At 66.7% G+C, this 115343-nt stretch carries 95 protein-coding genes (2 of these 95 running past the window's edge); 61 read left to right on the plus strand and 34 right to left on the minus strand.

Annotation, left to right across the window (positions count from 1 at the left end):
* Positions 1-1935, plus strand: the 3' portion of a protein-coding gene (locus ACTAQI_RS03070) for a pyruvate carboxylase (protein ID WP_457949481.1). 1464 nt of this gene lie to the left of the window's left edge; the window shows 1935 of its 3399 coding nt (coding positions 1465-3399); its start codon lies beyond the left edge, outside the window; the stop codon is at positions 1933-1935.
* 63 nt (positions 1936-1998) lie between these two features.
* Here ACTAQI_RS03070 and ACTAQI_RS03075 read toward each other — a convergent pair whose 3' ends face one another.
* Complete coding sequence (locus ACTAQI_RS03075; protein ID WP_457949483.1) at positions 1999-3807, minus strand: AMP-dependent synthetase/ligase; 1809 nt, start codon at positions 3805-3807, stop codon at positions 1999-2001.
* A gap of 171 nt (positions 3808-3978) precedes the next feature.
* Between ACTAQI_RS03075 and ACTAQI_RS03080 the strand changes: the two genes are divergently transcribed.
* On the plus strand, positions 3979-5067 hold the full coding sequence (locus ACTAQI_RS03080) for an ROK family glucokinase (protein ID WP_457949485.1): 1089 nt from the start codon (positions 3979-3981) through the stop codon (positions 5065-5067).
* 29 nt (positions 5068-5096) lie between these two features.
* Here the strand turns inward: ACTAQI_RS03080 and ACTAQI_RS03085 are convergent, their stop codons facing one another.
* The 3 genes from ACTAQI_RS03085 to ACTAQI_RS03095 are packed head-to-tail and all read right to left on the minus strand — an operon-like array spanning position 5097 to position 7247.
* The gene (locus ACTAQI_RS03085; RefSeq protein ID WP_457949486.1) at positions 5097-5669 is read right to left on the minus strand and encodes a hypothetical protein; all 573 of its coding nucleotides are present in this window, start codon (positions 5667-5669) and stop codon (positions 5097-5099) included.
* Complete coding sequence (locus ACTAQI_RS03090) at positions 5656-6462, minus strand: alpha/beta hydrolase (protein WP_457949488.1); 807 nt, start codon at positions 6460-6462, stop codon at positions 5656-5658. Before ACTAQI_RS03090 ends, ACTAQI_RS03085 begins: the two co-directional genes overlap by 14 nt.
* Positions 6459-7247, minus strand: a complete 789-nt coding sequence (locus ACTAQI_RS03095) for an alpha/beta hydrolase (RefSeq protein WP_457949490.1) — start codon at positions 7245-7247, stop codon at positions 6459-6461. The genes ACTAQI_RS03090 and ACTAQI_RS03095 overlap by 4 nt, the downstream gene beginning before the upstream one ends.
* Before the next feature lie 111 nt (positions 7248-7358).
* Between ACTAQI_RS03095 and ACTAQI_RS03100 the strand changes: the two genes are divergently transcribed.
* Together ACTAQI_RS03100 and ACTAQI_RS03105 are read left to right on the plus strand one after the other, a co-directional pair.
* Positions 7359-8183, plus strand: a complete 825-nt coding sequence (locus ACTAQI_RS03100; protein ID WP_457949492.1) for a lysophospholipid acyltransferase family protein — start codon at positions 7359-7361, stop codon at positions 8181-8183.
* A gap of 98 nt (positions 8184-8281) precedes the next feature.
* Positions 8282-9673 (plus strand): class II 3-deoxy-7-phosphoheptulonate synthase, encoded by a 1392-nt coding sequence (locus tag ACTAQI_RS03105; RefSeq protein WP_457949494.1) that lies wholly within the window; start codon positions 8282-8284, stop codon positions 9671-9673.
* Positions 9674-9747: 74 nt separating this feature from the next.
* Here the strand turns inward: ACTAQI_RS03105 and pknB are convergent, their stop codons facing one another.
* Together pknB and ACTAQI_RS03115 are read right to left on the minus strand one after the other, a co-directional pair.
* Positions 9748-11841 (minus strand): Stk1 family PASTA domain-containing Ser/Thr kinase, encoded by a 2094-nt coding sequence (gene pknB, locus ACTAQI_RS03110; RefSeq protein WP_457949496.1) that lies wholly within the window; start codon positions 11839-11841, stop codon positions 9748-9750.
* Between the two features lie 101 nt (positions 11842-11942).
* Positions 11943-13337 carry a LysM peptidoglycan-binding domain-containing protein gene (locus tag ACTAQI_RS03115; RefSeq protein WP_457949498.1) on the minus strand — a complete coding sequence of 465 codons (1395 nt, stop codon included), beginning with the start codon at positions 13335-13337 and terminating at the stop codon, positions 11943-11945.
* Between the two features lie 249 nt (positions 13338-13586).
* On the opposite strand from ACTAQI_RS03115, the gene ACTAQI_RS03120 reads away from it, so the two are divergent.
* Positions 13587-13940 (plus strand): Rv2175c family DNA-binding protein, encoded by a 354-nt coding sequence (locus ACTAQI_RS03120; protein ID WP_457949500.1) that lies wholly within the window; start codon positions 13587-13589, stop codon positions 13938-13940.
* Positions 13941-13949: 9 nt separating this feature from the next.
* Here the strand turns inward: ACTAQI_RS03120 and ACTAQI_RS03125 are convergent, their stop codons facing one another.
* Together ACTAQI_RS03125 and ACTAQI_RS03130 are read right to left on the minus strand one after the other, a co-directional pair.
* Positions 13950-15044, minus strand: coding sequence for a polyprenyl synthetase family protein (locus ACTAQI_RS03125; protein WP_457949502.1), 1095 nt, complete (start codon positions 15042-15044; stop codon positions 13950-13952).
* Positions 15041-15565 carry a hypothetical protein gene (locus ACTAQI_RS03130; RefSeq protein WP_457949504.1) on the minus strand — a complete coding sequence of 175 codons (525 nt, stop codon included), beginning with the start codon at positions 15563-15565 and terminating at the stop codon, positions 15041-15043. The genes ACTAQI_RS03125 and ACTAQI_RS03130 overlap by 4 nt, the downstream gene beginning before the upstream one ends.
* Before the next feature lie 123 nt (positions 15566-15688).
* Here ACTAQI_RS03130 and dinB point away from each other — a divergent pair, with 123 nt between their 5' ends.
* The 23 genes from dinB (at position 15689) to dnaE (ending at position 42642) form a co-directional block, all read left to right on the plus strand.
* The gene (gene dinB, locus ACTAQI_RS03135; RefSeq protein ID WP_457950977.1) at positions 15689-16921 is read left to right on the plus strand and encodes a DNA polymerase IV; all 1233 of its coding nucleotides are present in this window, start codon (positions 15689-15691) and stop codon (positions 16919-16921) included.
* 252 nt (positions 16922-17173) lie between these two features.
* The gene (locus ACTAQI_RS03140; RefSeq protein WP_457949506.1) at positions 17174-17545 is read left to right on the plus strand and encodes a DUF3040 domain-containing protein; all 372 of its coding nucleotides are present in this window, start codon (positions 17174-17176) and stop codon (positions 17543-17545) included.
* 364 nt (positions 17546-17909) lie between these two features.
* Positions 17910-18338 (plus strand): division/cell wall cluster transcriptional repressor MraZ, encoded by a 429-nt coding sequence (gene mraZ / locus ACTAQI_RS03145; RefSeq protein WP_457949508.1) that lies wholly within the window; start codon positions 17910-17912, stop codon positions 18336-18338.
* A gap of 167 nt (positions 18339-18505) precedes the next feature.
* Complete coding sequence (gene rsmH / locus ACTAQI_RS03150) at positions 18506-19498, plus strand: 16S rRNA (cytosine(1402)-N(4))-methyltransferase RsmH (RefSeq protein ID WP_457949510.1); 993 nt, start codon at positions 18506-18508, stop codon at positions 19496-19498.
* On the plus strand, positions 19495-20202 hold the full coding sequence (locus ACTAQI_RS03155) for a hypothetical protein (RefSeq protein WP_457949511.1): 708 nt from the start codon (positions 19495-19497) through the stop codon (positions 20200-20202). Before rsmH ends, ACTAQI_RS03155 begins: the two co-directional genes overlap by 4 nt.
* Before the next feature lie 48 nt (positions 20203-20250).
* The gene (locus ACTAQI_RS03160; RefSeq protein WP_457949513.1) at positions 20251-22053 is read left to right on the plus strand and encodes a peptidoglycan D,D-transpeptidase FtsI family protein; all 1803 of its coding nucleotides are present in this window, start codon (positions 20251-20253) and stop codon (positions 22051-22053) included.
* Positions 22054-22149: 96 nt separating this feature from the next.
* On the plus strand, positions 22150-23781 hold the full coding sequence (locus tag ACTAQI_RS03165; RefSeq protein WP_457949514.1) for a UDP-N-acetylmuramoyl-L-alanyl-D-glutamate--2,6-diaminopimelate ligase: 1632 nt from the start codon (positions 22150-22152) through the stop codon (positions 23779-23781).
* 6 nt (positions 23782-23787) lie between these two features.
* The gene (locus ACTAQI_RS03170) at positions 23788-25251 is read left to right on the plus strand and encodes a UDP-N-acetylmuramoyl-tripeptide--D-alanyl-D-alanine ligase (RefSeq protein WP_457949516.1); all 1464 of its coding nucleotides are present in this window, start codon (positions 23788-23790) and stop codon (positions 25249-25251) included.
* On the plus strand, positions 25248-26357 hold the full coding sequence (mraY, locus tag ACTAQI_RS03175; protein ID WP_457949517.1) for a phospho-N-acetylmuramoyl-pentapeptide-transferase: 1110 nt from the start codon (positions 25248-25250) through the stop codon (positions 26355-26357). Before ACTAQI_RS03170 ends, mraY begins: the two co-directional genes overlap by 4 nt.
* Positions 26339-27916: a UDP-N-acetylmuramoyl-L-alanine--D-glutamate ligase gene (gene murD / locus ACTAQI_RS03180; protein WP_457949519.1), complete on the plus strand. Its 1578-nt coding sequence runs from the start codon at positions 26339-26341 to the stop codon at positions 27914-27916. Before mraY ends, murD begins: the two co-directional genes overlap by 19 nt.
* A gap of 2 nt (positions 27917-27918) precedes the next feature.
* Positions 27919-29268 (plus strand): putative lipid II flippase FtsW, encoded by a 1350-nt coding sequence (gene ftsW / locus ACTAQI_RS03185; protein ID WP_457949520.1) that lies wholly within the window; start codon positions 27919-27921, stop codon positions 29266-29268.
* A 6-nt stretch (positions 29269-29274) separates the two neighbouring features.
* Positions 29275-30375, plus strand: a complete 1101-nt coding sequence (murG, locus tag ACTAQI_RS03190; protein ID WP_457949521.1) for an undecaprenyldiphospho-muramoylpentapeptide beta-N-acetylglucosaminyltransferase — start codon at positions 29275-29277, stop codon at positions 30373-30375.
* The gene (murC, locus tag ACTAQI_RS03195) at positions 30372-31748 is read left to right on the plus strand and encodes a UDP-N-acetylmuramate--L-alanine ligase (RefSeq protein WP_457949522.1); all 1377 of its coding nucleotides are present in this window, start codon (positions 30372-30374) and stop codon (positions 31746-31748) included. Before murG ends, murC begins: the two co-directional genes overlap by 4 nt.
* A complete protein-coding gene (locus ACTAQI_RS03200; protein WP_457949523.1) occupies positions 31741-32664 on the plus strand; it encodes a cell division protein FtsQ/DivIB in 924 nt (307 codons plus the stop codon). Before murC ends, ACTAQI_RS03200 begins: the two co-directional genes overlap by 8 nt.
* Before the next feature lie 184 nt (positions 32665-32848).
* Positions 32849-34102, plus strand: a complete 1254-nt coding sequence (ftsZ, locus tag ACTAQI_RS03205) for a cell division protein FtsZ (protein ID WP_457949524.1) — start codon at positions 32849-32851, stop codon at positions 34100-34102.
* A gap of 8 nt (positions 34103-34110) precedes the next feature.
* Positions 34111-34800 carry a peptidoglycan editing factor PgeF gene (gene pgeF, locus ACTAQI_RS03210; protein ID WP_457949525.1) on the plus strand — a complete coding sequence of 230 codons (690 nt, stop codon included), beginning with the start codon at positions 34111-34113 and terminating at the stop codon, positions 34798-34800.
* Complete coding sequence (locus ACTAQI_RS03215; protein WP_457949526.1) at positions 34793-35545, plus strand: YggS family pyridoxal phosphate-dependent enzyme; 753 nt, start codon at positions 34793-34795, stop codon at positions 35543-35545. Before pgeF ends, ACTAQI_RS03215 begins: the two co-directional genes overlap by 8 nt.
* A 90-nt stretch (positions 35546-35635) precedes the next feature.
* The gene (locus ACTAQI_RS03220; RefSeq protein ID WP_142121297.1) at positions 35636-36166 is read left to right on the plus strand and encodes a cell division protein SepF; all 531 of its coding nucleotides are present in this window, start codon (positions 35636-35638) and stop codon (positions 36164-36166) included.
* A 134-nt stretch (positions 36167-36300) separates the two neighbouring features.
* The gene (locus tag ACTAQI_RS03225; RefSeq protein ID WP_387566320.1) at positions 36301-36588 is read left to right on the plus strand and encodes a YggT family protein; all 288 of its coding nucleotides are present in this window, start codon (positions 36301-36303) and stop codon (positions 36586-36588) included.
* A 175-nt stretch (positions 36589-36763) separates the two neighbouring features.
* Positions 36764-37450, plus strand: coding sequence for a DivIVA domain-containing protein (locus ACTAQI_RS03230; protein ID WP_457949527.1), 687 nt, complete (start codon positions 36764-36766; stop codon positions 37448-37450).
* Positions 37451-37543: 93 nt separating this feature from the next.
* Positions 37544-38116 (plus strand): signal peptidase II, encoded by a 573-nt coding sequence (gene lspA, locus ACTAQI_RS03235; RefSeq protein WP_457949528.1) that lies wholly within the window; start codon positions 37544-37546, stop codon positions 38114-38116.
* Positions 38109-39035: an RluA family pseudouridine synthase gene (locus ACTAQI_RS03240; protein ID WP_457949529.1), complete on the plus strand. Its 927-nt coding sequence runs from the start codon at positions 38109-38111 to the stop codon at positions 39033-39035. The genes lspA and ACTAQI_RS03240 overlap by 8 nt, the downstream gene beginning before the upstream one ends.
* A 49-nt stretch (positions 39036-39084) precedes the next feature.
* A complete protein-coding gene (gene dnaE / locus ACTAQI_RS03245) occupies positions 39085-42642 on the plus strand; it encodes a DNA polymerase III subunit alpha (protein ID WP_457949530.1) in 3558 nt (1185 codons plus the stop codon).
* Between the two features lie 72 nt (positions 42643-42714).
* Here dnaE and ACTAQI_RS03250 read toward each other — a convergent pair whose 3' ends face one another.
* Entirely contained in the window at positions 42715-43215 is a 501-nt protein-coding gene (locus ACTAQI_RS03250) for a flavin reductase family protein (RefSeq protein WP_255175155.1), read from the minus strand.
* Between the two features lie 127 nt (positions 43216-43342).
* On the opposite strand from ACTAQI_RS03250, the gene ACTAQI_RS03255 reads away from it, so the two are divergent.
* The 3 genes from ACTAQI_RS03255 to nrdR all read left to right on the plus strand — a co-directional run bounded on the left by ACTAQI_RS03255 (position 43343) and on the right by nrdR (position 45895).
* Entirely contained in the window at positions 43343-43876 is a 534-nt protein-coding gene (locus ACTAQI_RS03255; protein WP_457949531.1) for a hypothetical protein, read from the plus strand.
* Positions 43877-43880: 4 nt separating this feature from the next.
* A complete protein-coding gene (gene hisD, locus ACTAQI_RS03260) occupies positions 43881-45254 on the plus strand; it encodes a histidinol dehydrogenase (RefSeq protein ID WP_457949532.1) in 1374 nt (457 codons plus the stop codon).
* Positions 45255-45391: 137 nt separating this feature from the next.
* Entirely contained in the window at positions 45392-45895 is a 504-nt protein-coding gene (gene nrdR, locus ACTAQI_RS03265; protein WP_457949533.1) for a transcriptional regulator NrdR, read from the plus strand.
* Positions 45896-45947: 52 nt separating this feature from the next.
* On the opposite strand, the gene ppgK is transcribed toward nrdR, so the two are convergent.
* The gene (ppgK, locus tag ACTAQI_RS03270; protein WP_043453142.1) at positions 45948-46751 is read right to left on the minus strand and encodes a polyphosphate--glucose phosphotransferase; all 804 of its coding nucleotides are present in this window, start codon (positions 46749-46751) and stop codon (positions 45948-45950) included.
* 109 nt (positions 46752-46860) lie between these two features.
* Complete coding sequence (map, locus tag ACTAQI_RS03275; protein WP_457949534.1) at positions 46861-47739, minus strand: type I methionyl aminopeptidase; 879 nt, start codon at positions 47737-47739, stop codon at positions 46861-46863.
* Between the two features lie 122 nt (positions 47740-47861).
* On the opposite strand from map, the gene ACTAQI_RS03280 reads away from it, so the two are divergent.
* The gene (locus ACTAQI_RS03280; protein WP_457949535.1) at positions 47862-48026 is read left to right on the plus strand and encodes an SPOR domain-containing protein; all 165 of its coding nucleotides are present in this window, start codon (positions 47862-47864) and stop codon (positions 48024-48026) included.
* 27 nt (positions 48027-48053) lie between these two features.
* Here ACTAQI_RS03280 and panB read toward each other — a convergent pair whose 3' ends face one another.
* A complete protein-coding gene (gene panB, locus ACTAQI_RS03285) occupies positions 48054-48950 on the minus strand; it encodes a 3-methyl-2-oxobutanoate hydroxymethyltransferase (protein WP_457949536.1) in 897 nt (298 codons plus the stop codon).
* Positions 48951-49228: 278 nt separating this feature from the next.
* Here panB and glnA (ACTAQI_RS03290) point away from each other — a divergent pair, with 278 nt between their 5' ends.
* From glnA (ACTAQI_RS03290) to ACTAQI_RS03300, 3 genes are read left to right on the plus strand one after another with little or no spacing between them, the layout of a single operon-like run.
* Positions 49229-50569 (plus strand): type I glutamate--ammonia ligase, encoded by a 1341-nt coding sequence (gene glnA, locus ACTAQI_RS03290; protein WP_141160830.1) that lies wholly within the window; start codon positions 49229-49231, stop codon positions 50567-50569.
* Between the two features lie 9 nt (positions 50570-50578).
* Positions 50579-53590, plus strand: a complete 3012-nt coding sequence (locus ACTAQI_RS03295) for a bifunctional [glutamine synthetase] adenylyltransferase/[glutamine synthetase]-adenylyl-L-tyrosine phosphorylase (protein ID WP_457949537.1) — start codon at positions 50579-50581, stop codon at positions 53588-53590.
* Positions 53580-54125 carry a GNAT family N-acetyltransferase gene (locus ACTAQI_RS03300; protein ID WP_457949538.1) on the plus strand — a complete coding sequence of 182 codons (546 nt, stop codon included), beginning with the start codon at positions 53580-53582 and terminating at the stop codon, positions 54123-54125. The genes ACTAQI_RS03295 and ACTAQI_RS03300 overlap by 11 nt, the downstream gene beginning before the upstream one ends.
* Positions 54126-54385: 260 nt before the next feature.
* Here ACTAQI_RS03300 and glnA (ACTAQI_RS03305) read toward each other — a convergent pair whose 3' ends face one another.
* Positions 54386-55810 carry a type I glutamate--ammonia ligase gene (gene glnA, locus ACTAQI_RS03305; RefSeq protein WP_457949539.1) on the minus strand — a complete coding sequence of 475 codons (1425 nt, stop codon included), beginning with the start codon at positions 55808-55810 and terminating at the stop codon, positions 54386-54388.
* Positions 55811-56094: 284 nt separating this feature from the next.
* Here glnA (ACTAQI_RS03305) and ACTAQI_RS03310 point away from each other — a divergent pair, with 284 nt between their 5' ends.
* Positions 56095-56532, plus strand: a complete 438-nt coding sequence (locus ACTAQI_RS03310; RefSeq protein ID WP_457949541.1) for an RDD family protein — start codon at positions 56095-56097, stop codon at positions 56530-56532.
* Positions 56533-56578: 46 nt separating this feature from the next.
* Here ACTAQI_RS03310 and ACTAQI_RS03315 read toward each other — a convergent pair whose 3' ends face one another.
* The 5 genes from ACTAQI_RS03315 to lipB form a co-directional block, all read right to left on the minus strand.
* Positions 56579-57562, minus strand: a complete 984-nt coding sequence (locus tag ACTAQI_RS03315) for a DMT family transporter (protein WP_457949542.1) — start codon at positions 57560-57562, stop codon at positions 56579-56581.
* Between the two features lie 18 nt (positions 57563-57580).
* Positions 57581-57931 carry a DUF3817 domain-containing protein gene (locus tag ACTAQI_RS03320; protein ID WP_457949543.1) on the minus strand — a complete coding sequence of 117 codons (351 nt, stop codon included), beginning with the start codon at positions 57929-57931 and terminating at the stop codon, positions 57581-57583.
* A 125-nt stretch (positions 57932-58056) separates the two neighbouring features.
* Positions 58057-58809 (minus strand): DUF4191 domain-containing protein, encoded by a 753-nt coding sequence (locus tag ACTAQI_RS03325; RefSeq protein ID WP_457949545.1) that lies wholly within the window; start codon positions 58807-58809, stop codon positions 58057-58059.
* An 88-nt stretch (positions 58810-58897) separates the two neighbouring features.
* Complete coding sequence (gene lipA / locus ACTAQI_RS03330) at positions 58898-59917, minus strand: lipoyl synthase (RefSeq protein WP_457949546.1); 1020 nt, start codon at positions 59915-59917, stop codon at positions 58898-58900.
* A complete protein-coding gene (lipB, locus tag ACTAQI_RS03335) occupies positions 59914-60591 on the minus strand; it encodes a lipoyl(octanoyl) transferase LipB (protein WP_457950978.1) in 678 nt (225 codons plus the stop codon). The genes lipA and lipB overlap by 4 nt, the downstream gene beginning before the upstream one ends.
* Before the next feature lie 128 nt (positions 60592-60719).
* Between lipB and ACTAQI_RS03340 the strand changes: the two genes are divergently transcribed.
* Positions 60720-62399, plus strand: a complete 1680-nt coding sequence (locus tag ACTAQI_RS03340; protein ID WP_457949548.1) for a serine/threonine-protein kinase — start codon at positions 60720-60722, stop codon at positions 62397-62399.
* A 39-nt stretch (positions 62400-62438) separates the two neighbouring features.
* On the opposite strand, the gene ACTAQI_RS03345 is transcribed toward ACTAQI_RS03340, so the two are convergent.
* Positions 62439-63353 carry a TIGR01777 family oxidoreductase gene (locus tag ACTAQI_RS03345; RefSeq protein ID WP_457949549.1) on the minus strand — a complete coding sequence of 305 codons (915 nt, stop codon included), beginning with the start codon at positions 63351-63353 and terminating at the stop codon, positions 62439-62441.
* Between the two features lie 73 nt (positions 63354-63426).
* On the opposite strand from ACTAQI_RS03345, the gene ACTAQI_RS03350 reads away from it, so the two are divergent.
* A complete protein-coding gene (locus tag ACTAQI_RS03350) occupies positions 63427-66960 on the plus strand; it encodes a S41 family peptidase (protein WP_457949550.1) in 3534 nt (1177 codons plus the stop codon).
* 81 nt (positions 66961-67041) lie between these two features.
* Here ACTAQI_RS03350 and ACTAQI_RS03355 read toward each other — a convergent pair whose 3' ends face one another.
* The 5 genes from ACTAQI_RS03355 to ACTAQI_RS03375 form a co-directional block, all read right to left on the minus strand.
* Positions 67042-67470: an OsmC family protein gene (locus ACTAQI_RS03355; protein ID WP_457949551.1), complete on the minus strand. Its 429-nt coding sequence runs from the start codon at positions 67468-67470 to the stop codon at positions 67042-67044.
* Positions 67471-67607: 137 nt separating this feature from the next.
* Complete coding sequence (locus tag ACTAQI_RS03360; RefSeq protein WP_457949552.1) at positions 67608-67961, minus strand: hypothetical protein; 354 nt, start codon at positions 67959-67961, stop codon at positions 67608-67610.
* A 185-nt stretch (positions 67962-68146) separates the two neighbouring features.
* The gene (gene sucB / locus ACTAQI_RS03365; RefSeq protein ID WP_457949553.1) at positions 68147-69889 is read right to left on the minus strand and encodes a 2-oxoglutarate dehydrogenase, E2 component, dihydrolipoamide succinyltransferase; all 1743 of its coding nucleotides are present in this window, start codon (positions 69887-69889) and stop codon (positions 68147-68149) included.
* Positions 69890-70003: 114 nt separating this feature from the next.
* Positions 70004-71386: a dihydrolipoyl dehydrogenase gene (gene lpdA / locus ACTAQI_RS03370; protein WP_457949554.1), complete on the minus strand. Its 1383-nt coding sequence runs from the start codon at positions 71384-71386 to the stop codon at positions 70004-70006.
* Between the two features lie 266 nt (positions 71387-71652).
* On the minus strand, positions 71653-73176 hold the full coding sequence (locus ACTAQI_RS03375; RefSeq protein ID WP_457949556.1) for a leucyl aminopeptidase: 1524 nt from the start codon (positions 73174-73176) through the stop codon (positions 71653-71655).
* Positions 73177-73432: 256 nt separating this feature from the next.
* On the opposite strand from ACTAQI_RS03375, the gene ACTAQI_RS03380 reads away from it, so the two are divergent.
* The 4 genes from ACTAQI_RS03380 to ACTAQI_RS03395 all read left to right on the plus strand — a co-directional run bounded on the left by ACTAQI_RS03380 (position 73433) and on the right by ACTAQI_RS03395 (position 78838).
* Positions 73433-74371 (plus strand): proteasome assembly chaperone family protein, encoded by a 939-nt coding sequence (locus tag ACTAQI_RS03380; RefSeq protein WP_457949558.1) that lies wholly within the window; start codon positions 73433-73435, stop codon positions 74369-74371.
* Between the two features lie 51 nt (positions 74372-74422).
* Positions 74423-75769 (plus strand): MFS transporter, encoded by a 1347-nt coding sequence (locus ACTAQI_RS03385; protein ID WP_457949560.1) that lies wholly within the window; start codon positions 74423-74425, stop codon positions 75767-75769.
* Between the two features lie 124 nt (positions 75770-75893).
* Complete coding sequence (locus ACTAQI_RS03390) at positions 75894-77228, plus strand: DUF4192 domain-containing protein (protein WP_457949561.1); 1335 nt, start codon at positions 75894-75896, stop codon at positions 77226-77228.
* A 302-nt stretch (positions 77229-77530) separates the two neighbouring features.
* Positions 77531-78838, plus strand: a complete 1308-nt coding sequence (locus ACTAQI_RS03395) for an RNA polymerase sigma factor (protein WP_457949562.1) — start codon at positions 77531-77533, stop codon at positions 78836-78838.
* Positions 78839-79019: 181 nt separating this feature from the next.
* On the opposite strand, the gene ACTAQI_RS03400 is transcribed toward ACTAQI_RS03395, so the two are convergent.
* The gene (locus tag ACTAQI_RS03400; protein ID WP_306633037.1) at positions 79020-79241 is read right to left on the minus strand and encodes a DUF7455 domain-containing protein; all 222 of its coding nucleotides are present in this window, start codon (positions 79239-79241) and stop codon (positions 79020-79022) included.
* Between the two features lie 256 nt (positions 79242-79497).
* Here ACTAQI_RS03400 and ACTAQI_RS03405 point away from each other — a divergent pair, with 256 nt between their 5' ends.
* On the plus strand, positions 79498-81606 hold the full coding sequence (locus ACTAQI_RS03405) for a DNA gyrase/topoisomerase IV subunit B (RefSeq protein WP_457949564.1): 2109 nt from the start codon (positions 79498-79500) through the stop codon (positions 81604-81606).
* Between the two features lie 46 nt (positions 81607-81652).
* Here the strand turns inward: ACTAQI_RS03405 and ACTAQI_RS03410 are convergent, their stop codons facing one another.
* Together ACTAQI_RS03410 and ACTAQI_RS03415 are read right to left on the minus strand one after the other, a co-directional pair.
* Positions 81653-82645 carry a M56 family metallopeptidase gene (locus ACTAQI_RS03410; protein ID WP_457949565.1) on the minus strand — a complete coding sequence of 331 codons (993 nt, stop codon included), beginning with the start codon at positions 82643-82645 and terminating at the stop codon, positions 81653-81655.
* A 6-nt stretch (positions 82646-82651) separates the two neighbouring features.
* Complete coding sequence (locus tag ACTAQI_RS03415) at positions 82652-83035, minus strand: BlaI/MecI/CopY family transcriptional regulator (protein ID WP_457949567.1); 384 nt, start codon at positions 83033-83035, stop codon at positions 82652-82654.
* Between the two features lie 264 nt (positions 83036-83299).
* Between ACTAQI_RS03415 and ACTAQI_RS03420 the strand changes: the two genes are divergently transcribed.
* Genes ACTAQI_RS03420 through cydD form a run of 3 tightly spaced genes read left to right on the plus strand, consistent with a single transcriptional unit; the run spans position 83300 to position 89405 of the window.
* The gene (locus ACTAQI_RS03420; protein WP_457949568.1) at positions 83300-84904 is read left to right on the plus strand and encodes a cytochrome ubiquinol oxidase subunit I; all 1605 of its coding nucleotides are present in this window, start codon (positions 83300-83302) and stop codon (positions 84902-84904) included.
* A gap of 39 nt (positions 84905-84943) precedes the next feature.
* The gene (gene cydB, locus ACTAQI_RS03425; protein ID WP_457949570.1) at positions 84944-85993 is read left to right on the plus strand and encodes a cytochrome d ubiquinol oxidase subunit II; all 1050 of its coding nucleotides are present in this window, start codon (positions 84944-84946) and stop codon (positions 85991-85993) included.
* Position 85994: 1 nt separating this feature from the next.
* Positions 85995-89405: a thiol reductant ABC exporter subunit CydD gene (cydD, locus tag ACTAQI_RS03430; protein WP_457949572.1), complete on the plus strand. Its 3411-nt coding sequence runs from the start codon at positions 85995-85997 to the stop codon at positions 89403-89405.
* 51 nt (positions 89406-89456) lie between these two features.
* Here the strand turns inward: cydD and ACTAQI_RS03435 are convergent, their stop codons facing one another.
* Positions 89457-89975: a DinB family protein gene (locus tag ACTAQI_RS03435; protein ID WP_457949573.1), complete on the minus strand. Its 519-nt coding sequence runs from the start codon at positions 89973-89975 to the stop codon at positions 89457-89459.
* Positions 89976-90044: 69 nt separating this feature from the next.
* Here ACTAQI_RS03435 and ACTAQI_RS03440 point away from each other — a divergent pair, with 69 nt between their 5' ends.
* Together ACTAQI_RS03440 and ACTAQI_RS03445 are read left to right on the plus strand one after the other, a co-directional pair.
* A complete protein-coding gene (locus ACTAQI_RS03440) occupies positions 90045-91013 on the plus strand; it encodes an ABC transporter ATP-binding protein (RefSeq protein ID WP_457949575.1) in 969 nt (322 codons plus the stop codon).
* A complete protein-coding gene (locus ACTAQI_RS03445; RefSeq protein WP_457949577.1) occupies positions 91003-91803 on the plus strand; it encodes an ABC transporter permease subunit in 801 nt (266 codons plus the stop codon). Before ACTAQI_RS03440 ends, ACTAQI_RS03445 begins: the two co-directional genes overlap by 11 nt.
* A 36-nt stretch (positions 91804-91839) precedes the next feature.
* Here ACTAQI_RS03445 and ACTAQI_RS03450 read toward each other — a convergent pair whose 3' ends face one another.
* Positions 91840-94359: a DNA gyrase/topoisomerase IV subunit A gene (locus ACTAQI_RS03450; RefSeq protein WP_457949579.1), complete on the minus strand. Its 2520-nt coding sequence runs from the start codon at positions 94357-94359 to the stop codon at positions 91840-91842.
* A gap of 76 nt (positions 94360-94435) precedes the next feature.
* Here ACTAQI_RS03450 and ACTAQI_RS03455 point away from each other — a divergent pair, with 76 nt between their 5' ends.
* From ACTAQI_RS03455 to ACTAQI_RS03475, 5 genes are all read left to right on the plus strand, one after another.
* Positions 94436-97120 carry a bifunctional acetate--CoA ligase family protein/GNAT family N-acetyltransferase gene (locus ACTAQI_RS03455; RefSeq protein WP_457949581.1) on the plus strand — a complete coding sequence of 895 codons (2685 nt, stop codon included), beginning with the start codon at positions 94436-94438 and terminating at the stop codon, positions 97118-97120.
* 41 nt (positions 97121-97161) lie between these two features.
* A complete protein-coding gene (locus tag ACTAQI_RS03460) occupies positions 97162-97905 on the plus strand; it encodes a DUF5998 family protein (RefSeq protein WP_457949583.1) in 744 nt (247 codons plus the stop codon).
* Between the two features lies 1 nt (position 97906).
* The gene (locus ACTAQI_RS03465) at positions 97907-99136 is read left to right on the plus strand and encodes an alkaline phosphatase family protein (protein WP_457949585.1); all 1230 of its coding nucleotides are present in this window, start codon (positions 97907-97909) and stop codon (positions 99134-99136) included.
* Positions 99129-99878 carry a thymidine kinase gene (locus ACTAQI_RS03470; RefSeq protein WP_457949587.1) on the plus strand — a complete coding sequence of 250 codons (750 nt, stop codon included), beginning with the start codon at positions 99129-99131 and terminating at the stop codon, positions 99876-99878. The genes ACTAQI_RS03465 and ACTAQI_RS03470 overlap by 8 nt, the downstream gene beginning before the upstream one ends.
* Positions 99879-100000: 122 nt before the next feature.
* Entirely contained in the window at positions 100001-101515 is a 1515-nt protein-coding gene (locus tag ACTAQI_RS03475) for a DUF222 domain-containing protein (RefSeq protein ID WP_457949589.1), read from the plus strand.
* A gap of 23 nt (positions 101516-101538) precedes the next feature.
* On the opposite strand, the gene ACTAQI_RS03480 is transcribed toward ACTAQI_RS03475, so the two are convergent.
* The 3 genes from ACTAQI_RS03480 to ACTAQI_RS03490 all read right to left on the minus strand — a co-directional run bounded on the left by ACTAQI_RS03480 (position 101539) and on the right by ACTAQI_RS03490 (position 104192).
* Complete coding sequence (locus tag ACTAQI_RS03480; protein ID WP_457949591.1) at positions 101539-102147, minus strand: dihydrofolate reductase family protein; 609 nt, start codon at positions 102145-102147, stop codon at positions 101539-101541.
* A gap of 106 nt (positions 102148-102253) precedes the next feature.
* Positions 102254-103576 carry a septation protein SepH gene (gene sepH, locus ACTAQI_RS03485; RefSeq protein WP_457949592.1) on the minus strand — a complete coding sequence of 441 codons (1323 nt, stop codon included), beginning with the start codon at positions 103574-103576 and terminating at the stop codon, positions 102254-102256.
* Between the two features lie 127 nt (positions 103577-103703).
* Entirely contained in the window at positions 103704-104192 is a 489-nt protein-coding gene (locus ACTAQI_RS03490; protein WP_457949594.1) for a DUF3093 domain-containing protein, read from the minus strand.
* A gap of 116 nt (positions 104193-104308) precedes the next feature.
* Here ACTAQI_RS03490 and dut point away from each other — a divergent pair, with 116 nt between their 5' ends.
* From dut to ACTAQI_RS03510, 4 genes are all read left to right on the plus strand, one after another.
* Positions 104309-104827: a dUTP diphosphatase gene (gene dut / locus ACTAQI_RS03495; protein ID WP_457949595.1), complete on the plus strand. Its 519-nt coding sequence runs from the start codon at positions 104309-104311 to the stop codon at positions 104825-104827.
* A 108-nt stretch (positions 104828-104935) separates the two neighbouring features.
* Positions 104936-105649 (plus strand): DUF3710 domain-containing protein, encoded by a 714-nt coding sequence (locus ACTAQI_RS03500; RefSeq protein WP_457949597.1) that lies wholly within the window; start codon positions 104936-104938, stop codon positions 105647-105649.
* Positions 105650-105749: 100 nt separating this feature from the next.
* Positions 105750-106001 (plus strand): hypothetical protein, encoded by a 252-nt coding sequence (locus ACTAQI_RS03505; RefSeq protein ID WP_457949599.1) that lies wholly within the window; start codon positions 105750-105752, stop codon positions 105999-106001.
* On the plus strand, positions 105998-106777 hold the full coding sequence (locus ACTAQI_RS03510; protein ID WP_457949600.1) for a DUF3159 domain-containing protein: 780 nt from the start codon (positions 105998-106000) through the stop codon (positions 106775-106777). Before ACTAQI_RS03505 ends, ACTAQI_RS03510 begins: the two co-directional genes overlap by 4 nt.
* A gap of 38 nt (positions 106778-106815) precedes the next feature.
* Here the strand turns inward: ACTAQI_RS03510 and ACTAQI_RS03515 are convergent, their stop codons facing one another.
* Positions 106816-107571, minus strand: a complete 756-nt coding sequence (locus ACTAQI_RS03515) for a potassium channel family protein (RefSeq protein ID WP_457949601.1) — start codon at positions 107569-107571, stop codon at positions 106816-106818.
* Entirely contained in the window at positions 107568-108242 is a 675-nt protein-coding gene (locus tag ACTAQI_RS03520; protein ID WP_457949602.1) for a potassium channel family protein, read from the minus strand. Before ACTAQI_RS03520 ends, ACTAQI_RS03515 begins: the two co-directional genes overlap by 4 nt.
* Positions 108243-108360: 118 nt before the next feature.
* Between ACTAQI_RS03520 and ACTAQI_RS03525 the strand changes: the two genes are divergently transcribed.
* The 4 genes from ACTAQI_RS03525 to dxs all read left to right on the plus strand — a co-directional run.
* Entirely contained in the window at positions 108361-110337 is a 1977-nt protein-coding gene (locus ACTAQI_RS03525) for an APC family permease (protein ID WP_457949604.1), read from the plus strand.
* On the plus strand, positions 110334-111740 hold the full coding sequence (locus ACTAQI_RS03530; RefSeq protein WP_457949605.1) for a class I SAM-dependent RNA methyltransferase: 1407 nt from the start codon (positions 110334-110336) through the stop codon (positions 111738-111740). Before ACTAQI_RS03525 ends, ACTAQI_RS03530 begins: the two co-directional genes overlap by 4 nt.
* A 165-nt stretch (positions 111741-111905) precedes the next feature.
* On the plus strand, positions 111906-114719 hold the full coding sequence (locus ACTAQI_RS03535; RefSeq protein WP_457949607.1) for an aconitate hydratase: 2814 nt from the start codon (positions 111906-111908) through the stop codon (positions 114717-114719).
* 128 nt (positions 114720-114847) lie between these two features.
* Positions 114848-115343: the beginning of a 1-deoxy-D-xylulose-5-phosphate synthase gene (gene dxs / locus ACTAQI_RS03540; RefSeq protein WP_457949608.1), read on the plus strand. Its footprint extends 1478 nt past the window's final position; only the first 496 of its 1974 coding nucleotides appear in the window; it begins with the start codon at positions 114848-114850; its stop codon lies beyond the right edge, outside the window.

Genomic DNA, 115343 nt, shown 5'->3' on the forward strand with positions numbered 1-115343 from the left:
GATCCTGCCCACAAGCTGCCCGACGTCCAAGGCAAGCAGGGGGTGCCGGGTTCGCGCCAGAAACTTCTCGAGCTGGGCCCGGAAGGCTTCGCGAAGGCGCTCCGCGAGCAGACCGCCGTCGCCGTCACCGACACCACCTTCCGTGACGCGCACCAGTCCCTGCTGGCCACCCGCGTCCGCACCCGCGACCTCGTCGCCGCCGGCCCCGCCGTCACGGCACTGCTCCCTCAACTGCTGTCCGTCGAGGCGTGGGGTGGAGCAACCTATGACGTCGCACTGCGCTTCCTGGGGGAGGACCCCTGGGACAGGCTGGCCGCGCTGCGCAAGGCCATGCCGAACGTCTGCATACAGATGCTGCTGCGCGGCCGCAACACGGTTGGCTACACGCCCTATCCGGAAGAGGTCACCGAAGCATTCGTCAACGAGGCCGCAGCTACCGGGATCGACATCTTCCGTATCTTCGACGCCCTGAACGACGTCAGCCAGATGGCGCCGGCCATCCGCGCCGTCCGGGCTACGGGAACCGCCGTCGCTGAAGTGGCGCTCTGCTACACCGGGGACATGCTGGACCCGGAAGAGAAGCTCTACACCCTGGACTACTACCTGGGGCTGGCGCAGAAGATCGTCGACGCCGGAGCCCACATCCTGGCCATCAAGGACATGGCGGGGCTGCTGAGGCCCGCGGCTGCGGCCAAGCTGGTTGCCGCTCTTCGGGAGCGCTTCGACCTGCCGGTCCACCTGCACACCCATGACACCGCGGGCGGCCAGCTCGCCACGCTGCTGTCGGCCGTCGACGCGGGTGTGGACGCCGTGGATGTTGCCTCGGCATCGCTGGCCGGGACCACCAGCCAGCCCTCGGCGTCGGCCCTTGTTGCAGCCCTGGCCCACACCCCACGGGACACCGGCCTCAGCCTGGACGCCGTCAGCTCGCTGGAGCCTTACTGGGAGGCCGTCCGCCGTGTGTACGCGCCGTTCGAGTCCGGCCTGCCCGGCCCCACCGGCCGCGTGTACAAGCACGAAATCCCGGGAGGCCAGCTGTCCAACCTGCGCCAGCAGGCCATGGCGCTGGGACTGGGGGAGCGCTTCGAGGCCATCGAGGATATGTACACCGCGGCGGACCGCATCCTGGGCCACTTGGTCAAGGTCACGCCGTCCTCCAAGGTAGTGGGCGACCTCGCACTGCACCTGGTGGGCCTCAACGCGGATCCTGCCGACTTCGAAGCCAACCCGCAGAACTACGACATCCCGGACTCCGTCATCGGCTTCCTGTCCGGCGAGCTCGGTGATCCTCCGGGAGGCTGGCCGGAACCCTTCCGCACCAAGGCCCTCCAGGGCAGGAGCGTGAAGGTCCGCGACGTGGAGCTCAGTGCCGAGGACAGCGCCGCGCTCAAATCCGATTCCAAGACCCGGCAGCACACACTCAACCGGCTCCTCTTCGACGGTCCCACCAAGGACTACCTGAAGAGCGTGGAGACGTACGGCAACATCTCGGTCCTGGACACCCGCGACTACCTCTATGGGCTCCAGCGCGGCACCGAGCACGAAATCCAGTTGGAGCGCGGCGTGCGGTTGATCGCCTCCCTGGAGGCCGTCTCGGAGCCGGACGAAAAGGGCATGCGGACCGTCATGTGCACCCTCAACGGCCAGTCCCGGCCCGTGGTGGTGCGTGACCGCTCCGTGGTGAGCAACGTCAAGGCCGCCGAGAAGGCCGATCCGGCCCAGCCCGGCCAGGTGGCCGCTCCGTTCGCCGGGGCCGTCACCGTCACGGTCAAGCCGGGGGAAACGGTCAATGCCGGAGACACCGTGGCAACCATCGAAGCCATGAAAATGGAAGCATCCATTACGACGCCGGTAGCCGGCAAGGTGTCCCGCCTCGCCATATCCGCCGTCGAGCAGGTCCAGGGCGGAGACCTGCTGCTGGTCATCGAACAGTAAAAAGCCTGCAAGACAACGAAAGGGTCCTTCACACAATGTGAAGGACCCTTTCGTTGTTGAGCGTCAGGAACGGGGGGCCGAGTACATTTCCTCGATGACGGTTTCGAAATCCTTCATGACCTGCGCCCGCTTCACCTTCATGGACGGGGTCAGGTGGCCGGAGGCTTCCGTGAAGTCGGCCGGGACGATGCGGAAGGACTTGATGGCCTCGGCCTGGGAAACGGATGTGTTGGCTGAGGTGATCAGGTCCTGCACTGCTGCTTTGACCACCGGATTACCCGCAGCCTGCTCCAGCGTGGTGTCTGCTGGGAGCCCGTGGCGCTGGAGCCAGCCAGGCAGGGCTTCCTGGTCAAGGGTCACCAGGGCCCCGATGAAGGGCCTGTTATCGCCCACTACCAGGACCTGCGACACCAGGGCGTCGGCGCGGATCTGGTCTTCAAGCAGGGCAGGGATGACGTTCTTTCCGCCGGCGGTAACGATGATTTCCTTCTTGCGGCCGGTGATCCAGACAAAACCTTCGTCATCCAGCCGTCCGATGTCCCCGGTGTGGAACCAGCCGTCGGTGAATGCATCGGCGGTGAGGTCTTCCCGCCTGAAGTAGCCCCGCATGACGCAGACTCCCTTGGCCAGGATCTCGCCGTCGTCGGCAATTTTCACGGCGTTGCCCGGCAGGGGCTTGCCCACTGAGCCAATCTTGATCCGGGACGGGGTGTTCACCGTGATGGGGGCGGTGGTTTCGGTGAGGCCGTAGCCCTCCAGCACCTGCAGCCCAATGCCTTGGAAGAAATGGCCCAGCCGCTCGCCAAGGGGGCCGCCGCCGGACACTGCGTGGGCTACGTGCCCGCCCATGGCGGCCCGCAGCTTGCCGTAGACCAGTTTGTCGAACAAGGCGTGCCGGAGCTTCAGGCCCAGCCCCACCCGGCCGTCCTGGCGGGCTTTGGAAAACGCGATGGCGGTCTCGGCAGCCCGGTGGAAGATAGCGCCCTTGCCGCCGTCCTCGGCCTTGGTCAGCGCCGAGTTGTAGACCTTTTCGAACACCCTGGGCACCGCGAGGATGAATGTCGGTTCGTAGCTCTGCAGATCGGCCAGGAGGTTCTTGATGTCGGGAGTGTGGGCCACTGTGGTTCCGGCCGCCATGGCCAGCACCGAGATGAAGCGGGCGAACACATGGGCCAGTGGGAGGAACATGATGGTCTTGGCGTTTTCATGGACAATTTCGCCGATGATGGCCAGGGCGTTGTCGGAGAGCTCCACGAAGTTGCCGTGGGTGAGTTCGCAACCCTTGGGCCGTCCCGTAGTCCCCGAGGTGTAGATGATGGTGGCCACGTCCTGGAGTCCCGCTGCGCTGCGGCGGGACTCCAGCTCCTCGTCAGTGACGCCGCGGCCCGCCTCGCGGAGGCTGTCCAGCCCCTGGCCCTCGAGCTGCCAAACGTGCTGCACGTCCGTGAGGCCTTCGGCGGTGACGGCCTGGCGGATGACGTTCTCGTGGTGGGCGGACTCGCCGAAAGCGGCTACCGCACCGGAGTCACCAAGGTTCCAGGCCACCTGGGAAGGGGAGGAGGTTTCATAAATGGGAACGGAAACCGCTCCTGCGAACCAGATGGAAAAGTCCACGAGTGCCCACTCATAACGGGTGCGGGACATGATGCCGACGCGGTCACCTGCGCCGACCCCGCTGGCAATGAGCCCTTTTGCCAGCGCCGTGACGTCGGCCAGGAACTCGGTGGCGGGCACGTCGCGCCAGGTGCCAGCAGCATCCAGGCGCGAAAACAGTGCCGGGTTGCTGGCCTTGCCCGCCTGCCGCAGCACCAGGTCGGTGATGTTGGTTTCGGGTGGGACAACAACCAGGGGCGGAACACTGAATTCGCGCACTATAGCTCCTTTGATATCCGAAGTCCCGCGCAGGGGTTTGCCTAAAGACTAGTACCCCGGACGGAACAGTGCAGTACACAAACCTACTGGCGAGTAACTTAGCCGTCAATGGACGGGGCATGGGGCGCTGTATGTCAAGACAATCCTGCCGCCCGCCTAGAATGGTGGACTATGTACGGACCGTTGCCCGGCGATCAGGCCGGCCCCCTTGGAAGAGCGGCTCCCTGGCGCCGCCGCCCCGCCAACCACCGCGCCGGACAGCTGCGCGGAGGTGTCGGCGGGCACCTGCGCCTTGGCCGCAAGGGGCTGGCGATCGGAATCGATATCGGGGGTACCAAGGTAGCCGCCGGTGTGGTGGACGCCGAAGGCCGGATCCTGAGCGAGGCACGCCGCTCCACGCCGGGAACGGATCCGCGGGCGGTGGAGCAGGTCATCGTGGAGTTGGTGGAGGAGCTGGGCCGGGGGCACCGCATCTGGTCCGTGGGCATCGGCGCTGCCGGGTGGATGGACCTGGCCGGGGGAACCGTCCTTTTCAGCCCCCACCTGGCCTGGCGCAACGAACCGTTGCGGGAAAACCTCCAGCGGCTCCTCCGCCGGCCGGTACTGCTGACCAACGACGCCGACGCTGCAGCGTGGGCTGAATGGCGGTTCGGCGCCGGTCAAGGGGAGGACCGGCTGGTTTGCATCACGCTGGGCACCGGCATCGGCGGCGCCATGGTGATGGACGGCAGGGTGGAACGCGGCCGGTTCGGCGTGGCAGGGGAGTTTGGCCACCAGATCATCATGCCGGGCGGCCACCGCTGCGAATGCGGCAACCGCGGATGCTGGGAACAGTACGCCTCCGGCAACGCTTTGGGGCGAGAGGCCAGGCTCCTGGCCCGGTCCAACTCGCCGATGGCCCAGGACCTGCTGGCAGCCGTGGACGGACACCCCGAAGCCATCACCGGAGCCATCGTGACCGAACTGGCCCTGGCAGGAGACCCGGCTTCGCGGGAGCTTATCGTGGAAGTCGGCGAATGGCTGGGGCTCGGGCTGGCAAACCTGGCAGCGGCCCTGGACCCGGGCCTGTTCGTCATCGGCGGTGGGCTGTGCTCGGCCGGTGACCTGCTGGTGGAGCCGGCCCGCAAGGCGTTTGCACGTAACCTGACGGGCCGGGGATTCCGCCCGGCCGCCGGGATCGAGTTGGCGGCCCTGGGCCCCAACGCGGGCCTCATCGGCGCCGCGGACCTTTCGCGCGTCAGCAGCCGCGTCCGCAATTGACGACGACGGCGGGCCGGCTGCCAGGGCAGCTAGACCCTGGCGCCGTCGTCGTCGCCGTTCTTTTCCTGGGGAAGCTTCATGATCAGGTACACGGTCGCCAGCACGAACACCGCAACGATGCCGACGATGGCCAGCAGGGGCGCTGACCGCCAGAACATGGCGGAGAGCAGCAGTGCCACCGGCCCACCCACTGCCCCGAGCCAGGCGAGCATGGTCAGGGGGTCTGTGCCGGCCAGGCTGGGCGGCTCCTCCGGCACGAACTCGTCGTCGCCGTCGTCCACGTCATAGTCCCTGGGCCCCTCGGCAGCCCCTCCCGTTCCAGGCGCGTCCGGCCCGCCCCGCGCGTCCGGCGGGCGTTCCGCAGCGGACATTTCGCCTGGCGGCATCCCCGCCAGTCCCAGGGGATCGAAGTCGCGGAAGGAGGGCGGCGCCGGCGATTCCGGCGCCACTGCAGCCGTACCGCCGGTGAACTGTTCCCCAGGGGCGGGGGAGTCGGGGCGAATGGCCACGGTGTCCGATTCGAGCCGTGCCACCAGGTCCAGCCAAACGGCGTCGTCCTGGTTGGCGCCCTGGTCCGGCTGGCCGGAGTCAGGCCTGTTCACTGCGGACCTCCCGTCCCGGCAGCGCCGGGCCGGCGGGCGCGGCCTGCAGTACGCGCCGGATGAAGTCCACCGACCCCTCGAAGATGCGGTCGGCGTCGTTATCCAGGGTTGCCACGTGGTAGCTGTTCTCAAGCCGCACCACTTCGAGCGGAGCGTGCGTCAGTCCCCGCCGGAGGACGTCCATGCTGGCATCCGACACCACATGGTCCACGGCGGAGCGGTAGGCCTGCACAGGTGCGGTAACGCGGGGAAGGAGCCGGACCGTGTCCCTGAACATCTTGTTCAGTTCATGGGCAGCGGCCACGGGCGTGCGCGCGTAGGCGCCTTCATCCATCCCGGCCTTGAGGATGTCGTTTCCGATGGACGGGGTGCTCTTCAGCACCAGCTTGAGAATGCCGGCCAGCGGCGCGCGTGGATCGTCAATCACCAGCCCGGGGTTCACCAGGAGCACTCCGGCGACAGGCCGGGTGGCGGCAATGCGCAGGGCCAGGGCCCCGCCCATGCTCAGGCCGGCGGCGAAGACCTGGTCGCATTCGGCGTCCAGTTCCAGGAAGGCGTCATCCAGGGCGCCGTGCCACTGCTGCCAGCGGGTGCGGGCCAGGTCCTGCCAGGTGGTCCCGTGGCCCGGCAGCAGCGGCATCCGGACGGCGAATCCGGCTGCGGCGAATGCCGCGGCCCAGGCGCGCAGGCCATGGGGGCTTCCCGTGAAGCCGTGGGACAGGACCACCCCCGTGCGGGGCCCTTCGCCGCTGAAGGCACTGGTGAAAGGGCTGTGATCCGGGCCGGAGGTCATGGCATCTCCAAGGTGCTGGTGCTGCGGGCGTGATCGGCGACGAATTCTCCCGACCTGGCGAAGATGGCGGGCGCGTCAACGTCCAGAGTAGCCACATGTCCGCTGCTGGCAAGGTCCACCACTTCCGCGAGGTTCGCGCCCAGCCCCTTTCGCAGCAGCGCCAGTGATGTTGGCGGAACCACGGCATCGGTACGCGACTTGAAGACCTGGACGGGGGCGCTCACACCGGGCAGCCCCCGCACCGCTGCCCCGAACAGTTTCTTCAGCTCATGCACTGCGGCCAGGGGAGTCAGTGAGTAATCGCCATCATCAGTCGCTGGTGCCCCGGTCTGGTCCTCCTGGATGGGCACCGTGGTCCGCTGGAAGTATTTGAGGAGCCCGATAATCCGCACCCGGCGGTCATAGAAGCTCAGTCCCGGGTTGACCACGCTGACCCCTGCCACCCGGTGGCGGGATGCAGCGAGCAGGGCGATGGCACCGCCCATTGACAGGCCCGCGGCGAAACAGGAATCCGTCCGCCCGGCCAGCTCGAGAAGGGCCCTTTCGTAGCTCCGGTACCAGTCCTTCCAACCGGTCAGCGCAAGCTGGCGCCAGTCTGTTCCGTGCCCCGGCAGCAGGGGAACGGAGACCGCGTACCCCAGGTCCGCCAGGTGCTGCGCCCACGGCATGACACTCAGGGGACTTCCCGTGAAACCGTGGCAGATGGCCACCCCGATGCGGGCGTTGGCGCCGTGGCCTGGATAACTGAAAGCGGCCGGACGGGACGGGTGGCTGCTTTCAGTCATGACTCCATCGTGTCACTGTTCCAGCCAAATCTCACTAGAGTAGGGTTGCATTGAATCGCTGGCCAGGCCCGATGCGGGGCCTGGAGGCTGCCTTCCGGAGAGGTTCACCACGTGTTCTATTGGGTCATGAAAAGGATCTTCCTCGGTCCAGTGATTAAGCTGCTTTTCCGGCCCTGGGTCAAGGGCCTGGACAACATTCCGGCGCAGGGGGCCGCCATCATTGCCTCCAACCACCTGTCGTTCTCCGATTCCATCTTCATGCCGCTCATGGTCAGGCGGCCGGTGGTCTTCCTCGCCAAGTCGGAATACTTCACAGGCACCGGCATCAAAGGCAGGCTGACGGCCGCGTTCTTCCGCCTCACCAACCAGCTGCCCATGGACCGCTCCGGCGGCGCCGCCTCCGCAGCGTCCCTGAACGCCGGGATGGAAGTACTAAACGCAGGCGGCCTGCTGGGCATCTACCCTGAGGGCACGCGAAGCCCGGATGGCCGGCTGCACCGCGGCAAAGTGGGCGTGGCCAGGCTGGCGCTGCAGGCAGGCGTCCCCGTAATCCCCGTTGCCATGATCGGCACCGATAAGGTCCAGCCCATCGGCAAGCGGCTGCCCAATATTCGCCGGATCGGCATGATCTTCGGCGAACCGCTGGACTTCAGCGAGTACCGGGAGCAGGCTGAGGACCGGACGGTCCAGCGCAAGGTCACCGACGAGATAATGTCCCAACTGCTACGGCTTTCCGGCCAGGAGTACGTGGACGAATACGCCGCAGTGGTGAAGCTGCGGCTCGCCGGCAAGCCAGAGGAACCGCGGGCTGCAGCCGAGCCCCTTGCCGCCCCGGCGGCCTCCGACGGCGAATTCGTCCAGGACTCCGGTTCCGGCAGCCCGGCCCCAGGACACCCTGGCATGGCGGACGACGCCGGCACAACAACCACGGGATAGCGGAACCTTCCGCTGGACGCGCCGAAGTTGTGACGGGGACAGCGGGCAGCGTGACGGCCCGGTGCCCACCGCTGCCACCCTGCCGTTAGTCTTAGAGGGTGACTGAGCTATCTGCAAAACCAGCCTTTTCTGTGTCCAGCACCGCCCAGAGCGGAGCGGCCAACTATCCCGGACTGGACCACTGGCGGGACCTTCCCATCTCCCAGCAGCCCACCTGGCAGGACCGGGATGTATTTGAGGCTTCCGTAAAGGAACTGTCGGTCCTTCCGCCGCTGGTGTTTGCAGGCGAAGTGGACGTGCTGCGTGAGCGGCTGGCTGCTGCCGCCCAGGGTAAGGCGTTCCTGCTGCAGGGCGGCGACTGCGCCGAGACATTCGAGGCCGCCACGGCGGACAAGATCAGCGCCCGCGTCAAGACCATCCTCCAGATGGCTGTGGTCCTCACCTACGGTGCAGCAATGCCGGTCATCAAGATGGGCCGGATGGCAGGCCAGTTCGCCAAGCCGCGCTCCTCCAACGACGAAACCCGTGACGGCGTGACGTTGCCCGCCTACCGCGGCGACATCGTCAACGGGTACGAGTTCACGCCCGAATCCCGGGGCCATGACGCCGCCCGCATGCTCCGCGCGTACCACACGTCGGCCTCCACCCTGAACCTGATCCGGGCCTTCACCCAGGGCGGCTTCGCGGATTTGCGCTCCGTGCACCAGTGGAACAAGGGGTTCACCGAAAACCCCGCGCACGCCCGTTACGAATCGCTGGCCCGCGACATTGACCGTGCCATCAAGTTCATGGACTCCTGCGGCGCTGACTTCGAAGCCCTCAAGCGGGTGGAGTTCTTCGCAAGCCACGAGGCCCTGCTGCTGGATTACGAACGCGCGCTGACCCGCATCGACTCCCGCACCGGCTTCCCCTACGACACCTCGGCGCACTTCCTGTGGATCGGGGAGCGTACCCGCGGACTCGAGGACGCCCACGTCGATTTCCTCTCACGGGTACGCAACCCCATCGGGGTGAAGCTGGGCCCGTCCACCACCGGCGATGACGCACTGCGCCTGATCGACAAGCTGGATCCGGACCGCGAGCCCGGCCGCCTCACCTTCATCACCCGCATGGGCGCCGGCAACATCCGCGAAAAGCTGCCTGCCGTCGTCGAGAAGGTCACCGCTTCCGGCGCCCAGGTCCTGTGGGTCACCGACCCGATGCACGGCAACACGGTCACCTCGCCCAACGGGTACAAGACGCGCAATTTCGACGACGTCATCGACGAAGTGCGCGGCTTCTTCGAGGTGCACCACGGCCTGGGGACGGTGCCGGGCGGCCTGCACGTGGAGATGACCGGCGACGACGTGGCCGAGTGCCTGGGAGGCGCGGACCCGATCGACCAGGATGCCTTCCTGGATCGCTACGAGTCCGTCTGCGATCCCCGGCTGAACCACATGCAGTCGCTCGAAATGGCCTTCCTCGTGGCCGGCGCGCTCGCCAAGCACTAGGACTGAAGCCCTGTTGCACCATGGGAAAGGGTGGGCCGGCGGCGCCGGCCCACCCTTTCCCTTGCATGATGTGGCTATACCACGGTGATGGTGATGACGGAGCCCTCCGGTACCTCCCGGTTCACCGGTGACTGGTCCCGCACCGTGCCGAAGAAGCCGCCAAGGATGTTGTTCACGCGGACCTGGAAGCCGAGTGCCTCCAGCGCCTTGCGTGCTTCGGAGGCCTGCTTGCCGATGTAGCTGGGGACCGCCACCATCCTGGGGCCCTTTGAAATAGTAAGGGTGACCGTGGCGTCCCTGGTAAGCGTCCCATTGGCAGGGGACTGGCTGACGACGGCGCCCTCCGGAACGTTTCGGTCGAACACTTGGTCGGGGGCTACTTCGGCTGTCAGGCCTGCTGCCTCAATCGCGGCCACGGCGTCGTCCTCGGCCTTCCCCACGACGGACGGAACGGGAAGGGGCTGCGGCCCCTTGGAAACGACGATTCCCACGGGAGTGCCGTGCCGGGCGGGAGTTCCGGCAGCCGGGTCCTGGGACAGGACCGATCCGGCTGCCGCTTCGTCGTCGAATTTTTCGGTGACCGTGCCCAGTGCCATCTCTGCTGCGTTGAGGGCGGTCTTCGCTGCATCCAGGCTCGCGCCGGTCAGCTTGGGCAGGGGGAAGAGTTGGGGGCCCTTTGACACCAGAAGTGAGACGGGCTGGAACTTGCGTATTTCCGTCCCCGCACCGGGTTCGCTGCCCACCACGAGTCCGGTGGGTACGTCGTCGTCGAAGACGTCGCTCGTGGTGGAGCGGAAGCCCACCCTGTCAAGCAGCTGCTGGGCCTGGGCCACTGTCTTGTTGGCTACTGCAGGGACGGCGGCAGCGGCGCCGGGTCCCATGCCGAAAAACCAGCCAGCGCCCGTTGCCAGCAGGGCCGCGAGGATGAGGATCACGACCCATACCAAGCCGCGGCGGCGCGGGTTGCCGCCCCGAAGCGTACGCACCGGTGTGGCAGCCGCCGCAGCACGCTGTTTCTCGCTCTCCCTGTCCGCCTTTCGCTGGGCCCGCTTGCCCAGCCGCGGCGGCGGGGGAGACCAGCCGCTGTCGGCGTCGTCGTCGTCGGGAACTGTAAGTCCTGGCCGCTGGTGGTGGGCCGCATGCGCCGTTGGTGCCCCTTCTGCGGCGCGCTCCTGCGCCGTTGGGTACTGCCCGGGCGGGTAGGCGGGCGTAGCCGGCCGGGAAGGAGGCATCAGCGTTGTTGGATTGCTGGCGCGGCCCAGGACCTCGGTCTGGTGCCGGGACACGGCTGCCGCCGCGGCCGGCGGCTGCAGGTCCAGCTCCGCATCCGTGAGGTTGGTCCGGATGTGGCGCAGTTCCTGGAGCAGCGAGTTGCCGTCCACCGGCCGGTTCTCGGGATCATTGGCGGTGCACCACTGCACCAGTTCATCCACTTCGCCGGCCAGCCGGGGAACCAGGTCCGACGGCGGCCCCACCGTGCCGTTGACATGCTGGTACGCCACCTGGATGGGCACTTCACCCTCGAACGGCTGCCGGCCGGTCAGCATTTCATACAGCATGATGCCCACGGAATAGACGTCGCTGCGCGCATCTGCGGGCTTGCCCAGGACCAGTTCCGGCGAGATGTAGGCCACTGTTCCGATCAGCGCCCCGGTGCTCGTTGAGCTGGTGACGGCCCGGGCCAGTCCAAAGTCGCCGATCTTGATCCGGCCGTCGTCGGCGATCAGGACGTTTTCGGGCTTCACGTCCCGGTGGATGAACCCGGCCGCATGGGCTGCGCCCAGTCCCTCCACCACGGGATCAATCAGTGCCAGCGCCAGCCGGGGCGGCAGTGCACCCCTGTCCCTGAGGACGTCCCTAAGGGTGTGCCCCTTGATGTACTCCATGACGAGGTAGGCGGTGTGGCCGTGATTGCCCTGGTCCAGGACACCCACTACATGGGGATGGGACAGGCGCGCGGCGGCCTTGGCCTCACGGCCCAACCTGCCCAGGAAGTTTTCATCGGCTGCGAGGTGGGGGTGCAGCACCTTCAGCGCGACCTCGCGGTCCAGTCTTTGGTCCACGGCCAGGTAGACAGTGGACATCCCGCCACGGGCAAGCCTCGAGATGACTGCATAGCGGTTGTCCACCAGCGTCCCTACAACTGGGTCTGACACGTGTTCCTGCACCTTACGATCCTAATCCCGCAGCAAAACGCGTCCGAAATGAAAACGGGTCCGAACCGGTAACGGTTCGGACCCGCAAACATGTATCCGTCAGTGGCCGGGGCTCAGCTGAAGTTCTTCTGGTGGGCTTTGATGGCTGCCAGGTACGCCTTCGTGTCGTCGTACATTCCGTACTTGCTCACCGAATACTGGCCCTGGTAGTAGCCGGCAATAGCGGTGTCCTGGTCCTTGCTGGTGGCCAGCAGCTGCCGGATGATGGCCACCCCGGCCGTGGCATTGTCGTACGGGTCCAGCAGGTTCAGCTTCCGCCCAACCAGGTCCGACGCCCACTGCCCGGAGCTGGGAATAACCTGCATGGTGCCGATCGCGTTGGCCGGGGACACGGACCGCTGGTTGAAGCCGGATTCCTGGAAAGCGAAAGCCAGGGCCAGGGACGGATCCACCCCCATGCGGCGTGCCGTGTCGGCAACGATGTTCTTCATTTCATCCCGTGAAGGAACGGGCGAAGCGTTCAGCAGGGCCTTGTTTTCATTGGCGGAGCTGACAACGGCGGCCGGGTAGCTGAACCCCAGGAAGGAACTGGGCACCAGCGGAGCGGCAGCCGGCTGGGGTGCTGCCGCGGGCTGCGCGCCGGCCTGGCCGGAGCCGCCGGGAATCACGAGTTTGCTGCCCGGGTAGATGACCGTGGTCATACCGAGCTTGTTCGCGGCGAGCAGGTCCGACAGCTTAACGCCATGGCGGGACGCGATGGCCGACAGCGTATCGCCGGCTTTGATGGTGTAGGAACCTGTTGCCGGCGCCGACGTGTTTGCCAGCGCAGGTGCCGGTGCGGCCGCTGCCGGGGCCGGCGCTGCGGGGGCAGGGGCGGAGTCGCCGCCGCCCACCTTGACCTTCTGTCCCGGATAAATGATGGAGCGCATGGAGAGGTTGTTCCAGGCGAAGACGTCCGAAAGGGACACATTGTGCTTTGCGGCGATGGCACCAAGGGTGTCACCGGGCTTCACCGTGTAGGTTGCCCCGCTCGCAGGGGCCGGCGCTGCGGGAGCAGCGGCGGGTGCGGGGGCTGCGGGAGCCGCGGGCTCCGCCGAGCCGGAGAGCTTAATCTTCTGGCCGGGGTAAATGATGGTGTTGGCCTGCAGGTTGTTCAGCTTCAGGATGTCCCCGGTGTCCAGGCCGAAACGGCCGGCGATCGCGCTGACGGTGTCTCCGCGGACAATCGTGTACTCCGCGGGCGCCGCAGGCTGCGCGGGCTGGAAAGCTGCGGGGATGGTGGTGGAGACAACGGCGGCGGGGATTACCGTGCCGGCCGCCTTCGCTGCGGCCTGGGCCTTCATTGCTGCTGCCAGGCTGCTGGGAATGCTCCGGGCGGGCTGCTGTGCAGTGGCCGGCTGCGCGAGGGCCAGGGATGACAATACGACCGCTGGCAGCGCCGCTGTGGTGGCGGCAATCATCGGCAGACTCGGCTTGGGGGGCTGCTTGGGCGAGCGGGACATCGTCATCGGAAAGAATCCTCTTCTCAACTGCGGGTGCGGACGCGGGCGGGGATGCCGCTGTCAATCTTGATACTACTGTGACTTAAGTTATTAGTGTTACAACTGTGATGAATGTGAATCTCTCACGAATTCGCGATTAGCACAAGAATTTGGAGATTCCCCGTAATGGCTTCTTTTCGGGAGTGTCCGCAGGCCAGGGGCAGTGGGGATTGACTGGACTAGGCGCCAGAGCGGGCAGCGTGGCAACCTTGATCCGTGAGTAATGTAGAAAACCTCGTGGGCGAGTGGTTGCCCCTGCCCGACGTCGCCCGTTTATTGGATGTTTCAATCACCAAAGTGCACAGCCTGATTGACGAGCGTTCCCTGGCGGCGCTGCGCGTGGGGGACCGCAAAATCCGCTCGGTTCCTGCGCAATTCATCCAGGACGGCCAGGTAGTGGACAGTCTTAAGGGGACCATCGTGGTGCTGGCGGATGCCGGCTACTCAGACGAAGACCTTATTGTGTGGCTGTTTACCGAAGACGACTCATTGCGCGGCCGCCCCATAGATGCCCTGCGGGAAGGCCGCAAGACGGAAATCAGGCGCAGGGCCCAGACCCTGGCCTGGTAACAGCCCGCTTCAGGAGGCTCGGCTGACAGTAGCCTCGGCCAGCCTCCGCAGGGCGGTTTTGGGCAACTCTTCCAATTCAAGCCCGTCAAGTGCCTCAAACGCGGCGGAGCCGAATTCGCTAATAAGGACTTCAGTCGCCTGCAGCGCTCCGGAATCCTCGATAATCCGCCGGATCTCCAGGATGTCAGCGTCCGAAAGGTCCGGGCTGCCCAGGCTGGCATCGATGAAGGCCGACTCCTCCGGCGAAGCCTGGTCCAGTGCGAGGGCCACCAGAACCGTCCGTTTTCCTTCGCGCAGATCATCGCCTGCGGGCTTGCCGGTGGTCAACGGATCGCCGAACACGCCCAGGACGTCGTCGCGCAGCTGGAAGGCTTCGCCGAGCGGAAGGGCGAATGCCGAATAGCCCCGGAGCAGCTCATTGGAGGCTCCGGCCAGGGCTCCGCCCAAGGCCAGGGGGTGTTCCGTGGAGTACTTGGCGCTCTTGAAGCGGATGATCGATTGCGCCCTGCCGACGGCACCGGCCCGGTCCCGGACCGGACCTGCTACTTCTTCCAGGATGTCCAGGTACTGGCCGGCCATGACCTCTGCACGCATGAGGTTGAAGATCAGACGTGCCCTGCTTCCCGATGCAGCCCGCTCGCCGATGTCTGTGAACGCTTCCTCGCTGAAGGACAGGCAAAGGTCGCCCGCAAGGATGGCAGCAGCCTGGCCAAACCGTTCGCTGTCCAGCGCCCAGCCCTGCGAGGTGTGCAGCTGGCTGAAGCGGCGGTGCACGCTGGGGCCGCCACGCCGGGTATCCGAACGGTCAATGATGTCATCGTGGATCAGGGCGGCCGCTTGGAAAAGCTCAAGGGCAGCACCGGCCGTAACCACCTGGCTGGCCCCGGCCTCGCCGCCTGCACCCCGCCAGCCCCAGTAGCACATCAGGGCACGGAGGCGCTTTCCGCCGGTGACCAAATTGGATATCGAACCCATGATCGGCTCTATGTCCGGGGAGATGCCGGACATCACGGACTGCCGTGCGGTCAGGAAACCCGTAAGCTCACCGGCCACCCCTGCGACAAAGTCGGCCTGCTCATTCCTCAGCTGCTCGGCGGCCGTCACTTTGCTGACTCAGCTGCCACGTTGGCACCGATGGTGAAGGTGGAAACGCCGGCGGCTTCAACCACGGAGAGGTTGACGGTCTCGTTGTCACCGCGGACGAAATCCTTGGAGGCCACACCGCCAACGTTGTCCCCGGGTACGGCCTTGAAGCCCTGGCCCTCCAGAGCCTTGCTGTAGAAGTCGACGACGGAAGCGGTGGGAGCCGTAACAGTCCCCACGAGTGCTGCCGTTGCTGGGGTGGAGGCCTTGTCAAAGCTGCTGGACACCACTGTTGCCCCGGTCATCAGCGGGAGGAGCTGCTGCGGGAAGCCCGCCACTACGGCGCCCACTGTTGCGGAGGTATTAGGCGACGCCGATGGGCTGGGTGAAGCTGTCAGGGTGGACTGGGTGGCGGCAACGGAAGCGGACTGGGATGGCTCGGCTTGTCCGGACGGGGTTTGGCTGCAAGCCGCCAGGACCAGTGCCCCAACGGCAGCAAGCGCGGCCAGGCCAGCTGGCTTGAAGTATCCGATAGCCGTCACGAAGACTTTCCTCCTGGTGTTGTTGGCGGAACCAGCCTCCAGTTTAGCCAGCCTGCAATGCTCTCCTGACAAACGGTACGTTCCCCATAAACCGATAGGATTGCAGCCGTGGGGCCCGCAGGTATGAACCAGGCATCCGCCGCGCGCCTTCCAGGCCGGCGGCGCACGTGCATCATGCACGTGGACATGGACGCCTTCTTCGTCTCGGTGGAGCTGCGGACGCGCCCCGAACTTCGCGGCAAGCCAGTGATCGTCGGTTTCCCGGGGGAGCGTTCGGTAGTCCTCTCAGGGTCTTACGAGGCACGGGCCTTTGGGGTTAAATCTGCGATGCCCATGGCCGTGGCTATGCGGATGTGTCCGCAGGCGGTGGTGATTGAACCGCGCCACAAGCTCTACTACGAGGTGTCCGGGCAGCTGATGGCCATCTTCGAATCCATCACGGGACTTGTTGAGCCGCTCAGCGTTGACGAAGCCTTCCTGGACGTCACGGGAGCACTCCGGCGGCTCGGGCCGCCCAGGGGAATCGGTGAGCTCATCAGGCGCCGGGTCGCGGCGGAACTTGGCATCACGGCTTCCGTGGGCATCGCGGAAACCAAGTTTGTTGCCAAGATCGCCTCCACCCGGTGCAAGCCGGACGGGCTGCTTCTCATAGGGCCGGACCAGACCGTACCTTATCTGCACAGCCTGCCCGTGGGTGCCCTTTGGGGTGTGGGTGCCAAGACCAAGGAGGTCCTGGCAAAAATGGGAATCAGCACCGTGGCGGACGTGGCCGCAACCCCGGTGTCCTCGTTGAAGAAGGTCCTGGGCGCAACGGGAGAGCACGTCCACCAGCTTGCGTGGGGCATCGATCCCCGTCCCGTAACGCCGGTGAGGCTGGAAAAGAGCATCGGAGCCGAAGAAACCTTTGCCGTGGACACCTCCGATGACGCCCTCCTTCGCCGGGAACTGCTGCGGCTTTCCCACCGCACCGCGGGCCGCCTGCGGAGTTCCGGGATGGTGGCCCGGACCGTGGCGCTGAAGCTGCGTTTCGCCGATTTTTCCACCATCACGCGCAGCAGGACCGTCCAGACCCCGGTGGACAGCGCCCAGCTGATTTATGCAGTGGCACTCCAGCTCCTGGAGTCGCTCGGAACCAGGGCCATGGCCGTGCGGCTGGTGGGCGTCAGGGCCGAGCAGCTTGAGGAAGCGGCCCGAACCTCGCTCCAGCTGAGCATTGACCGCCGGGACGATAACTGGCGCGCGGCCGAGCAGGCACTGGACGACGTGGCGCGCAAATTCGGCAACAAGTCGGTCATGCCCGCCCGCCTGATGGAGCCGGAAAACCGGTCCGGGGACAGCACGCAACGGCCCGCCTGACGGGGGCCGCCAAAGTCATTGCCGTCTTTCAGATCAGCCCTCAACAATCTATCCTTAGAGATACATAGTTTCGAGTGAATGGACTTACTGCCGGACCCTCTTGGACATGCTCCCGCTTCCGCGACCGCATGCTGGTTTTCCGTTTTGGCCAAGGCCGGCCAGGCGGGAACTTTCCAGCAACAGCAGGCGTTCTACGGAGTAGAAGTAGTGGCTGGGATCAGCCCGGACGTTGGCCTACAAAAGGAGGTCGTGATGCCGCTGTCGGAGCACGAACAGAAGCTGCTTGAGCAGCTTGAGAAGCAGCTTCACGAGGACGACCCGAAATTCGCGAACTCGATGGGTTCGGACCCGGGGCGTTCATGGTCTACCAGGCACGTGGTCATTGGGGTCCTTTGCGCGTTGGCCGGTGTCTTCCTGCTGCTGGTCGGGGTTACCCTCCAGAACATCTTCGTTGGAGTGCTGGGCTTTGTGGTCATGGGCGGGGGAGTCTACTTCGCCACCATGCGCAGCTCCCGTGGAGCGGCCGCATCCAAGGCCGGCGGAGGAAAGGCCGGCAAGCAGCGGAGTTCGTTTATGAGCAGCCTGGAAGAGCGCTGGGACGAGCGCCGCAGGGGTGAACCCTAGACAGCCCCGGCAGGCCGGCCGCCTTCCGACTCCTGGCTCCTCCATTCCGCTCCCCTGGCAGCAGGGGCCGCAGGAAAAGACCCGCTCCGGCGGGTCTTTTCCTGTTTAACGGACAATTTCACTGCGAATGCCGCCCGTCCCGCCGGCTGACTGAATTCGGACCGCCCCTTCGACGCGAAAATTCCTCCACTTTCCACCACCACGCCCATTCCGCGGCATTTCAAGGGACTTCTCCCACAATTCAGTCCCGTAGGAGGCCGTTCTGCGTTGACTGTGGTGGAAAGTGGAGTAATGTGGAGGACATAAGAGGGTGGTTGCAACATAGGGGATGTGCAGTTCCTGACGGCGGACAGGCGGTGGGCCAGTGTTTCTGGGCACTCACTCGCCGCGTCTGGATGAAAAGGGACGGATCATTCTCCCCGCTAAGTTCCGTGAGGAGCTTGCCAGCGGCCTGGTGCTCACAAGGGGCCAGGAGCGTTGCATCTACGTCTTCAGCGAGAAGGAATTTGCACGGGTCCACGAGCAAATGCGGGAGGCTCCAATCTCCTCCAAGCAGGCACGTGACTACATCCGCGTATTTCTCTCTGGAGCCTCGGACGAGGTACCTGACAAGCAGGGGCGCGTGACCATTCCACCGGCGCTCCGGGAGTATGCAGGACTCGGAAGGGAACTTGCCGTGATCGGCGCCGGTACCCGCGCCGAGATCTGGGACGCCCAGGCTTGGACTGAATACCTCGCGGAGAAGGAGACGGCCTTTTCCGAGACTGACGATCCCATTCCGGGCATTCTCTGAATTCCGGAGCGGGATGGCAGGTGGTTTCTTGGATGAGATCTCCAGCCGGCCCATCGGCTGCCAACCTGGCTCACCTTCCCCGGAGCCAGGCGGGCGGAACGGTAGGCGCGGATGGGGATCTGGTTCCAGAAGCAGCAGGGGACAACGACGGCGGGAAAGGACCAGGCATGACAGATCAACCCAAGCCCACGTCCGAACGCCATGTACCGGTCCTGCGCGACCGGTGCATCAATTTGTTGGCACCGGGATTTGAGGCGGCAAGACTGCGCGGCGAGACCCCGGTTGCCGTGGACACAACCCTGGGCATGGGCGGCCACTCCGAGGCCATGCTGCAGAGGTTTCCCGATCTCCACCTCATCGGCATCGACCGTGACGAGGAAGCCCTGGCACTCGCAGGGGAACGGCTTGCGCCGTTCGCAGCCCGGACCGACCTGGTTCACGCCGTGTACGACGAGATCCAGGACGTCCTGGCAGACCTCGGCGTGGCCGAAGTTCACGGGATCCTGATGGACCTGGGTGTCTCCTCCCTGCAGCTGGACGAGCGTGGGCGCGGTTTCGCCTACTCCTTCGATGCGCCGCTGGACATGCGCATGGACACCAGCAGGGGTCAAACCGCCGCCGACGTGGTCAATACCTACAGCGAAGAAGACCTGGTCCGGATCATCCGCAAGTGGGGCGAGGAAAAGTTCGCCGGCCGGATCGCCAACAGGATTGTCGCGGCGCGTGCAGTCAAGGAATTCACCACTACCGGCGAACTCGTGGAGCAGATCCGTTCCGTGGTTCCCGCCTCCGCTGCGAAGTCCGGTGGACATCCGGCCAAGCGGACATTCCAGGCTTTGAGGATCGAAGTCAACGAGGAACTCGACGTCCTGGAACGCGCGGTTCCCGCCGCCGTCGATTCCCTGGCCCTCGGCGGCCGCATTGTGGTCATGTCCTACCACTCCCTGGAGGACAAGATCGTCAAGGGCGTTTTCCAGTCCCGCTCCCGGTCTTCCGCTCCCCTTGGTTTCCCTGTGGAGCTGGAAGAACACAAGCCTGAACTCAAGACCCTGACCAAAGGCACTGAGGTGCCCACCGCCGTCGAAATCGCCGAAAACCCGCGTGCTGCCTCCGCCAGGCTCCGCGCAGCAGAACGTATCAGAGCCAGGAGAGCTGCATGAGCACCGCCGCCGTCAAGAACTTTCCCGTTGTTTCCGGCAGCTCGGCGCCCGACACCAGGCCCGCCGGGAAACCGGGTGGGGGACAGAAGGCCCGCACACCGCTTTCCGTGGTCCGCTCGGCGCCGCGAAGGCGGCGTGCACCCTTCGTGGTGCTGTGCTTCGCCATGCTCGCCGTGGCGCTGGTTGCGGTGCTGGTCCTGAACATTTCGGTGTCCACCGCGCAGTACCAGCTGGTGGAGCTGCGTGCCAAGCAGAACTCGCTGACCAAGGCCAACCAGGACCTCACCCAGCAGGTGCAGAACTTCGAGGCCCCCCAGAACCTCGCGGCCAAGGCCACTGAGCTGGGGATGGTGGCATCCACCGTGAAGGGCCAGATTGACCTGTCCACGCTGTCGGTGTCAGGAAAGGCCACCCCCGCAGTCAAGGGCGCGGCAGCAGGAGCCGTGATTCCGGCGCCGGCAGTGGCAGGCCAGCTCATCGTGCCGCCCGCGTCAAAGGGTGCGGGCGCAAACAAGGCCACGTCACCGGACGCCGCCAAGGCTGCTGCCGCGGCTCCCTCCACCGATGCGGCCCAGACCGCTGCAGCCCAGGCCGCTGCGGTTGCACAGGCGGCAGCCGCACAGGCCGCGGCCGCGGCAACTCCCGCCCCCGAACTTCACGGCGGCTCTGTTCCGGCACCGCAGCAGAAGACTCCCGGGCAGTAAAACACCAGGCAGGACAGCCAGCAGCGTCGAGCAGCAAGGAATTTCACGGTGGCGAAGACGACCGGCAAGGCAGGAAAAAGCAAGGTACCCAACGCCACGAAGCGCTTGCGCTTAGGACTGGGCGTCATGCTGACACTCCTGCTGGTGGTGGGCGGGAAGCTCTTCCTGGTCCAGGGGCTGGACGTCGGCGGCATGGCGGAAGCTGCACTGAACAGCCGGATGACGTCAGCCATCCTGCCGGCCGAGCGCGGCAGCATCCTGGACTCGCGCGGCACCGTCCTGGCCAACAGCGTGATCCGCTACAACATCGTGGTTGACCAGCGGGTCAACACCAAAACCGACTCGTACAAACGGCTGGAGCAAACGGACGGCCACGAAAAGCTCGTGGACGTCAGCCGCGACCAGGCAATTTCCGAACTTGCCTCGGCCCTGGGCATGGACACCAATGCCGTCAGGGATGCCGTCACCGGCCAACAGCCGTATTACATCGTGGCCAAGGACGTGAAGCCCGACGTTGAGGACCGCATCTCCAAGCTCCAGGTGCCGGGCATCGTTGCCGAGGGCGTCAGCAAGCGCGTCTACCCGAATGGTGCCGTTGCAGGGGGAGTGGTGGGGTTCCTGCAGGACGGCACCACGGGACTGGCCGGCATCGAGCAGACACAGGACGACAAGCTGAAGGGCACGGACGGCAAGCGCCTGTTCGAGATCGGCGCCGATGGCCTCCGCATCCCCGTGGGCCTCGACGAGCTGACCCCGCCCCAGAACGGCAAGGACGTCAAGCTCACCCTCAACTCCGATCTGCAGTACTTCGCCCAGCAGGCCATCCAGAGCCAGGCGGACAAACTGAGCGCCGAATGGGGCGTCATCATCGTGATGGACGCCAAGACAGGGAACCTGCTTGCCCTGGCGGACACAAATTCCCCGGACCCCAACAACCCCGGACTGGTGGCAGCCAAGGACCGCGGCGTCCGTTCCGTCACCGCAGCCTATGAGCCCGGCTCGGTGGAGAAAATGATGACGGCGGCAGCTGTGATCGATGAGGGCCTTGCCAGTCCGCTGGACAAGTTCACCATTCCGCCCACCTACACGGTGGACGGCCAGACGTTCAGCGACGCGTTCACCCACGGCACCGAGGAACGGACGCTCGCGGGAATCATTGGGTATTCCATGAACACCGGAACCGTCATGGCCGGCCAGCGGCTCAGCAAGGAACAGCGCTACGACTGGTTGAAGAAGTTCGGCATCGGCGAGGCTCCGGACATTGGGCTTCCGGCAACAGCATCCGGCATCCTTACGCCCCCGGACCAGTGGGATGGACGCCAGCAGTACACCGTCCTGTTCGGCCAGGGCGTTTCCCAGTCCACGCTCCAAACGGTGCGCGCCTACCAGAGCATCGCCAATAACGGCGTCATGCTGCAGCCGCGTTTGATCGATTCCTACATTTCCCATGTCGGCACCGAGGAGAAAGTCCCCGCCCAGCCGTCCCAGCGGATTGTTTCGGACAGCACGGCCCAGCAGGTCCAGGACATCCTGGAAAGCGCCGTCACCGAGGGCGAGATCAAGGACGCCGGCATCGACGGCTACCGGGTAGGGGCCAAGACCGGAACATCCGAATCGCCCTGCGACGACGGCAAGTCCGGCTACTGCGGCTACACCGCCTCCATCGTGGGAATGGCGCCGATGGATGATCCGCGGTTTATTGTGGAGGTGGTGCTCCAGCGGCCGAAGGGCAGCATTTACGGCATCACCAACGGTCCGGTGTTCCGGTCCGTCATGAGCCAGACGCTGCGGACCTACAACGTCCAGCCTTCCACCGGCGAGCCGGCCAGGATGCCCCAGTACGCCAAATAGCAGCTGCTTCACGCCGGAAGCACCAGCAGCATCCAGCGCATCACAGTGCCCGGGGCGAACCATGCCGGGCACGCACTAGCACTATCGGAGATCCCCTTGTCAGAGTTCACCACGCCCGGCAGCGACGCTGCCCGGGATGAAAGCCCAGGCCGCTTCCGGCCTGCAGCCGTAGCCGCCGTCCCGCTGGCCGCCGTCGGACAGGCCCTTGGCGTAGCGGTGCCCGCTCCTGCCGCTGACGTGGAGATCACAGGCATATCCCTGAACTCACGCACCGTGGAACCCGGAGACTTGTACGTTGCCTTGCCCGGTGCCAGCAGGCATGGGGCGGACTTCGTCACGGACGCCGTCGGCGCCGGGGCGGCCGCCGTTCTGACGGACGACGCCGGAGCACGCCTGCTTGCCCTGTCCGCGGACACGCCAGTGCCGGTGCTCGTCGTCGATAATCCCCGCAACGTGGTGGGCCCGCTCTCCGCCATGATCTACCGGAGCCAGTCTGCCGACGGCCGCCAGATGCCGCTTTTCGGTGTCACCGGGACCAACGGGAAAACCACCACCACGTACTTCATCACCTCGCTGCTCCGCGCTCTGGGACAGCAGACCGGGCTGATCGGGACCATCGAGATCCTGGCCGGCGGGGAACCGATCCCCAGCCTCCTCACCACGCCGGAATCGCCAGAGGTGCACGGCCTCATTGCCCTCATGCACGAGCGGGGGCTCGACGCCGCAGCGATGGAAGTGTCCTCGCACGCCATCTCATACCAGCGCGTGGACGGACTGCTCTTCGACGTCGCTGGCTTCACCAACCTCACCCAGGACCACCTGGACCTGCACAACACCATGGAGGAGTACTTCGCCACCAAGGCAGAGCTTTTCACTCCGGCCCGTGCCCGGCGGGCAGTAGTGACGGTCGACGACGAATGGGGCCGGCGACTGGCCGGCAGCGCCCAGGTGCCGGTCACCACCCTCAGCACCAGTGGCACGGGCCCGGCGGACTGGACCGTGACCGCGGCCTCGCCGCGGGGGCTCGGTACCGCGTTCACGCTCACGGGACCTGACGGTGCCGTCCTGAACATCCACACCGGGCTGCCCGGCAGCTTCAACGTCGCCAACGCCGCCCTGGCAGCGCTCATGGTGCTGGCTTCCGGCGTCGACCCGGCTGATCTGCAGGCGGCCCTGGACAGTGCCGACCCGTTCACCGTCGACGTCCCCGGTCGCATGCAGCTGATTTCCGAGCGGCCTGCGGCCGTGGTGGACTTTGCCCACAACACCGACGCCCTGGCGCGGGCCCTGGAGGCAGTCCGATCGCCGGAACCGGGCTCCCGCCTGATCGTTGTTTTCGGTGCCACAGGACAGCGGGACCAAGGCAAACGCCCGGCAATGGGGGCCATTGCCGCCCGGCTTGCCGACACCGTGATCATCACCGATGACGACCCGCACGACGAAGACGCTTCAGCGATTCGCGCCGATGTGCTGGCCGGGGCTCGTGCTGCCCTTGAAAAGGAGGCCCTGGGAGCCGAACTGTTGGAGGTCTTCCCCCGCGATGAGGCCATTCGGCATGCCGTAGCCTTGGCGCGCCCGCAGGACACCATTCTCGTTGCGGGCCGCGGGCACGAGGTCTGGCAGGAAGTGAAGGGCGTGAATCTCGCCCTGGACGACAGGGTGGAACTGCGCAGCGCCTTGACAGCCAGGGGATTCAACGTTCTCCATGACGACCGGATAGAGTCCTAGACCGAGATGATTGCATTTACTGCGGCGGAAATCGCCGAAATCACCAGCGGGCGCCTGGACGCCGATCCCGGAATTACGCCCCTCTCGGTGGTGACGGATTCACGCGAAGCCACGCACGGTTCGCTTTACGTCGCAAAGCCGGGCGAGCAGGCCGACGGCCACGACTTCATCGACGCCGCCTTTGCCGCCGGTGCGGTCCTGGCACTTGTTGAGCGTCCGGTGGCCGGCCCCGACGGCACCGCCTACCCGTCCATCCTGGTTGCGGACGCCGTCCTGGCGATGGGAGCCCTCGCCGCGGAAGCCGTCCGCCGCATCCGTGCCGCCCGTGCAGAAGATGGCAGCCAGCTGACAGTCGTGGGCATCACCGGTTCCGCCGGCAAGACCACCACCAAGGACCTGCTGGCCGGAATCCTGGCCGCGCAAGGCAACACCGTCGCGCCCCAGGGCTCCTACAACGGCGAGGTAGGCGTCCCGCTCACGGTCTTCCGGGCCGGCACCGACACCCGCTACCTGGTCATCGAGATGGGGGCCACCGGCATTGGCCACATCCGCTACCTCGCGGAGATGGTCAAGCCGGACATCGGCGTGGTCCTGGCGGTGGGCACAGCACACGCCGGCGAGTTCGGGGGAGTGGAGAACATCGCGCTGGCCAAGGGCGAGATGGTTGAAGGCCTTGCCGCTTCAGGAACTGCCATCATCAACCTCGACGATGAACGCGTCGCCGCCATGCGCAGCCGTACCTCGGCCACGGTCCTCGGGTTTTCCGCGGAAGCCCGCCAGGACGCCCAGGTGCAGGCGCTGAATGCCGACACCAACTCCGGTGGCTGCCCCGAATTCGACCTCCTGCTGCCCGACGGCGCTGCTCCCCGGCACGTGAGCAGCAGGCTCATCGGAGCCCATCACGTGGGGAATCTGCTGGCAGCCGCTGCAGCCGCCTGGGCCGCCGGCGTGCCGGGGGACCACATCGCACAGTCACTGAGCAACCAGGCCGCCGCCAGCCGCTGGCGCATGGAACGCACTGAGCGGCCCGACGGCGTCACCATCATCAACGATGCCTACAACGCCAACCCGGAATCAATGCGGGCTGCCCTCCGCACCCTGGCCGACCTTGGCCGGGGCCGCCGCACCTGGGCGGTGCTGGGGGCGATGCTGGAGCTCGGCGAGGACTCCATTCGCGAGCACACTGCCGTAGGCACCCAGGTTGTCCGCCTCAACATCTCCCGGCTGCTGGTGGTGGGCCGGGAAGCGCGGGCGCTCTATGTTTCCGCCGTGCAGGAGGGATCCTGGGGCGACGAATGCCTCTTCGCGGAGACACTGGACGAGGCATATGACGTCCTGGATACAGAACTCCAGCCGGGCGACCTGGTGCTGTTCAAGTCCTCCAACAGCGTGGGACTTCGCCATTTGGGCGATCGGATAGCATTACCCCCAGCCCCGACCCCTGCCGACGAAAGGAGCACTCTGCTGTGATTGCTCTGTTGATCGGCGCAGGCCTGGCCCTGCTGTTCGCCCTGGTGGGCACGCCGCTCTTCATCCGCTTGCTGGTGCACCGCGGCTACGGCCAGTTCATCCGCGATGACGGACCCACGTCGCACCACACCAAGCGCGGCACGCCCACGATGGGCGGCACCGTAGTGGTGGCCGCCGTCCTGCTCAGTTACGGACTCACCCACCTCATCATGCTGATGATGAACCCCGACTCGCCCGGGCCCTCGGCCTCAGCCCTCATCCTGCTGTTCCTCATGGTGGGCATGGGCCTGGTGGGCTTCCTGGACGATTTCATCAAGATCTCCCGGCAGCGGAGCCTGGGCCTGAACGCAAAGGCCAAGCTCATCCTCCAGGCGGCTGTGGGCATCGTCTTTGCCATCCTGGCGCTGAACTTCCCAAACAACGCCGGACTGACGCCCGCGTCCACGAAGATATCCCTGGTCCGCGACCTGCCCTGGCTGGACCTCGCCTTCGGCGGCACCGTCCTCGGCGCGATCCTGTTCGTCATCTGGTCCAACCTGATCGTCACCGCCGCCACCAACGGCGTGAACCTGACCGACGGACTGGACGGCCTTGCCGCCGGAGCGTCAATCATGGTCTTCGGCGCGTACACCCTCATGGGCATCTGGCAGAGCAACCAGGCCTGCGGTTCCCCCCGGGAGGCCGGCAGCGGCTGCTATTCGGTCCGGGACCCCCTGGACCTGGCACTCCTGGCAGCCATCCTCAGTGCCGCACTGGTGGGCTTCCTCTGGTGGAACACCTCGCCGGCGAAGATCTTCATGGGCGACACCGGATCGTTGGCCATCGGCGGTGCCGTGGCTGGATTCGCCATCCTGTCCCGCACTGAACTCCTGCTGGGCATCGTCGGCGGCCTCTTTGTACTGATCACGCTGTCCGTCATCATCCAAGTGGGCTACTTCAAGGCAACCGGCGGAAAACGTGTCTTCAAGATGGCGCCGCTGCAGCACCACTTCGAATTGAAGGGGTGGGCCGAGGTGACCGTCGTGGTCCGGTTCTGGATCCTGGGCGGACTCTTCGTCGCCGTGGGGCTGGGCATCTTCTACGCTGAATGGGTTGTACTGCTGTGACCGTTTCCCCCCGCCTGGCAAACCTCGTCTCCTGGGACTCTGACTGGGCCGGCCTGCGCGTTGCCGTGACTGGCATCGGCGTCTCCGGCTTCGCGGCCGCGGACACCCTGATCGAACTCGGTGCCCGCGTGGTGGTGGTGGATGCTGCCACCAGCGACACCGCGCGCGCCCACGCCGACACCCTCAAAATCGTGGGTGCCGCCGACGTGCTGCTGGGCCCGGATGCGGTCACGCACCTGCCGCGGATCGATGGCGAACTTCCCCAACTGATAGTGACCTCGCCCGGGTGGCGGCCGGACCAGGCTCTGCTGGCCGCAGCGGCAAGGGCGCACATCCCGGTCTGGGGCGACGTTGAACTTGCTTGGCGCGTGCGTGTCAGGGAAGGCCGGAAGACGGCCGACTGGCTGGCCATCACCGGCACCAACGGCAAGACCACCACGGTGGGCCTCACTGAATCGATGCTGCGGGCCGCCGGGCTCAAAGCAATCGCAGTAGGCAATGTGGGCACCCCCATCCTGGATGCCCTGCGGGACCCGGTGGAGTACGACGTCTTCGCCGTCGAGCTTTCCAGCTTCCAGCTGCACTGGGCGGAATCCGTCTCGCCGGTAGCAAGCGTTTGCCTCAACGTGGCCGAAGACCACGTCGACTGGCACGGCTCCTACGATTCATACCTTGCGGACAAGGCGAAGGTCTACGAGCGGACCCAGAAGGCCTGCATCTACAACGCCGAGCAGGTGGAAACCGAACGCATGGTGGAAAACGCCGACGTGGTGGAAGGCTGCCGCGCTGTCGGCTTCACCACCGTGACGCCTGCCATCAGCATGCTGGGAGTAGTGGAAGGGCTCCTGGTGGACCGGGCGTTCATCGAAGAACGCAGGAACAGCGCAGCGGAGCTGGCCTCGATGGCCGACCTCGGGCCGTTGGCCCCGCGGCACATGGTGGCCAATGCCCTTGCGGCAGCCGGCCTGGTGCGCGCCTATGGCGTGGAGGCCAAGGCGGTGCGGCAGGGCATCCTCGATTACGTGCCCGGCGACCACCGGATCCAGCCTGTGGCCCGCCTTAACGGGGTCCTGTGGGTCAATGACTCCAAAGCCACCAACCCCCATGCGGCGTCGGCATCCCTGTCGGCTTTCACCAAGGTGGTCTGGATTGCCGGCGGCCTGTCGAAGGGCGTTAGCTACGACGACCTGGTGAGGGAGCACGCGGCACGGCTCAAGGCCGTTGTCCTGATCGGAACGGATACCTCGCACCTCCGCGAAGCCCTCCAGCGACACGCGCCGGATGTCCCGGTGATCGAACCGGCGGCAGGTGACACTGAAGGAGTGCAGACTGCTTCGGCGCCCGGTGGCACCACCGCCGGTTCCTCCGGCAATGGAGAACAGGTGATGTCCTGGGCCGTTGCGTCAGCAGCACGGCTCGCTGAATCGGGCGATACCGTGCTCATGGCTCCGGCAGCTGCTTCCATGGATCAGTTCTCTTCCTACGCTCACCGTGGTGGTGCTTTCATCGATGCTGTCCGCGAGCTGGTGGAAGGGCAGGCCCAGACCGGCGAGGAGTAACAATGGTCAGCACGCCCACCCGGCAGCAGGGTGGCAAGCCCCGGGGTGATAAATCCCAGGGCGCCAAACCACGCCCCGGCTCCACCGCCGTCCGGCAGCCTGCTGCGGCCGGCGCGAAACTGCGCAGCATGTACCGCCGGTTCTGGTCAGCACTGGAGGGCACGGGCACGTCCCGGAACGGCTCCACCTACTACCTCATCCTTGGCGCCACCCTGGCCTTGACGGCTATTGGAATCATGATGGTCCTTTCCGCCTCCAGCGTTGAGTCGATCGCCGCCGGGAAGTCCCCCTACGGCGATGCCCTGAAGCAGGGCGTTTTCGCCGCGATCGGCATCTTCACCATGTTCGTGCTTTCGAGGGTCAACGTCGTTTGGCTGAAGCGGCTCGCGTGGCCGGCCGTGGGGGTTGCCGTGCTCCTCCTGGGCCTGGTCCAGGTGGTGGGCGACGAGATCAACGGCAACCGGAACTGGATCGACCTGGGCGGGATCACCTTCCAGCCCTCCGAGGCTGCCAAGCTGGCCCTCGCCCTGTGGCTGGCCACGGTGCTGGCCAGGAAGGGCAAGCTGCTCAACCGGTGGCAGCATGTGCTGGTACCCGCCGTTCCCATGGCGGCCATCGTCATCGTGCTGATCCTGGTGGGCAACGACCTTGGCACAGCCATGATCATCATGATGATCATGGCGGCGGCCCTGTTTTTCGCAGGCGTTCCGCTCTACCTCTTCGGCATCGCAGGCAGCATCGCCGCCGCCGGCACCGCCGTCATGGCCGTCACCAGTTCGAACCGCATGTGCCGCATCACCTCCTGGTGGACCGGCCAGTCATGCGCCGACGGCATCGACGCCAACTACCAGGCCACCAACGGCATGTACGGCCTTGCATCGGGAGGCTGGCTGGGGGTGGGCCTGGGGCAGAGCCGGCAAAAGTACAGCTGGATCCCCGAAGCCCACAACGACTTCATCTTCGCCATCATCGGTGAGGAACTCGGCCTGGTGGGTACCGTCGTCGTCCTGGTCCTCTTCGCCATCCTTGGTGCTGCCATCTACCGCGTGGTGGTGGCGCAGGAGGACATGTTCCACCGGGTCCTGGCCGGCAGCATCATGGTCTGGCTGCTGGGCCAGGCCACCGTCAATATGTCCGTTGTCACTGGCCTGATGCCCGTCATCGGCGTGCCGCTGCCGTTCATTTCCTATGGCGGATCGGCCCTGCTGATGTCACTGTGTGCCGTTGGGGTGGTCCTCTCGCTGGCGCGGGAGCAGATGGCTCCTGCCATGCGGCCCAAGCGGATGCTGAAGTTCAAGGCCCGGCCCGGACGGGACAAGAACCAACCAAAGAATTCCAGAAAGCGTGCCTAACCCCAGATGACTGCGACACAACCTTCCATCGTCCTGGCCGGTGGCGGAACAGCGGGCCATATCAGCCCGTTGCTCGCCATCGCCGCCGCCCTCCGCAGCGAAGCCCCGGATGCCTCGATCCTGGCGGTCGGTACGCCCTCGGGAATGGAAACCCGGCTGGTTCCCGCCGCCGGCGTCCAGCTGGCCACGATCGACCGTGTGCCTTTCCCGCGCAAGCCGTCCGGAGACCTGTTCCGCCTGCCGGCCCGGCTGGCCGGTGCGGTCCGGCAGGCCGGTGCCATCCTGGACCAGGCACAGGCCGATGTGCTGGTGGGCGTTGGCGGTTACGTCTGCACGCCCATGTACCTTGCGGCGCGGAAGCGCGGCATTCCGCTGGTGATCCATGAAGCCAACGCCCGCCCGGGACTGGCCAACCGTGTGGGGGCCTTCCTGAAAGGCCGGGTCGCCGTGGCATTCGAGGACACCCCGCTCCGCAACGCCGTGCACGTGGGCATGCCCATGCGCAAGGAGATTTCCGGCCTCGACAGGAAGAGTGCACGAAGCGCCGCCCGCGAGGCCCTGGGACTGGATCCACATCAGCCCACCCTGATCGTCACCGGCGGGTCCTCCGGCGCGCAGAGCATCAACCGGACCATCGCCGCGTCCGTGGCCCTGCTCGCGGAGGCCGGTATCCAGACCCTCCACGTCACCGGCCGCGGAAAGACCGTCCTGGACCAGACCGGCCAGCCCCTCGCCGCTGAGGGCTACCGGCAGGTGGAGTACATCGACGGCATGGAACGAGCGTACGCCGCGGCCGACCTCCTCCTGGCGCGGTCCGGGGCTGCCACGGTTTGCGAGGTTGCGGCCGTGGGCGTCCCGGCGGTCCTGGTGCCCCTGCCCATCGGCAACGGTGAGCAGGCGCTGAACGCGGCGGCCCTGGTTGCCGCAGGCGGCGCAGTGCTGGTGGCCGACCGCGATTTCACCCCGGAATGGGTTGCCCGCGAGCTGGTGCCGCTGATCACCGATAAAGCCCGGCTGGCCGCCATGGAAGCCAAGTCCTACCGGCTCGGTATCCGAAACGCCGACCAGCGCATGGCTGGTCTTGTCCTGGAAGCGGTATCTGCATGAGCCCCCACAACACCCCGCGCCTGGAATCCCTCGGAAAGGTGCACTTCATCGGCATCGGGGGAGTAGGAATGTCCGCCGTGGCCCGCATCATGGTGGCGCGCGGAGTCCCGGTCAGCGGCTCCGACGCAAAAGACCTCCCCGTCATGGCGGACCTTGCCGCGTCCGGTGCGCGCATCGCCGTCGGTTACGCCGCCGCCAACCTGGCGGACGCGCAGACCGTGGTTGCAGGTTCGGCGATCCGGGAGGACAACCCCGAGCTGGCGGCCGCGCGCCAGGCAGGGCTCCCGGTGCTGCACCGGTCCCAGGCGCTGGCAGCCACCATGGGCGATGACACCGTGGTCACTGTGGCCGGAACGCATGGCAAGTCAACCACCACGTCCATGGTCACCGTGCTGCTGCAGGCGGCGGGCCTGGACCCGTCGTTCGCGGTGGGCGCCAACATCCCCGCGCTTGGCGTCAACGCCGCCCACGGCACGTCCGGCATCTTCGTCGCTGAGGCGGACGAATCCGACGGGTCCTTCCTGAACTACCGGCCCCGCATCGCCGTCGTCACCAACGTGGAGCCTGACCATCTTGACTACTACGGCACCGCTGAAGCCGTGTACGAGTCCTTCGACCGTTTCACTGCGCTGCTGCCCGCGGACGGCCTCCTGGTGGCCTGCGCGGACGACGCCGGGGCGCTGGCCCTGGCGGACCGGACCAGGACGAGGGGCAACACCCGGGTAGTCCTGTACGGCACCCATGAGGCGGCGGACGTCAGGCTGTACGACGACGGACCCGGCCACGTTGCCGTGTCTGCAGACGGTGCCCGGTACGGGTTGTCGCTGCAGGTTCCGGGGCGCCACAACGCCCTGAACGCGGCAGCCGCCTTTGCCGTGGCCCTTGAACTGGGCGTGGACCCGGCGGCGGCCGCCGCCGGCCTGGCCCACTTCTCCGGCGCGTCGCGCCGCTTCGAACTCAAGGGCTCGGCTCGGGGCGTCAGGGTCTTCGACGACTATGCCCACCACCCCACGGAGGTCCGTGCCGCCCTCACCGCAGCCCGCTCAGTGGCGGGCGGCCACAGGGTCCACGTCCTGTTCCAGCCGCACTTGTTTTCCCGCACCCGCGAGTTCGCGGCCCAGTTCGCGGACGCCCTCAACCTTGCCGATACCGCCCTGGTCCTGGACATCTACCCTGCCCGGGAGGACCCCATTCCTGGCGTGACCAGCCAGCTCATCGCCGACCACCTCAAAGAAGGCGGACGGCTGGTGGGTGCGGATGACGCCGTCGAAGCCCTGGTAAAAACCGCCGCCGACGGGGACGTAGTCCTCACCGTTGGCGCAGGCGACGTCACGGCCTACGGCCCGCTGATCGTGGAGGCGCTGCGTGCCTAGCTCCCGCCGTCCCACCTACGCCCCGCCCAGGCGGAATGGCCGCCAGGACGCATCGCCTGCCAACAATGCGGAGGCAGCGGCGCCCTCGTCCGGAACCCCGGTCGGCGCCGCCGGTGGTGACGTGATCACGGCATCCCGCAGCGTCCCTGAGCAGGCGGCGCAAAAGCCTGCCCAAGCGCAGAAACCTTCCGGGGCAACAGTGCTGGCATTCCCGGAACCAAAAGGCCGGCGCCGCAGGAAAAGGGTCCTGCTCGCCGTAGGAACAGTACTTGTGCTGGTGGCGGGGCTGCTGGCGGCCGCCGTCTACTCACCGGTCCTCGCCCTGCAGACCATCGCCGTAACGGGCACGCGGTTTGTCACCCCCGCCCAGGTGCAGGCCGCTCTGGAGCCCCTGCGCGGCAAGCCGCTGCCCCAGATCAGCGACGACGACGTCCGTGGACTCCTCGGCTCCCTGGTCCAGGTCAAATCCGTCTCCGTTGAGGCGCGGCCGCCGTCCACCCTTGCCGTCGCCGTGCATGAGCGTGTGCCGGTGGCCCTGGTCAAGCAGGGGGAGCAGTACCAGCTGGTGGACGTCGACGGCGTCCAGCTGGCAACTACCGATGACCCGGCGTCGGCGTCGCTGCCCGTCAGCGACGGCGGGGCCGGCGCGATCGGCCAGGACCTGTTCCGCGCCACCGCGGCAGTGCTTGGTGCCCTGCCTGCCGACGTCCTGGCGAAGTTGTCCAATGCGTCCGCGCAGTCCGTGGACGCCGTTGAACTCAAGCTCGTGGACGGCCAGACGATCGTGTGGGGCAACGCCTCGGAGAAAGAGCTCAAGGCCAAGGTCCTGGCTGCCCTCCTGAAGGCTCCGGCGGATCCCAAGAACCCGGTCAGGGTCTACGATGTCAGTGTGCCCCGGCACCCCGTGACGCGCTGAGCGCTTTCTTTCCCGGTATTAATCCGACACGCGGACCCGGTTATTGAATGTGTGAACCAGAGGAAATACCGTCACAGACAAGAGTTACTTGACATAACTATAACCTTCAACTCGAAGGTTAAGGTTTCAGGCTTCAAGCTCTCCATCAGTTTTCGCAATAAGACACGAACAAGGGACACGTAACGTGGCAGCTCCGCAGAATTACTTGGCCGTCATCAAAGTCGTCGGCATCGGCGGCGGTGGCGTGAACGCAGTCAACCGCATGATCGAGGTCGGCCTCAGGGGTGTTGAATTCATCGCCATCAACACCGACGCCCAGGCCCTGCTGATGAGCGACGCCGACGTGAAGCTCGACGTCGGACGCGAACTGACCCGCGGCCTGGGTGCCGGCGCCAATCCTGAGGTAGGCAAGCAGGCTGCCGAGGACCACGCGGACGAGATCGAGGAAGTCCTCCGCGGCGCCGACATGGTCTTCGTGACCGCCGGCGAAGGCGGCGGCACGGGCACCGGCGGCGCACCCGTCGTCGCCCGGATCGCACGCTCGCTCGGTGCCCTGACCATTGGCGTGGTCACCCGCCCCTTCACCTTCGAAGGCCGCCGCCGTGCCGGTTCCGCCGAGGCGGGCATCGATGCCCTGCGCGACGAGGTGGACACCCTGATCGTGATCCCCAACGACCGCCTGCTCTCCATCAGCGACCGCAACGTGTCCGTCCTTGACGCATTCCGCTCCGCGGACCAGGTCCTGCTGTCCGGCGTCCAGGGCATCACCGACCTCATCACCACGCCGGGCCTGATCAACCTTGACTTCGCGGACGTCAAGTCCGTCATGCAGGGCGCTGGCTCGGCCCTCATGGGCATCGGTTCCGCCCGGGGTGAAGACCGCGCGGTCAAGGCCGCCGAACTGGCCATCGCCTCGCCGCTGCTGGAAGCATCCATCGATGGCGCCCACGGCGTGTTGCTGTCCATCCAGGGTGGCTCGGACCTTGGCCTGTTTGAAATCAACGAGGCCGCCCGGCTGGTCCAGGAAGTGGCGCACCCCGAGGCCAACATCATCTTCGGTGCAGTGATTGACGACGCCCTTGGCGACGAAGCGCGCGTCACCGTGATCGCCGCCGGCTTTGACGACGTCAAGGCCACCTCGCCCTCCATGGACCAGTCCCAGCCGCAGGTCGCCCCCCAGCGGCCCGCCGCCCCTGCCGCCGCTCCCGCCTCGGCGCACCCCCAAAGCGGAAACCACCAGGGCAACGGAAACCACCAGCAGAACGTCCAGCCGATCCACGCCGGCGTCGGTGCCGCAGGCCTGAGCAACTGGGGGCAGCAGCGTCCCACGGCAGTCCCCGCTGACTCGGGCTTCGACGTCGACCTGCCCTCCGTGGTGGAGCCGGACCTGACCGGAACCCACCCGGATGACCTGGATGTTCCCGACTTCCTGAAGTAGGCAGCGGATTGTTCCATTGGCGCGCCGACATCCTGCCAGGGGTGTCGGCCGCATTCACCGATGTGCGTGCGGGAAACCTTGCCCTGCATGTGGGGGACCATCCCGCCGCAGTCATGGAGCGACGGGCACGCCTGGAGCAGTCCATCGGCGCGGGGTCCGGCTCGCTGCGGTTCATGAACCAGGTCCACGGCACCACCGTGGCCATGATGGACGCGGAAACACCTGCCCCTGAAGCCGACGCCATGGTGTCCCGCGGCCTGCCGCTGGCTGTCATGGTGGCGGACTGCATTCCCGTGCTGTTGGCGGGGGAGTCCGGGAACGGACCGGTCCTTGCCGCCGTGCACGCCGGCCGCCCCGGCATCGCAAACGGGGTCCTCCCGGCCGCTGTGGACAGGATGAAGTTTCTCGGTGCCTCCCGGATCCGGGCCTGGCTGGGGCCGTCAATCTGCGGGTCCTGCTACGAAGTCCCCGCCGCCTTGCGCGACGAGGTGGCGGCCCTGGTTCCGGCAACGCGGAGCACCACCACGTGGGGAACGCCCGCCCTGGACCTTCCCGCCGGTGCGCGGGCCCAGCTTGAGGCTGCCGGGGTGGCGGTTGAGTACGCCGGTGCCTGCACCCTTGAGACGGAAACGCTCTATTCGTACCGCAGGGATCGCAATACGGGCCGTTTCGCCGGGCTGGTCTGGTGCCATGACTGAGCCGCCAGGCAGCGGGCAGGACCACAGGGATGATCCCCGCAGCACAGAACTCGCCGACAGGCTTGCCGCCGTGCGGAAGCGTATTGCCAGGGCAGCCGAAAGCGCCGGCCGCGGGGACCGCCTGCCCTCGCTGATCGTGGTCACCAAGTTCCACCCGGCAGAGGACATCCGGCGGCTGGCCGCACTCGGGGTTACCGACGTGGGCGAGAACCGGGACCAGGAGGCCGCGGCCAAAGCGCTCGAGCTGGCCGATCTTGCCCTGACGTGGCACTTTGTGGGCCAGCTGCAGACAAAGAAGGCCAAGTCCGTGGCGCGCTACGCTGCCGCGGTCCACTCGGTGGACCGGCCGCAGCTCGTGGATGCCCTGGCAAAGGCGGTACGGAACGAGATCGACTCCAGTGGCCGTGCGCCGCTGGACTGTTTCATCCAGGTGAGCCTTGAGGACGACGGCGGCACACACCGCGGCGGGGCAGCCCCCGGCGACGTGTCCATCCTGGCAGAGCGGATCGCCGGGTCGGACGTCCTGAACCTGGCCGGCGTCATGGCCGTTGCGCCGCTGGGCGCGCCGCCGGAGCCGGCGTTCGAAAAGCTGGCCGGGGTTTCCGCCCGGCTGGTGGCAGGCTACCCCGGCGCCGGGGGCATTTCGGCAGGCATGAGCCAGGACCTGGAGGCCGCCATCAAGTTCGGAGCGACACACCTGCGAATCGGTTCCGATATTCTCGGTTCCCGTCCCGCCGTGGGGTAGCGTCGGACCTATTGGAAGTGATGGGCGGGGGACTCCAGTGCTGTCAAATCATTGGGCGGCCCGCTTACGGGACACGATTAGGAGTCGACCATGGCCGGCGCTCTGCGCAAGACAATGATCTATCTTGGGCTCGCCGACGGCGATGAGCATTACGAGTCCGAGCAACAGACCACACGTAAGGATGAGGACGAACCGATGGAAGTTGACCGCGAGGAACGCCGTGCTCCGGCGCCGGTCCGCGAAGTCAGCCGCGAGGCGTCCTACGCCCCTGAAGAGGAATACCGCGCCCCTGTGACCCCCATAAAGCGTGCGGCCTCAAGCCGCGAAGAGAACACCGGTCTGCGCCAGATCACCACCATCCACCCGCGCTCCTACAATGATGCCAAGCTCATTGGCGAGAGCTTCCGGGACGGCATTCCGGTGATCATGAACGTCACGGACATGGGCGAGGCGGATGCCAAGCGCCTGGTGGACTTCTCGGCAGGGCTCGTCTTTGGCCTGCGGGGAAGCATCGAGCGGGTCACCAACAAGGTGTTCCTGCTCTCACCGTCCTACGTCGAAGTGATCGGTGACGACAAGAAGGCCAGCGACACACAGGCCAGCTTCTTCAACCAAAGCTAAGCGAAAAGACTGTACGGGAGATGCCAGGCAGGGACACCTGTCTGGCATCTGTGCTGAAATAGACAAGACAACAGCGGTACGACAGCGGCCACCGCAACGGCAGGCCGCACGAATATGGAGATATGAAATAAGTCATGGGAATTGTTTTCGGACTTCTCTATCTCGCCCTGCTGCTGTTCTTCGTAGCCCTCATCATCCGCCTGGTGTTCGACTGGGTACAGATGTTTGCCAGGGAATGGCGTCCCCGCGGCGCTGCCCTGGTAGTGGCGCACGCCGTCTACTCCATCACGGATCCGCCCCTCAAGGGGCTGCGGCGGCTGATCCCGCCGCTCCGCCTCGGCGGCGTCTCCCTGGACCTGGGCTTCCTGATCCTGTTCATCGGCGTCAGCATCGCGATGAACGTCACCAGGGGACTGGCCTGATTTACCGACCAACCCCCGCAATGCAGTGTGATCCCTTGCGGAACGGCTACTGTAAAGCGAAGAAACCTCCCGTTTGACACCGCAGTGTTGAATTAGAGTAAGCAGACCAAATTTAGGTACCTTAGTTTTGACGGCCGGAAGGCCTACTGACTAACCAGACCAGTGAGGTGACCAGATGGCTTTGACGCCAGAAGACGTTGTCAACAAGCGCTTTCAGCCCACCAAGTTCCGCGAGGGCTATGACCAGGACGAAGTTGACGACTTCCTGGACGAAATTGTCGTTGAACTCCGCCGCCTGAACCAGGAAAACGACGAGCTCCGCAAGAAGCTGGCCGAGGCAGGTTCCAGCGTTCCGGCAAGCTCCGCCGCCGCCCCCGTGGTGGAGAAGGTCCCCGCGCCGGTCAAGGCCGACAAGGACGAGGCCCGCGAGAAGGCAGAGGCCGAGGCGAAGGCTGCCGAAGCCAACAAGAAGAAGGACGTCCAGCCGGCCGCCCCTGCTGCCGCCGCACCGGCTGCGCCCGCCGCTGCTGCCACCGCTTCCGCTGAATCCGCTGCCGGCCTGCTGGCAATGGCACAGCAGATGCACGACCGCCACGTGGCAGACGGCCAGGCCCAGAAGGACAAGATCATCGCCGAGGCGCAGATCGAGGCCAGCAGCCTCGTCAACGACGCCCAGGAGAAGTCCCGCAAGATCCTCGGCGCCCTTGAGCAGCAGCGCTCCGTCCTGGAACGCAAGGTGGAGCAGCTCCGCGGCTTCGAGCGCGATTACCGTTCACGCCTGAAGGCCTACATCGAGGGCCAGCTCCGCGACCTCGATGCCCGCGGCTCCGTGGCGACCCCGGAAGTCAGCGAAGCCAACTAAGTCTGGCAGCACGTATTCTGAAGGCCGGTGGCTGAGGATTCCTCGGCCACCGGCTTTTGGCATTGACACCCAGTTTCACGAATTGAAAGCACCATGACTGACGAACTTGCCGCCGATGCGGCACGCCCTGTCCCACCATCACCGCGCCCCCGCCGGGTAGTGCTGCTGTCCCTCTTCGCGGGGTTTGCGGTCTTCGCCTATGTCCTGGACCAGCTGACGAAACTCTGGGTTACTTCCACCATGGTGGAAGGGGAGCGGATTCCTGTGCTGCCGCCCCTGCTGCACTGGTACTTCATCCGGAACTCGGGCGCTGCATTTTCCATCGGCGAGAACGTCACGTGGGTGTTTTCCATCATCATGGCCGGTGTGGCCGTCGCCATCCTTTTCCAGGTCCGCCGGTTGGGCTCCGCCTGGTGGTCCCTTGCCCTGGGCCTCCTGCTCGGCGGCGCCCTGGGCAATCTCACCGACCGGCTCTTCCGTGAGCCGTCCTTCGGCATGGGACATGTGGTGGACTTCATCCAATTTCCCAACTTCGCCATCTTCAATATTGCGGACTCCGCGGTGGTATCGGCCGTCGCCATCATCTGCATCCTGACCATCCGGGGGATCGCCCTGGATGGAACCCGGCTGGGGAGCGCGCACAGGGACAAGCCCGGGCATGACTGACCGCATAGTCGTCGCCGAAGAGTACGGCGGTGCGCGGGCGGATGCCGGCCTGGCCGGCATCCTGGGCGTGTCCCGTTCCGTCGCCGCGTCACTTCTGGCGGAGGGCCACGTGCTTAACCGGGGCAAGGCAGTGGGCAAGTCCGCAAAACTCGTGGCCGGGGACACGCTCGAGGTCACTGTCCCGGAACGGCGGGACCCGCTTGAAGTCGTGGAGGAAGTTGTGGAAGGCCTGAATATCCTGCTCGACGATGACGATTTCGTCGTCGTCGACAAACCCGTTGGCGTGGCAGCCCATCCCTCACCCGGCTGGGTGGGGCCCACCGTGGTGGGCGGCCTGGCAGCCGCCGGTTACCGCATCTCCACCTCAGGCGCCCCCGAGCGGGCAGGCATCGTTCACCGCCTCGACGTCGGCACCTCCGGGGTGATGGTGGTAGCCAAGTCCGAGCGGGCCTACACAGCCCTCAAGCGCGCCTTCAAGGAGCGCACGGTGGACAAGGTCTATCATGCGGTGGTGCAAGGCCTTCCGGATCCCTTGACAGGAACCATCGACGCGCCCATCGGCCGCCACCCGGGGCACGACTGGCGTTTCGCCGTGATCGAGGACGGCCGCCCGTCCGTAACCCATTACGAGGTCCTGGAGGCGTTCGGCAAGGCCAGCCTTGTGGAAGTCCACCTTGAAACCGGCCGCACGCACCAGATCAGGGTCCACTTCTCCGCGCTCCGCCACCCCTGCGCAGGTGACCTGACCTACGGCGCTGATCCCCGGCTGGCTGCCACCCTGGGACTTACCCGGCAGTGGCTGCACGCCCGCCAACTGGCGTTTGACCACCCCGTGACAGGGGAGCGCGTCACGGTCACCAGCGAGTACCCGCAGGACCTTGCCTACGCTCTGGAAGTGCTGGAATCGGGCCAGGCCTGACACGGACCGCCTTGCAGGACAGCAGACGGGCAGCGCTTAGAATAGTGCGGTGAGTTCCAGCAATGATTCGTTTGTCCACCTGCACACCCACACCGAATATTCCATGCTGGATGGAGCTGCCCGCCTGGGGGAGTTGTTCGACGAAACCGAGCGACTGGGCATGCCGGCCCTCGCCACCACAGACCACGGTTATCTGTTCGGCGCGTTCGACTTCTGGCGCAAAGCCACGGATAAGGGCATCAAGCCGATCATTGGCGTCGAAGCCTATGTGACGCCCGGTACCGCGCGGACGGACAAGGAGCGTGTGCGTTGGGGTGATGAATCCCAGCGCAAGGACGACGTCTCCGGCGGCGGGTCCTACACCCACATGACGCTCCTGAGCTACAACAACGTCGGCATGCGGAACCTCTTCCGGGCCTCCTCCATCGCATCGCTCGACTCGGTCTTCGGCAAGTGGCCCCGGCTGGACCGGGAACTGCTGAACACCTACTCCGAAGGGCTCATCGCCACCACCGGCTGCCCCTCCGGCGAGGTCCAGACCAGGCTCCGGCTGGGCCAGTACCGCGAAGCACTCGAGGCCGCGGCCGAGTTCCGGGACATCTTCGGAGCGGAAAACTACTTCTGCGAACTGATGGACCACGGGCTGGACATTGAACGGCGGGTCACCGGCGACCTGCTGCGGCTCGCCAAGGACCTGAACCTGCCGCTCGTGGCCACCAACGACCTCCACTACACGCACGAGCACGACGCCAAGGCGCACGAGGCCCTGCTGGCCATCCAGTCGGGTTCCACCCTGCTGGAACCCACCTACGACAACGGCGGGTCGCGGTTCGCATTCTCCGGCAGCGGCTACTACCTGAAATCCCCGCAGGAAATGCGGGAGCTCTTCCGTGACCACCCGGATGCGTGCGACAACACCCTGCTGATTGCCGAACGCTGCGAGGTGTCCTTCAACACGGACGCCAACTTCATGCCGCGCTTCCCTTGCCCGCCCGGCGAGGACGAGACCTCCTGGCTGGTCAAAGAGGTGGACAAGGGCCTGAAGTACCGCTACCCGGGCGGCGTCCCGGACGAGGTCCGCAAGCAGGCCGACTACGAGCTCGGCGTCATCACCTCCATGGGCTTCCCCGGCTACTTCCTGGTGGTTGCCGACTTCATCAACTGGGCCAAGAACAATGGCATCCGGGTGGGTCCGGGGCGTGGTTCCGGTGCAGGCTCCATGGTGGCCTACGCCATGCGCATTACCGACCTCGACCCCCTGCGCCACGGGCTGATCTTCGAACGGTTCCTCAACCCGGACCGCGTCTCCATGCCCGACTTCGACGTTGACTTCGATGACCGGCGCCGCTCCGAGGTCATCGACTACGTGACCCGCAAGTATGGCGACGAGCGCGTGGCCATGATCGTCACCTACGGCACCATCAAGACCAAGCAGGCCCTCAAGGACTCCTCGCGTGTCCTTGGCTACCCCTTCAGCATGGGCGAACAGCTGACCAAGGCCCTGCCGCCCGCCGTGATGGCCAAGGACATCCCGTTGGCGGACATCCAGAATCCCGAGTCCAAGCGCTACAGCGAGGCGGGGGACTTCCGGCAGCTGATCGCCACCGACCCGGAGGCCGCCAAGGTCTTCGAAACGGCTTTGGGCATCGAAGGCCTGAAGCGCCAGTGGGGCGTGCACGCCGCCGGCGTGATCATGTCCTCGGACCCCATCATCGAGGTCATCCCCATCATGCGCCGTTTCCAGGACGGCCAGGTGATCACCCAGTTCGACTACCCCACGTCCGAGGGCCTTGGCCTGATCAAGATGGACTTCCTGGGCCTCCGGAACCTGACGATCATTTCCGATGCCCTCGAGAACATCAAGATGAACCGCGGCATCGACCTGGACCTGGAAAACCTTGAGCTGGACGACGCTCCGTCCTACGAGCTCCTGGCCCGCGGCGACACGCTGGGCGTGTTCCAGCTCGACGGCGGCCCCATGCGGTCGCTGCTCAAGCTCATGAAGCCTGACAACTTCGAAGACATTTCCGCTGTCCTGGCGCTCTACCGGCCGGGCCCCATGGGTGCCAACGCCCATACCGACTACGCCCTCCGCAAGAACGGCATCCAGGAGGTCATCCCCATCCACCCGGAGCTGGAGGAACCCCTCAAGGAGATCCTTGGGGGCACCTATGGCCTGATTGTGTACCAGGAGCAGGTCATGGCCGTGGCGCAGAAGCTGGCCGGGTACTCGCTGGGCCAGGCAGACATCCTCCGCCGTGCCATGGGCAAGAAGAAGAAGTCCGAGCTGGACAAGCAGTTTGCAGGCTTCTCCCAGGGCATGCAGGACAACGGCTACTCGATGGAAGCGGTGAAGACCCTCTGGGACATCCTGCTGCCGTTCTCCGACTACGCCTTCAATAAGGCCCACTCGGCTGCGTACGGGGTCATTTCCTACTGGACCGCGTACCTCAAGGCGCACTACGCGCCCGAATACATGGCCGCCCTGCTGACCTCGGTGGGCGATGACAAGGACAAGTCCGCCATCTACCTCAACGAGTGCCGGCGCATGGGCATCACGGTGCTTCCGCCGGACGTCAACGAGTCCGCCCTCAACTTCACCCCGGTGGGCAACGACATCCGCTTCGGCATGGGCGCCATCCGGAACGTGGGCGTCAACGCGGTCGAAGCCATGGTGAGCACCCGGGAAACCGAGGGTGCGTTCACCTCATTCAAGGACTACCTGATGAAGGTCCCGGCCGTGGTCTGCAACAAGCGGACCATTGAGTCCCTGATCAAATCCGGCGCCTTCGACTCACTGGGCCACCACCGCCGGGCCCTGGCCATGATCCACGAAGAGGCCATCGACTCCGTCATCACCCTCAAGCGCAACGAGGCCATTGGCCAGTTCGACCTCTTCGCCGGGTTTGAGGAGGCTGAATCCGAGGCTTCCCTCAGCATCGAGATTCCGGACCTGCCCGAGTGGGAGAAGAAGGACAAGCTTTCCTTCGAGCGGGACATGCTGGGCCTGTACGTATCCGACCACCCGCTGCAGGGCCTGGAGGGCCTCCTGGCCCAACACGCGGAGATGAGCATCACCTCCATCCTGGGCGAGGACGGCCCGCAGGACGGGGCCATCATCACCATCGCCGGCATGATCACTTCGCTGAGCCGGCGCATCGCAAAAGCCAGCGGCAACGCCTATGCCCGGGCCGAGGTGGAGGACCTCGGCGGGTCCATCGAGGTCATGTTCTTCGGCCAGGTGTACGGACCCATCGCCTCCGTGCTGGCCGAGGACCTGATCGTGGTGGTCAAGGGCCGGCTGCAAAAGCGCGACGACGGTGCCATCACGCTCAACTGCATGGAGCTGTCCGTTCCGGACCTCAGTGAGGGGCTGCACGGGCCCCTGGTGATCACCATGCCCACCCACAAGGCCACCGAGGCCGTGGTCACGGAGCTTGGGGATGTGCTGCGCACCCACCGGGGCAACTCGGAGGTGCGGCTGCACCTGCAGGGTGATACCCGGACGGAAATCATGGGCCTGCCGGTCCACCTGCGGGTGAACCCCAGCCCCTCGCTGTTCGGCGACCTGAAGGTCCTGCTGGGGCCTGCCTGCCTGGACGCCTGACCAACAGGCGGCCGACGGCGGGAATGCCCTCCCGCCGTCGGCCGCCTGTTTGTGCATGCCGGTCCGTGGGCGTCAGATCTCGTAGTCCAGCGGCACGGGCTGCCCGTAGGCGCCGCCGTGGTACAGCAGGGGCGATCCCTCGCCGCCCACCTGGCCGTCCACCACCTGGACCACAACGACGGCGTTGTTCTCGAAGGAGAGCCGCATCTGGATCTCGCCGATCAGCCATCCGGCCACGTCCTTCAGGATGGGCACACCGTGCGGGCCGATTTCCCAGTGGTTGCCTTCAAAGCGGTTCCCGGGCCGGGCAAAGCGGGCCGCCAGCTCCTGGTTCTCCAGTCCCAGCATGTGCACGCCCAGGTACTGCGTGTTGGCCACGGCTGGCCACGACCTGGAACTGCGCGCCATGTTGAACGTGAAGCGCGGCGGCTTGGCGGACAGGGACGCAACCGAGGTGGCGGTAAAGCCGTAGGGCTCATCCTGGTAATTCACGGTGATGATGGCGACGCCCGCTGCATGCCTGCGGAACATCTCCTTGAAAGTCTGCTCGAACGGCTCGCTGTTGTCGGTCACCGGAACTCCTGAACTAAGTGGCGTAACTCCTTCCCCAAGCGTATTGGCCCGCGGTCAGCGCCGGAAAACCGGCGGCGGCAGCAGCACGCAGGATGACCTTGCAGGAACCTTTGTTAAGGTGTGTTGCATGACGAACTTCGCCCGCCCCGCCAGGCGGCAGCTGCCATGGTCTTTGCTCCTGGTCCCGGCGGCAGCAGGCATTCCGGCGGGACTCCTCTGGTGGATCCTGGCACCGGGCGGGTTGAACCTGATAACCCGCGACCCAGCCCTGGCGGCCGGCACCGCCCCGCTGGTGTGGCTGCCGCGTGACCTCACCCTCGCAGGCATCCTGGTGCTGGCCGGCTGCCTGTTGGCGGTGTTCCTGGCGGACGGCAAGCGTGCGGACCCGCAGGCGGCGCTCCTGACGGGCCTCGCAGGTGCCCTGGCCGGCAGCGCGGTGGCTTGGGGGACAGGGGTCCTCGTGGGAAGGCTCTGGAGCCCGGCGGTCGATACCTCAGCAAATGCCAGCATCGCCTTCTCGCTGCGGGCGTGGCCGGTCCTGCTGCTCTGGCCCGCCGCCACGGCCGTGTCGGTCTTTGTCCTGGAGCTGGTGGGCGCTGGGGGTAGGAAGCCGGACGCCGCCCGCGCGGGAACGGAAGGCCTGCACAGCCCCGTAAAATAGAGCAGTGACCACATTCCCGGAGTTTCCCGCCCCCGTGACAGCCGCCGTCGACTTCCGCACCATTGACCTTCGGGGCCGCAACCTGACGCTCGCGGCCCTGCGTGCCGCGGTGCCCCGCGCCAAGGGACAGACCGTGGCGGATGCCGAGGAAAAGGTCGTGCAGATCATTGCCGCCGTCCGCCAGCGCGGCTTCGCGGCACTTGCGGAACTGGCTGAGCGGTTCGACGGCGTGGCGCAGGAGCACCCGCTGGTCCCCAAGGAGGCAATCGACGCCGCGCTGGACCAGTTGGAGCCCGCCGTGCGGGCTGCGCTGGAGGAATCCATCAGCCGCGCACGGAAGTTCGCTGACGGGCAGCGTCCCCGCAATGTCGACGTTGAACTGGGCGACGGTGCGGTGGTCAGCCAGAACTGGGTGCCTGTGGCCCGCGTGGGACTGTACGTTCCCGGCGGCCTCGCCGTGTACCCGTCGTCGGTGATCATGAACGTGGTGCCGGCGCTGGCGGCAGGCGTCGAGTCCATTGCCCTGGCCTCGCCGCCCCAGAAGGAATTCGGCGGGCTCCCGCACCCCACCATCCTCGCGGCGGCAGCGTTGCTGGGCATCACCGAGGTCTACGCCATCGGCGGGGCCCAGGCCATCGCCGCCTTCGCCTACGGCGTCGAAGCCACGGAGGCGGGTCCGGCCCTGGAGCCCGTGGACGTGGTGACCGGACCCGGCAACATCTTCGTCGCCACGGCCAAGCGACTGGTCAAGGGCGTCGTCGGCATCGACTCCGAGGCAGGGACCACTGAGATCGCCATCCTGGCCGACAGTTCCGCCCAGCCCGCGCTGGTTGCTGCCGACCTGCTCAGCCAGGCGGAGCACGATCCCAAGGCGGCGTCGGTCCTCATTACCGACTCCGAGGACCTTGCCACTGCCGTGCGGGCGGAGCTGGCGCTGCAGGCCGCCGCAACCAAGCACTCCGCCAGGGTGCAGGAGGCGCTGTCCGGTCCGCAGTCCGGCGTCGTACTGGTGGACGGCCTGGAGCAGGGCATCGCTGCGTGTGACGCCTACGCCGCAGAGCACCTGGAAATCATGACCCGGGACGCTGCCGCCGTGGCTTCACGCATCCGGAACGCGGGTGCCATCTTCGTGGGCGACTACAGCCCGGTCAGCCTTGGCGACTACTGCGCCGGTTCCAACCACGTGCTGCCCACCAGCGGCACCGCCGCGTTTTCGTCGGGCTTGAACGTGACCACCTTCCTGCGCGCCATCCAGGTGGTCAACTACAGCCGGGACGCCCTCGCTGAGGTCAGTGGACACATCGTGAGCCTGTCCCGGGCCGAGGATCTTCCGGCCCACGGGGATGCCGTCACGGCCCGGTTCCCGGGTCATAGCTGATACCACTACATATGGTAATTACAGGATTGTTATTACCCCAGATATGCCCGTAAACTGGGATACGCCACGGCATCGCCCCCCGGCGGTGCTGGTGGCTTCCAATCCGTTGAACACCACAAGCGAAAAGGGGGAACGCCATGTACTGCCCGTTCTGCCGCAACCCTGATTCCCGCGTGGTGGACAGCCGGATGACAGACGACGGCTCGGCTATCCGCCGGCGCCGGCAGTGTCCTGAATGCGGCCGCCGGTTTACCACGGTGGAAACCACCAGCCTGTCCGTGATCAAGCGTTCCGGCGTGGGGGAGCCCTTCAGCCGCAGCAAGGTGATCAACGGCGTGCGCAAGGCGTGCCAGGGCCGTCCCGTGAGCGAGGACGACCTCGCCATGCTGGCGCAGGAAGTCGAAGAACAGATCCGCGCATCGGGGGCCGCTGAAATCGAGGCCCACGAGGTTGGCCTGGTGATCCTGGGGCCACTGCAGAAACTCGACGAGGTGGCATACCTTCGCTTCGCCAGCGTGTACCAGGCCTTTGAGTCCCTCGAGGATTTTGAGACTGCCATAGCCCTGCTCCGCCACGAGGCCGAGGAAGACGCCAAGGGCCCGGCCAACGCCGCAAAGAGCTCCGAGAAGAGCCCACTCTAAAACTCCGGTGGCGGCAGCGGAGGGGAAGCCGCAGCCGCCACCGGCACCACTCCTACTTGGCCAGCTTGTGCTTCAGCGCGATTTCCAGCGCGGCGCCCACAATCCCTGCCTCATTGCGGAGGACGGCGGGGACGATCGGGGTGCGGAGCTTGAGGTTGGGAAGGTACTCGTCGGCGCGCTTTGAGATCCCGCCGCCCACGATGAACAGTTCCGGTGAGAACAGGAATTCCACATGCGAGAAGTAGCGCTGCAGGAGCACGCTGTATTCGTCCCATGACAGCCCGTCCCGTTCGCGGGCAACGGCGGACGCCTTCGATTCGGCGTCGAAACCGTCAATTTCCAGGTGGCCCAGTTCTGCGTTGGGGACCAGCTTTCCGTCGAAGATGAAGGCTGAGCCGATGCCGGTGCCAAGGGTGATCACCAGGACGGTTCCGGAAACTCCGGCGCCGGCACCGTAACGGGCCTCTGCCAGGCCGGCGGCGTCGGCGTCGTTGATGACTTCCACGGGCCGGCCAAGCCGGGCCGTGAGGAGGGCGTCAATGTCCGTATCCAGCCAGCTCTTGTCCACGTTGGCAGCGGAGTGGACCACGCCGTGCTGGATGATCCCCGGGAAGGTTACGCCTACGGGGGAGCCCGCTTCCGGGGCTTCGGGGCGTGCTGAGAGTTCTGCCACCACCAGGGCCACGGCCTCGGCGACGGCTTCGGGGGTGGCAGGCTGCGGGGTGGGCACCCGGAAGCGTTCGCCCAGGAGCTTGCCCTTCTTCAGGTCGACAATGCCGCCCTTGATGCCCGTACCACCGATGTCGATGCCGATCAGCGGTGCGTTCTTGTGCGACTTCTCGTCCTTCTTGGCCAATGGGATTCCGTTCTTGACAGGGGTTGGCAGGAAAAAGGGGCGGCTTTGGGCGGCCCGTGACAGGTGTCCGGTGTGTACCGGTGGCCATGCCCTGCGGGCATGGAACAGGCTACGGCAGGGTGAGGATTTCGGCGCCGGTCTCGGTGACCAGCAGGGTGTGCTCGAACTGGGCGGTGCGCTTGCGGTCCCGTGTGACCACGGTCCAGTCATCACTCCACATGTCCCACTCCACGGTGCCCAGCGTGAGCATCGGTTCGATGGTGAACACCATTCCGGCCTCGATCACCCTGTTGTAGGCAGGCGCGGCGTCGTAGTGCGGAATGATGAGCCCGGTGTGGAATGCCTCGCCAACCCCGTGGCCGGTAAAGTCGCGCACCACGCCATAGCCAAAGCGCTTGGCATAGGACTGGATGGTGCGGCCAATGACGTTGATTTCACGTCCCGGCGCCACCGCTTTGATGGCCCGGTTCAGTGACTCCTGGGTGCGCTCCACCAGCAGCCGGGATTCCTCGTCCACGTCCCCCACCAGGAAGGTGTAGTTGGTGTCGCCGTGGACGCCGTTGAGGTAGGCAGTGATGTCGATGTTCAGAATGTCACCATCCCGGACCACGGTGCTGTCCGGAATGCCGTGGCAGATGACCTCGTTCAGCGACGAACACAGGGACTTGGGGAATCCGCGGTAACCGAGCGTGGACGGGTAGGCCTTGTGGTCCAGCAGGAATTCGTGGCCCACTTTGTCCAGTTCGTCCGTGGTGACACCGGGCTGGATGTGCTTGCCCACTTCCACGATGGCCTGCGCTGCGATCTTCCCGGCAATCCGGATCTTCTCGATGGTCTCAGCGGACTTGACCTCGGAGCCGGTGAATTTGGCGGGCGCCGGCTTGCCGACGTACTCCGGACGGGGGATGGACGCCGGGACGGAACGCTGCGGACTCAGGGTACCCGGGGTGAGGGTGCCAATGGGTGCAGTGGAGGCAAGGGAAGGCATAGATTGATCATATAAGGCACCGCAGAACGCCTAACAACCGACAAGCGGCGGAGGGCACGCGTAAGTGTTTGTGTTACGTGGATCACCCCCGGCTTTCCCTGCCGCCGGAACGAGGAGCAACGATGACTGAATACTGGTTCAACGTCAATACCCACGAAGTGGAAGAGGACCGGCTGTCGGACTGGAGCCAGCTCATTGGGCCCTACAAGACCCGCGCCGAAGCGGAGCACGCCATTGAGAAGGTCAAGGCGCGCAACGAGGCTTGGGAAAAGGGCGACGACGACTGACGTCTTTGCCGGCTGGTCCGGCCAGGCTTAGAAAGAATGTTCCGGTCCGGGGAACGCGCCGGACCGGACGTCGTCGCCATAGGCGGTGGCGGCGTCGAGCAGTGTGCTGCGCAGGTCCGCATACTGCTTGACGAACTTGGCCATCCGGCCTCCCCGCAGCCCCGCCATGTCCTGCCACACAAGGACCTGGCCCGTGGTTGCGTTCCCCGCACCGATGCCAATCGTGGGGACGCCCACTGCTGCGTCAACCGCCGCAGCAGTCTCCGCCGGCACCATCTCCATCAGCACGCAGAACGCACCGGCCCCTTCGAGGGCCCGCGCGTCGTCGATCAGCCGTTGGGCGTCGTCGCCGCGGCCCTGGACGCGATACCCGCCCAGTGCGTGTTCGCTCTGCGGGGTGAAGCCGATGTGCGCCATCACCGGAATGCCGGCCTGCACCATGGCCCGGACCGTGGGTGCGTAGTACTGGCCGCCCTCGATCTTCACCGCGTGGGCAAGGCCTTCCTTCAGGAACCGGACACCGGCGGCCACGGCCTGTCCGGCGCTGACCTCGTAACTGCCGAACGGCAGGTCCGCCACCACCAGCGCCCGCTTGGCGGACCTGGCCACAGCCCGGCACAAGGGGAGAAGCTCATCGACGGTCACCGGAAGACTTGTCTCATTGCCAAAGACGTTGTTGGACGCAGAATCGCCAACCAGGAGCACTTCGATGCCGGCGGCGTCGAATATTTCGGCCGTGTACTGCTCGTAGGCCGTCAGCATGGCGAACCGTGTGCCGTCACGCTTGGCCTGCTGCAGGTGGTGGATGCGGACCTTCGCCGGCTTCCGTTGGGCAGCGGCCGCAGCCGAAGCGTCGGGGCCGCTGCCGTAAGGGGCGGGTACTTCTGCGGACGCGCTGGAGTCGGAGCTGTTGCTGGAGGCCATGGGAAGAGCGTAGTGCGGTACCCGCCGTACTAGCTACCGTGGCCATCCCGGGGAAAGGTGATTAGCGTCATAGGCTTCGCCCCTTTAGGGATGCCTTGTGCCGGCCGGAAACCGTACTTGGGGGTGCCTTGGGCGGTGCGCCAGGTTAATGCTGTGTTACGCACGGCGCAGGCTCAAGCATCGGCGCCGAATGCTTAGTACAGTGTTGATGAACTGCTGCCGGCTTTCCCCTTTGCGCGGACCCCGGAGCATGGACGTTGACCGGAGAAGAGGCCATCATGGACCGCCAGCAAGAGTTTGTCCTGCGCACAATCGAAGAGCGCGACGTACGTTTCGTGCGCCTGTGGTTCACCGACGTCGTGGGTTCGCTGAAGTCCGTTGCGCTGGCACCGGCTGAAGTCGAGGGAGCGTTCGAGGAAGGTCTCGGGTTCGATGGGTCCTCCATCGAGGGCCTGGCCCGTGTCTTCGAATCCGACATGCTGGCCCAGCCGGACCCCGCCACCTTCCAGATCCTGCCATGGCGCGGTGAGACGGAACAGACCTCCAGGATGTTCTGCGACATCCTGACCCCCGACGGCGAGCCCTCCGCCGCCGATCCGCGCAACGTGCTCAAGCGGACCCTTGCCAAGGCCGCAGACATGGGCTTCACCTGCTACACCCACCCCGAGATCGAGTTCTACCTGCTCAAGTCGCACGAGCCGGGTCCCAACGGCGCGCCGGTGCCGGTTGACGAGGGCGGCTACTTTGACCACGTGCCGGGCGGCGTCGCCCAGGACTTCCGCCGCACCGCGGTGACCATGCTGGAGTCCGTGGGAATTTCCGTGGAATTCAGCCACCACGAGGCCGGCCCCGGCCAGAACGAAATCGACCTCCGCTACGCGGATGCCCTGCAGACGGCCGACAACATCATGACGTTCCGCACCGTCATCAAGGAAGTGGCACTGCAGCAGGGCACGTACGCCACGTTCATGCCCAAGCCGTTCACCGACCACCCGGGGTCCGGCATGCACACCCACTTCTCGCTCTTCGAGGGTGACAGCAACGCGTTCTTCGAGGCGGGAGCAGAGTTCCAGCTGTCCAAGACGGCCCGGCAGTTCATTGCCGGAATCCTGAAGCACGCACCGGAATTCACCGCCGTCACCAACCAGTTCGTCAACTCCTACAAGCGCCTGTGGGGCGGCGGCGAGGCGCCCAGCTACCTCAGCTGGGGCCACAACAACCGCTCCGCGCTGGTCCGCGTGCCGCTCTACAAGCCGGGCAAGGGCCAGTCCGCCCGGATCGAGTACCGCGGCATCGACTCCGCCGCCAACCCGTACCTCGCCTACGCCGTCCTGCTCGGTGCAGGGCTGAAGGGCATCGAGGAAGGCTACGATCTTCCGGCCGCGGCCGAGGACGACGTCTGGTCGCTGAGCTCCGCGGAACGCCGCGCCATGGGCCATGATCCGCTCCCGGCCAGCCTGCATGACGCCATCCGCTCCATGGAGGACTCGGAGCTGATGCCGCAGATCCTGGGCGAACAGGTCTACGAGCACTTCCTGCGCAACAAGCGTGCCGAATGGCAGGACTACCGGCTGCAGGTGACGCCCTACGAGCTGCAGCGCAACCTCGGCATCCTCTAGGTGCCCGGCGTGAGCCTGGCACGCCGCCTGATCGCGGCCGGATTCAGCGACCTGGAGAAGGGCGAGCGGTTCCTTGCCGCCCGCGAACTCGAGGGGCTGGACCAGGACAGGCTCTTTGCCGGGTTGCAGCTGGCGGCCAGTCCGGACACCGCGCTGCAGTCGCTGGTCCGGCTGATCGAAAAGCACCCGCAGCTGCGGGACCTGGCGGCCGCCGACGCGGAGGACAGCGAGCCGATGTACAGGGTCCTGGGCGCATCCGAGGCCCTGGGGGAGTTCCTCATCCGGCACCCGGAGCACCTGGAGGCTTTCCGGGTCCGGGCCAGTCCCGAGCCCCTGCCCGCTGACCCGGGCCGGCTTCGCGCTACGCTCCTGCAGTCCGTGGGTGCAGATCCACGCGCCGCCCGTCCCGTTGCCGCCGTTACCGGCGTGGACGCCTATGCCGCCCTGCGCACCGCCTACCGGCGCGGGCTGGTGGACCTCGCCGTCAAGGACCTCTGTGCTGCGGATCCACTGGACTTCCTGCCGTCGGTGGGTGGTGAACTGGCGGACCTGGCCGCTGCCGCCATCGAGGCCGCCCTCGCCGTTTCCCGGACGGAGGCCGCGGAACAGCACAGCGCCGCGGACGTCGCCGACGTCGGCCTTGCGGTCATCGGCATGGGCAAATGCGGAGCCCGGGAACTGAACTACATCTCCGATGTCGATGTCATCTACGTGGTGGAGGCCGGCAGCCTGGAGGACGCGCAGGCCAACACCATCGGCACGGCACTGGCCAGCGGCATCTCCCGGGCCATCTCGTCGGTGGCCAGGGAACCAGGCCTGTGGGAGGTGGACGCGAACCTCAGGCCCGAGGGCAAGTCGGGGCCGCTGGTCCGCACCCTCGCCTCCCATGAGACGTACTACGCCAGGTGGGCCGAGAGCTGGGAATTCCAGGCGCTGCTCAAGGCCCGTGCCATCGCCGGCGACGCCGCGCTGGGCCGGGCCTACGAGGAAGCCGTGGCGCCGCTGATCTGGAGTTCAGCGGGGCGGGAAGGCTTCGTTGAGTCCGTCCAGGCCATGCGCCGCCGGGTCACCGAGCACATTCCGCCTGCCGAGGAGCAGCGCCAGATCAAGCTGGGCCGCGGTGGACTGCGGGATGTCGAATTCACCGTCCAGCTGCTCCAGCTGGTGCACGGCAAGGCGGATGAGTCATTACGACGGCGGGACACCACCTCTGCGATCGCCGCCCTGTCAGCCGGGGGTTACATCGGGCGTTCCGACGCTGCCGCCTTCGACAACGCCTACCGCTACCTGCGGCTCCTGGAACACCGGATCCAGCTGTTCCAGCTGCGCCGCACCCACCTCATGCCCGTGGCGGAGCCGGCGCTGCGCTCCCTGGCCAAAGCCGTGCTGGGGCCGTTCTCCAACGAGCGGCCCAGCCCGGATTCCCTGCTGTCCGCCTGGCAGCGGACCAAGCGTTCGGTCCGTGAACTGCACGAACGCATTTTCTACCGGCCGCTGCTGAACACGGCAGCCAAGCTCAGCAGCGAGGACGCCAAGCTGACCCCCGAGGCCGCCCAGGGACGGCTCGCTGCCCTGGGATACCGGGACCCCCAGGGCGCGATGCGCCACATCGAGGCACTGACCGCCGGGGTAAGCCGCCGCGCCGCCCTGCAGCGCCAGCTCCTGCCCATCCTGCTCGACTGGCTCGCGGAAGGCGTGGATCCGGACGCCGGCCTGCTCGCATTCCGCCGCGTCAGCGAGGCGCTGGGCACCACCCACTGGTACCTGGGGCTGCTCCGGGACTCCAACGCGGCCGCCGAACGCCTGTGCCACATGCTGTCCAATTCGCGGCTGATCGCAGACCTCCTGGAGGTCTCGCCGGAATCCGTCGCGTGGCTCGGGCAGGACAAGGACCTGGTGCCCGTGGGCTTTGAAGCCCAATGGCAGGAGATCACCGCCAAGATGTCCCGGCACGCGGACCCCGAGAGCGCCATGCGCCTGATACGGCTGATCCGGCGCCGCGAGATCCTGCGCATCGCCATCGCCGATTCCGCCGGCCTTCTGGACCAGGACCAGGTGGGCAACGCCCTCGCAGACACGGACCGCGCCGCTGTCCTGGGGGCCCTGCGGGTGGCGGAAGGAATCGTATCCGCCACCGGACCACTCAAGACCACCGTGCTGGTGGTTGCAATGGGCCGCCAGGGCGGCCGCGAAATCGGCTACGGCTCCGACGCCGACGTCATGTACGTTCACCGAGCCCTCCCGGGCTTCTCCGAAACGGAGGCGCAGGAACAGGCCGCCCGCATCGTGGCAAAGGTCTCCAGCCTGCTCACCCAGCCGCTGAAACCGGCCATCATGGCAGAACGCGTCCTCCAGATGGACGCCGACCTCCGTCCCGAAGGCAAGAACGGTGCCATGGTGCGCTCCCTTGACTCCTTCGCCGAGTATTACCGCCGCTGGTCCCTGATCTGGGAAGCACAGGCCCTGCTGCGGGCACGCCCCATGGCCGGTGACGATGCCCTGGCCGCTGACTTCATCAAACTGATCGATCCCATCCGGTACCCGGAGACCGTTGCGGACCAGGACGTGCGCGAAATCCGGCGCATCAAGGCCCGGGTGGAATCGGAGCGGCTGCCCCGGGGCGCCGATCCCGCACGGCACCTCAAACTGGGCCGCGGCGGCCTCAGCGATGTTGAGTGGCTGGTCCAGCTGCTGCAGCTCCAGCATGCAGGCAAGCATCCGGCGCTCCGGACCACGTCTACGCTGGAGGCTTTGGTAGCAGCAGCGGAACTTGGCCTGCTGGACGCCGCCGACGCCGGGCTGCTGGCCGAGGCCTGGCGGCTGGCCAGCCGCATCCGGTCCGCCAACGTCATCTGGAACGGCAAGGCCTCCGACCTCCTGCCCTCCTCCCGCCGCGACCTCGAGGCCGTGGCCCGCTGGTGCGGCTACGAGCCGGGACGTGCCGCCGCGCTGGAGGAGGACTACCTGCGGGTGAGCCGCCGGGCCCGGGCAGTCTTTGAACGTGTCTTCTATGGGCACTAAACCCGCGGCGTGGGTCTGGCTTATCCCGCTGCGGGACCTGGACTCTGACGCCCGCGCCATCCAGCTCGGCGCCATCGCGGATATGTCGCTGCTGCCCGGCCAGGAGCGTTTCGTAGGCGACCCCCTGCGCATGGCGCTGGCAGGACTGGCGGAAGAATCACGATATCCCTGCGTGGTGGAGTCCGCCGGTGACGCAGTGGGCCTGTTGACCCTGCAGACCGCGGCAGCCGGCCTTGCCGGCTGGCCTGACGACCAGTCAGCCTGGCTGCTGCGGGGCTTCCTCATCGACCGTCGGCACCAGGGCAAAGGGCTGGGCACCCTCGCCGCTGCCGCCGCTGTGGAGGCCGCACGCAAGCTCACCGCCCGGCGCCAAAGCGGGGAATCCGGCGTCGTCCTCTCCGTCAACGAGGAAAACCCTGCGGGCCTGTCCGCTTACCGCCGCGCCGGTTTCATCGATGCAGGACCGTATCTCGGCGGCTCCGCGGGGCCGCAGCGAACTATGTTCCACAGCTTTGCCGCCACGCTGCCGGCGTAACGCGCCGGCCCGGCATTGCGCTTAGCAAGCGTTTGCCCGATTATGTGGATGGCGGTGTTCTCCAACCTTGTTGGGGGGAAGGCTGGACAGTCTTCGTCTCGGGGGGCATTCGTCAGGGGGTCCGGCTCCCGGTCTCAGCACGTCTGGAGGCGGGCCCCCACCTTACGGTCTCTGTCCCCTGCCATACGGCCCGGACAACGCGAAAGGCGGCCACCGGATGAACCGGTGGCCGCCTTTCGCTGCTTCAGGAAGCGTTGATACTAGACGCCGTAGTAGAGCTCGAACTCGTAGGGGTTCGGGCGCAGGGACAGCGGGCGGATCTCGTACTCGTACTTGTAGTCGATCCAGGTGTCGATCAGGTCCTGGGTGAAGACGCCGCCGGCCTGCAGGAACTCGTTGTCCTCGCGCAGTGCCTCCAGGGCTTCCTCGAGGGTGCCCGGAGCCTTGGGGATGTCCTTGGCCTCCTCGGCGGGCAGCTCGTAGAGGTCCTTGTCGATCGGAGCCGGGGGCTCGATGCGGTTGCGGATGCCGTCGATGCCGGCCATCAGCTGGGCAGCGAAGGCCAGGTACGGGTTGGAGGAGGGGTCCGGTGCGCGGAATTCGATGCGCTTGGCCTTGGGGTTGGAACCGGTGATCGGGATGCGGATACCGGCGGAGCGGTTGCCCTGCGAGTAGACCATGTTGACCGGAGCCTCGAAGCCCTTGACCAGGCGGCGGTAGGAGTTCACCGTGGGGTTGGTGAAGGCCAGGACGGCGGAGGAGTGCTTCAGCAGGCCGCCGATGTACCAGCGGGCGGTATCGGACAGGCCGGCGTAGCCCTTCTCGTCATAGAAGAGCGGCTCGCCACCGTTCCACAGCGACTGGTGGCAGTGCATGCCGGAGCCGTTGTCACCGAAGACCGGCTTCGGCATGAAGGTCACGGACTTGCCCCACGCGTCAGCGGTGTTCTTGATGACGTACTTGAACTTCTGCAGGTCATCGGCAGCGTGGGTCAGCGTGGTGAACTTGTAGTTGATCTCGGCCTGGCCGGCGGATCCAACTTCGTGGTGGCTGCGCTCGACCTCGAGGCCGGCTTCGTCCAGGGCAACACACATGGCGTCGCGCAGGTCAGCCTGCTTGTCGGTGGGGGAGACCGGGAAGTAACCGCCCTTCACGGGGGTCTTGTAGCCCAGGTTGCCGCCCTCTTCCTCGCGGCCGGTGTTCCAGTGGGCTTCCTCGGAGTCGATCTTGTAGAAGCTGCCCTGCGGGGAGGACTGGTACTGGACGTTGTCGAACACGAAGAACTCGGCCTCGGGAGCGAAGAACGCGGTGTCGGCGATGCCGGTGGAGGCCAGGTAGGCCTCTGCCTTCTCGGCCACGCCACGGGGGTCGCGGTGGTAGGGGTCACCGGTGCGCGGGTTGACGATCGAGAAGTTCAGCGCAAGGGTCTTCTCCATGCGGAAAGTGTCCAGGAACGCGGTGGTGACGTCCGGGATCAGCTGCATGTCGGATTCTGCGATGCCCTGGAAGCCGCGGATGGAGGAACCGTCGAAGAGCTGCCCGTTGACGAAGAAGTCAGCGTCAACACTCTTCGCGGGGACGTTGAAGTGCTGCTGGACGCCCGGGAGGTCGGTGAAGCGGATATCGACGAACTTTACATCTTCGTCCTTGATGAACTTGAGGACTTCGTCCGCAGTCTTGAACATCTATGCTCCTAACGCATATGTAAATATCTGGCATGCACGCCATGTGATCCAGCGCAATCCAAAATCAGGGAGAACGCATGTTGTCCCTGTCGCGTGTACCTGCCGGGGGATTGCTTGAAACTTCTAACAGACTATGGATCCGGCATTTCCCGTCCGTGTCCGCATTGTTTCGGGCAGGTTACAGAATGCCCTGCTATGACCACGCTATCGTTCGTCCACACTGTGGTCGAGTCCCATCCACAGTGTGGGCGCGCTGACACTGTGTGGATCGGTAAACTTGGACAGTGGTAGATCGCAAAGACATTGGTTCCTGGCTCACCGGACCGGACACCTCCGGCATCTCGAAGTATCCGGGGGAGCGTTTGGGCCTGCCGGAGTCCGGTCCGGGCTCCATTGCCCGGGCAGGGCGCAGGATCGCAGCGATCATGATCGACTGGGGCATCGCACTGCTGATCAGCAACTTTGCCTTTGCCGGCGATTCCTGGGCCACCCTGGCGGTCTTCGCCATCGAACAGATCCTGCTGGTGGGGACCCTTGGGTACAGCATCGGCCACCGCATCATGGGCATTGCCGTGGTAAAGCCTGGCGGCGGCACGCCGGGACCGCTGGCGGGGCTGGTAAGGGCGGTGCTCCTCTGCCTGGTCATCCCTGCCGTGATTTTCGACCCCGACCAGCGCGGCCTGCATGACAAGGCCATGAATACGCTCCTCATTCGGCGCTGAGGCTCGGCCCTCCCGCGGGCAGCGGTGTCCCTCCCAGGCGCCCGTCCTATGCTCCCGGCAATTCCCTGGTCCGGCGTTGCCGCCGGAAGGCCGGCGCATTCGTGACGATCACGCCGCCGATCACGATAACGCCGCCCACCAGTTGCGCGGCTGTATGGACGTGCCCAGCGAGGATGGTCAGGACTGCGGTGAAGACGGTGATCAGGTTGAGGAACACCCCTGTTCCGCCGGCGGGCAGGACTGTCAGCGCGCGGTTCCACAGCAAGTAGGACAGCACCGACGGAAAAATGGCGATAAAGAGCAACGACGCCAGCGTGTTGCCGGTTGCAGGAAGGGCAAGGCTGCCCGTAGCGAAACGCACCGGGGCCAGCACGGCCACCGCCACAGCTGCCTGGACGGAGGTGGCCGTAATCGGCGGGATCTTCGGTGCCAGGCGGCCAATGACCGTGTACGCCGTCCAGACAACCACGGCCCCCACCATCAGCACCTCGCCGGTGCCGAAGCCGGCAGTGGCCAGCCTGCCGGGATCCCCTCCACTGATGACGATGAGGACGCCCGCCAGGGCCGTAACGACGCCGGCGACTGCCAGTGGCGTCAGCCGTTCGCGCAGGAAGAGCGCGGCCGCCAGGGTGATCAGGGCGGGATTGAAGGCGTTGATCAGCGACGCGTTGAACGCATCGGTGTGTTCCAGCGCGAAGTACAGGAGAAGGTTGTAGCCGAGCAGCCCGCACACGCTGAGCGCGAGCAGCCACGGCCACGCAGCCACCACTGACCGCCAGCACGGCCGCTCCACAAGCTGGGCCATCACCAGCAGGGGTACCAGCGCGATGGCCCACCGCAGGAAGACCAGGCTCAGGGGGTCAATGCTCTGGACGGCACCCGCCCCCACAACGTAGTTGCCGGCCCAGAACAGTGTTGCGCCGAGGAGGGAGAGGAGAGCGATTACCCGCCTGCGTCCCTGCGCGCGCGTGTCCGGCGTCCCGGCTTCCTGCGGTGGCTGAGACGTCAGTCCCTGCTCAACGGAGTCCACTGCGGCAGGCCTGTCCCGCTAGGCGCGGCTGGACTCGAGGGCCGGGGCGTCCGCTGCGCCGGCAGCGTTGAGGTACCCGCGGCGCCCGGCCCAGCGTTCGAACAGGAGGGTGGCGAACGGGAAGATTGCCGAGACACCTGCCAGCACGGCCACCAGGAACGGCCAGCGCTGTACCCGCCACAGCATGAGCGCGGCGACCCCGTAACCGATGAACAGGGCACCGTGGACGGGGCCTGCCACCTGGACGCCAAGCTCCGTGGTGCCGGCAATCCATTTGAAATACATGCCGGCGAGGAGCGCGGCCCAACTGCAGGCCTCGGCCACGGCGAGGATGCGGAAGGTGCGGATCACTGTTGTCCTGAGGGGCATGGTCATGTCCTATCGTCGGGCGGTGCGCTGGCCGCAAATGTGATGGGAGGGCTGGGCGCGGCGGTTCGGGCACAAAGAAAAACGCCCCGGTTGCCGGCAGTGCCGGTACCGGGGCGTTCCACCAGCTAGCGTCCGCGGTTGGGACGGGCCTTGTAGGGGTCGATGCCCTTGGGAATGGGGAGCCTGGTGCCCATGGACGCGATGCGCTTGGATACCGTGCTGACTTCAAGTTTGGTCAGTTCGTTCTTCATCTTGCCCATCTTCTTGGCCACCTGGCTCAGCGGCACCTGGCCTTCGCCGCGCCCTGTCTGGATGGTGTGGACAGGCACGTTGGGCAGGATGCGCGCCAGGCGCTTGCGCTCAGCATCGAGCAGCGGCTTCACCCGGTGGGTGGGGCCTTCACTGACAAGGACGACGCCGGGACGGCCGACGGCGCGGAACACGGCATCCTGCGTGCGCGGGTTGACAGCCACAGGCTGTTCTTCGGTGATCCAGCCGCGGCGGAGCGTGCCCAGGGCAGCGCCGGAGGCGCCGGGCTGGTCTTCGATCTGCGCGAACGCGGCTCGTTCAGCGCGGCGGGACAGAATGAAGGTGGCCGCCAGGAGGCCGAGCGGAATGCCGATGATCAGGCCGGTAATCCAGTTATCCAGCCAGAATCCCACCAGGAAGCTCACGGCCACAACACCAAGGAACACCAGGAGCATCAGCCACGGAACCATGGGGTCGTGGCGGCGGGTCATGGTGAAGACCTCGCCGATCTGCTTAAGCCTGCTGGGCTTCTTGGCCTTTGCTTCCTTGGGCTTGCGCGTGAACAGGCCGCGCTTCACCGCGCTGGAGCCCGCCGGGGTGGAGTTGCTGGAGTCAGGGGATTTCGCCATAGTGCCTCAATTCTACGTGACTTAAACCAAAGGGCCGGACGCTGGAATCTTCCGGCGTCCGGCCCATGGCCACTTCACGAAGGTGGGGTCAGGAGCGGGTTGCGAGGAGGGTGCTGGCTTCCTGGCGGGTGGTGCCGGAGTCCTGGATGCCGTCGGCGATGTGGGCGAGTTCGGCGGGGATGTCGCGGCCTTTTTTGCGCATGGCGGTGGCCCAGAGGCGGCCGGCGCGGTAGGAGGAGCGGACCAGGGGTCCGGACATGACGCCGAGGAAGCCGATTTCTTCGGCTTCGTGCTGGAGGTCCACGAATTCCTGGGGTTTGACCCAGCGGTCCACGGGCAGGTGCCGTTCGGAGGGGCGGAGGTATTGGGTGATGGTGATCAGGTCGCAGCCGGCCTGGTGCAGGTCGCGGAGGGCTTCGCTGATTTCCTCGCGGGTTTCGCCCATGCCCAGGATGAGGTTGGATTTGGTGACCATGCCCAGGTTCCGGCCCTGGGTGATGACGTCCAGGGAGCGTTCGTAGCGGAACGCGGGGCGGATCCTTTTGAAGATCCGGGGCACGGTTTCGACGTTGTGGGCGAAGACTTCGGGGGCGGAGTCGCAGATCGCGCGGATGTGGTCGGGGTTGCCGGAGAAGTCGGGGATGAGCAGTTCCACGCCGGTGCCGGGGTTCAGTTCGTGGATCTTGCGGACGGTTTCGGCGTAGAGCCAGACGCCTTCGTCTTCGAGGTCGTCGCGGGCCACGCCGGTGACGGTGGCGTAGCGCAGCTGCATGGACTGGACGGAGCGGGCCACCTTGGTGGGTTCGAACATGTCCACGGGGGAGGGTTTGCCGGTGTCGATCTGGCAGAAGTCGCAGCGGCGGGTGCATTCGGAGCCGCCGATCAGGAAGGTGGCTTCCTTGTCTTCCCAGCATTCGAAGATGTTGGGGCAGCCGGCCTCTTCGCAGACGGTGTGCAGGCCTTCCTTTTTGACCAGGTTCTTCAGGCCGACGAACTCGGGGCCCATCTGGACCTTGGCCTTGATCCACTCCGGTTTGCGTTCCACCGGGACCGCAGCATTGCGCTGCTCGATCCGCAGCATCTTCCGGCCTTCAGGTGCCAATGTCACAGTAGAGCTCCTTCAGGGCTCGAAACCAATGCTTCTTCATGTTTGCGGAATTCCTCCACGAACCGCTCCGCGATATCGGCCGGCTGGATGTCCCTGCCTGTTTCCAGGGACATGGTGGTCACTCCGGCGTCGGTGATTCCGCAGGCAATGATCTGGCCGTAGGGTGCCAGGTCATTGCTGCAGTTGATGGCGACGCCGTGCATGGTGACACCGTTCAGGACGCGGATGCCGATAGCGGCGATTTTGCGGTCAGGACCGTTGGAATCGGCCTTGATCCACACGCCCGCGCGGCCTCTGATGCGTTCGGCCTTGATGCCGTAGTCCGCCATGACGGTGATCATGACCTCTTCAAGGCGCTCCACGTAATCCCTGATACCGGAGCGGTTCTTCAGCTTCAGGATGGGATAGGCAACCAGCTGGCCGGGGCCGTGCCAGGTGAGCTTGCCGCCGCGGTCCACTGCGACGACCGGCGTACCGTCAAAAGGCCGCTCGTGGTCCTCGGTGAGCTTGCCCGCCGTATAGACAGCGGCATGCTCCAAAAGCAGGACTGTGCTGGGTGCACTTCCGGCGACAACTTTGTCATGGAGTTCGCGCTGGGCATCCCAGCCTTCCATGTAATCAACGAAGTCGGGGGCAAGACCCAGCTGTGAAAACTCAAGAGTCATGGCATCCAGCTTAGACCCCGCAGCCGCACCGGTCCGGTTTAGTGTCCAAGCTCACCGGCCGCACCCTTTGTGACTGCGCCCGCCAGAGGCTGTGGATAACTTCTGCGGCGCGACCGGAACTCGGCTAGACATGGACTATGGACGATGCACAGGCACCCGAGGTTCCCGGTTACGACGTCGGCCGGCTGCTCGGGCGGGGCGGCAGCGCGGACGTTTGGCTGGCCACGGAACAAGGGACGGGCAGGGAATACGCACTGAAGTGCTTCCGGACCGCAGGCGGCAGGATGCGGCGCAGCCCAACCATCACCGGTGAGGACGTGCGGCGGGAGATCCGCATCCTGTCCGCCCTGGACCATCCGCACCTCGTCCGGGCCCACGATGCGGTCCGGGGGACGGAACCAGGCAGCGGTACGGCCCTGACCATGGATTACGCTGCCGGGGGTTCGCTGGCCCAGTTGGTGTCTGCCCGCGGCCGGCTCACCGTGGGGGAGACGGTCACGGTCCTGACGCCCATCGCCCAGGCCCTGGCCTACCTGCACGGCAAAGGGTTCACGCACTCCGACGTTTCACCGGGAAACGTCCTGTTCACCGGGCAGGGAAAACCAATGCTGTCGGACCTCGGCGTCGCCCGGATGCTCGGCGATCCGGGCAGCGCCGCGACCGCCGGAACGGGCGGTTTCATTGACCCGGCCCCTGTCGACGCCGTCCGTGCCGGTCTCCAACCGGAACGCGATGTGTACTCGGTGGCAGCCCTGGGGTGGTTCTGCCTGACCGGTGAGGCGCCGGGACGCACGGCCGACCGCCCACCGTTGTCCCTTCTGGTTCCCGGCGTCCCCAAGGACCTCGCGGCCGCCCTGGAAGCAGGACTGAACGATGAGCGGCGGCTGCGCCCTGACGCGCTGGCCCTGGCCACGGCCGTTTACCGCAGCGCCGAACCGCAGCCCGTTGACCTCTCCGATGCCGTCCATCCCACCGTCCTGCCTGAGCTGTTGACGCGGCGTCATGTTCCCGCTGCGTCAAAGGGCAGCGGACTCCGGATAAAGCTCCAGGGGCTGCGCCGCCGGGCGGCGACGTCACGCTGGTCCGCAGGATCATTACCGGCAGAGCCATCACGGGCACGGACCGGAACGCCATTACCGGCACGGATCGGGACCCGGCCCGGGCCGAAACGTGCAGCGGCGTCCGGCGGAAGACACGTGGACGGCCCTATTGGTGGCCACGCACGGCGGGTGCTGCTGCGGTCTGTCCTTCCGCTTATCGCTGCTGGCGCTGCGGCGGTGTGGTGGCTGTCGGCGTCCGCAGGGGATGGCATGTGGCCCAGGGGTGCGGCAGCCGGGGCTCCACCGGTGCTGGCACCGGTGTCTGGCCCCGTTGCCGGCGGAGGGAAAAGGGCTGCTGTCCCGGTTGACGAGGCGCGGCAGCAGGCCGGAGCAGCTGACCCCGTGGCAGCTGTGCAGGGGCTGGCGGCGCTGCGCGACTACGCCTTCAGCAGCGGGAGCCTGGAACTGCTGGCGGACGTGAACGCGCCGGGGTCATCCGCAGCTGCGGCCGATCAGCGCCTGGCCACCCAGTTGGCCGCCTCCGGCCAGCGCCTCGCCGGATTCGGCACCACGCTTTCGGAGGTGACTGCGGAAGGCGGGGCCACCGAGGACCACACCGTGGTGCGTGCGGTATCCGCCACGTCCGGGTACCGGATGGTGAGCAGCGAGGACGCGGTGCTGGCTACCGGAGCACCCAGCCGGCCGCAGCTGCTGCGGCTGGTCCTGGTGTCCGTGGACGGCAGGTGGCGGGTCAGCGACATCCTGCCGGGCCCGTGAACGGCCGGCCCCATGAATAGGGAACGCCGGTGGTCGGATTTACCGCCCCGGCTGGGCAGCACCGTTCTTTTCCGCTACCCAGCGGGCAGCGTCCGCCAAGTTCCCGTGCTGCCACTGGAACCCGGCGGCAGTCAGAACAGCAGGGTCCATCCGCTGGCTGTGCAGCAACAGCTCTTCACCGAGGCCGGGCATCACGGTGCGGAGCACAGGGGCAGGAACCCGCAGTACAGCCGGGCGGTGCAGGGCGCGGGCCAGGGCTGCCACGATGGTGTTGACGTCCGCCTGCTCGGGCGCAGCAACGTTGACCGGGCCGGAGACCGGGGAGCCCAGAAGGAAGAGGAAAGCTGCGGAAACATCGGGAAGAGTCACCCAGGGCCAGAACTGCCGGCCGTTGCCGAAGGGACCGCCAACACCCAGGCGCAGCAGCGGGAGCAGCTTGCCCAACGCCCCACCGGAACGGCTGAACACCACTCCGGTCCGCGGCGTCACCACCCGTACTCCTGCCGGCGCCATCCGTGCGGCCTGCTCCCACTCAACGCAGATCTGCGCCAGGGTGCCGGAGCCTGCTGCGGCGTCCTCCCGGAGAACGGTGTTGCCCGCATCGCCGTAGTAGCCCGAGCCTGACTGGCTGATGAAGGTCGCCGGCGGCGTATCGGCCTGTTTCATGGCCTGCACCAGGGTCCTGGTGGGTCCCAGCCGGGAACTGAACAGCTCCTCCACGCGCCTCCGGGTCCATGGCCTGTCGCCGATGCCGGCGCCGGAGAGGTTGACGACGGCGTCAGCGCCCGCGAGTGCGCCGGGATCCAGGACGCCGGCCGCCGGGTCCCAGCGGATTTCGGCGGAACTGGCAGGGGGCCGGCGGACCAGGGTCACCACCGAGTGGCCGGCATGGCGGAATGCTGCGGACATGGAAGTGCCGATGAGCCCGGAGGCGCCGGCCATGACGATGTGCATGGTCCATCTCACCACGGCAGCGCGGGTTGTGTACCTCCCGCTGGGCAGGGGAGGGGTTGACTATGATCGAACGATGACCTCTTCGAGCTACTTCCGTTTCCCGCATTTGCACGGCGATCTGGTCACTTTCGTGGCCGAGGACGACGTGTGGATTGCGCCCCTGGACGGCGGCCGGGCCTGGCGTGTCTCGTCGCTCCAGCTTCCTGCCCGCAACCCGCGTTTCACCCCCGACGGCAAGCGCCTGGTGTGGACCGTAGTCCAGGGAACGGCTCCGGAGGTGGTGTCCGCACAGGTGGATGGGGGCGGTTACCGGCAGCTCACCTACTTTGGCCACAGCACCACAAAGGTCAAGGGATTCACTACCGGCGGTTCCGTGGTGGTCACCAGCGCCTTCCGCCAGGCCGAGAGCCGGCACACCCATGCCTACAGCGTTCCCCTCGAGGGCGGTTGGGCCCAGGAGCTTCCGTACGGGCCGGTGGAGTCAGTGGCATTCGGGCCCGAAGTAGGCGATGAACGTCCCGTGGTGCTGGCGAGCGTGCTGTCCCGCGAACCGGCGTGGTGGAAGCGGTACCGCGGCGGAACGGCCGGAAAGCTGTGGATCGACCGGGATGGCAACGGTGAATTCGAGCGCCTGCTGCCGGACCTTGACGGCAACCTCACCGATCCCCTCTGGGTGGAGGACCGGATCGCCTTCCTGTCGGACCATGAGGGCTACGGAAACCTGTACTCGGTCCTTCCCAGCGGAAAGGACCTGCGCCGGCACACCGACCACCAGGACTTCTACGTACGCCACGCCGCCACCGACGGCAAGCGGGTCATCTTCGAATCCGCCGGCGAACTCTGGGTGCTGCATGACCTTGGCTCGGATGCGCTGAAGCTGGACATCACCCTTGGCTCCGCCTCGCAGACCAGGCGGCCGGCGCTCCTTGATGCCGTCAAGCACCTCGGTGCGGTGGCTCCGGATCCGGCAGGTGCCGCCAGTGCGGTGGAGTCACACGGAACCATCCACTGGCTGCGGCACAAGGACGGGCCGTCCCGCATCGTCGAGGCCACTCCCGGCGTCCGCGGCCGCCTGCCCCGGCCCCTTGGGGACGGCCGTGTCGCCTACATCGCAGACCACGACGGCATCGAAGCGCTGCATATCAAGGACATAGCCGCTCCTGTTCCGCACACCGTTGGGCAGCTGGACGCCCAGGAGGGCAACGCCGCGACCGCACCCGCCGCTGCCGCGCCCGCTTCCACGGAGCCGGCCGCAGCCGGGGCGGAGGGCGCAGAGACGGTCAGCCTTCCCCAGCCTGTTCCCGCGGCCGGCGCAAAAGTGCCGGCCGGAGCCACTGCCCACGTCCACTCAGACGACGAACAGCAGGCAGACGTGGCACCGCAGGCTGCGGCACCCGTGGCCGACGCCCAGGCAGCGGCGCCAACGGGGGGCATCACTGTACCGACGCCGTCGCGTGCCAGCTCGCTGGAATCAAGCCCGGACGGCCGCTGGGTTGCCCTGGGAACCTCCTTTGGCGACGTGTACGTCATGGACACCCGCAGTGGAGACCTCACGCAAGTAGCCAGCATCGGTGAGGGCAGCATCTCCGAACTGGCCTGGTCGGCCGACTCTCGCTGGCTGGCCTGGTCCGAGCCGGTCACCTCCTTTGGTTCGCGCAGCCGACTCCGTCTGGCCACGGTGGACCGGCTCGAAGCCGAACCCGTGGACGTTACCGACGGCCGCTTCCGTGATGCCTCCCCGGCCTTCACGCCGGACGGCAAATTCCTCGCCTTCCTGTCCAACCGGAGCTTCGACCCCGTGTATGACGGGCACTCGTTCGATCTCTCCTTCCCCAGCCCCATCAAGCCGTACCTGGTGGCACTCGCGGCTGAGACGCCGTCGCCCTTTGGCCCTTCGGTAGATCCCGCTGGCCGGGAGCCGGAAGCCGGCATGGCCGCAGGCGGCACAGACGCAGGCGACGCCCAGGAAAGCGCCGTGCCCGCCGTCAAGGTTGACGCGGAGGGCCTGGCCCACCGCGTGATTGGCGTCCCGGTGCCGCAGGGCAACTACAGCTCGCTGAAGGCCGTTGACGGGGCACTCCTCTGGCTCGACTCCGTCCTGGCAGGCGTGACCGGCGACGGAAAAGCCAGCCAGGAGGACAAGGACGCCCGTCCCAGCCTGGTCCGGTACGACATTGCACGGCGCAAGCAGGCCACCCTGGCGGATGCCGTGGACAGCTACCGCCTCTCCGGCGACCGCAGCAAAGTGGTATTCGTTGCCGACAAACAGGTGACCGTGGTTCCGGCGGACGCCAAGGCGGACGATGAATCCGGCAAGGTAGTCAAAGTGGACCTGGGCCGGATCCGTGTCCTGATGGACCCGCTCAGCGTCTGGGGACAGGCGTTCGACGAAGCCTGGCGCCTGCAGCGCGACTTCTTCTGGACCGAGGACATGGCCGGCCAGGACTGGGAATCCATCCACGCCCGTTACCGCCCCCTGGTGGAACGGCTGGGCTCCCACGACGACCTGGTGGACCTGCTGTGGGAACTGCACGGTGAGCTGGGGACCTCCCACGCGTATGTGCGCCCCGCCCCGGTCACCGAACGCGGCAGCCGTGGACAGGGCAGGCTCGGCGCCGATCTTGCTCACACCGCCCGCGGCTGGGAAATTACCCGCATCCTCGCCGGAGAGTCCTCCGACCCGCTGGCCACCTCCCCGCTCACCAGGCCCGGCGTCGGTGCCAAGGCGGGGGATGTCCTGCTGGCCATCGACGGCGTCCCACTGTCCGACACCGTCACCCCTGCCATGCAGTTGGTGGGAGCCGCAGGCCGCGCCGTGGAACTCACCCTCCTCAACGGCCCCGGACACGGCGTCGCTGAGGGCACCCAACGCCGGGTCGCCGTCGTTCCTGTCAAGGACGAGGAGCGCCTGCGCTACCAGGAATGGGTTGCCGGTAATCGGCGGACCGTCCGGGAAGCCTCCAACGGAACTTTTGGCTATCTGCACATTCCCGACATGATGGCCAACGGCTGGGCCCAGCTGCACCGGGACCTGGACACGGAAACAGCGTTCGACGGCCTGATCGTGGATGTCCGCCGCAACCGCGGAGGACACACGTCGCAGCTTGTCGCTGAGCTCATTGGCCGCAAGGTCACCGGTTGGAGCATGCCGCGCGGGGAGAAGCCGCGCACGTACCCGCACCACGCCCCGCGGGGCCCCGTGATCATCCTTGCCGACGAGTTTGCCGGCTCCGACGGCGACATCATCACCCAGGTGTCGAAGCTGCGGGGCATCGGCCCGGTCATCGGAACGCGCACCTGGGGCGGCGTTGTGGGCATCGACAACCGGTTTGCGCTGGCGGACGGCACCGGTGTCACCCAGCCCCGCTATGCCAACTGGTTTGGCGGCGGAGTCGGCTGGAGCGTGGAGAACTACGGGGTGGATCCGGACATCGAAGTGACCTACCCGCCGCACGCCTACGCGGCTGGACGTGATCCCCAGCTGGAGTACGGCATCGGGGCGCTGAAGGAAATGATCCAGGAACTGCCCACCGACCGGCCGCCCGCCCGTTCCGGCTACCGCCGGCTCAAGCCCGCGCCGCTGCCGGCCCGCAGGCACGAAGGCTAAGTTCACCGGCAACAAAAAGGCCCTGCCCCTTCCGGAATTCCGGAGGGGCAGGGCCTTTGTTGTCTTGCTGGGTGATGCAGTCTAGGACTGAAGCGTGGCGTCGAGGGTGATCTCGATGCCGGCCAGGGCCTGGGACACGGGGCAGCCCTTCTTCGCGGCCTCGGCAATGCGCTCGAAGTCTTCCTGCGAAATGCCGGGGATGCGCGCGTTCAGGGTCAGGTGGCTGCCGGTGATGCCGGTGCCGGGCTGGAAACCAACCTCTGCCTTGGTGTTGACCTCCTCGGGCGTGAAGCCCGCCTGGCTGAGTTCGTGGCTGAAGGCCATGGAGAAGCATGCCGAGTGGGCGGCGGCGATCAGCTCTTCAGGGCTGGTCTTTCCGCCGGCAGCTTCGGTGCGGGCCTTCCAGGTGACATCGAAGGTGCCCAGGCCGGAGCTGTCCAGGGTGGTGTTGCCCGAGCCCTCGGTCAGGCTTCCGGTCCATACGGTGTGGGCGTTGCGTGTTGTAGCCATGTTTCTCCTCAACGTCGATTCGGTCCGGGTCCGGCACGGGGCCGCACCCACCGTTTCCCATCCTAGGGATCAGGTTCCTCCCGTGCACGGGTTGTCCGCTCTCAGAGGATTATGACCGGCTGCCCACGTTGGTGCGCTTACTGCCAGATGGTGGCGATGGCGATGTTGAGCAGGGCCAGGCCGCCGACGCCATGGGCGAGTCCGGTGGAGACGGGCTCCCCCTTCTTGACCTTGCGCGACCCGATCACGGCCAGGACTGCCACCACGACGGCGACGACGAACTTGATGCCCAGCTTGGCGTAGTTGGGATTTGAGTCCGGCAGGAACGGAAGGATGCCCATCATGGCAATACCGGTGAGGAGCTGCAGGAACGCGCCATCACGCTGGCGCGGGTGCACGGTGGGGGTCCGCATCGTGGCGATCCAATAGCCCACGATCATGGCTGCGCCCACCACGTGCAGGAAAACCAGGATGTTGAAAAGAATAGTCATGGCTCCAGCTTAGCCAGTCATTTCTACGGCCCGTAGCAAAGCCGCGCGGAGCGCCAGGGGCATGGCCGGGTTGGGCGCCCGGCGGGGGAGCCCGCGGGCTGCCATTGGTTAAACCGCGACGGCGGCGCCGGCTGCGGGAACTTTCCCGCCATGCCGGCACCGCCGTCGTTGTCCTGCTGTGAAGGTTACAGTCCCAGGTCCGCTTCGAAGGCGCCTTCTTCGAGGCGTGCCTTCAGGGTCTGCAGGAACCGGCCCGCGTCGGCGCCGTCCACCAGGCGGTGGTCGTACGTCAGGGACAGGTACATCATGGAGCGGATGGCGATCGAGTCGTCGCCGTTTTCGTCAGCAACCACCACGGGGCGCTTGACGATGGCACCGGTACCCAGGATGCCCACCTGCGGCTGGTTGATGATCGGGGTGTCGAACAGGGCGCCCACCGAGCCGATGTTGGTGATGCTGAACGTGCCGCCGGACAGTTCGTCCGGACCGATCTTGCCGTCGCGGGTGCGGGAAGCAACATCGGCGATCTTGCCTGCCAGGCCGGCGAGGTTCAGGTTGCCGGCGTCGGCGATGACCGGAACCAGCAGGCCCTTGTCAGTGTCGACGGCGATCGCCAGGTGCTCGGCGTTGTGGTAAGTGATTTCCTGCTTGTCCTCGTCGTACGCAGCGTTGAGCTTGGGGTGCTGCTTGAGGGCCTCGGCCACTGCCTTGGCGATGAAGGGCAGGAAGGTCAGCTTGGTGCCGTTCTGGGCCTGGAAGGAGTTCTTGGCCCGGGCGCGCAGCTTGGCGACCTTGGTCATGTCCACTTCGTGCACCTGCGTGAGCTGGGTGGAGATCTCCAGGGATTCGCGCATGCGGCGGGCGATGACCTGGCGGATGCGGGGAGCCTTCTGGCTGGTGCCGCGCAGCGACGAGGCAGCTGCACCGGACGCGGCCGGGGCGGAAGCGGCAGACGCTGCTGCCGGAGCCGCTGCGGGGGCGGCCTTTGCTTCAGCGGCGGCAATGACATCCTGCTTGCGGATGCGGCCGCCCACACCGGTGCCGGAGAGCGAGGAGATGTCCACGCCGTGCTGGTTGGCCAGCTTGCGGACCAGGGGAGTGACGTAGCCGGACTCGGAACCTGCGGCCGGCGCGGCTTCCTGGGCTGCGGGAGCAGCAGGAGCCGGGGCAGGCGCGGGTGCTGCTGCCGGAGCCGGAGCGGCCGCCGGTGCAGGTGCAGCCGGGGCTTCCTGCTTGGGTGCTTCCTGCTTGGGGGCCTCGGGAGCGGGGGCGGCAGCGGGAGCCGGGGCCGCAGCAGCGGGAGCGCCGGAGCCGATAACGGCGAGCACGGAGCCGACCTCGGCGGTCTCGTCCTCGTTGACCCGGATTTCCTGCAGGGTGCCGGCAACCGGGGACGGGATCTCGGTGTCCACCTTGTCAGTGGAAACTTCAAGCAGTGGCTCGTCCACCTCAACGGAGTCGCCCACGGCCTTCAGCCAGCGGGTGACGGTGCCTTCGGTGACGCTTTCGCCCAGCGCGGGCAGGGTGACCTCGTGGCTTTCGCCGCCGCCGGCCGCCGGTGCCTCCTGGGCGGGAGCTTCCTGGGCCGGTGCTGCTTCAGCGGGGGCTTCCTGGGCGGGAGCAGCTGCAGGTGCCTCTTCGGCGGGAGCGGCAGCGGGAGCTTCTTCGGCCGGTGCCGAACCGCCGCCGGAGCCGTCGCCGATGCGCACCAGCGGTGCGCCTACCTCGGCGGTCTCATCTTCAGCGACCAGGATTTCTTCAATCACGCCAGCTACAGGAGAGGGGATTTCAGTGTCTACTTTGTCGGTGGAGACTTCGAGCAGCGGCTCGTCCACCTCTACCCGGTCACCTACCTGTTTGAGCCAGCGGGTGACGGTTCCTTCGGTGACACTCTCACCGAGGGCGGGCAAGTTAACGGATTCAGACATGTCGTCCCCGTTCTCCTTATTGATCTTTAGTGCGAATGATTGCTGCCTTGTTGGAAGCCTAGTGCACCCGGTCTGCGCGACCGGGTGCACCGGGCCTGGTAATGCTGGGGGGAACTAGCCGTGCAGCGGCTTGCCGGCCAGCGCCAGGTGCGCTTCGCCGAGGGCTTCGTTCTGGGTGGGGTGGGCGTGCAGCAGCTGCGCCACGTCCTCCGGGTAGGCTTCCCAGTTCACGATCAGCTGGGCCTCGCCCACCTGCTCGCCCATGCGGGCGCCGATCATGTGGACGCCCACCACGGGGCCGTCCTTCTGGCGGACCAGCTTGACCAGGCCGGAGGTGCCCAGGATGGAGCTCTTGCCGTTGCCGGCCAGGTTGTATTCCTGGGTCTGCACCTGGTCGTCGCCGAACTTTTCCTTGGCAGCCTTCTCGGTGTAGCCAACGGTGGCGATTTCGGGTTCGGAGTAGGTGACCTTGGGGATGTTGATGTCCTCGACCACTACGGGCTTCAGGCCGGCGATTTCCTCGGCCACGAAGATGCCCTGCTGGTAGCCGCGGTGGGCCAGCTGCACGCCGGGGACAATGTCGCCGACGGCGTAGACGTTGCCGACGCCGGTGTGGAGGCGCTCGTTGGTGATGACGAAGCCGCGGTCGATGGTGATGCCGGCTTCCTCGTAGCCCAGGTTGGCCGTAACGGGGCCGCGGCCGACGGCCACCAGCAGAAGGTCGGCTTCGAACGTCTTGCCGTCCACCAGGGTGACCTTGACGCCGTCGTCATTCTGCTCCACGCCCTGGAAGAAGATGCCGGTGGAGAACTTGATGCCGCGCTTCTTGAAGGCGCGCTCGAAGTTCTTGACGATCGTGGCGTCCTCGTTGGGAACGAGGGAGGGCAGGCCTTCGACGATGGTGACGTCCACGCCGAACGACTTCCAGACCGAGGCGAATTCGACGCCGATGACGCCGCCGCCCAGGATGATGGCGCTCTTGGGGATGAAGTCCATGGTCAGGGCCTGGTCGGAGGTGATGACCTTGCCGCCGATTTCCAGGCCCGGAAGGGTGCGCGAGTATGAGCCGGTGGCCAGGACGATGTTCTTGCCCTTGTACGCGGTGCCGTTCACCACAACGGTGTCGGTGCCCTGCAGCTTGCCTTCACCCTCGATGACGGTGATGCCCTTGGACTTGATGAGTCCCTGCAGGCCCTTGTACTTGCCGGCGATGATGCCGTCCTTGTACGCGTTGACAGCGTTGATGTCGATGCTGTCGAGGGTGACGTTCACGCCGTACTTGGCGGAGTCACGGGCGTGGTCGGCCAGTTCTGCGGAGTGCAGCAGGGCCTTGGTGGGGATGCAGCCGTTGTGGAGGCAGGTGCCGCCCAGCTTGCCTTTCTCCACGAGGCCGACGGTGAGGCCGAGCTGTACCGCACGCAGCGCTGCAGCGTATCCGCCGCTGCCGCCACCGAGTACCAGGATGTCGAATTCTTGCGCAGTTGCCTGATCGGCCACTAAAACGCTCCCTCGCGTGAACGATGACGCGATCAGCGCGCATCATCTGGTCTTGGAACTTGCACTGCCGTGATTATGTCAGCAGGGCAACTCTCTTGCATTTGTGACTACCGTGGTTCACCTTAGCGAACCACCTATCCATGCTCCACCTTGGCACTGCGTTTGTGGAGCGCTTGTGTCCAGTGTCACGCGGCTCTGTGGCACAGGGATCACCTGCACCGCAAAGCCGCGTGGCACCAGGGCTGCAGCCTTCGTGCAGCCGTTGCTTAGGCTGCGGCCAGGATGTCCTCCACGTAGGCAACCAGGGTACGGACGGTGCATCCGGTGCCCTGCTTGTGCGTGTAGCCGTAAGGGCTGCCGTTGTTGAAGGACGGTCCCGCAATATCGATGTGCGCCCAGGGGATCTGTTCGCCCGCTTTGTCCTTACCCACGAACTCGCGCAGGAACACGGCGGCGGTCATCATGCCGCCGTGCCGTTCGCCGATGTTGGCCAGGTCCGCCACCTGGGAGTCCAGGGTGGGGCGCAGTTCCTCCGGCAGGGGCATGGGCCACACCAGCTCGCCGGCACGGTCAGCCGCTGCCTTGAGCGGACCCGTGACGCTGTCCGATCCCATGATTCCTGCGGTGCGGTTGCCCAGTGCGATCAGCTGCGCGCCGGTGAGGGTGGCGACGTCGATGATGGCGTCGGGGTATTCACGGCTTGCGGCGACGATGCCGTCGGCCATGACCAGCCGGCCTTCGGCGTCGGTGTTAAGGACTTCCACCGTCTTGCCGCCGAACATGGTCAGGACGTCCGCGGGGCGTGAGGCGCCGCCGCCGGGCATGTTCTCCGCGATGCAGAGCCAGGCGGTCGCCTTCACCGGCAGGCCCAGGCCTGCGAGGGCCAGGACAGTGTTAAGGACGACGGCGGCACCTGCCATGTCGCTCTTCATGTCACCCATGTTCAGGGCCGGCTTGAGGGAGATCCCGCCGGTGTCGAACGTGATGCCCTTGCCGACGAGGGCGATCTTGGCGGTCGCCTTGGCGGGGGCGTACTCCACCTTGACCAGGCGGGGCTGCCGTGTGGAGCCCTTGCCCACGCCCATGATGCCGCCGAAGCCTTCCTTTTCAAGGCGCTTCTCGTCCCAGACGGTGACCTTGACGGGCAGGCCCTTGGCGAGTTCCTTGGCCGCCTCTGCGAAGGATTCCGGGTAGAGGTGGCTCGGCGGGGTGTTGACCAGGGACCTGGTGGCGTTGACGGCCTTCGCCACCAGGCCGGAACGCTTCAGTGCGGCATCCAGGTCCCCGTTTGCTGCCAGTTCGGTAAAAATGACGGCATTGCGGACAGGATCCTTGAGCCCGTCCGTGGAGGACCGGAACTCGGTGAAGGAGTAGGCGCCCAGTGCGGCACCCTCGGCGACAGCCGTGACGTCCTGCACGGTGGCGGTGGGGAATGCCAGGGTTACCGTCGCCAGGCCTGCCAGCTGCCGGACGGCCGAGCCAGCGGCCCGGCGGAGGGCCTCGCCAGCGGGTGCAGCGCCGGCAGCCACTTTGCCGACGCCGGCGAGGACCAGGATGCCGGCCCCGGTTTCGGGCAGGCCCGGCAGTCGGACCAGCTGGTCGGCGGCGCCGGTTACTCCGAGTGCCTTGAGGGAGTCCGCGAGCGCCTCGGCCGACTTCGCCGTCAGCGGGTTGTCCAGCAGGACAGGTCCGTCGGTTCCCTGCCCCACACCGATGACCACTGCATCGCTGGGGTTCTTCTTAAGGTCCCGCGAGACGGTACTAAGGTTGATTTCAGTATTCTTGACCACAGGGATGAGTCCTCGATTCTCGAAGCGTTCGGGCAGGGATGCATGTTGGGCGCTCTGCCATGGTGGCCCGGATCCGGCCGTTCTGGACCGGTGCCCGGGTGCGTGGAAGCCCGCCTGGCAGGCCAGTTCCGATCGTAGCCCTTCCCCGGCGCCGCGGGAGAATTTCCTGAGAGGTGCGCCACACCGCGCCGCGGAATGCCTCATGCTCCTGCCGCGTTATGAATGATGTCCACCCGCACCCTGAAAGGAACATGCCGTGCTTGAACGGATTTCCGGCTCCCTGCTGGACCCCGACGCGCTCTATGCCAGCAACATCGAGCTGTTCCACAGCCCCGAACTCCAGGGGCTGAACCTGGTCATGGGTTTCACCGGTTTTGCCGACGCCGGCCACGTGGTGAAGCAGATCAACACCGAACTGCTGGACACCCTCGATGCCCAGCCCGTTGCGGTGTTCGATGCGGACCAGTTGATTGACTACAGGTCCCGCCGGCCGCACCTGAGCTTCGTCGAAGACCACATCCAGGACTACCAGGAGCCCCGGCTGGCCCTCTACCGCCTGGTGGACGGACTGGGGAAGCCCTTCCTCCTGCTGGCCGGCTTCGAACCGGACCTGCAGTGGGAACGGTTTGCCCGCGCCGTGGTGAACATCGTGGAGAAGCTGGACGTCAACCTGGTCACCTGGATCCACTCCATTCCCATGCCCGTGCCGCATACCCGGCCCGTGGGCGTGACGGTGCACGGAAACCGGCCCGAGCTCATAGAGGGTATCTCCGTGTGGAAGCCCACCGTTGAAGTTCCCGCCGCTGTTGGGCACATCCTGGAACTGCGCCTCGTGGAGGCCGGACGCAACGTTGCCGGGTACGTCATCCACGTCCCGCACTACCTGGCTGAAGCGGAGTATCCCACAGCCGCCGTCGCCGGCCTGGAATACCTGGGTGCCGCGACGTCCCTCATGCTGCCCACCGACCGGCTCCGCGAATCGGGCCGCGAGGTGGGACGCCAGATCTCCGAACAGATCGAGGCGTCCGAGGAAGTCCAGCAGGTGGTGTCCCGCCTGGAAACCCGGTACGACGAAAAGGCGGACGGCATCGTGCGCCGGTCGCTCCTTGCCAATGAGAATGACGAACTGCCGGACGCCGACGATCTCGGTGCCGCTGTGGAGGCCTACCTGGCAAGGGAAAACCCGGGTCAGTAGCGGGGCGTCACGGCTTCCGGGGTGCGCGCCCGGGCCGGGCATAATGAAGTGGTGACTGCACCCCGCGCCTGGCTTATCTGGACCATTGGAATTTTCGGGTACCTGGTGGCCGTGGCGCAGCGGACCTCGTTCGGCGTGGTGGGACTCGAGGCGACGGAGCGGTTCCACGCCACCGCGTCCGCCATCTCCTTCTTCACTGTCCTGCAGCTGCTGGTCTATGCCGGTCTCCAAATCCCCGTGGGCCTGCTGGTGGACAGGTTCGGATCGCGGGCCATGATCGCCGGCGGTGCAGTCCTGATGGGACTCGGCCAGCTGCAGCTGGCCTTCGCCGACACCATCCCGGGGGGAGTCCTGGGCCGCGTCCTGGTGGGCGCCGGCGACGCGATGACCTTTATCTCGGTGATCCGGCTCATCCCTTTGTGGTTCGCGCCCGCCCGGGTGCCCCTGGTCACCCAGCTGACCGGCATGTCCGGCCAGTTGGGTCAGCTGTTCAGTGTCCTGCCCTTCGCCCTGGTCCTGCACCTGTCCGGCTGGACCACGGCCTTCCTGATGCTCGCCGGAATGTCCGCACTCGCCGTCGTCCTTGTCGTCCTGCTCCTGCAGGATGCTCCGCCGGGCACCGAGCGGCCGCATGCCCGCCAGGGGCTCAGGGCCACCGGGGCGTCGCTGGCCCGGGCATGGCGCCAGCCCGGCACCCGGCTGGGCATGTGGAGCCACTTCACCATCCAGTTCAGCGGCACCGTGTTTGCCATGACCTGGGGCTACCCTTTCCTGATCTCCGGCCAGGGCCTGGACGCCGGCACCGTCGCCGCACTGATGGCGCTGTACGTCGCTGCCGCCATGGCGGTGGGCCCCTTCATTGGGCGCTTCGTTTCGCGGCACCCGCTGCGCCGTTCCACCATGGTGCTGCTGATCGCCGGCGGCACCGCCGCAGCCTGGGCAGCCGTGCTGCTCCTGCCCGGCCGCGCTCCGCTGTGGCTACTGGCGGGCCTTGTGGTGGTGCTCGCAATCGGCGGCCCGGGTTCGATGATCGGCTTCGACTTCGCCCGGACCTTCAACCCCGCACACCGGATCGGCACTGCCACCGGGATCGTCAACGTCGGCGGCTTCATCGCCGCCCTGGTGTCCATCTTCCTTATTGGCCTGGTGCTCGACGTGCTCTACGCCTCCGGGTTCTCGCAGGGGGCGCTGTACGGCCTGGCCCCCTTCCGGCTGGCATTGAGCGTCCAGTTCCTGCTCCTGGCCTTCGGTGCCGCCGCGATCCTGGCCTCACGGCGGAAGGTGCGGCGGCAGATGGCCGAGCAGGGCATTGTGGTGCCGCCCCTGCGGAGCGCTCTGGCCCGCCAGCGCCGGGAAAGCCTGGCGCGCCGCCGCCAGACGGCGCCCAGCGACGACTGAGCCTGTCCGCCCTTCACTGCTCTTCCGCCCCGGCTCTTCCTGCACTGTTCCTCCACCGCCCCGTTTACCCACGCAGCCGAACCGGGGACTGCCCGCCGCGCTGCCGGCGGCGAATGCTGGAGCCATGACAGCTTCAGAACGATTAACGGTCCGCGGGCCGGAAGACATCCTTGGTTTCATCCCGCACTCCCTGGGGTACTGGCCGGCCTCCAGCCTGGTGGCCATGACGCTGCACGGCACCAGGCTCGGTGCTACGCTGCGGCTCGACCTCCCCGGGCCGGAAACGCAGGCAGACCCGGCGGGGTTCGCCCGTGCCGTCCGCCGGTACCTGGAGGCAGACCAGGAAGCTGACGGCGCTTTGCTGGCAGTCTTCACCAGCGACGCCGGCATGGTTCCGCCGTCCGCCTACGACCTTCTGGTCTCCGTGGTGCAGTCGGCCCTGGCCCAGGCCGGGATGCCCGTCCGCGATGCCTGGTTCGTGGGGGAGGAATACTGGCGCGACGCCCTGTGCGTCGATACTTCGTGCTGCCCTCTTCCGGGGCGCCCCGTGCAGCAGATACGGGACAGCACGCTGAACACTGAAATGGTCTACAGGGGCAGCAGTGTTGGCCCGGCTCCAGAGACAGGAAGCAGGCCTGCATCGACGGTCCCCGCCATGCACCTGGCGGCCGTCCTCGAGGCCCAGGCCGGCTGGGAGGAGGAACTCGGCGGCCGGTCCGGATCCAGGGCGCAGTTCAATGCCGTGCTCGACTTCTGGGAGATGCTGCTGGACCGGTCCCAGGCCGGGCCGTGGATGCCGGATGTTGACCGCGACGCCTTCCTCCGGGCCACACTGCTCTGTCCCACCTGGCGCGACGCCGTGCTGGTGATGGCAGCGGCCGGCAGGGGCATTGCGGAGGCCGGCGCCGAACAGTTCGGCGTCCTGCAGGACGGGGACGACGACGGCGACGCCCCTGTGGTGGCGCTGCCGCTGTTGCCTCCCGCCGAATTCCCGGGCCGGCAACCACGGAGGGAAGGCCCGGCGGCAGATGCGGCGGGAATGGCGGCGCGCCGCACCCGGAAGCTGCGCCGGGCGCGCGGTGCCGGAGGCGCTTCCGGCTCCGTTCCTGCCGGGTACGGCGAGGTCCTCATGGGCGTGGCGCCGGACGTTCCCGATTGGGAGGGCCTGGACGCACTGGACCGGATTCTCGGGCAATTGGCTGCAATGGGCGGGCGTGCGGCAGCCGCTGCGCTGACGCTCCAGGGCTGGGTTTCGTGGTGCCGGGGGCGCGGCTCCTACTCGGCTGTTTATCTGAGTCAGGCCCTCAAGCTTGAGCCCGGCTACCGGCTCGCGGAACTTTTGCTGGATCTCGTGGGCATGGGGACACTCTGCGGCTGGGCCGCACGGAAGGATGCGGCCTGGCATAAGTTCCGGGAGGAACCGCCAGGGGAAAGAGCGGGGGAGAAAGAGGCGCTGTGACTGGAGGGCAGGCCCGGGGACCGGTGTGGCAGGGACTTGCATTGACGAGTCGGCGGGAACGGATGGGGGCAAGGGAGGCCGGATTCCGGCAAATCATGAGACAATGGATGCCGAGACCCGGTTGGGTCCGTGTATCGAGTGCTTGTAACCGTCCCCGCAAGGGAACATTACAGCCGCTCCGGGAGTTGTCTTAAGTGACTCTGTCGGCCGTGGTGGCGCTTGGTTTTCATCACGGACTTGACAGGGTCATAGTGGTGTTGCCCGTATGGTGATTCCACAGACCACCGCTAGAAAGGTTTTCTGTGACCCCGTCTTCCACGAAGAAGGATTCCGCCGCCCAGGATGTCTTGTCCCCTGAGGAGAAGCAGGCCGCGACCAATGCCAAGCGGGCAGCCACGCGGGCAGCCAACAAGGCTTCGGCCGGCGAGGCTGCAGCGGATGGCAAGCGCGAGCCCAAAAAGCGTGGGCCCAAGCCCGGCGCCAAGGCTGCAGCAGCGGCCGCGGGAAAGTCCGCCGATGACGCTGACCCGGACGAGGTCGAAGAAGTCGAGGAAGACCTCGACGACATCGTCATCGAAGGCGCGGAGGCAGTTGACGACACCGAGCCCGGCAAGGCTGCCGCCGGCAGCGGCAAGGGCTTTGTCTACTCCGATGCAGATGACGATGACGCCCCCGTGCAGCAGGTCATGTCTGCCGGCGCCACGGCTGACCCCGTCAAGGACTACCTGAAGCAGATCGGTAAGGTGGCACTGCTCAACGCGGAGCAGGAAGTGGACCTTGCGCTGCGGATTGAAGCCGGGCTGTTTGCCGAGGAGAAGATCGCCGCTGACGACGGGTCCATGGATCCGAAGTACAAGCGTGAACTCGAATTCATCATCCACGACGGCAAGCGCGCCAAGAACCACCTGCTGGAGGCAAACCTCCGCCTGGTGGTCTCGCTGGCCAAGCGCTACACCGGCCGCGGCATGCTGTTCCTGGACCTGATCCAGGAAGGCAACCTGGGCCTGATCCGCGCCGTGGAGAAGTTCGACTACACCAAGGGCTTCAAGTTCTCCACCTACGCCACCTGGTGGATTCGCCAGGCCATCACCCGCGCCATGGCCGACCAGGCCCGCACCATCCGTATTCCGGTGCACATGGTCGAGGTCATCAACAAGTTGGCACGTGTCCAGCGCCAGATGCTGCAGGACCTGGGCCGCGAACCCACGCCCGAGGAATTGGCGCTGGAACTGGACATGACCCCGGAAAAGGTCGTCGAGGTCCAGAAGTACGGCCGCGAACCGATTTCGCTGCACACCCCCCTTGGCGAGGACGGCGATTCCGAGTTCGGCGACCTGATCGAGGACTCGGAGGCCGTTGTCCCGGCTGACGCTGTGAGCTTCACCCTCCTGCAGGAACAGCTGCACTCCGTGCTGGATACCCTCTCCGAACGTGAGGCCGGCGTGGTTGCCATGCGGTTTGGCCTGACTGACGGACAGCCGAAGACTTTAGACGAAATCGGGAAGGTCTACGGCGTCACCCGCGAGCGGATCCGCCAGATCGAATCGAAGACCATGTCCAAGCTCCGCCACCCGTCCAGGTCGCAGGTGCTGCGGGACTACCTGGACTAAGTCCTCCGGACGGCGAACAACGAAACAGGGGCCGTCCCGAACCCACTGAACAGGTGGTTCGGGGCGGCCCCTGCTTTGTTTCCAGCTGCTGCCGGCAGCGTCCGTCTCTGTGCCGTTAAACGCCTGCGGGACCCTTCCGTTTGGAAGGGTCCCGCAGGGTTCGTTGTTACCGATGCCTCATTTAGTCAATTTCCACGGCAGCTTTCTCATGAAGCTTTCCCGTCTCGTCGTGCCAGTCGGAGCTCAACGGCTTGAGCGTTGACTCGACTGCACGGGCGTGGTGGCCGCAGAACAACAGCTCACCGCCGGAGGACTCGAGTACAACCCGGACATATGCCTGAGCTCCGCAACGGTCGCACCGGTCGAGTGCGTTTAGTGTGCGGTCTGCCACTGCTGTTGTCATGTCGGCCTCCTTAGTAGATCAGTACATCTATATAACCAGCATTCGTATCCAAACCATCGCAAGGATGGGGCAAGTTCGCTGTGCGCGTATCCGCAAGGTTCGGTCAAGAACTGCCCAGTTCCGCCCGTCACCACGGCTGGTGGCGCGCCGCACACCCGCCCCCGGGTGTGGCAGACGGCTGTCACCGCTGCCGCGGACTACCCTAGAAGGTGCGGTCCCAGAGCCGCGTCGACGTCCCTGAAGGAGTTCATCACCAGTGGCACCAAACTCTGAGTACACCGCCCGGCACCTCTCCGTCCTGGAGGGCCTGGAAGCCGTCCGCAAGCGCCCGGGCATGTACATCGGTTCAACCGACTCGCGTGGCCTTATGCACTGCCTCTGGGAAATCATCGACAACTCCGTGGACGAGGCCCTGGCCGGGTTCGGTCACGATATCCGCATCATCCTGCACGCGGACAACTCAGTGGAAATCCACGACGACGGCCGCGGTATTCCCATCGACAAGGAGCCGAAGACGGGACTCACCGGCGTCGAGGTGGTGTTTACCAAGCTGCACGCCGGCGGCAAGTTCGGTGGCGGCTCCTACACGGCCTCCGGAGGCCTCCATGGCGTGGGGGCATCAGTGGTCAACGCCCTGTCTTCGCGGCTGGACGTCGAAGTGGACCGGGGCGGCAAGACGTACAGGATGTCCTTCCGCCGCGGTGAACCGGGCCGCTTCAAGGACACCGGTTCCCGGCTGGACCCGGCAGCGCCGTTCACGCCGTTCGTCAACGATTCCGTCCTGGACGTGGTAGGCAAGGCCAAGCGCGGCGTCACCGGCACCAGGATCCGCTACTGGGCGGACCGGCAGATCTTCACCCCCGATGCCAAGTTCTCCTATGAGGACCTCGTTGCCCGTGCACGCCAGACCTCCTTCCTGGTGCCCGGCCTTAAGCTCACGGTGCGGGACGAGCGCAAGGTCCCCGGGACCCCGGGCGAAGCGGGCCCCCATGAGGAGGTCTTCCACCACGACGGCGGCATTTCCGAGTTCGCCGAGTTCCTGGCCGCGGACCCTGCCGTCACCGACGTCTGGCGGCTGCATGGAGCAGGGAAGTTCAAGGAGACGGTCCCGGTCCTGGACGAGCGGGGGCACAGCCAGCTGGCCGAGGTTGAGCGTGACTGCGAGGTGGACGTGGCGCTCCGCTGGGGGATCGGCTACGACAGCACCGTGCGGACCTTCGTGAACATCATCGCCACCCCAAAGGGCGGCACACATCAGTCCGGGTTCGAACAGGCGCTGATCAAAACCTTCCGCAAGGCGGTGGAGGCCAACGCCCGCAAGCTCAAGGCCGGCAACGACAAGATCGAAAAGGACGACATCTTCGCCGGGCTGACGGCAGTGCTGACCGTCCGGCTCGCAGAACCACAGTTTGAAGGCCAGACCAAGGAAATCCTGGGTACCAGCGCCGTCCGCGCCATTGTGGCCAAGGTGGTGGAACGCGAAATCTCCGCCAAGCTGTCCTCCAGCAACCGCAACGACAAGGCCCAGTCTGCGCTGCTGCTGGAAAAGATCGTCAACGAGATGAAGTCCCGCATCTCGGCCCGCGTGCACAAGGAAACCCAACGGCGCAAGAACGCGCTGGAAACCTCCTCCATGCCCACCAAGCTCGCCGACTGCCGGACGGACGACGTCGGACGTTCCGAACTGTTCATCGTGGAAGGCGACTCCGCGCTGGGCACTGCCAAGCTGGCCCGCTCTTCGGACTTCCAGGCCCTGCTGCCCATTCGCGGCAAGATCCTCAACGTCCAGAAGGCGTCGGTGGGGGACATGCTCTCCAACGCCGAGTGTGCAGCCCTCATCCAGGTGGTGGGTGCAGGCTCCGGCCGCAGCTTCGACATCAGCGCCGCGCGCTACGGCAAGGTGATTCTCATGACCGACGCCGATGTGGACGGCGCCCACATCCGGACCCTGCTGCTGACCCTTTTCTTCCGCTACATGCGGCCCATGATCCTCGAAGGCAGGGTGTTCGCCGCGGTCCCGCCGCTGCACAGGGTGGAGGTCATCAACGCCGGCCAGAAGGCCAACGAGATGATCTACACCTACTCCGAGGCCGAGCTCCACGTGCTGCTGGCCCGCCTGGCCAAGGAAGGCAAGCGCTACAAGGAACCGATCCAGCGGTACAAGGGCCTGGGAGAGATGGACGCCGAGCAGCTGGCCGAAACCACCATGGACCCGAGGCACCGCACCCTGCGAAAGGTGGGGATCGAAAACGCGCAGCAGGCAGAGGAGATCTTCGACCTGCTGATGGGCTCGGACGTGTCCCCGCGCAAGGATTTCATCATCGCCGGCGCGTCCAGCCTGGACCGTGAGCGCATCGACGCCTGATTGCCGCAGGCGCCGGCCCTTGGCTGGCGCCTGCCTGCAGCCGGCTTCAGCCGAGCAGCCCGGGAACCACAAGCAGTGCAGTGGGCAGTGCAAGCAGCAGGACACAGCCGGCTGTGACGGCACTGCGGACGGCGGCAGGAAGCGGGGGCTGCGGTGTCAGGAGGCGGCTGACCCGGGAGGCTGCGGTCCGGACCGCGTCCGAGCCAGGGCCGCCCGATGCTGCCTCAAGCCCGGACAGGGCCAGCGTGGGCGAGGAGGGGCGGATATCGCCGGCGCCCGCGGTGCCCGCCGAGCCGCTGGCCACGATCGCGATGGCCTTGATGAGGGTTGCTTTGCTCTCGGTCCGGAGGGCGACGTCATCGGCCAGCATCTCGATCAGCGAGTTCACCGACTCCTGGGCGAGCCGCGTGGTGGGCAGCCACGGGAGGGCCTGCCGCCAGGCAGCGAAGGCCCAGAGCAGGAGGTGGTGCCGCTGGCTCAGGTGGGCGTTCTCGTGAATCAGGACGGCACGCAGTTCGGCCGGTTCAAGGGCTGCCATCAGGCCGTCGGACAGCACTGTCACCGAGCGGGCGCCGCCGGGAAGGCAGTAGGCAACAGGGGAGTCGTGGCTGATGACGAGCGTTCCGGCGTCCTGGCCGGATGGCGAGGCCAGAAGGGCGAGGAGTTCGCGGTGCCGGCGCCGCTGCCGCTGGATTTTGTAGTAGGTCAGCAGCAGCGTGAAGACCAGGTGGGCCGTGAGCAGGGCTGCTGCGGACAGCGCAAAGATATGCCAGAACCCGAGTGCTGTGGTGGGGGCGTTGAAAATCACCATGCCCGCAAGGGCGCGCAGCCCCGCGATCAGGTTGTCACCGACAGGTTCCAGGCCGTAGACCAGCATTGCGCCGATCATTGACAGTCCACCGGCGAGCGCGATTGCCTGCCATAGCAGCATTGCCGTGAATGGCGACCTGGCCGGCCATTGTGCCCGTGACAGGAGGATCGGCACCGGCCAGGCCAGGATTATCGCAAGGACCGCCAGCAGGTATGAGGCCCAGAACATGGTGTGCTAGAGATGGCCCAGCAGTTTGCGCAGTGTCTCGGCTTCACCCTCGGAGACGGACCCGATGAAGCGGGCCAGGACGGCCTCGCGGTCAGGGGCTGAGCCGAGGACCTCATGCATGAGTTCGGCGGTGTGGTCTGCGCGGCTGGACACTGCCTGGTACCGGTGGGGGCGGGTTCCGCGTTCGCGTTCAACCAGCCCTTTCTTCTCCAGGCGGGAAAGTACGGTAAGCACCGTAGTTACAGCCAGTTCCTTGCCTTCGTGGCCCGGTCCGCCCTGTGCGGTCGACGTGCGCGCCAACTGATCCCTCAGGGTATTGGCCGTAGCCGCTTCCTGGCCCGCCCAGAGCAGGTCCATCACTGCCCGTTCCAGTTCACCAAGACTAGCCATTTCACTTTTCCTTTATGTCCCCGCACCGTGCGCTCTTGACGCGCCCGGTGACGTCACGCGGTTGTTCAACTACAGAACTAAATTTACCCCGAAACCGCCGAACCTTCTACATCGGGTAGAACATCTGGCGCGCCGGGCCCCGGTGGGCGATCCTAGGGGAGGGGGGACTGGTTTTCGTCGGCCGTCGACGATGTTCTACACTTTGTAGAAGTTAGAGTTCTACGGAGCGTAGAAAACTGCATTTGGCTAACAGTAGGGACTGCCATGGACGCCTTGGAAATCGCACGCTGGCAATTCGGCATCACCACGGTCTACCACTTCATGATGGTGCCGCTGACCATCGGCCTGGGCCTGGTGGTGGCCGTCATCCAGACCGCCTGGTACCGCACCGGCAAGCCCGAGTACCTGCGCATGACAAAGTTCTGGGGAAAGCTGTTCCTCATCAACTTCATCATGGGCGTTGCCACGGGCATCGTGCAGGAGTTCCAGTTCGGGATGGCCTGGAGCGAGTACAGCCGCTTCGTGGGTGACGTCTTCGGTGCACCATTGGCCCTCGAGGCCCTCCTCGCCTTCTTTGTCGAGTCCACCTTCCTGGGACTGTGGATCTTCGGCTGGAAGCAGCTCAAGCCCGCCATCCACCTTGCCTGCCTCTGGGTGGCGGTCATCGGATCGGCGCTTTCTGCTTACTTCATCATCGTGGCTAACAGCTGGATGCAGCACCCGGTGGGGGTGGAAATGATTAACGGCCGGCCCGTCATGACCGACGCCTGGGCCGTTTTCACCAACAACACCGCGCTCGTGGCCGTCCCGCACACCCTGTTCGGCGCGCTCGCCGTCGCCGGCGGCTTCCTCCTGGGCATCGCCTGGTACCACCTGTGGCGGAGACGGCACGACGGCGTGGACACCGTGGGTGCCGACGGCCGGGTTATCCCTGGTGAGGACGCCCGGATCCCGGGCCGCGACCGTACCGACCACAGCGTGTGGATCCGGTCCCTGCGCATCGGCGCGGTGGTGGCCATGATCTCGTTCGCCGGCACCGCCGTCACCGGCGACCTGCAGGGCAAACTGATGTTCCAGCAGCAGCCCATGAAGATGGCCGCGGCGGAGGCGGCGTGCCACGACGGCACGGGCTTCTCGGTCCTGAGCATCGGCAACGTGGGATCCAAGAACTGCGACGACGTGGTGGCCGTGATCGAAGTTCCGGGCATCCTGTCCTTCCTGGCCAAGGGCGATTTCACCACCGAGGTCAAGGGCGTCAACAGCCTGCTGCCCGAGTACAAGGACAACTACGGAACCCACCTGCCGGACAACCCCATCTACGGCGACCGCGCCGGCCAGGAAATCCAGTACGTGCCCGTCATGGAGGTTACCTACTGGGGATTCCGGATGATGATCGGCTTTGGCGGACTCGCCGCCCTGGCAGCATTGGTGGCCCTCTGGCTCACCCGCAAGGGGACGGTGCCGGAGGCGCGGTGGCTCATGCGGCTGGCAGTCTTCGGCATCCTGGCCCCCTTCGGCGCCAACGCCGCCGGCTGGATTTTCACCGAGATGGGCCGCCAGCCGTTCGTCGTGGCGCCCAACCCGGATCCCAGCGGCATCGACCAGGTGTTCATGTTCACAGCCGCCGCTGTATCACCGGGTGTCTCCGCCGGGGAACTGATCACCTCGCTGGTGGCACTGACCGCCGTGTACGCCGTCCTGCTGGTGGTGGAAGTCAAACTGCTGGTCACATACATCCGCGGCGGCGTGGTCTCCGCGATGCCGGAACTGGGCCATGCCCCGGCGGACGAGAACGAGGATGAAACACCCCGACCCGGCGGCAACGGGGACAGCAAACCGGCCGACGACGTTCTGGCCTTCGCCTACTAACCGCATCCGGCTCCAAAGACCGAGCAGAGGAAACAAACAATGGAACTGCTTCCCACCATTTGGTTCATCGCCATCGCGGTGCTGTGGACGGGCTACCTCTTCCTGGAGGGCTTCGACCTGGGCGTCGGCATGCTGATGAAGCTCTTCGCGCGCAACAACACGGAGCGCCGCGTGCTGCTGAACACCATCGGACCCGTCTGGGACGGCAATGAAGTCTGGCTCCTGACTGCCGGTGGCGCCACCTTTGCCGCCTTCCCGCTCTGGTACGCATCGCTGTTCTCCGCGCTCTACCTGCCCCTGCTGGTGGTCCTGCTGGCCCTGATCTTCCGAGCCGTGGCGTTCGAATACCGCGGCAAGGTGGATACGGACAGCTGGCGCAACCGTTGGGACTGGGCCATCGCCCTGGGGTCCTTCTTCGCCGCCTTCGGCGTAGGGGCTGCGCTGGCCCTCACCACCACCGGCCTTCCACTGAACGCCAACGGTGACCGCGAAGGCGGTCCCATGGCCTGGTTCAGCGGGTACGCGCTGTTGGGCGGCCTGGCAGTGGTCGGTTTCTCGCTGCTTCACGCCTTGGCGTTCCTGGCCCTCAAGACCGACGGCGAGGTCCGGCACCGGGCGCGCAACTGGTTCGTGCGGCTCCTGCCGGTCCTGCTCCTCCCCATCGCCGCTTGGGCCCTCACCATCCAGTTCATGGAAGGCAAGCCCTGGACCTGGGCCGCCGTCGTCCTGGCCGTCGGGGCTGCCGTTACCGCCTGGCTGCTGGCCCGGAAGGGTTTCGAAGGCAGGGCCTTCCTGGCCCTGGGAGCGTTCCTGGTGCTGGGCACAACAGCTATCTTCGGGGCCGTGTTCCCTGTGGTGCTGCCCTCTACGCTGGACAGCGCCTTTGACCTCACCATCTCCAATGCCTCGTCCTCGGACTACACCCTGGGGCTGATGAGCATCGTGGCGGCCTTCGGCCTTCCCCTGGTGATCGCGTACCAGGCCTGGACCTACTGGGTGTTCCGCCGCCGTGTCAGCGCTGCACATATCCCGGAGGCCCACAGCTTCCTTCCTGCGGTGGCCGCCAAGGCATTCACCACCAAGGGCTGACATGCGGCCAAGCTTTCCTGCCGGTCCCGCCACACGTTCGGCAATCTATTGGCTGGGGGTCCTTGCCGCGCTCAAGGCGCTGTCCCTGGTCCTGATCGGCCAGGCGATGGCCTCCGTCCTGGCGGGACTCGTTGCCGGGAACCCGGCCTGGGCGCACCAGATCGCGGCCGGACTCGCCGGCGTCGTCCTCCGGTCCCTTACCGTGTGGGGTCAGGCTGTGGCTGCCCGCCGCGCTGCACTGGGCGTCAAGGAGGAGCTTCGCGCCGAGCTGCTGGAGCGGGCCCTGCGCACGGGCGTGCGCGGCTCCGGCCCCGGCGACGGCGGCCTGGCGGTCCTTGCGACCCGTGGCCTGGACGCCCTGGACAGCTACTACACCCAGTTCCTTCCCGCGCTGGTCAACTGCGCCGCCGTTCCGTTGCTGCTGGGGGCCCGGATCCTCTTTGCGGACTGGGTCAGTGCGCTGGTCATCGTGCTGACGGTGCCGCTGATCCCGGTGTTCATGGTGCTGATCGGCCGGTACACCGAGGACAACGTGCGCCAGGCCCAGGCCTCGCTGGCACGGCTGTCAGCCCACATGCTGGAGCTCGCCAAGGGCCTGCCGGTCCTGGTGGGGCTGGGACGCGCCACGGCCCAGCGCAAAGCCCTGGAGGAAATCTCGGAGGAATACCGCTCCCGCACCATGGGCACCCTGCGGACCGCGTTCCTGTCCGCCCTTGCCCTGGAACTCATCGCCACCATCTCGGTGGCCGTGGTGGCCGTCTTCATCGGCGTCCGACTGGTCCACGGCGACATGCCGCTGGAAGCCGGCCTGCTGGCGCTCCTCCTGGCACCGGACTGCTATCTCCCGCTGCGGGAACTCGGCACCGCCCACCACGCCAGCGACGACGGCAGGGTGGCGCTCGCGGAAACAGCGGCCGTGACCGGGGCCCCCGAGGCAATGCCCCTCCCGGCGGCCAAGGCCGGCAGGCCGGGCGCTCCGCTCGAGGCCACCGCACTCACCGTGACCTACGCCGGACGGTCCGAAGCCGCCGTCGGCCCCCTCACGTTCACCGCACCGCAGGACCGGATCACCGCGCTGGACGGCCCCAGCGGTGCCGGCAAGAGCACCATCCTCGGGGTGCTTGCCGGAACCATCGGCGACGGGGACGGGACCAGGATTAGCGGATCCGTCAGCGGCCTGGACCGCCGCGCCGTGGCATGGGTGCCGCAGCACCCCGTCATGGTGGCCGGCACGGTCCTGGACGAGGTGCTGCTGTACCTCTCCCCGGACCCCGGCCACGGCCCGGACAGGTTCACCGCAGAAGAGGCTGCGCGCGGCTGCCTGGAACGCGCCGGCGCCGGGCACCTGGCGTCAAAGCACCAGGCGGAGCTGAGCCCGGGTGAGCTGCGCCGCGTGGCGCTGGCCCGCGGGCTTGCCAGGATCGACGCCGGCGCTACCCTCCTGCTGCTCGACGAGCCCACCGCACACCTGGACGACGCCTCGGCGGTCATCGTCGAGGAGGCCATCCGCCGGCTCCGCGGCCAGGTCACCGTGATCCTGGTGGCCCACAACCAGCGCACCCGGCAGCTTGCAGACGTGCTGGTGCCGGTGGCGCCGGCAGCCCAGGGCACCACGGCAGCGCACCCGGACGGCGGCGCTGCCACGTTCCTGCCCGCTGCCTCCACAGAAAGCCCTGCCACAGCAGATGCCGCCCTGGGCGCTGTCAGCAACAACAATGCCGGTATCGCCGGGCCCGTACAGGCTGCCCCTGGAGCTGCCCGCCTTCTGGCCGCACTGCTGGCACCGGTCCGGGGCAAGTTCGCGGCCGCCGCCTTCGTCGGCACGCTGGCGGCCGTCTTCGCCGTCGCGCTTTCCGGCCTTTCCGGCTGGCTCATCATCCGCGCCAGCGAACAGCCGCCCATCCTGTACCTCCTGACCGCCATCGTCGGCGTCCGGTTCTTCGGCATCGGCCGGGCCGTGTTCCGCTACTGGGAGCGGCTGCTGCTCCATGATGCCGTGTTCGCCGCACTCACCCGCCTCCGCGGCCGGCTCTGGGAGTCCCTGAGCCGCAGGGCGCTGTCACTGCGCCGGCTCCTGCAGGGCGGCAACGTGCTGGGCACGGTGATCGACGACGTCGATACCGTCCGCGACCTCCTGCCGCGCGTGGTCCTGCCTCCCGTCACGGCGCTTGCGGTGTCCGTCCTGGCCGTGGCGGCCACCGGCGTCCTGGTGCCGGCCGCCCTGCCAGCCGTGGTCGGCGCAGCCATCAGCGGCATGGTGCTGGCGCCCGCCGCCGCCCTGTGGGGCGACCGCAAGTCCGCCGCCGCCGAGCAGTCGCTGCGCTCCGGCGTGCTCCGCCGCGTTACCGCTGCCCTGGATGCCCGTGCCGAACTGCACGCAAACGGGGTCGCGCCCCGCGTGCTGGACGCGCTGCTGGCGGAGGACCGGGAGGCCACCCGTGCATCGCAGCGCTCCGCCTGGGCGGACGGGCTGGGGCATGCCGTGGCCACCGCTGCCTGCGGCACGGCCGCACTTGCGGCCGCATGGCTGGCGGGCCCAGGCGTCCTGGCGGCCCAGGTAGCCCCGGCAACGGCGGCCGTGGTGGTCCTTCTGCTGCTCGCGTTGGTGGAACCCTACGCAGCAATGACGACGGCGGTGCGGCAGTTCCCCGCGCTGCGTTCCGTCATGCGCCGGGTGGGGGAGTCCGGAGCCCTTGACGGCGGCGGCGACGCCAGCGACGGCCTGCAGCCTGTTCCCGGCCGGGCCGGCGGTTCGCCGGGCGTTGAGCTGGTGGACCTGGCCGCGGCGTGGCCGGGCGGCTCGCCGGTCTTTTCGGGTGTGGATGCGGTGGCAGGTCCCGGCCGCTGGCTGGCGGTCACCGGACCGTCCGGTTCGGGCAAATCCACACTGCTCTCGGTGCTGCTTGGCTTCCTGCCGCCGGCGTCCGGCCAGGTGCAGGTCACGGGCCGGGCAGCGTGGTGCCCCCAGGAGGCCCACCTGTTCGATTCCACCATCCGGGGAAACCTGCTGCTGGGACGGCCGTCCGCGAACGGCGCACCGGGGCCCGCTGACCTTGAGCTGGATGCGGTCCTCGCCGCCGTCGGACTTTCCGCGCTGGTGGGCCGGCTGCCGGCCGGGCTCGACACCCGGATCGGTCCCGGCGGTGCCTTCCTGAGCGGCGGCGAGCGCCAGCGCCTGGCCGTGGCGCGGACCCTGCTGACCGGGGCGGACGTGATCCTGCTGGATGAGCCCACCGCGCACCTCGACGCCGGATCCGCTGCCGCCATGCTGGCGGACCTGCGCACCGGTCTGCGGGAGCGCACCGTGGTGCTCGTGACGCACAACCCCGCTGACATCCACGCCGGCGATGCCCGGCTGGATCTTTCGGCATCCGCCGGACAGCCCCTGGGATCCCTGGCACCTTCCCGCTAAGCCGCCTTTGCTGCGCCTCGCCGCCAGGCGCTGGAGGGGCCGGGAATGCGGTCAGCCGTCGACGTCGTGGAGGTGATGGACCACGTCGTGCAGGAAATACTGGGAAAGCGTCAGGACGGTGAACTCCGAGCCGTTGCTGCGCAGTCCCTTGCGTCCCCAGCCCTCTTCGGGGACACCGGCGAAGGCCTCGGCGGCCTCATGTCCTTCCGCCGCCAGTTCCGGGCCCACCACGGAGGGGTCGGCGTTGGCGTAGTCCTTCTCCATGGCTGTCCGGTCCTGGTCCCAGTCCGCAAAGCGGGCGCCGTCCTCCACGAGCATCAGGTTCAGCCGCTGGTTGAAAAGGGTGAAGACGTCCCGCACATGGCACGCGTACTCCAGCGCGGACCACGTCTGCCCGTTGGGCCGCTCCGCCGCATCCGGCCTGCGGAGGACGGCCAGCCACCGGGGAATCATGCTTTCGATGCTTCCGGGAACCGTTGCCGGGGTGGCGGTGGCGGCATGGAAATTGCATTCCGGGCAGGGGCGGGACAGGACCCAGGTCCAGTCCTTTACATCAGGAACGATAGGCATGGGAGCAGTCTAAGCGGTGCGGGCCAAAAGACTCTGGGCCGCCGCGGGCGTCCCCGCTAGCGTGGCCGCATGAGCCCGGAAGCGCCCACGGGCGCGGAAAGCATGGTGCGGCTGGCCGGCCTGACAAAGCGGTTCGGCCGGAACATCGCGCTCGACGACGTGACCCTCACCATCGGACCGGGCGAGGTGTTCGGATACCTGGGCCCGAACGGGGCAGGCAAAACCACCACCATCCGGCTCCTGATGGGGATGCTGCGGCCCACGTCCGGCACAGCATCCGTACTGGGGCTGGATGCCTGGCGGCAATCCCGGGAAGTCCACCGGGTGGTGGGCTATGTGCCCGGCGAGCCGGCGCTTTACGACCGCCTCACAGGCCACCAGCACGTGGCCTACTGCGCCCACCTGCGCCACCGCGACGACAGTCAGCGGGCGGCAGAGGTGGCGACCCGGCTGGAACTGGACCTGGGCCGCCCGGCCCGTACACTGTCGCGCGGCAACCGCCAGAAGCTCGCCGTCGTCCTGGCGGTAATGTCCCGGCCGCGGCTGCTGGTGCTGGACGAACCGACCAGCGGAATCGACCCGCTGGTGCAGCAGGTCTTCCATTCCATCCTGCGTGAACACACAGCCGACGGCGGCTCGGCACTGTTTTCCTCCCACGTCCTGGGTGAGGTGGAGCGCGTTGCGGACCGGATCGGGGTGGTTCGAGGGGGCAAACTGGTGGCGGTGGAGCGGCTGCAGGACCTGGCCGCCCGCTCCCTGCACCGGGTGCGTGCCCGCTTTGCCGCGGAGGTGACCGCGGCCGAGTTCGCGGGCGTCCCCGGGGTCCGCGACCTGCTGGTGGACGGCCGTGCGCTGAGCTGCAACGCCCCGCAGTCCGCCCTGGACGCCCTGTTGAAACTGGTCAGCGCGCGGGAAGTGGAGGACTTCGAATGCTCCGAGGCCCCGCTGGAGGAGACGTTCCTGGGCTACTACGGGATGGACCATGCCGGCGGCGGTTCCCGCAGTGCGGCGGGAACGGCGGCGCGCCATGCTGGCTAGCGTCCTGCTGAAGACGCTCCGGGACCAGGGCAGGACGCTGCTGGCATGGGCCGTCTCCCTGGCCCTCATCGTGGCGACGTATGCAGCGATCTGGCCGTCGATCCAGTCCCAGCCCTCAATCAGCGATTTCATCGACCAAATGCCGGAGGCGTTCCGGTCCCTGTTCGCTACCTCCAGCGCTGATATGTCCACTCCCACCGGCTACATCCAGGTGGAGCTGCTGTCCTTCATGGGCCCCATAGCGGTGCTGATCTACGCTGTCAGCGCAGGTGCGGGAGCCATTGGCGGGGAAGAGGACCGGCACACCATGGACCTGCTGCTCTCCAACCCCGTGGGCCGCGGCAGGGTGGTGGTGGACAAGTTCCTCGCCATGGCGGCGGGCACCTTCGTGCTGGCCGCGGTGATGGGCGCGTCGCTGGTGCTTGAAGGCAGCCTGGTGGACCTTGTCCTGCCCGCGGACAAGGTGGCCGCGGCCATGCTGCACCTTGCACTTCTGGGCGTCGTTTTCGGCTCCCTTGCCCTGGCGCTGTCAGCGGCGACCGGCAGGACCGGGCTCAGCCGCGGCATCCCCGCCGTACTGGCGGTCCTGGCCTATATCATCAACGCCCTGGCGCCCCTGGTGGACGTCTTTGACCGGATCCAGAAGGTGTCGCCCTTCTTTCAGTACATCGGCCACGACCCGTTGAGGAACGGCACCGCGTGGGACAGCGTGCTGGTGTCCGCAGCCACCATCGCGGTGCTGGTGGCGCTCGCCGTCGCCGGCTTCAGGCGCAGGGACGTGGCAGGCTAGGGGCCAGGCATTGTGTCAGCCACTCCTGGCACCGGGCTATTCTGCGGCGGAGGGGCCGTCCGTCCACGCCATGGCCGGCCCGACCACGTCCACGGCCTGGGAGAGCGGGACACCCGAGCCGTCGCGGCGGCCGTGCTCCTGCGGCAGCGACCGCGCCACTCCGCCCGCGGAGGAAGCCTTCGCCGGCCCGTGCCCTGCCCAGGCCAGCAGCAACATGTCCTCGCCCTTGAGGAATCGGTGCGACCGGACCCCGGCAGTGGCGCGCCCCTTGGCCGGATACTCCGAGAACGCCGTGACCTTGGCCGTCCCCGGCGCGGTCCCGGGGAGGGCGCCGTTGGTTCCGGCGATGGTGACCACGACGGCGGATTCGTCGTTGGGCTGGACGGCGCCGAAGAAGATCACCTGGTCACCCGCGGCGAGTTTGATCCCGGCCATGCCGCCGGCGGTGCGTCCCTGGGGACGGACCACGGCCGCGGGGAACTTCAGCAGCTGGGCTTCCCGGGTGAGGAACACCAGTTCGGCGTCGTCGGCACCGGCAGGAGCCACACCCACCACTACGTCCTTGTCCTTGAGGCTGATGACCTCCCAGTCTTCCCGGTTCAGCGGGTAGTCCGGCTGGACGCGTTTCACTACGCCCTGGGCCGTGCCGATGGCCAGGACCTCATCAAGCCGCACGAACGCCACCAGGGTTTCCCCCTTCACCAGGGTGAGGAACTCCCTGGCCGGAACGCCGCCGGCCAGGTTGGGCAGCCCATTCACCGGCGGCAGGACCGGCATGTCCATGACCTGCAGCCGGAGCATGCGGCCCAGCGAGGTGACGGCGGCGATTTCGCCGCGGGCCGAGGTCTTGACCACCGATGTGTACACGTCGTGCCTGCTCCGGGGCCCTGCCTCAGCCAGCGGCTCCTGGTTGCTGGTGCGGGCCACCTGCCCGGACGCGGTGAGGATGGCCCAGCAGGGGTCGTCGGCGATCTCCAGGGACAGGGGCGCGGCCTTGCCCTTCTTGCCGTTGGCCCCGGCAAGCCCGGCCGCCGCGACGGTGGGGGAGACGGCCTCTGACTCCAGCAGCACGGTGCGGCGCGGTGTGCCGTGTTCCTCGGCAATGGCGCCGAGCTCGTCGGACACCACGGTGCGGAGCAGTTCCTCGGAGTCCAGGATGGCCTGCAGTTCCGCGATCTCGCGGCGGAGCTCGTCCTGTTCCTTCTCCAGTTCGATGCGGGAGTACTTGGTGAGCTGGCGCAGGCGCAGTTCCAGGATGTAATTGGCCTGGATCTCGGTGAGGTCGTAGATGGACATCAGCCGCTCGCGGGCAGCGGCGGCCTCGTCGGAGGACCGGATGATCTGGATGACCTCGTCGATGTCCACGATGGCGATGAGGAGGCCCTCCACCAGGTGCAGGCGGTCCTTCTTCTTCCCCAACCGGAAGGCGGTCCGGCGTCGGACCACGTTGATGCGGTGGTTGACGTAGACGCTCAATAGGTCCACCAGGCCCAGCGTCTGGGGCTGGCCGTCCACCAGGGTGACGTTGTTGATGCCGAAGGAGTCCTCCATCGGCGTGTACCGGTAGAGCTGCTGCAGGACCGCGTTGGGGTTGAAGCCGTTCTTGAGCTCAATGACCAGCCGCAGCCCGTGCTTGCGGTCCGTCAGGTCCACGATGTCGCTGATGCCCGTCAGCTTCTTGGCGTTGACCGCATCCTTGATCTTCTCGATCACCTTCTCCGGGCCCACCATGTACGGCAGCTCAGTGACCACCAGGCCGGTGCGGCGAGCGGACAGCTGTTCGATCTCCACCTTGGCGCGGGTCCTGAAGGACCCACGGCCGGTGGCGTAGGCGTCGCGGATGCCGTCCAGGCCCACGATCCGGCCGCCGCTGGGCAGGTCCGGGCCGGGCACGAACCGCATGATGTCATCCAGCGTGGCATCCGGGTTGGCAATCAGGTGCCGGGCCGCGGAAATGACCTCCACCAGGTTGTGCGGGGCCATGTTGGTGGCCATGCCGACGGCGATGCCGGTGGCGCCGTTGACCAGCAGGTTGGGGAAGGCGGCGGGCAGGACATCAGGCTGGGTCAGCTGGTTGTCGTAGTTGGGAACGAAGTCCACCACGTCTTCATCGAGGTGGTTGGTGAGCGTGAGGGCGGCCGGAGCCAGCCGGGCCTCGGTGTATCGCGGTGCTGCCGGGCCGTCGTCGAGCGAGCCGAAGTTGCCGTGCCCGTCGATGAGCGGCAGCCGCAGCGAGAAGTCCTGCGCCATGCGCACCATGGCGTCGTAGATGGCGGCGTCACCGTGCGGGTGCAGCTTTCCCATAACCTCGCCCACCACGCGGGCGCTCTTGACGTGGCCGCGGTCCGGGCGCAGTCCCATGTCGCTCATCATGTACAGGATGCGGCGCTGTACCGGCTTGAGCCCATCACGTGCGTCGGGAAGGGCCCGGGAGTAGATCACCGAGTACGCGTACTCCAGGAAGGAGCCCTGCATTTCGGACGTCACGTCGATATCGACGATGTTTTCCGTGTAGTTGTCGTCCACGATGGGTTTTGAACTTTGCCGGCGGGCCATGGGGTGTGGTGAATCCTTCTGCGGTTACTGCGCAGCATTGGGGTGTGCTGCGATAGTTTTTGGCTAGGCTAAGCCTATGGTGGATCAGCCCGGGGACGGCGAATATCCGGAACATTGGGAAGCCGATGTCGTCCTGCGTGACGGCGGGACAGCGCATCTGCGGCCCATCCACCCGTCGGACGCGGACGCCGTCCAGGCCTTCCATACCGGGCAGTCGCAGAATTCAATCTACATGCGCTTCTTCGCGTTCAAAGCCAGGCTGTCCGCCAAGGAGCTCAAGCGCTTCACCGAGGTGGACTACAAGGACCGGGTGGCATTCGTCATCACCATCCACGGCGAAATCATCGGCATCGGCCGCTACGACCGGCTCACCGATCCCACCGAGGCGGAGGTCGCCTTCAACATAGCCGACGCCCACCAGGGCAGGGGAATCGGTTCCATCCTGCTGGAGCACCTTGCCGCCGCCGCCCACGAGAACGGCATCAGGAAGTTCACCGCCGAGGTCCTGCCGGAAAACCGCAAGATGCTGATGGTCTTCTCCGACGCCGGCTACGACGTCAAGCGCCATTTCGACGACGGCGTCGTCAGCCTCGAATTCAACGTCGACCCCACCGAAAAATCACGTGCCGTGATGGAATCCCGCGAGCACCGCGCGGAGGCGAGGAGCGTCCGGGAGCTGCTGGCGCCGTCGTCCGTTGCCGTGATCGGTGCCAGCCGCAAATGGGGGACCGTGGGGTACCAGCTGCTGGAGCACATCATCGAGGGCGGTTTCCACGGCCCGGTGTACGCCATCAACCCGGAGGCGCTGGAGCTGGCGGGCATGATGTCTTACGGCAAGCTCTCCGAGGTCCCCGAGCCCGTCCAGCTGGCCATCATCGCCGTGCCGTACGAGGAGGTTGCCGGCGTGGTGGAAGAGTGCGCGGCGTCGGGAGTCAAGGGCGTGGTGATCGCCTCCGCAGGCTTCGCGGACGACGGCGAACGCGGCCTGCTGCGGCAGCGTGCCCTGGTGCGCCAGGCCCGGGCCAACGGGATGCGGGTGATCGGGCCGGCATCGCTGGGCGTCGCCAACACCCACCCGGACGTGTCGCTGAATGCTTCCATGGCACCCACCATGCCGCGGCGCGGCAGCCTGGGCCTGTTCAGCCAGTCCGCGGCGATCGGCGTCTCGCTTTACGCCGCCTCCAGCCGGCGCCGGCTCGGGCTGTCCACCCTGCTCTCGGCGGGCAACCGGGCGGACGTTTCCGGCAACGACATGATGCAGTACTGGGAGGATGACGCCGATACCTCCGCCGTGGGCCTGTACCTGGAGTCGATCGGCAACCCGCGCAAGTTCTCCCGCATCGCACGCCGGCTGGCCCGCACCAAACCGGTCATCGTGGCCAAATCGGACACCATGGGGCTCCGCCTGCCACCCGGGCATGCCGTCCGGACCACGCAGGCGCCGGCGGGGGCGCTGGATGCCATGCTGCGCCAGTCCGGCGTGATCCGCGTGGAAACGGTGGAAGAGCTGGTGGATGTGGCCCAGGTGGTGTCTGGCCAGCCGCTCCCTGCCGGAGCCGATGTCGCCATCTTCAGCAACTCCCAGGCGCTGGGCAATGTGGTGGCGGACAGCGCCGCCGCCCACGGGCTGGGAGTGGCGCAGGTGGTTTCCGGACTCGACCTCGATACCGGCCAGTCGGTGGCGCTGCCCGCACTGCGGAAGGCCCTCATGGACGCCCTGGCCTCGGATGCCGTGCACGCCGCCGTCGCCGCACTGCTTCCCGCCCGCGGGCTGACCGTTGACGCCGTCGCACAGGTTCTTGCGGAATGCTCCGCGAGCGCGGGGAAGCCGGTGGTGGCAGCCTTCACCGGCATCCTGGACCCCGCCATCAACGTGGAGGGCCTGGTGGGAACGGACGGCTGCACCGTCCCCTGCTTCTCAAATCCTGGCGCCGCCGTGGCCGCCCTCGCCGCGGTGGTCCGGTACGCGGAATGGGCTGCCCGCGACCAGGGGCACTTCGTCGAACCCGCCGGATGCGACCCCCGGCAGGCGGCGGCTGAGCTCGATGAACTGCTGCGGCACGTCACGGGCGAGCAGCTCAAGCAGCTCGACCCGGCAGCAACGGCTTCCCTGCTGGGACATTACGGAATCTCCGTCCTGCCCTCGGCGGCGTTTACCACCCCGGATGAGGCAGTCTCAGCGGCCGACTCACTGGGCTGGCCCGTGGTGCTGAAGACCACCGATCCTGCCCTCCGGCACCGGCTGGACCTGGGCGGGGTTCGCCTTGGCATCGAGGACGCCGAGTCGCTGCGCCTGAACGTGCTGCAGATGCGGCGCGCGCTCGCCGCCTATGGGGACCCGGCGCTCGAAGTCCAGGCCATGGCGCCGGTGGGGCAGGCCTGCACCTTCCGCGCCATCGAGGACCCACTGCTGGGTCCGGTCATCTCGTTCGGCCTCGCCGGTGACGCCGTCAACCTCCTGGACGATTGGTCCCACCGGGTTCCCCCGCTTTCCGACGCGGATGTGCACGACTTCGTCCGGGCCCCCCGGGCGTCCCGGAAGCTCTTCGGCTACCAGGGACTTCCCGCAGCTGACGTGCAGGCTTTGGAGGACCTCGCCGGCAGGCTGGCCTGGATGAAGGACAACCACCCGGAGATCGCGCTGGTGGAATTCAACCCTGTCCTGTGCGGCACTGCAGGGGCCACTATCCTCGCCGCCGACGTCCGCATCGGCAACGCCGCGCAGCGCACGGACAGCGCCCGCAGGGCCATGCGGGGCTGACGCGGTTAGCAAGTGACGGGGCGATCTGTGAAAATGGGGGCATGAGCTTCCAGCCTCCCGCGTCGGCGCCCGAAACGCCCGGCAATGAAAACCAGGCAGTCCGCCAGCACAGCTCACACAGCCACGGAGCCCAGGGCCAGAGCCTGGAGGACGCGCTGCAGAAGGCGGGGTTCTACCCGCGCCTGGTTTCGGACGTCGTCGACGATGCCCTGGACGGCAGGGACTGCGTGGCCCACCTGGTGCACCTGGAGACCCACTTCGACCGGGCGGAGGTGCGCCGCCACATCACCGTCCTGGTCCTGACCGCGGACATGTTGGTGATCACCCATGTGGACGACCAGCAGCTGGACGAGGCCGGCGAGCAGATCGTGGCCCAGATCTCCACTGAGTCCGTTCCCGTGGCCCAGATCCGCTCGGTGGTCCTCAGCTACATGTACGCACAGCCGCAGAACTACAAGCCGTCGGACCCGGTCCGGGAGCTCACGTTGTCCATTGCCTGGTCCGGGGGCCAGCGGCTGGACATGGGACCGGCCAGCTGCGGTGATCCGCAGTGCGAAGCCGACCACGGCTACACCGGAACCATCGCGCAGGAGGACATTGTGCTCCGGATCAGCGCCGAGGCGGACGGGCTCCAGGCCGTGCAGGACGCCAAATTGTTTGCCCGGGCGCTGCGCGCGGTCAACACCGGTTCCGCCGCTGCGGTGTCCCACGCCCAGTCCATGGCGCCGCGGCCGCGTGCCGGCGTGTTTGGCAACCGGCTCAGCCGCGGGCACCAGCAGCGCTGAGATGCCGGAAGACCCCCACCACTCCGTACTTGCCTCCGGACGCATTCCCGACCTTCCTGCCGCCCCCGCCTACGGGCACCGCTCCATCGCTGAAGTCCTGACCAGCGCAGCGGCGAGCCTTGGCATGGAGGGCTTCACCAATACCTTGGGACTTCCTGCCGCCTCAAGGGTCTGTGTGGTCCTCGCGGACGGACTGGGCCGGAACCTCCTCAAGCAAAAATCCGCGCACACGCCCTTCCTTCGCTCGGTGCTGCAGGCCGGGCAGGGTGACGTCCCCGTCTGGCTCGATTCCGCCTTCCCCTCCACCACTGCAGCGGCACTGTCCAGCCTCGGGACCGGGCTTCCTGCCGGCCAGCACGGCATGGTGGGCTACGACGTCCTGGACCCTGGCCAGGACAAGGTGGTCAACCTGCTGGGGAACTGGGATCCGGGCGTGGACCCGTCCGCCTGGCAGCCTTTCCCCACAGTGTTTGAGCGGATCGCCCACCAGGTGGACGTCAGCACCGTCAGCCTCTCCCAGTTCGACGGTTCTCCCATGACCCGGGCGGCACTGCGGGGCGGCAGGTTCATTCCGGGGACAACGGCCCATGCCCGGACGGCCGCTGCTGCCGACGCCATGGCAGCCTCCGGCCCGTCCCTCATGTACTTCTACGTCAACGATCTGGACAAGGCCGGACACCGCTATGGCTGCCGTTCCGAGCAGTGGGAACACCAGCTGGAAGAGCTCGATGCCACGGTCAAGCGGCTCAACTCCACTCTTCCCGCCGGCACCACGATCCTGCTCACGGCAGACCACGGGATGCTGGACGTGGCCGAACAGCACCGGATCGATTTCTCCACCGACCCGGAACTGGTGGACGGCGTCCGCCACACAGCCGGTGAACCGCGGATGGTGCACCTCTACCTGGAAGCTGCCCGGCTGGCGGCGGGTGCAGATGGCCTGGAGCGGCTGCTTGCCGCCTGGAAGGCGCGTTTCGGTGACCGGATCTGGGCTTTCACCCGTGAGGAAGCCGTTGCCGGCGGACTCTTTGGTGACGTCAGGCCCGCTGTTGAGGGCAGGATCGGTGACGTGATGATCGCGGCCCGTGACGCCGTCGCGCTTTACGATGGCCGGCGCATGCGGCCAACTGCCATGGAAGTGGTGGGCCAGCACGGGTCGCTGACCAAGGCCGAGCGGGAGGTCCCGCTGCTCTGCTTCACGGCCGAGGGAAGGAGCCGCAGGCGTGGCTGAGCTCATCTTCTTCTCCGGCACCATGGACTGCGGAAAATCCACCCTGGCCCTGCAGATGGACTACAACCACCGGGCCCGCGGCCGCGGCGGGGTGCGCTTCAGCCGCAACGACCGCGCCGGGGAGTCGCGCATTTCAAGCCGCCTGGGCCTTGAGACGGACGCCGTAGAGGTGCAGGACAGCACCGACTTCTGGGAGGAAGTCATGTTCCGCCGCACCCAGGGCCAGCGCGTTGACTACCTGATCTGCGACGAGGCCCAGTTCTACACGCCGGAGCAGGTGGAACAGTTGGCCAAGGTGGTGGACGAGATCGACGTCGACGTCTTTGCGTTCGGCATCACCGCTGACTTCCGGACGCGGCTGTTCCCGGGTTCACAACGCCTTATTGAGCTCGCGGACCGGGTGCAGGTGCTCCAGGTGGAGGCACTGTGCTGGTGCGGCCGCCGGGCCACGCACAATGCCAGGACGGTCGACGGCGTCATGGTCACCGAGGGTGCCCAGGTGGTGGTAGGCGACGTGGACATGGTGGTTGAAGCCGCCGCGCCGGAGGCTGGCCACGTACCCGTGGTGGGATACGAAACACTGTGCCGGCGCCACTTCATGCGGCGGGTCACGGCGCACGGCGCCTCGTTGATGGCACAGCAGGACCAGTTGCTTCCGTTCGACGTGGATGCCTGCCTCTGGCACGGCTCCGGCGGACCGGGCGAGGGCCTGAGGGAGCGCGGCCCGGGCGGCAAAGGGTGACGCTCCAGCGCGCCGGCCGGCATTTCTAAACGGGATAAAGAAGCGCCCTCTTCGCAGCCGAAGCGCAGGAAGTTGGTGGCACGGCCAGCTCAAATGTCGTACCCCCTTGTCATGATGGGTTTATGGGGAAAGCAGCGGTAGCCAAGGCGTTTGCGGATATTCGTGCTGCCCTTGCTGTGCTGAATGCGGAGGTGGATGGGGCCGGGTTGGAGCCGTTTTCGATGGCTGATCCGTTGGCTGGTTTGGCGGATGGTTGCCTGGATATTCTGGCCGGGTCCCGGGAGGTGGAGGCCCGGCTTGCGGGTTTGAAGGCGAAAGCTGCCGTTGGGTATGCCGAGAGCGCCGCTGCTGTTGCGGGGCCCGATGTTCCGGTGCAGGCCCAGGAGATGGCGGTCGCGGCGGAGATCGGCTGCGTGCTGGCTCTTGGTCCGCGGGCCGCGGGCTCGTTCCTGGCCACCTCCCACGCCGTAAGCACAACGTTGCCGCGGACCCTGGAGGCTTTGCAGGCCGGGGTGATCTCCTGGAGCCATGCGGTGGCCATGGCCGATGAAACGGCGAGCCTCGATCCTGCGGGGGCGGCGGCGTTGGAAACCCATTTCCTTGACCCGGACGCACCTGACGCGGCGCGGAGGTGCCCGGTGGGTGAGTTGCCGGCGCACCGGTTCAAGGCCAAGGCCCGCACCTGGCGGGAACGCCACCAGGCCGAGTCGATCGAGAAGCGCCACGCCAAAGGGGTTGCTGACCGGCGGGTGGAGTTCCGGCCGGACCAGGACGGGATGGCCTGGCTGTCCGCGTCCCTTCCCGCGGAGCAGGCACTGGCGGGGTGGAACCGGCTCACCGCGATCTCCCGTGGCATGCAGGGACCTGATGAGCGCCGCAGCATGCCTCAACTCCGGGCCGACACCTTCGCCGACGCGATCCTCACCAACGGCACAACACACGGAACCGACACCCGGGGCAGTGGCAGCTTGAGCGGCAGCTTCACCGAGGGTGCGGGTGCCGTCCGGGACCGCGCGCAATCACCGATCCGGGCGCAGGTGCTGGTCACGGTTCCCGTGCACTTCCTGATGGGCCTGACCGACGAACCGGCGATGCTGGACGGGTACGGTCCCATCCCGCGGTCAACGGCCCGGGAACTGGTTGCCGGCGGGGCGGGGTCGTTTTACCGGGTGCTGGTGGATCCGCGGGACGGGGCGCCGCTGGAGATCGGCAGGACCAGCTACCGGGTGACCGGCGCGATGCGGGCCTGGCTGAGGATGCGGGACGGGAAGTGCCCGTTCCCGGGCTGCAGCAATAACTCCCTGGACAACGATGCCGATCACATCCTCGCCTGGGCCAAGGGCGGCACCACCGGCATCAGTAACCTGGGACAGCCCTGCCCGAAACACCACAAACTCCGCCACAGCACCGGCTGGAAACCCACACCCGCGACGAAGAACGAGCCACCCGGCTGGACCTCACCCACAGGCCGGCACTACAAAAGCGAACACCAGGACTGGGAACCTACCCAATGGCCCTCGGAATTCCTCCCCGGCGAACGAAGCCTGCCCGGCGAACCCACCCGCACGAAAGAACGGAGCCTGTCCAGTAACCGAAGCCTTCTCGAACAGGCACTTTGTCAGCATCTCGCCTCGTGATGCTTGTGAGCGGGCAGGTGGTTCTATTGGGGGAGGCGGCGGTAGCGGATGTGGGTGGCCAGTGGCGAATGGAGGACCTCGGCGGGTTCGAAGCCGAAGGTTTCCATTCCGTCAAAAATCCGTTCGCCTGAACCGAGCAGGACCGGTGCGATGTCCAAGGTGAGTTCGTCAATCACGCCGGCAATCAATGCCTGCCGGACGGTCGATGCTCCGCCTGCGATGTCCACCCCTTTGTCCCCGGCGGCCTCACAGGCTGCGGCGTAGGCAGCGTCGAAGCCGTCCGTCACGAAGTGAAAGGTTGTCCCGCCGTCCATCTGGATCGGATCACGCTTGTGGTGCGTCAGGACGAATACCGGCGCGTGGTAAGGCGGCTCGGGCCCCCACCACCCGCTCCATTCCCCATCCCAGTCACCGCGGATGGGACCAAACATGTTGCGGCCCATAACATAGGCACCGCGCGGGCGCATGAGCCAGCCGGTCGCGACCTTGTCGGCATCGTTGGCGCGTGGATCACCGATGTGCCAGCCATGCAGTTCGAGTCCCCGCTTGCCCAAGGGGTTCTCACGGCTCTGGTCAGGCCCGGCGACGAAGCCGTCCAGTGACATCGACATGTGGCAGGTGGTGTCCGGCACTGAGAACCTCCCGGGGTGGTTGCAGCTTCTGACCAATCGAGTGCGGGGATACTAGCATGCAGCGGAGGCAAGAACGAGCCCCTGGGAAGGGGCAGGAGGAGAGTGCTTAGTCACTCCGCGTGCCGAAGACGATCTCGTCCCAGGAGGGAACGCTGGAACGCTTGGGCCGTGCGGGACGTTCCGGTGCCTCGGTCTCCGGCAGCTGTCCGGTAGAAGGGGAAGCGTCGTTTTCCTTGGGGGCCGGCCGGCGGGGATTGCTGCCCAGCAGCTCATCCAGCCCGGCCCCGCCGGAGTTGCCGGACCCCGCGGCCGGCGTGGAACCGGACGGTTTCTGCGGGGACGCCGCAATGGTGATTTCCCTGGTATCGGTGCTGACGCCGTCGTGAAGCCGCAGGGCGTCATCGTGGCCGTCCCGGTGCGGCGGAAGCAGGCTCAGCCTTGACAGCATGGACGGCCTTGCGTCCCTGCGCCGGATGAAGGAATCCCCCTGGTGGGCTGCCGGTGCTTCCGGCTGCTCGTCCAGCGGTGCGGGTTCCTCTGCTTCAGGTTCGGCGAGCACCTCGGAAGGGCGCGGATGGGCAGCCGGGACGCCGTGTGCCAGGAGCAATGCAAGGGCGTCGTCCGAATCTTCATCGACACCCAGCCGCTGGCCGCGCCGTGACCGCAGCATGTCCAGGAGACCGTCGGATTCCTTCCCGGAATCCGGGGCAGCACCCTGGCCCCCGGGGGATGCCTTGGAGTTATCCGCGTCAGCCTCAAAATCGAAGGGACGGTCGGAAACCGCAGTGAGGCGGCGGGCGGGAACCGGACCGTCCAACGGTTCGAGTTCGCTCAGCTGCTGAGCCCAGCGGTTGGTGTTCTGCAGTGACTTGCGTCCGGGGCTGAAGGTCCACAATGCGGGCGGTTCCTCCCCGATTCCGGAGGTACCGCCGGGCTTGGCCTCAAAACTTGCTGAAACAGTCCACGTGCCGTCCTGGCGCCGCCACGAGTCCCATTCCACCGTGGCGGGGTCGATGCCGTGTGCGGAAAGACGGTGGGCCACCATGTCGTCCAGCGTTGCCGGGTTGTCGCCGAACGCAGACCGGTAGACGTCGTGGCCGGGGGAGGGCGCCGCGACTTCAACCTTCCGCGCCTGCTGCGCAACGTACTCGCGCTCCGCCAGGACCGGGCCTTCGTAACGCTCCACCTTGGCCAGCGGCATCCCGGACAATTCCGCGACGTCCGCAGCGGTGGCGCCCGCACGGATCCGGGCCTGGATGTCCCGGGGAGACATGGGCACGGCAGGCCGCTCCGTCCGCGGTTTGGCCGTGGCCCGGCTGGCCGTCCTGAGGGCCTCATCGATCGGCAGCTGGAACATCTCGCCGCCGGCCCCGCTCAACAGGAGATGCGTCCCGTCGTCGTGCACGCCTACAAGCCGTAGATCCTGCATACAAATCCTCCACCCTGGCATTACTATCAATCGAAACTCTGCCACCCGGGAGCGCCGATTTGGCTCAAGAAGCAGGGCGCGCCGTGATTTTCCGCTGGATCCGGGCCCGGAGGGGGCGGCGGCAGTGTCAGCGCCGGGCGAGGGCCGCCGTCAGCTGGTCAGGATGGCGGGTTGAGGCCAGCCAGTACGGGGTGCGGTCGGCAGGGTCAGTAATTTCGATCTTCACCACGGGATCGATCCAGCCGCGGATGCACAGGTAGGCCAGCCCGTTCAGCCGGGTGCCGCGCTCCGCGGTCGCTTCGCCGGATGTGAACTGTTGTACACCGCCCACAAAGCGGCGTTCGATGGTGGCCCTTCCAACGGTGAGGGCGTCCGCCGTCACCGTGATGGCGGGCGTGGAAAGGACCAGGAGGACAGTGATAATGGCCAGGAGGACCAGTGCCGCCGTGTAGCCTGCCGCCATGCTGATGGGGGCGAATACCAGGATCCCCGCCGCGGAAACACCGGCTGCAATAACCCAGATCCAGGCGTTGGGCCACAGCTTCTCCCTGTAGATGACAGATGCCCCGGCGGAGGGTGTGCTGGGAACGGACGCGGGCGAACTTGATTCGGGCATAGCCCAAGCTTTCCACCTTTGCCCCGCTATTTCACCTTGGGGCAAGCCTCCTGGCGGCCCTCTCGGCCGCGGGCTTCTTAGGACTGATTCGCGGGCGCGGGTTAGAGTGAGTGACTGTGACTGATCATCCCGCCACGGTAGACCTTGTCCCGGACGCAGCATCGCCCGCCCCCGCTGCCCCCACCCTGCAGGTCCAGTTGAAAATGCTGGACCCGGAGCTGGAAGCGCCGTCCTACGCACATCCGGGCGACGCCGGCGCAGACCTCCGTGCCCGCGAGGACGTGGTTCTGTTGCCGGGGGAGCGCAAACTGGTCCCCACTGGCGTCGCCATCGCACTTCCCGACGGCTTCGTGGCGCTGATCCACCCCCGGTCGGGCCTGGCCACCAAGCACGGCCTTACGATCGTCAACGCTCCCGGTACCGTGGACGCGGGCTACCGGGGCGAGATCTCGGTAACCCTGCTGAACACCGACTCATCCCAGCCAATAGAGCTGCGGCGCGGCGATAGAATTGCCCAAATGGTCATCCAGCGGGTGGAGTACGCCCAGTTCATTCCTGTCAACGAATTGAGCGGGTCCGTGCGCGGCACGGGCGGCTTCGGCTCCACCGGCGGTTTCAACGTTCCCGGAGCCTGACCCCAGGGATGCACCCGCTGCCACGCCAGCACGCACGACGACGGGACCTCCACGGTTCCCGACGGCACCATTCAGAACTGGCACGTTTTAAGGAATAAGGAGTCACCCATGGTCTTTGGGCTCGGCAGGAAAGCAAAGAACGAAGAACCGGCGCAGCCGGCCGATGAGCTGACGATTGCGGAGGCCGGAGAAGGCGAACCGGGCACCGCCGCCCGTCGCCAGGACGGACCCTTCGACGAGGCCGAGATCAACAGCACTGACGGCTTCGTAGACCTCGGCGCCCTGCTGATCACGCCGAGCGAGGGCCTCCAGCTCCGCCTCGAAGTCGAAGAGGCAACCCAGCGCGTGGTGGCAGTCACCCTGGACCTGGACGGCTCCAGCCTCCAGCTGCAGGCCTTCGCTGCCCCCAAGACAGAGACCCTGTGGGACGAAATCCGCGAACAGATCGGCCAGTCAGTCGGCGCGCAGGGCGGCCAGGTTGAAGAAGTGGAAGGCGCCTTCGGCACCGAACTGGTGGCCAAGCTGCCCGCCGGGCTTCCGGACGGCAGCCAGGGTTACCGTGTGGCCCGCTTCATCGGCGTTGACGGTCCGCGCTGGTTCCTGCGCGGTGTCCTGGGCGGACCCGCGGCGCTGGAACGCCCGGCCGCCGAACCGCTCGAGGCCCTCTTCCGCCAGGTTGTCGTGGTCCGCGGGGACAGCCCCATGCCGCCGCGCGACCTCCTGCAGCTGAGGCTGCCCAAGGACGCTTCAGCCACTCCTCCGCCCGCTTCGCCCACCCTGGAGGAGCCCGAACGTGGCCCCGAAATTACCCAGATCGGCTGAGTCCCCGGACAACGGGACTGGGCAGGGAACCGGTGGAATCACGCCCCTGGGGCAACTGCCGGACCGGGGCCGCGTTATGTGCCAGGGGCACATCGAATCCGTGACATTCGTTCCTGCCGACCGCACTGCTGAATTCAGCGCCATCGTTTCGGAGGACGACGCCGCACGTCCCGCCGGCCCGGGACGGACCAGGCCACCGCGGCTCCGCGTCGTCTGGCTGGGCCGCCGCCGCGTGCCGGGCATCGAAGCCGGTGCGGAAATCCGGGTCGAGGGGATGCTGGCCCGCGGCAAGGACATGCCCACCATATTCAATCCCCGCTACGAGATACTGTCCCGTCAGGAGAACGAATGACCGCGCCCCAGCCCGAACAGCCCGCCGGCCCCGAGGACACCGGCAGGAGCATGCAGCCGCAGGGCAAGCCGCAGGCTGCGGGTTCATCCCCTGTTGCCGGGCTCGCCGCTGAGTATGCTGCCAAGGCCGGGCTGCACCGCACCCACGACGGACGGGTGGACGTCCTGCGGAGCGCGGGGGGAGTGCAGGGCATCGCCGAGAGCATCGTTCCCGGCCTGGTGTTCCTGGTGGCCTTCACCATCACCCGTGAGCTGACGCTGTCCCTGGTGGCCGCCCTGGCGTCGGCAGCGGTGTTCACCGTTCTCCGCCTGGTGCAGCGGCGCCCCCTGACCCAGGCGCTGGCGGGCGTGGCCGGCGTCGGCATTTCCGCCTGGCTGGCCAACACCACCGGCAAGGCGGAGGACTTCTACCTTCCCGGCTTCTTCACCAACGCCGCGTACATCCTGGCGATGGTCCTCTCAATCGCTGTCAAGTGGCCCGTGGCGGGCCTCCTCTTCGGGTTCATCCGCAACGAGGGCGTGGAGTGGCGCAAGGAACCGGCACGGGTCAAGGCATACCGCCTGGGCACCTGGATCATCGTTGCCGTCCTGGCGCTCCGGCTCATCGTGCAGGTGCCGCTGTACCTGATGGGCACGGACGGCCTTGCCGCACTGGCCACCACCCGCCTCATCATGGGCGCGCCCCTGTACATCCTCGGGGTCTGGGTGGCCTGGCTGGTAACGCGGCCGGCTCCGGCGGACGTGGAAGACCAGGCCGGCGACGGCCAGGCCGCCTGACACCTCAAGCCGCCTGACTGCCCCGGCGCCCGGCGAACCTAGCCGTCGAAGCCGTCGTCGTCCGGGACCGGTCCGTATCCGTTGGCGGCAGGCTGGTCAGCGGGTTGCGGCGAGGCGTCGACCTCGATGCTCCCGGGAGCCGAGGAGAGAAGCTCACGCAACTTGTCCTCGGCGGCGATGGTGGTGACGAAGAAGAGTTCGTCGCCGCCGTCGATGACGTCGTCCCGGCTGGGCGTAATCGGTGCCTGGTCCCGCAGGATGGCCACCAGGGTGGCGTCCTCCGGCCAGTGGATGTCGCCCACCGTCATGCCGATCACGTGGGAATCGTGGGGCACGGTGAACTCCACCAGCGACGCCACGCCGGTCTGCAGCGTCAGCAGGCGGACAAGGTCGCCGATCTCCACCGCTTCCTCCACGAGGGCGGTCATCAGCTGCGGGGTGTTGACGGCAACGTCCACGCCCCAGGAGTCATTGAACATCCAGTCGTTCTTTGGATTGTTCACCCGGCCCACGGTGCGGCCTACGCCGAATTCGGTCTTCGCCAGCAGGGACACCACCAGGTTGACCTTGTCGTCGCCCGTTGCGGAGACCACGACGTCGGCGTCCTCCACCTTGGCGCCCTGCAGCGTGGAGAGCTCGCAGGCGTCGCCGACAAGCCAATGGGCGCCCCGCAGGCCGCTGCGCCCGATCACCTCGGGTTTGAGGTCGATCAGGAGGATCTCGTGCTTGTGCGCCAGCAGTTCCCTGGCGATGGACGATCCGACGCTGCCGGCGCCGACGATAACGACTTTCACTGGTACTCCTTGGCGGGGGCTTTGGCGAGGATCTGGGCGATCTGGGCGCTGCGGTCCACCTGCAGCATGGCGTGCACGGTGTCGCCGTCCTGGTACGCCGTTCCTGCATCAGGCAGCAGGCCTTCGCCAAAACGGGTGACGTAGGCGACGCGGACATCGGCCGCCTTTTCGATGCTGCTGATCCGGTGTCCGATCCAGGCGGCGTCGAGGTCCAGTTCAGCCAGGACCAGCCGTCCCGAGGGCTCACGGAAATCGCCCGCGAGGTGTTGTTCGGGAAGGATGCGGCGCAGCACCTGGTCGGCGCTCCAGCGGACGGCGGCCACCGTGGGAATGCCCAGGCGCTGGTAGATCTCGGCACGTCCCGGGTCATAGATCCTGGCGACAACATGCGGGACGTGGAAGGTTTCGCGGGCAACCCGGGTGGCCAGGATGTTCGAGTTGTCACCGCTGGAGACGGCAGCGAAGGCATAGGCCTCGCCGACTCCAGCCTGCTTGAGGGTGTCCCGGTCAAAGCCCACACCGGTGACTTTCCGGCCCGTAAAGCCCTGGCGGAGCCGGCGGAACGCGCGGTCGTCCTGGTCGATGATGGCCACGGAATGCCCGGCATCCTCCAGCGTGTGCGCCAGCGTTGCCCCCACCCGGCCACATCCCATGATCACGAAATGCGCCACCGTATCTCCTCTGTATTTAAGTCAGGATCGTGCAGCTAGAACTCTACCGGCATGGCCCTTGGTAGGTCTGGCCGGGACCCGTCATGACATCGCCCGCGAATCAGACTAGCTTTGTGGGGTGTTGACAATACTGAACGCCGTCAAACGCGTGCTGGTGGGCCGGCCCTTCCGGAACGACCGCCTGGCCCATACCCTGCTCCCCAAAAAGATCGCACTGCCGATCTTCGCGTCCGACGCCCTGTCGTCCGTGGCCTACGCACCGGACGAGATCCTGCTCACCCTGGCACTGGCAGGTGTCGGCGCAGTAGCGATCTCGCCCTGGGTTGGCCTGGCTGTGATGGTGGTGCTGCTGACCGTGGTGGCCTCCTACCGGCAGAACGTGCACGCGTACCCGTCAGGCGGCGGTGACTACGAGATCGCCAACGAGAACCTTGGCAAGTATGCCGGCCTGACGGTGGCATCTGCCCTCCTGGTGGACTACGTCCTGACCGTGGCGGTGTCCATGTCCTCGGCGGCCGCGTACCTCACCACGGCTGTACCCTCGCTGCACGGCGAGCAGGCCGTCATAGCCACCATCGGCGTCGTCATTCTTGCGCTGGTGAACCTGCGCGGCATCAAGGAAGCGGGCAGCGTCTTCGCCGTCCCCACCTACATCTTCATGGCTTCCATCCTCGGGATGACGGCGGTGGGCATGTTCCAGGCCGCCACGGGGCAGCTGGGGCAGGCGCCGTCGGCGGCCTTCACGATCGTCCCTGCGGAGGGCTTCGACCAGGGTCTGGTGGGCCTTGCCGGTGCCTTCCTGCTGCTGCGGGCCTTCTCCTCGGGCGCCGCGGCGCTCACCGGCGTCGAAGCCATCAGCAACGGCGTCCCGAATTTCCGGCACCCCAAGAGCAAGAACGCAGCCACCACCCTGCTGCTCCTGGGCGTGATCGGCGCAGCCATGCTGGCCGGCATCATCTACCTGGCCAACGCCACCAAGGTCCACATCGTGCTGGATCCGGCCAAGGAATTCCTGCTCAACGGGAAGCCGCTGCCGGAGGGTTACGTCCAGAACCCCGCCATCAGCCAGATTGCCCAGACCATCTTCGGTCCGGGCAGCATCCCCTTCTACATCGTGGTGGCCGCCACCGGCGTCATCCTGGTGTTCGCGTCCAATACCGCCTTCAACGGCTTCCCGGTGCTGGGTTCCATCCTCGCCCAGGACGGCTACCTGCCCCGCCAGCTCCGGACCCGCGGCGACAGGCTCGCGTTCAGCAACGGCGTGCTGGCCCTCGCGGCCGGCGCCCTGGTGCTGATCATTTCGTTTGATGCGGACGTCACCAAGCTCATCCAGCTCTATATCGTGGGCGTCTTCATCTCCTTCACCCTCAGCCAGCTTGGCATGATCCGGCACTGGGGGCGCGAGCTGAAACTCGCCAAGGACAAGGCCGTCCGGCGCCGGATGATCAAGTCACGGACCATCAACAGCATCGGCTTCGGCATGACGGGACTGGTGCTGGTCATCGTCCTGATCACCAAGTTCCAGCAGGGCGCCTGGATCGCCCTGCTGGCCATGTTCATCCTCTTCCTGATCATGTGGAGCATCCGGGCCCACTACGACAACGTGGCCAAGGAACTCGCGGTGGACGAGGACTCCTCACCACGTGCCCTGCCCACCAGGGTCCACGCTGTCCTGCTGGTGTCACATGTCCGCAAGCCCGTCCTGCGCGCCCTGGCCTACGCCCGCGCGTCCCGGCCCTCCCGGCTGGACGCCATCACGGTGGACATCGACCCGGACGAGACGGCGCACACCATCGCGGACTGGGAAAAGCTCGAAATCCCGGTCCCGCTGACCGTTCTCGCCAGCCCGTACCGGGAGACGGTCACGCCCATCATGGACTACGTCAAGCAGATGCGCCTGGACTCCCCGCGGGACCTCATCGTGGTCTACATCCCGGAATACGTGGTGGGCAAATGGTGGGAGCAGTTGGTGCATAACCAGACTGCCCTGCGCATCAAGACCCGGCTGCACTTCGAACCGGGAGTCATGGTGGCCAGCGTTCCGTGGCAGCTCAAATCATCCGAAGAAGCAAAGAACCTCCAGGACGTCCAGTGACCGCAAGAACTTCCGCCGCAACGCAGTCATCAGATACTCCCTTGCCTGCAGGGGAACCGGCTGGCCACACCGGTGAAGAAGCCGTGCTCGACGTCGGGCCGGTGGCCCACGGCGGGCACTGCGTGGCGCGCCATGAGGGCCGGGTGGTCTTTGTCCGGCACGCCATCCCGGGGGAGAAGGTCCGCGTCCGCCTGACCGACGCCGCGGATGGCGCCAAATTCTGGCGGGCAGATGTTATTGAGGTGCTGGAAGCGTCCCCCGACCGGGTGGAGCACTTCTGGCGCGCGGCCGACTCCCCGCGGGCCTGGAGCCACGGCCACCCGCCGGTGGGTGGTGCCGAGTTCGGGCACATCTCGCTGGCCAGGCAGCGCCGCCTGAAGGCGGACGTCATTGCCGAACAGCTCACCCGGCTTGCCGGCCTTGACCAGCTGCCGTCCGCCTGGACCGGCGCCGTGGAAGCAGTGGGGGAGAAGTCCGACGGCGGCAGCGGACTCGGGTGGCGCACGCGGGCCAGCTTTTCGGTCACCCCCGGCGGCAGGCTCGGGATGCACGCCCACCGTTCCAACCACATCGTTGCGGTGCGGGAGATGCCCCTGGCAAGCGAAGCCATCAACTCCCTGCGCTTATGGGACCTGGACCTCCAGGGCGTCGAACGGGTTGAGGTGGCCGCGCCGTCCAACGGTTCCCGCCCGCTGGTGCTCCTGGCCCCCGCGCCCGGCACCAAGGACAAGCGGCTGAAGGCCATCGCCGGGGAACTTCCGGTGGACGCGTCGGCGGCATCCTTTGATCCGATGACGGGCACGGTAACCCAGCTCCGGGGGCGCACCTGGGTGCAGGAATCCGCGGCCGGACACGACTACCGGGTTACCGGCGAGGGGTTCTGGCAGATCCACCGCGACGCGCCCGGAACCCTTGTGGGGGCTGTCACAGAATTCCTGCAGCAGGGGGACTTCCTCAACACCGGCGCAGTGGTTGCCGATCTCTACGCCGGCGCCGGGCTGTTCACTGCCGTACTGGCCGACGCAGTGGGCGAGGCGGGGTCCGTGCTCTCGGTCGAGGGGGCTCCCGGGGCCAGCCGCGATGCCCGGAAGAACCTGCACTCCGCACCGCAGGTGGAGGTGGTCCAGGGGCGCGTGGAACGGGTCCTCCGCCAGAAACCGCGGAATTTCGACGCACTGGTCCTTGACCCGCCACGCGCGGGAGCCGGGAAAGCCGTTGTTGGCCAACTCGTCGCGTCGCAGCCCCGGGCCATTGCCTACGTGTCCTGCGATCCGGCGTCGTTCGCCCGTGACCTCGGTTACTTCCGACGCTCCGGGTGGGAGCTCGCGGGGCTGCGGGCCTTCGACCTGTACCCCCACACCCACCACATGGAGACTGTGGCACTGCTGACTCCGGCTCCATGATGCGGCCGCGGTTTTGGACTACGATGGCCGTAGTAGTCCCACGTCGCGCCCGAATTCTCGGCCGGCCGTGTGCAATTTTCGGGCCCTGTAACTACTTAGGGCGTCCTAACTAGCAGGCGGTCAACCGCGCGACAAAGATGAAACTGTTGCGAGAGGAGTCCTGCGATGAGCACTGTGGACAGCTTCGGTTCAAAAGGCAAACTTAATGTAGCCGGAACCGAGTACGAAATTTTCCGGTTGAACTCCGTTGAAGGTGCAGAAAACCTTCCGTTCAGCCTCAAGGTATTGCTTGAAAACCTGCTGAGGACCGAGGACGGCGCGAACATCACTGCCGATCACGTCCGCGCCCTGGCAGGCTGGGATCCCAATGCGGAGCCCGATACAGAAATCCAGTTCACGCCGGCGCGCGTGATCATGCAGGACTTCACCGGCGTTCCCTGCGTGGTTGACCTTGCCACCATGCGTGAAGCGGTGAAGGACCTGGGCGGCGACCCCAAGCGGGTCAACCCGCTGGCACCGGCCGAAATGGTCATCGACCACTCCGTCCAGATCGATGCCTTTGGCAACTCCGGCGCACTGGAGCGCAACATGGAGATCGAATACCAGCGCAACGGTGAGCGTTACCAGTTCCTGCGCTGGGGCCAGACCGCGTTCGATGACTTCAAGGTGGTTCCCCCGGGAACCGGCATCGTGCACCAGGTCAATATCGAATACCTGGCCCGCACCGTGATGACCCGCGAAGTGGACGGTGCCCTCCGCGCCTACCCTGACACCTGCGTTGGCACCGACTCGCACACCACCATGGTCAACGGCCTGGGCGTGCTGGGCTGGGGCGTGGGCGGCATCGAAGCCGAGGCAGCAATGCTTGGCCAGCCCGTTTCCATGCTCATCCCGCGCGTCGTGGGCTTCAAGCTCAGCGGCAGCATCCCCGCCGGCGCCACCGCCACCGACGTGGTGCTGACCATCACCGAAATGCTGCGCCAGCACGGCGTGGTGGGCAAGTTTGTCGAGTTCTACGGCGAGGGCGTCGCGGCTGTGCCGCTGGCAAACCGCGCCACCATCGGCAACATGAGCCCGGAGTTCGGCTCCACCGCCGCAATGTTCCCCATCGACGACGTCACGCTCGACTACCTGCGCCTCACCGGCCGGTCGGACGAGAACGTGGCCCTCGTGGAGGCTTACGCCAAGGAACAGGGCCTGTGGCACGATGCCTCCCGCGACATCAAGTTCTCCGAGTACTTGGAGCTGGACCTGTCGACGGTTGTCCCGTCGATCTCCGGCCCCAAGCGCCCGCAGGACCGCATCATCCTCACCGAGTCCAAGGCCCAGTTCCGCGAGGACCTGCGCAACTACGTGAAGGTGGACCTCGCCGACGGCAGCCTGGACGAAGCGATCGACGAAAGCTTCCCGGCTTCGGACTCGCCGTCCTTCACCGCCTCGGCAACCCACCTCACGGAGCAGGCTCCGCACGCCCACGGTCCCAAGTCCAACGGACGCCCGTCCAAGAAGGTGGCCGTCAAGACCGCCGACGGCCGTGAATTCGAACTGGACCACGGTGCCGTATCGATCGCCTCGATCACCTCCTGCACCAACACGTCCAACCCGTCCGTCATGTTGGCCGCCGCGCTGCTGGCACGCAACGCCGTGGACAAGGGCCTCACCTCGAAGCCCTGGGTCAAGACCTCCGTGGCCCCCGGGTCCAAGGTGGTCACCGACTACTACAACAAGTCGGGCCTGACGCCTTACCTCGAGAAGCTCGGCTTCTACATCGTGGGCTACGGCTGCGCCACCTGCATCGGCAACTCCGGCCCGCTCGACGCCGAAATCTCCGAGGCCATCCAGGCCAACGACCTTTCGGTGACGGCGGTGCTCTCCGGCAACCGCAACTTCGAAGGCCGCATCAACCCGGACGTCAAGATGAACTACCTGGCCTCCCCGCCGCTGGTCATCGCATACGCCCTGGCCGGCACCATGGACTTCGACTTCGAGAACGACGCCCTCGGCCAGGACGAAGCCGGCAACGACATCTTCCTGAAGGACATCTGGCCCAACCCGGTTGAGGTCCAGCAGGTCATCGATTCCTCGATCGACAAGGGCATGTTCGCCCGCGGCTACGAAGGCGTGTTCGACGGCGACGACCGCTGGAAGGCGCTCGACACCCCCGCCGGCGACACCTTCGCCTGGGATGAAAAGTCCACCTACGTCCGGAAGCCCCCGTACTTCGAGGGCATGCAGGCGAAGCCTGAGCCCGTCAAGGACATCTCGGGCGCCCGCGTGCTCCTGAAGCTCGGCGACTCGGTCACCACCGACCACATCTCCCCGGCCGGTTCCTTCAAGTCCGACACCCCTGCCGGCCAGTACCTGCTGGCCAACGGCGTGGAGCGCAAGGACTTCAACTCCTACGGCTCACGCCGTGGCAACCACGAAGTGATGATCCGCGGCACGTTCGCGAACATCCGCATCAAGAACCAGCTCCTGGACGGCGTTGAGGGTGGCTTCACCCGCGACTTCACCCAGGCTGACGGCCCGCAGGCATACGTCTACGACGCCGCCCAGAACTACCAGGCAGCCGGCACCCCGCTGGTGGTCCTGGCGGGCAAGGAATACGGTTCCGGATCCTCGCGCGACTGGGCTGCCAAGGGCACCGCGCTCCTGGGTGTCAAGGCAGTCATCGCCGAGAGCTACGAGCGTATCCACCGCTCCAACCTCATCGGCATGGGCGTCCTGCCGCTGCAGTACCCGGCCGGCGAGAACGCTGCCAGCCTGGGCCTGACCGGTACGGAAACCTTCTCGGTGGAGGGCGTCACCGCCCTGAACGAGGGCACCACGCCCAAGACCCTGAAGGTCACCGCCACCGCCGAGGACGGCTCTTCGAAGTCGTTCGACGCCGTGCTGCGCATCGATACCCCGGGTGAAGCGGACTACTACCGCAACGGCGGCATCCTGCAGTACGTGCTGCGCCAGATCTCCGCGAACTAGCGGGTCTGCCAGCAGGCACCATCCTCCCCGAAGCCCCGGCCGGTCACCGACCAGCCGGGGCTTCGGCTTTGCAGTCAAGCCAAGGCGTTAGAGTTAAGCGGCACGTCTACCACCCGAAGGAGGGGTCATTGGGAATCTTGGACACCATCCGGAATCCGCAGGACCTGAACGAGTTGACCGAAGAACAGCTGGAGCAGCTGGCTTCGGAGATCAGGGATTTCCTGATCACTAACGTCTCCCAGACGGGCGGCCACCTCGGGCCCAACCTCGGCGTCGTGGAACTGACGCTTGCAGTGCACCGCATCTTTGAATCGCCCCGCGACAGCATTGTGTTTGACACGGGCCACCAGTCCTACGTCCACAAGCTGCTCACCGGCCGCCAGGACTTCAGTACGCTCCGCCAGGAGGGCGGGCTCTCCGGCTATCCCGCCAGGGCCGAATCTGAACACGACATCGTGGAAAGCTCCCACGCCTCGTCATCACTGTCCTGGGCTGACGGCATCTCCCGTGCCCGCCAGCTCACCGGCGAAGGCGACCGGCACGTGGTGGCCATCGTGGGCGACGGCGCCCTCACCGGCGGAATGGCCTGGGAAGCCATCAACAACATTGCCGCGGACAAGAAGC

This window comes from Pseudarthrobacter sp. alpha12b (genome assembly GCF_054130495.1).

Excerpts from the sequence above, each read along its gene's own strand:
- ACTAQI_RS03465 (WP_457949585.1), top strand. The coding sequence starts at position 97,907 with ATGCCGGAAGACCCCCACCACTCCGTACTTGCCTCCGGACGCATTCCC.
- ACTAQI_RS03450 (WP_457949579.1), bottom strand. The coding sequence starts at position 94,359 with ATGGCCCGCCGGCAAAGTTCAAAACCCATCGTGGACGACAACTACACG.
- ACTAQI_RS03410 (WP_457949565.1), bottom strand. The coding sequence starts at position 82,645 with ATGTTCTGGGCCTCATACCTGCTGGCGGTCCTTGCGATAATCCTGGCC.
- murC (WP_457949522.1), top strand. The coding sequence starts at position 30,372 with ATGAGCCCCCACAACACCCCGCGCCTGGAATCCCTCGGAAAGGTGCAC.
- ACTAQI_RS03320 (WP_457949543.1), bottom strand. The coding sequence starts at position 57,931 with ATGCCCCTCAGGACAACAGTGATCCGCACCTTCCGCATCCTCGCCGTG.
- ACTAQI_RS03340 (WP_457949548.1), top strand. The coding sequence starts at position 60,720 with ATGGACGATGCACAGGCACCCGAGGTTCCCGGTTACGACGTCGGCCGG.
- ACTAQI_RS03155 (WP_457949511.1), top strand. The coding sequence starts at position 19,495 with ATGAGCACCGCCGCCGTCAAGAACTTTCCCGTTGTTTCCGGCAGCTCG.
- murG (WP_457949521.1), top strand. The coding sequence starts at position 29,275 with ATGACTGCGACACAACCTTCCATCGTCCTGGCCGGTGGCGGAACAGCG.
- ACTAQI_RS03435 (WP_457949573.1), bottom strand. The coding sequence starts at position 89,975 with ATGCCTATCGTTCCTGATGTAAAGGACTGGACCTGGGTCCTGTCCCGC.
- map (WP_457949534.1), bottom strand. The coding sequence starts at position 47,739 with ATGCCTTCCCTTGCCTCCACTGCACCCATTGGCACCCTCACCCCGGGT.
- ACTAQI_RS03170 (WP_457949516.1), top strand. The coding sequence starts at position 23,788 with ATGATTGCATTTACTGCGGCGGAAATCGCCGAAATCACCAGCGGGCGC.
- ACTAQI_RS03325 (WP_457949545.1), bottom strand. The coding sequence starts at position 58,809 with ATGGCGAAATCCCCTGACTCCAGCAACTCCACCCCGGCGGGCTCCAGC.
- ACTAQI_RS03360 (WP_457949552.1), bottom strand. The coding sequence starts at position 67,961 with ATGACTATTCTTTTCAACATCCTGGTTTTCCTGCACGTGGTGGGCGCA.
- ACTAQI_RS03220 (WP_142121297.1), top strand. The coding sequence starts at position 35,636 with ATGGCCGGCGCTCTGCGCAAGACAATGATCTATCTTGGGCTCGCCGAC.
- ACTAQI_RS03240 (WP_457949529.1), top strand. The coding sequence starts at position 38,109 with ATGACTGACCGCATAGTCGTCGCCGAAGAGTACGGCGGTGCGCGGGCG.
- ACTAQI_RS03215 (WP_457949526.1), top strand. The coding sequence starts at position 34,793 with ATGACTGAGCCGCCAGGCAGCGGGCAGGACCACAGGGATGATCCCCGC.
- ACTAQI_RS03115 (WP_457949498.1), bottom strand. The coding sequence starts at position 13,337 with ATGACGATGTCCCGCTCGCCCAAGCAGCCCCCCAAGCCGAGTCTGCCG.
- ACTAQI_RS03440 (WP_457949575.1), top strand. The coding sequence starts at position 90,045 with ATGAGCCCGGAAGCGCCCACGGGCGCGGAAAGCATGGTGCGGCTGGCC.
- ACTAQI_RS03230 (WP_457949527.1), top strand. The coding sequence starts at position 36,764 with ATGGCTTTGACGCCAGAAGACGTTGTCAACAAGCGCTTTCAGCCCACC.
- ACTAQI_RS03535 (WP_457949607.1), top strand. The coding sequence starts at position 111,906 with ATGAGCACTGTGGACAGCTTCGGTTCAAAAGGCAAACTTAATGTAGCC.
- ACTAQI_RS03225 (WP_387566320.1), top strand. The coding sequence starts at position 36,301 with ATGGGAATTGTTTTCGGACTTCTCTATCTCGCCCTGCTGCTGTTCTTC.
- ACTAQI_RS03500 (WP_457949597.1), top strand. The coding sequence starts at position 104,936 with ATGGTCTTTGGGCTCGGCAGGAAAGCAAAGAACGAAGAACCGGCGCAG.
- ACTAQI_RS03390 (WP_457949561.1), top strand. The coding sequence starts at position 75,894 with ATGACAGCTTCAGAACGATTAACGGTCCGCGGGCCGGAAGACATCCTT.
- dinB (WP_457950977.1), top strand. The coding sequence starts at position 15,689 with ATGAACCAGGCATCCGCCGCGCGCCTTCCAGGCCGGCGGCGCACGTGC.
- ACTAQI_RS03140 (WP_457949506.1), top strand. The coding sequence starts at position 17,174 with ATGCCGCTGTCGGAGCACGAACAGAAGCTGCTTGAGCAGCTTGAGAAG.
- ACTAQI_RS03090 (WP_457949488.1), bottom strand. The coding sequence starts at position 6,462 with ATGACCTCCGGCCCGGATCACAGCCCTTTCACCAGTGCCTTCAGCGGC.
- rsmH (WP_457949510.1), top strand. The coding sequence starts at position 18,506 with ATGACAGATCAACCCAAGCCCACGTCCGAACGCCATGTACCGGTCCTG.
- cydD (WP_457949572.1), top strand. The coding sequence starts at position 85,995 with ATGCGGCCAAGCTTTCCTGCCGGTCCCGCCACACGTTCGGCAATCTAT.
- panB (WP_457949536.1), bottom strand. The coding sequence starts at position 48,950 with ATGGCCTCCAGCAACAGCTCCGACTCCAGCGCGTCCGCAGAAGTACCC.
- ACTAQI_RS03355 (WP_457949551.1), bottom strand. The coding sequence starts at position 67,470 with ATGGCTACAACACGCAACGCCCACACCGTATGGACCGGAAGCCTGACC.
- ACTAQI_RS03400 (WP_306633037.1), bottom strand. The coding sequence starts at position 79,241 with ATGACAACAGCAGTGGCAGACCGCACACTAAACGCACTCGACCGGTGC.
- ACTAQI_RS03255 (WP_457949531.1), top strand. The coding sequence starts at position 43,343 with ATGACGAACTTCGCCCGCCCCGCCAGGCGGCAGCTGCCATGGTCTTTG.
- sepH (WP_457949592.1), bottom strand. The coding sequence starts at position 103,576 with ATGCAGGATCTACGGCTTGTAGGCGTGCACGACGACGGGACGCATCTC.
- ACTAQI_RS03350 (WP_457949550.1), top strand. The coding sequence starts at position 63,427 with ATGACCTCTTCGAGCTACTTCCGTTTCCCGCATTTGCACGGCGATCTG.
- ACTAQI_RS03460 (WP_457949583.1), top strand. The coding sequence starts at position 97,162 with ATGAGCTTCCAGCCTCCCGCGTCGGCGCCCGAAACGCCCGGCAATGAA.
- murD (WP_457949519.1), top strand. The coding sequence starts at position 26,339 with ATGGGTTGTACTGCTGTGACCGTTTCCCCCCGCCTGGCAAACCTCGTC.
- ACTAQI_RS03510 (WP_457949600.1), top strand. The coding sequence starts at position 105,998 with ATGACCGCGCCCCAGCCCGAACAGCCCGCCGGCCCCGAGGACACCGGC.
- nrdR (WP_457949533.1), top strand. The coding sequence starts at position 45,392 with ATGTACTGCCCGTTCTGCCGCAACCCTGATTCCCGCGTGGTGGACAGC.
- ACTAQI_RS03420 (WP_457949568.1), top strand. The coding sequence starts at position 83,300 with ATGGACGCCTTGGAAATCGCACGCTGGCAATTCGGCATCACCACGGTC.
- ACTAQI_RS03445 (WP_457949577.1), top strand. The coding sequence starts at position 91,003 with ATGCTGGCTAGCGTCCTGCTGAAGACGCTCCGGGACCAGGGCAGGACG.
- lspA (WP_457949528.1), top strand. The coding sequence starts at position 37,544 with ATGACTGACGAACTTGCCGCCGATGCGGCACGCCCTGTCCCACCATCA.
- ACTAQI_RS03475 (WP_457949589.1), top strand. The coding sequence starts at position 100,001 with ATGGGGAAAGCAGCGGTAGCCAAGGCGTTTGCGGATATTCGTGCTGCC.
- glnA (WP_457949539.1), bottom strand. The coding sequence starts at position 55,810 with ATGTTCAAGACTGCGGACGAAGTCCTCAAGTTCATCAAGGACGAAGAT.
- cydB (WP_457949570.1), top strand. The coding sequence starts at position 84,944 with ATGGAACTGCTTCCCACCATTTGGTTCATCGCCATCGCGGTGCTGTGG.
- ACTAQI_RS03415 (WP_457949567.1), bottom strand. The coding sequence starts at position 83,035 with ATGGCTAGTCTTGGTGAACTGGAACGGGCAGTGATGGACCTGCTCTGG.
- ACTAQI_RS03280 (WP_457949535.1), top strand. The coding sequence starts at position 47,862 with ATGACTGAATACTGGTTCAACGTCAATACCCACGAAGTGGAAGAGGAC.
- sucB (WP_457949553.1), bottom strand. The coding sequence starts at position 69,889 with ATGTCTGAATCCGTTAACTTGCCCGCCCTCGGTGAGAGTGTCACCGAA.
- ACTAQI_RS03080 (WP_457949485.1), top strand. The coding sequence starts at position 3,979 with ATGTACGGACCGTTGCCCGGCGATCAGGCCGGCCCCCTTGGAAGAGCG.
- ftsW (WP_457949520.1), top strand. The coding sequence starts at position 27,919 with ATGGTCAGCACGCCCACCCGGCAGCAGGGTGGCAAGCCCCGGGGTGAT.
- ACTAQI_RS03455 (WP_457949581.1), top strand. The coding sequence starts at position 94,436 with ATGGTGGATCAGCCCGGGGACGGCGAATATCCGGAACATTGGGAAGCC.
- glnA (WP_141160830.1), top strand. The coding sequence starts at position 49,229 with ATGGACCGCCAGCAAGAGTTTGTCCTGCGCACAATCGAAGAGCGCGAC.
- ACTAQI_RS03345 (WP_457949549.1), bottom strand. The coding sequence starts at position 63,353 with ATGCACATCGTCATGGCCGGCGCCTCCGGGCTCATCGGCACTTCCATG.
- ACTAQI_RS03095 (WP_457949490.1), bottom strand. The coding sequence starts at position 7,247 with ATGACTGAAAGCAGCCACCCGTCCCGTCCGGCCGCTTTCAGTTATCCA.
- ACTAQI_RS03490 (WP_457949594.1), bottom strand. The coding sequence starts at position 104,192 with ATGCCCGAATCAAGTTCGCCCGCGTCCGTTCCCAGCACACCCTCCGCC.
- ACTAQI_RS03300 (WP_457949538.1), top strand. The coding sequence starts at position 53,580 with ATGGGCACTAAACCCGCGGCGTGGGTCTGGCTTATCCCGCTGCGGGAC.